Annotated in this window: 121 protein-coding genes and 2 tRNA genes (2 of these 123 only partly in view); 52 read left to right on the top strand and 71 right to left on the bottom strand. The window is 40.4% G+C overall.

The features are described from left to right. The 4 genes from RE474_RS10610 to thiM form a co-directional block, all read right to left on the bottom strand. A protein-coding gene (locus RE474_RS10610) for an NADP-dependent oxidoreductase (RefSeq protein WP_309310342.1) crosses the window boundary here: on the bottom strand, positions 1 to 917 show its 5' portion. It extends 19 nt beyond the left edge of the window; the window shows 917 of its 936 coding nt (coding positions 1–917); the start codon lies at positions 915 to 917; the stop codon falls past the left edge of the window. Between the two features lie 171 nt (positions 918 to 1,088). Continuing rightward, positions 1,089 to 1,574 carry a hypothetical protein gene (locus RE474_RS10605; RefSeq protein WP_309312245.1) on the bottom strand — a complete coding sequence of 162 codons (486 nt, stop codon included), beginning with the start codon at positions 1,572 to 1,574 and terminating at the stop codon, positions 1,089 to 1,091. Positions 1,575 to 1,759: 185 nt separating this feature from the next. After that, positions 1,760 to 2,410 carry a thiamine phosphate synthase gene (thiE, locus tag RE474_RS10600; RefSeq protein ID WP_309310341.1) on the bottom strand — a complete coding sequence of 217 codons (651 nt, stop codon included), beginning with the start codon at positions 2,408 to 2,410 and terminating at the stop codon, positions 1,760 to 1,762. 5 nt (positions 2,411 to 2,415) lie between these two features. Further along, entirely contained in the window at positions 2,416 to 3,201 is a 786-nt protein-coding gene (gene thiM / locus RE474_RS10595; RefSeq protein ID WP_309310340.1) for a hydroxyethylthiazole kinase, read from the bottom strand. Positions 3,202 to 3,511: 310 nt separating this feature from the next. Between thiM and RE474_RS10590 the strand changes: the two genes are divergently transcribed. Further along, on the top strand, positions 3,512 to 4,102 hold the full coding sequence (locus RE474_RS10590; protein WP_309310339.1) for a 30S ribosomal protein S3ae: 591 nt from the start codon (positions 3,512 to 3,514) through the stop codon (positions 4,100 to 4,102). A gap of 86 nt (positions 4,103 to 4,188) precedes the next feature. Here the strand turns inward: RE474_RS10590 and RE474_RS10585 are convergent, their stop codons facing one another. The 5 genes from RE474_RS10585 to RE474_RS10565 form a co-directional block, all read right to left on the bottom strand. After that, positions 4,189 to 4,461, bottom strand: a complete 273-nt coding sequence (locus RE474_RS10585) for a hypothetical protein (RefSeq protein ID WP_309310338.1) — start codon at positions 4,459 to 4,461, stop codon at positions 4,189 to 4,191. Between the two features lie 109 nt (positions 4,462 to 4,570). Further along, a complete protein-coding gene (locus RE474_RS10580; protein WP_309310337.1) occupies positions 4,571 to 5,533 on the bottom strand; it encodes a YbgA family protein in 963 nt (320 codons plus the stop codon). A gap of 95 nt (positions 5,534 to 5,628) precedes the next feature. Beyond that, complete coding sequence (locus RE474_RS10575; RefSeq protein ID WP_309310336.1) at positions 5,629 to 7,338, bottom strand: glutamate--tRNA ligase; 1,710 nt, start codon at positions 7,336 to 7,338, stop codon at positions 5,629 to 5,631. A gap of 167 nt (positions 7,339 to 7,505) precedes the next feature. After that, entirely contained in the window at positions 7,506 to 7,805 is a 300-nt protein-coding gene (locus tag RE474_RS10570; RefSeq protein WP_309310335.1) for a hypothetical protein, read from the bottom strand. Next, complete coding sequence (locus tag RE474_RS10565; protein WP_309310334.1) at positions 7,805 to 8,536, bottom strand: fumarylacetoacetate hydrolase family protein; 732 nt, start codon at positions 8,534 to 8,536, stop codon at positions 7,805 to 7,807. The genes RE474_RS10570 and RE474_RS10565 overlap by 1 nt, the downstream gene beginning before the upstream one ends. Positions 8,537 to 8,643: 107 nt before the next feature. Between RE474_RS10565 and RE474_RS10560 the strand changes: the two genes are divergently transcribed. Beyond that, positions 8,644 to 9,885 carry an SLC13 family permease gene (locus RE474_RS10560; RefSeq protein ID WP_309310333.1) on the top strand — a complete coding sequence of 414 codons (1,242 nt, stop codon included), beginning with the start codon at positions 8,644 to 8,646 and terminating at the stop codon, positions 9,883 to 9,885. A gap of 125 nt (positions 9,886 to 10,010) precedes the next feature. Here the strand turns inward: RE474_RS10560 and RE474_RS10555 are convergent, their stop codons facing one another. Both RE474_RS10555 and RE474_RS10550 read right to left on the bottom strand, forming a co-directional pair. Next, positions 10,011 to 11,132, bottom strand: a complete 1,122-nt coding sequence (locus tag RE474_RS10555) for a tetratricopeptide repeat protein (RefSeq protein WP_309310332.1) — start codon at positions 11,130 to 11,132, stop codon at positions 10,011 to 10,013. A 180-nt stretch (positions 11,133 to 11,312) separates the two neighbouring features. Continuing rightward, entirely contained in the window at positions 11,313 to 11,846 is a 534-nt protein-coding gene (locus RE474_RS10550; RefSeq protein WP_309310331.1) for a putative ATP-dependent zinc protease, read from the bottom strand. A 123-nt stretch (positions 11,847 to 11,969) separates the two neighbouring features. Between RE474_RS10550 and RE474_RS10545 the strand changes: the two genes are divergently transcribed. Together RE474_RS10545 and RE474_RS10540 are read left to right on the top strand one after the other, a co-directional pair. After that, positions 11,970 to 12,191 (top strand): DUF1059 domain-containing protein, encoded by a 222-nt coding sequence (locus RE474_RS10545; protein WP_309310330.1) that lies wholly within the window; start codon positions 11,970 to 11,972, stop codon positions 12,189 to 12,191. A 249-nt stretch (positions 12,192 to 12,440) separates the two neighbouring features. After that, positions 12,441 to 12,782: a hypothetical protein gene (locus tag RE474_RS10540; protein ID WP_309310329.1), complete on the top strand. Its 342-nt coding sequence runs from the start codon at positions 12,441 to 12,443 to the stop codon at positions 12,780 to 12,782. Positions 12,783 to 13,214: 432 nt separating this feature from the next. On the opposite strand, the gene RE474_RS10535 is transcribed toward RE474_RS10540, so the two are convergent. Together RE474_RS10535 and RE474_RS10530 are read right to left on the bottom strand one after the other, a co-directional pair. Beyond that, positions 13,215 to 13,511, bottom strand: a complete 297-nt coding sequence (locus RE474_RS10535; RefSeq protein WP_309310328.1) for a DUF5658 family protein — start codon at positions 13,509 to 13,511, stop codon at positions 13,215 to 13,217. Between the two features lie 333 nt (positions 13,512 to 13,844). Continuing rightward, positions 13,845 to 16,166, bottom strand: a complete 2,322-nt coding sequence (locus RE474_RS10530) for an MA0829/MM1976 family S-layer protein (RefSeq protein WP_309310327.1) — start codon at positions 16,164 to 16,166, stop codon at positions 13,845 to 13,847. Between the two features lie 125 nt (positions 16,167 to 16,291). On the opposite strand from RE474_RS10530, the gene RE474_RS10525 reads away from it, so the two are divergent. Continuing rightward, the gene (locus RE474_RS10525) at positions 16,292 to 16,669 is read left to right on the top strand and encodes a hypothetical protein (protein WP_309310326.1); all 378 of its coding nucleotides are present in this window, start codon (positions 16,292 to 16,294) and stop codon (positions 16,667 to 16,669) included. A gap of 39 nt (positions 16,670 to 16,708) precedes the next feature. Here the strand turns inward: RE474_RS10525 and RE474_RS10520 are convergent, their stop codons facing one another. After that, positions 16,709 to 16,927 carry a hypothetical protein gene (locus tag RE474_RS10520; RefSeq protein ID WP_309310325.1) on the bottom strand — a complete coding sequence of 73 codons (219 nt, stop codon included), beginning with the start codon at positions 16,925 to 16,927 and terminating at the stop codon, positions 16,709 to 16,711. Between the two features lie 897 nt (positions 16,928 to 17,824). On the opposite strand from RE474_RS10520, the gene RE474_RS10515 reads away from it, so the two are divergent. After that, positions 17,825 to 20,302, top strand: a complete 2,478-nt coding sequence (locus tag RE474_RS10515; protein ID WP_309310324.1) for a Cache 3/Cache 2 fusion domain-containing protein — start codon at positions 17,825 to 17,827, stop codon at positions 20,300 to 20,302. Between the two features lie 670 nt (positions 20,303 to 20,972). On the opposite strand, the gene RE474_RS10510 is transcribed toward RE474_RS10515, so the two are convergent. The 5 genes from RE474_RS10510 to RE474_RS10490 all read right to left on the bottom strand — a co-directional run bounded on the left by RE474_RS10510 (position 20,973) and on the right by RE474_RS10490 (position 24,380). Continuing rightward, the gene (locus RE474_RS10510; RefSeq protein WP_309310323.1) at positions 20,973 to 21,899 is read right to left on the bottom strand and encodes an acyltransferase family protein; all 927 of its coding nucleotides are present in this window, start codon (positions 21,897 to 21,899) and stop codon (positions 20,973 to 20,975) included. A 643-nt stretch (positions 21,900 to 22,542) separates the two neighbouring features. Next, positions 22,543 to 22,614, bottom strand: a tRNA-Thr gene (locus tag RE474_RS10505). 75 nt (positions 22,615 to 22,689) lie between these two features. Beyond that, the gene (locus RE474_RS10500) at positions 22,690 to 23,196 is read right to left on the bottom strand and encodes a chorismate--pyruvate lyase family protein (RefSeq protein WP_309310322.1); all 507 of its coding nucleotides are present in this window, start codon (positions 23,194 to 23,196) and stop codon (positions 22,690 to 22,692) included. Positions 23,197 to 23,229: 33 nt separating this feature from the next. After that, a complete protein-coding gene (locus tag RE474_RS10495) occupies positions 23,230 to 23,541 on the bottom strand; it encodes a DUF5611 family protein (protein ID WP_309310321.1) in 312 nt (103 codons plus the stop codon). A 143-nt stretch (positions 23,542 to 23,684) separates the two neighbouring features. Then, a complete protein-coding gene (locus tag RE474_RS10490; RefSeq protein WP_309310320.1) occupies positions 23,685 to 24,380 on the bottom strand; it encodes a radical SAM protein in 696 nt (231 codons plus the stop codon). A gap of 171 nt (positions 24,381 to 24,551) precedes the next feature. Between RE474_RS10490 and RE474_RS10485 the strand changes: the two genes are divergently transcribed. Further along, a complete protein-coding gene (locus RE474_RS10485) occupies positions 24,552 to 24,848 on the top strand; it encodes a hypothetical protein (RefSeq protein ID WP_309310319.1) in 297 nt (98 codons plus the stop codon). Positions 24,849 to 24,950: 102 nt separating this feature from the next. On the opposite strand, the gene RE474_RS10480 is transcribed toward RE474_RS10485, so the two are convergent. From RE474_RS10480 to RE474_RS10450, 7 genes are all read right to left on the bottom strand, one after another. Continuing rightward, a complete protein-coding gene (locus RE474_RS10480; protein ID WP_309310318.1) occupies positions 24,951 to 25,922 on the bottom strand; it encodes a methanogenesis marker 2 protein in 972 nt (323 codons plus the stop codon). 75 nt (positions 25,923 to 25,997) lie between these two features. After that, positions 25,998 to 26,930, bottom strand: coding sequence for a nitrogenase cofactor biosynthesis protein NifB (gene nifB / locus RE474_RS10475; RefSeq protein ID WP_309310317.1), 933 nt, complete (start codon positions 26,928 to 26,930; stop codon positions 25,998 to 26,000). Between the two features lie 124 nt (positions 26,931 to 27,054). After that, positions 27,055 to 27,402: a 6-carboxytetrahydropterin synthase QueD gene (gene queD / locus RE474_RS10470; protein ID WP_309310316.1), complete on the bottom strand. Its 348-nt coding sequence runs from the start codon at positions 27,400 to 27,402 to the stop codon at positions 27,055 to 27,057. Beyond that, complete coding sequence (locus RE474_RS10465; protein WP_438861577.1) at positions 27,402 to 28,121, bottom strand: 7-carboxy-7-deazaguanine synthase QueE; 720 nt, start codon at positions 28,119 to 28,121, stop codon at positions 27,402 to 27,404. Before RE474_RS10465 ends, queD begins: the two co-directional genes overlap by 1 nt. Then, positions 28,118 to 28,675 carry a DUF366 family protein gene (locus RE474_RS10460; protein ID WP_309310315.1) on the bottom strand — a complete coding sequence of 186 codons (558 nt, stop codon included), beginning with the start codon at positions 28,673 to 28,675 and terminating at the stop codon, positions 28,118 to 28,120. Before RE474_RS10460 ends, RE474_RS10465 begins: the two co-directional genes overlap by 4 nt. 22 nt (positions 28,676 to 28,697) lie before the next feature. Next, entirely contained in the window at positions 28,698 to 29,396 is a 699-nt protein-coding gene (queC, locus tag RE474_RS10455) for a 7-cyano-7-deazaguanine synthase QueC (RefSeq protein WP_309312243.1), read from the bottom strand. Between the two features lie 280 nt (positions 29,397 to 29,676). After that, complete coding sequence (locus RE474_RS10450) at positions 29,677 to 30,387, bottom strand: PKD domain-containing protein (protein ID WP_309310314.1); 711 nt, start codon at positions 30,385 to 30,387, stop codon at positions 29,677 to 29,679. Positions 30,388 to 30,656: 269 nt separating this feature from the next. Between RE474_RS10450 and RE474_RS10445 the strand changes: the two genes are divergently transcribed. Together RE474_RS10445 and ftsA are read left to right on the top strand one after the other, a co-directional pair. Then, positions 30,657 to 32,780, top strand: coding sequence for a thioredoxin domain-containing protein (locus RE474_RS10445; protein WP_309310313.1), 2,124 nt, complete (start codon positions 30,657 to 30,659; stop codon positions 32,778 to 32,780). 12 nt (positions 32,781 to 32,792) lie between these two features. Then, the gene (ftsA, locus tag RE474_RS10440; protein WP_309310312.1) at positions 32,793 to 34,148 is read left to right on the top strand and encodes a coenzyme F390 synthetase; all 1,356 of its coding nucleotides are present in this window, start codon (positions 32,793 to 32,795) and stop codon (positions 34,146 to 34,148) included. Positions 34,149 to 34,180: 32 nt separating this feature from the next. On the opposite strand, the gene RE474_RS10435 is transcribed toward ftsA, so the two are convergent. The 3 genes from RE474_RS10435 to RE474_RS10425 all read right to left on the bottom strand — a co-directional run bounded on the left by RE474_RS10435 (position 34,181) and on the right by RE474_RS10425 (position 37,268). After that, positions 34,181 to 34,600 (bottom strand): hypothetical protein, encoded by a 420-nt coding sequence (locus tag RE474_RS10435; RefSeq protein WP_309310311.1) that lies wholly within the window; start codon positions 34,598 to 34,600, stop codon positions 34,181 to 34,183. 107 nt (positions 34,601 to 34,707) lie between these two features. Further along, positions 34,708 to 35,406, bottom strand: coding sequence for an RAD55 family ATPase (locus tag RE474_RS10430; RefSeq protein WP_309310310.1), 699 nt, complete (start codon positions 35,404 to 35,406; stop codon positions 34,708 to 34,710). A gap of 206 nt (positions 35,407 to 35,612) precedes the next feature. Continuing rightward, entirely contained in the window at positions 35,613 to 37,268 is a 1,656-nt protein-coding gene (locus RE474_RS10425; RefSeq protein WP_309310309.1) for a DUF835 domain-containing protein, read from the bottom strand. Positions 37,269 to 37,432: 164 nt separating this feature from the next. Between RE474_RS10425 and RE474_RS10420 the strand changes: the two genes are divergently transcribed. The 5 genes from RE474_RS10420 to truD all read left to right on the top strand — a co-directional run bounded on the left by RE474_RS10420 (position 37,433) and on the right by truD (position 41,997). Then, on the top strand, positions 37,433 to 38,113 hold the full coding sequence (locus RE474_RS10420) for a DUF434 domain-containing protein (protein ID WP_309310307.1): 681 nt from the start codon (positions 37,433 to 37,435) through the stop codon (positions 38,111 to 38,113). Positions 38,114 to 38,186: 73 nt separating this feature from the next. Next, a complete protein-coding gene (mptN, locus tag RE474_RS10415; protein ID WP_309310306.1) occupies positions 38,187 to 39,110 on the top strand; it encodes a tetrahydromethanopterin:alpha-L-glutamate ligase in 924 nt (307 codons plus the stop codon). A 1-nt stretch (position 39,111) separates the two neighbouring features. Continuing rightward, entirely contained in the window at positions 39,112 to 39,459 is a 348-nt protein-coding gene (pth2, locus tag RE474_RS10410; RefSeq protein WP_091709897.1) for a peptidyl-tRNA hydrolase Pth2, read from the top strand. 24 nt (positions 39,460 to 39,483) lie between these two features. Beyond that, a complete protein-coding gene (locus RE474_RS10405) occupies positions 39,484 to 40,662 on the top strand; it encodes a transglutaminase family protein (protein WP_309310305.1) in 1,179 nt (392 codons plus the stop codon). Between the two features lie 21 nt (positions 40,663 to 40,683). After that, positions 40,684 to 41,997 (top strand): tRNA pseudouridine(13) synthase TruD, encoded by a 1,314-nt coding sequence (gene truD, locus RE474_RS10400; RefSeq protein ID WP_309310304.1) that lies wholly within the window; start codon positions 40,684 to 40,686, stop codon positions 41,995 to 41,997. A gap of 67 nt (positions 41,998 to 42,064) precedes the next feature. Here the strand turns inward: truD and pyrG are convergent, their stop codons facing one another. From pyrG to RE474_RS10385, 3 genes are read right to left on the bottom strand one after another with little or no spacing between them, the layout of a single operon-like run. Continuing rightward, on the bottom strand, positions 42,065 to 43,645 hold the full coding sequence (gene pyrG / locus RE474_RS10395; protein WP_309310303.1) for a glutamine hydrolyzing CTP synthase: 1,581 nt from the start codon (positions 43,643 to 43,645) through the stop codon (positions 42,065 to 42,067). Between the two features lie 14 nt (positions 43,646 to 43,659). Beyond that, complete coding sequence (locus RE474_RS10390) at positions 43,660 to 44,391, bottom strand: DUF7524 family protein (RefSeq protein ID WP_309310302.1); 732 nt, start codon at positions 44,389 to 44,391, stop codon at positions 43,660 to 43,662. Positions 44,392 to 44,410: 19 nt separating this feature from the next. Continuing rightward, the gene (locus RE474_RS10385; protein WP_309310301.1) at positions 44,411 to 44,602 is read right to left on the bottom strand and encodes a methytransferase partner Trm112; all 192 of its coding nucleotides are present in this window, start codon (positions 44,600 to 44,602) and stop codon (positions 44,411 to 44,413) included. A gap of 130 nt (positions 44,603 to 44,732) precedes the next feature. Between RE474_RS10385 and RE474_RS10380 the strand changes: the two genes are divergently transcribed. From RE474_RS10380 to RE474_RS10305, 16 genes are all read left to right on the top strand, one after another. Then, positions 44,733 to 45,671 (top strand): nucleoside recognition protein, encoded by a 939-nt coding sequence (locus tag RE474_RS10380; RefSeq protein ID WP_309310300.1) that lies wholly within the window; start codon positions 44,733 to 44,735, stop codon positions 45,669 to 45,671. A gap of 322 nt (positions 45,672 to 45,993) precedes the next feature. Beyond that, positions 45,994 to 46,350, top strand: a complete 357-nt coding sequence (locus RE474_RS10375) for a response regulator (protein WP_309310299.1) — start codon at positions 45,994 to 45,996, stop codon at positions 46,348 to 46,350. After that, on the top strand, positions 46,351 to 47,454 hold the full coding sequence (locus RE474_RS10370) for a protein-glutamate methylesterase/protein-glutamine glutaminase (RefSeq protein WP_309310298.1): 1,104 nt from the start codon (positions 46,351 to 46,353) through the stop codon (positions 47,452 to 47,454). It abuts the gene before it with no gap. Between the two features lie 51 nt (positions 47,455 to 47,505). Continuing rightward, positions 47,506 to 49,569: a chemotaxis protein CheW gene (locus RE474_RS10365; RefSeq protein WP_309310297.1), complete on the top strand. Its 2,064-nt coding sequence runs from the start codon at positions 47,506 to 47,508 to the stop codon at positions 49,567 to 49,569. A 15-nt stretch (positions 49,570 to 49,584) separates the two neighbouring features. Beyond that, a complete protein-coding gene (locus tag RE474_RS10360) occupies positions 49,585 to 50,202 on the top strand; it encodes a chemotaxis protein CheC (protein ID WP_309310296.1) in 618 nt (205 codons plus the stop codon). 1 nt (position 50,203) lies between these two features. Further along, complete coding sequence (locus tag RE474_RS10355) at positions 50,204 to 52,324, top strand: cell division protein FtsA (protein ID WP_309310295.1); 2,121 nt, start codon at positions 50,204 to 50,206, stop codon at positions 52,322 to 52,324. A 2-nt stretch (positions 52,325 to 52,326) separates the two neighbouring features. Continuing rightward, positions 52,327 to 53,151, top strand: a complete 825-nt coding sequence (locus RE474_RS10350) for a CheR family methyltransferase (RefSeq protein ID WP_309310294.1) — start codon at positions 52,327 to 52,329, stop codon at positions 53,149 to 53,151. Positions 53,152 to 53,206: 55 nt separating this feature from the next. Next, positions 53,207 to 53,821 (top strand): chemotaxis protein CheC, encoded by a 615-nt coding sequence (locus RE474_RS10345; protein WP_309310293.1) that lies wholly within the window; start codon positions 53,207 to 53,209, stop codon positions 53,819 to 53,821. 14 nt (positions 53,822 to 53,835) lie between these two features. Next, positions 53,836 to 54,444: a chemotaxis protein CheC gene (locus RE474_RS10340; protein ID WP_309310292.1), complete on the top strand. Its 609-nt coding sequence runs from the start codon at positions 53,836 to 53,838 to the stop codon at positions 54,442 to 54,444. Between the two features lie 2 nt (positions 54,445 to 54,446). Next, complete coding sequence (locus tag RE474_RS10335) at positions 54,447 to 54,920, top strand: chemotaxis protein CheD (RefSeq protein ID WP_309310291.1); 474 nt, start codon at positions 54,447 to 54,449, stop codon at positions 54,918 to 54,920. Between the two features lie 51 nt (positions 54,921 to 54,971). Beyond that, positions 54,972 to 56,003 carry an MATE family efflux transporter gene (locus RE474_RS10330; protein ID WP_309310290.1) on the top strand — a complete coding sequence of 344 codons (1,032 nt, stop codon included), beginning with the start codon at positions 54,972 to 54,974 and terminating at the stop codon, positions 56,001 to 56,003. Further along, entirely contained in the window at positions 56,003 to 56,629 is a 627-nt protein-coding gene (locus tag RE474_RS10325; RefSeq protein WP_309310289.1) for a chemotaxis protein CheC, read from the top strand. Before RE474_RS10330 ends, RE474_RS10325 begins: the two co-directional genes overlap by 1 nt. A gap of 37 nt (positions 56,630 to 56,666) precedes the next feature. Next, positions 56,667 to 57,110, top strand: a complete 444-nt coding sequence (locus tag RE474_RS10320) for a hypothetical protein (RefSeq protein WP_309310288.1) — start codon at positions 56,667 to 56,669, stop codon at positions 57,108 to 57,110. A 113-nt stretch (positions 57,111 to 57,223) separates the two neighbouring features. After that, a complete protein-coding gene (locus RE474_RS10315) occupies positions 57,224 to 57,850 on the top strand; it encodes a hypothetical protein (RefSeq protein ID WP_309310287.1) in 627 nt (208 codons plus the stop codon). Positions 57,851 to 57,860: 10 nt separating this feature from the next. Then, positions 57,861 to 58,466, top strand: coding sequence for a hypothetical protein (locus RE474_RS10310; protein ID WP_309310286.1), 606 nt, complete (start codon positions 57,861 to 57,863; stop codon positions 58,464 to 58,466). A gap of 57 nt (positions 58,467 to 58,523) precedes the next feature. Continuing rightward, entirely contained in the window at positions 58,524 to 59,804 is a 1,281-nt protein-coding gene (locus RE474_RS10305) for a GntP family permease (protein WP_309310285.1), read from the top strand. A gap of 89 nt (positions 59,805 to 59,893) precedes the next feature. On the opposite strand, the gene fpoO is transcribed toward RE474_RS10305, so the two are convergent. The 16 genes from fpoO to RE474_RS10225 form a co-directional block, all read right to left on the bottom strand. Then, positions 59,894 to 60,256, bottom strand: a complete 363-nt coding sequence (gene fpoO, locus RE474_RS10300) for a F420H2 dehydrogenase subunit FpoO (RefSeq protein ID WP_309310284.1) — start codon at positions 60,254 to 60,256, stop codon at positions 59,894 to 59,896. Position 60,257: 1 nt separating this feature from the next. Further along, positions 60,258 to 61,709 carry a F(420)H(2) dehydrogenase subunit N gene (fpoN, locus tag RE474_RS10295; protein ID WP_438861576.1) on the bottom strand — a complete coding sequence of 484 codons (1,452 nt, stop codon included), beginning with the start codon at positions 61,707 to 61,709 and terminating at the stop codon, positions 60,258 to 60,260. Positions 61,710 to 61,712: 3 nt separating this feature from the next. Continuing rightward, positions 61,713 to 63,200 (bottom strand): F(420)H(2) dehydrogenase subunit M, encoded by a 1,488-nt coding sequence (gene fpoM, locus RE474_RS10290; RefSeq protein ID WP_309310283.1) that lies wholly within the window; start codon positions 63,198 to 63,200, stop codon positions 61,713 to 61,715. Further along, a complete protein-coding gene (gene fpoL, locus RE474_RS10285) occupies positions 63,200 to 65,212 on the bottom strand; it encodes a F420H2 dehydrogenase subunit FpoL (RefSeq protein WP_309310282.1) in 2,013 nt (670 codons plus the stop codon). Before fpoL ends, fpoM begins: the two co-directional genes overlap by 1 nt. Positions 65,213 to 65,214: 2 nt before the next feature. Beyond that, positions 65,215 to 65,517: a F420H2 dehydrogenase subunit FpoK gene (gene fpoK, locus RE474_RS10280; protein WP_309310281.1), complete on the bottom strand. Its 303-nt coding sequence runs from the start codon at positions 65,515 to 65,517 to the stop codon at positions 65,215 to 65,217. Further along, entirely contained in the window at positions 65,514 to 65,822 is a 309-nt protein-coding gene (gene fpoJ / locus RE474_RS10275) for a F420H2 dehydrogenase subunit FpoJ (RefSeq protein WP_309310280.1), read from the bottom strand. Before fpoJ ends, fpoK begins: the two co-directional genes overlap by 4 nt. Next, a complete protein-coding gene (locus RE474_RS10270) occupies positions 65,812 to 66,090 on the bottom strand; it encodes an NADH-quinone oxidoreductase subunit J (protein WP_309310279.1) in 279 nt (92 codons plus the stop codon). Before RE474_RS10270 ends, fpoJ begins: the two co-directional genes overlap by 11 nt. Continuing rightward, positions 66,075 to 66,518 (bottom strand): F420H2 dehydrogenase subunit FpoI, encoded by a 444-nt coding sequence (gene fpoI, locus RE474_RS10265; RefSeq protein WP_309310278.1) that lies wholly within the window; start codon positions 66,516 to 66,518, stop codon positions 66,075 to 66,077. Before fpoI ends, RE474_RS10270 begins: the two co-directional genes overlap by 16 nt. A 1-nt stretch (position 66,519) precedes the next feature. Beyond that, positions 66,520 to 67,554 carry a F420H2 dehydrogenase subunit FpoH gene (gene fpoH, locus RE474_RS10260; protein ID WP_438861575.1) on the bottom strand — a complete coding sequence of 345 codons (1,035 nt, stop codon included), beginning with the start codon at positions 67,552 to 67,554 and terminating at the stop codon, positions 66,520 to 66,522. Positions 67,555 to 67,556: 2 nt separating this feature from the next. Then, positions 67,557 to 68,681 (bottom strand): F420H2 dehydrogenase subunit FpoD, encoded by a 1,125-nt coding sequence (fpoD, locus tag RE474_RS10255; RefSeq protein ID WP_309310277.1) that lies wholly within the window; start codon positions 68,679 to 68,681, stop codon positions 67,557 to 67,559. 9 nt (positions 68,682 to 68,690) lie between these two features. Continuing rightward, positions 68,691 to 69,167 carry a F420H2 dehydrogenase subunit FpoC gene (gene fpoC, locus RE474_RS10250; protein ID WP_309310276.1) on the bottom strand — a complete coding sequence of 159 codons (477 nt, stop codon included), beginning with the start codon at positions 69,165 to 69,167 and terminating at the stop codon, positions 68,691 to 68,693. A 10-nt stretch (positions 69,168 to 69,177) separates the two neighbouring features. After that, complete coding sequence (locus RE474_RS10245; RefSeq protein WP_438861592.1) at positions 69,178 to 69,663, bottom strand: NADH-quinone oxidoreductase subunit B; 486 nt, start codon at positions 69,661 to 69,663, stop codon at positions 69,178 to 69,180. A 62-nt stretch (positions 69,664 to 69,725) separates the two neighbouring features. Further along, on the bottom strand, positions 69,726 to 70,118 hold the full coding sequence (fpoA, locus tag RE474_RS10240; protein ID WP_309310274.1) for a F420H2 dehydrogenase subunit FpoA: 393 nt from the start codon (positions 70,116 to 70,118) through the stop codon (positions 69,726 to 69,728). A 379-nt stretch (positions 70,119 to 70,497) separates the two neighbouring features. Beyond that, on the bottom strand, positions 70,498 to 71,004 hold the full coding sequence (locus RE474_RS10235) for a hypothetical protein (RefSeq protein WP_309310273.1): 507 nt from the start codon (positions 71,002 to 71,004) through the stop codon (positions 70,498 to 70,500). An 11-nt stretch (positions 71,005 to 71,015) separates the two neighbouring features. Next, positions 71,016 to 71,432: a DUF22 domain-containing protein gene (locus RE474_RS10230; RefSeq protein ID WP_309310272.1), complete on the bottom strand. Its 417-nt coding sequence runs from the start codon at positions 71,430 to 71,432 to the stop codon at positions 71,016 to 71,018. A 160-nt stretch (positions 71,433 to 71,592) separates the two neighbouring features. Beyond that, a complete protein-coding gene (locus RE474_RS10225) occupies positions 71,593 to 72,042 on the bottom strand; it encodes an Lrp/AsnC family transcriptional regulator (RefSeq protein WP_309310271.1) in 450 nt (149 codons plus the stop codon). Positions 72,043 to 72,226: 184 nt separating this feature from the next. Here RE474_RS10225 and RE474_RS10220 point away from each other — a divergent pair, with 184 nt between their 5' ends. The 8 genes from RE474_RS10220 (at position 72,227) to RE474_RS10185 (ending at position 79,115) form a co-directional block, all read left to right on the top strand. After that, positions 72,227 to 72,382: a 4Fe-4S binding protein gene (locus tag RE474_RS10220; protein ID WP_309310270.1), complete on the top strand. Its 156-nt coding sequence runs from the start codon at positions 72,227 to 72,229 to the stop codon at positions 72,380 to 72,382. A 1-nt stretch (position 72,383) separates the two neighbouring features. Beyond that, entirely contained in the window at positions 72,384 to 73,667 is a 1,284-nt protein-coding gene (locus RE474_RS10215) for a phytoene desaturase family protein (protein ID WP_309310269.1), read from the top strand. A 64-nt stretch (positions 73,668 to 73,731) separates the two neighbouring features. Further along, entirely contained in the window at positions 73,732 to 74,718 is a 987-nt protein-coding gene (cofG, locus tag RE474_RS10210; RefSeq protein ID WP_309310268.1) for a 7,8-didemethyl-8-hydroxy-5-deazariboflavin synthase subunit CofG, read from the top strand. 52 nt (positions 74,719 to 74,770) lie between these two features. Further along, complete coding sequence (gene cofH / locus RE474_RS10205; protein ID WP_309310267.1) at positions 74,771 to 75,886, top strand: 5-amino-6-(D-ribitylamino)uracil--L-tyrosine 4-hydroxyphenyl transferase CofH; 1,116 nt, start codon at positions 74,771 to 74,773, stop codon at positions 75,884 to 75,886. 7 nt (positions 75,887 to 75,893) lie between these two features. Further along, positions 75,894 to 76,973 carry a 5-amino-6-(D-ribitylamino)uracil--L-tyrosine 4-hydroxyphenyl transferase CofH gene (gene cofH / locus RE474_RS10200; protein ID WP_309310266.1) on the top strand — a complete coding sequence of 360 codons (1,080 nt, stop codon included), beginning with the start codon at positions 75,894 to 75,896 and terminating at the stop codon, positions 76,971 to 76,973. Further along, positions 76,970 to 77,605 carry a 2-phospho-L-lactate guanylyltransferase gene (gene cofC / locus RE474_RS10195; RefSeq protein WP_309310265.1) on the top strand — a complete coding sequence of 212 codons (636 nt, stop codon included), beginning with the start codon at positions 76,970 to 76,972 and terminating at the stop codon, positions 77,603 to 77,605. The genes cofH (RE474_RS10200) and cofC overlap by 4 nt, the downstream gene beginning before the upstream one ends. 119 nt (positions 77,606 to 77,724) lie before the next feature. After that, the gene (locus RE474_RS10190; protein WP_023844399.1) at positions 77,725 to 77,901 is read left to right on the top strand and encodes a 4Fe-4S binding protein; all 177 of its coding nucleotides are present in this window, start codon (positions 77,725 to 77,727) and stop codon (positions 77,899 to 77,901) included. Continuing rightward, complete coding sequence (locus tag RE474_RS10185; protein ID WP_309310264.1) at positions 77,898 to 79,115, top strand: NAD(P)/FAD-dependent oxidoreductase; 1,218 nt, start codon at positions 77,898 to 77,900, stop codon at positions 79,113 to 79,115. Before RE474_RS10190 ends, RE474_RS10185 begins: the two co-directional genes overlap by 4 nt. 59 nt (positions 79,116 to 79,174) lie before the next feature. Here the strand turns inward: RE474_RS10185 and RE474_RS10180 are convergent, their stop codons facing one another. The 6 genes from RE474_RS10180 to RE474_RS10155 all read right to left on the bottom strand — a co-directional run bounded on the left by RE474_RS10180 (position 79,175) and on the right by RE474_RS10155 (position 86,482). Continuing rightward, the gene (locus tag RE474_RS10180) at positions 79,175 to 80,608 is read right to left on the bottom strand and encodes a TrkH family potassium uptake protein (RefSeq protein ID WP_309310263.1); all 1,434 of its coding nucleotides are present in this window, start codon (positions 80,606 to 80,608) and stop codon (positions 79,175 to 79,177) included. Positions 80,609 to 80,627: 19 nt separating this feature from the next. After that, positions 80,628 to 81,974, bottom strand: coding sequence for a Trk system potassium transporter TrkA (gene trkA / locus RE474_RS10175; RefSeq protein ID WP_309310262.1), 1,347 nt, complete (start codon positions 81,972 to 81,974; stop codon positions 80,628 to 80,630). A 173-nt stretch (positions 81,975 to 82,147) separates the two neighbouring features. Further along, positions 82,148 to 83,329 (bottom strand): molecular chaperone DnaJ, encoded by a 1,182-nt coding sequence (gene dnaJ, locus RE474_RS10170; protein WP_309310261.1) that lies wholly within the window; start codon positions 83,327 to 83,329, stop codon positions 82,148 to 82,150. 109 nt (positions 83,330 to 83,438) lie between these two features. After that, positions 83,439 to 85,289, bottom strand: a complete 1,851-nt coding sequence (dnaK, locus tag RE474_RS10165) for a molecular chaperone DnaK (RefSeq protein ID WP_309310260.1) — start codon at positions 85,287 to 85,289, stop codon at positions 83,439 to 83,441. Between the two features lie 102 nt (positions 85,290 to 85,391). Continuing rightward, positions 85,392 to 85,910, bottom strand: coding sequence for a nucleotide exchange factor GrpE (gene grpE / locus RE474_RS10160; RefSeq protein ID WP_309310259.1), 519 nt, complete (start codon positions 85,908 to 85,910; stop codon positions 85,392 to 85,394). Between the two features lie 164 nt (positions 85,911 to 86,074). Then, positions 86,075 to 86,482 (bottom strand): heat-shock protein, encoded by a 408-nt coding sequence (locus RE474_RS10155; RefSeq protein WP_309310258.1) that lies wholly within the window; start codon positions 86,480 to 86,482, stop codon positions 86,075 to 86,077. A gap of 554 nt (positions 86,483 to 87,036) precedes the next feature. Between RE474_RS10155 and RE474_RS10150 the strand changes: the two genes are divergently transcribed. The 8 genes from RE474_RS10150 to RE474_RS10115 all read left to right on the top strand — a co-directional run bounded on the left by RE474_RS10150 (position 87,037) and on the right by RE474_RS10115 (position 93,372). Continuing rightward, on the top strand, positions 87,037 to 87,966 hold the full coding sequence (locus tag RE474_RS10150; protein WP_309310257.1) for an ATP-grasp domain-containing protein: 930 nt from the start codon (positions 87,037 to 87,039) through the stop codon (positions 87,964 to 87,966). Beyond that, positions 87,963 to 88,952 carry a hydantoinase/oxoprolinase family protein gene (locus tag RE474_RS10145; protein ID WP_309310256.1) on the top strand — a complete coding sequence of 330 codons (990 nt, stop codon included), beginning with the start codon at positions 87,963 to 87,965 and terminating at the stop codon, positions 88,950 to 88,952. The genes RE474_RS10150 and RE474_RS10145 overlap by 4 nt, the downstream gene beginning before the upstream one ends. Positions 88,953 to 89,051: 99 nt before the next feature. Further along, the gene (locus RE474_RS10140) at positions 89,052 to 89,690 is read left to right on the top strand and encodes an amino acid kinase family protein (RefSeq protein ID WP_309310255.1); all 639 of its coding nucleotides are present in this window, start codon (positions 89,052 to 89,054) and stop codon (positions 89,688 to 89,690) included. A gap of 89 nt (positions 89,691 to 89,779) precedes the next feature. Beyond that, positions 89,780 to 89,947, top strand: a complete 168-nt coding sequence (locus RE474_RS10135; protein WP_309310254.1) for a zinc finger domain-containing protein — start codon at positions 89,780 to 89,782, stop codon at positions 89,945 to 89,947. A 10-nt stretch (positions 89,948 to 89,957) separates the two neighbouring features. Further along, the gene (locus RE474_RS10130) at positions 89,958 to 90,227 is read left to right on the top strand and encodes an elongation factor 1-beta (RefSeq protein WP_309310253.1); all 270 of its coding nucleotides are present in this window, start codon (positions 89,958 to 89,960) and stop codon (positions 90,225 to 90,227) included. Between the two features lie 51 nt (positions 90,228 to 90,278). Then, positions 90,279 to 90,350, top strand: a tRNA-Ala gene (locus RE474_RS10125). Between the two features lie 304 nt (positions 90,351 to 90,654). Continuing rightward, positions 90,655 to 92,631, top strand: a complete 1,977-nt coding sequence (locus RE474_RS10120) for a CLIPPER-2 domain-containing protein (protein ID WP_309310252.1) — start codon at positions 90,655 to 90,657, stop codon at positions 92,629 to 92,631. A gap of 462 nt (positions 92,632 to 93,093) precedes the next feature. After that, positions 93,094 to 93,372, top strand: coding sequence for a CxxC-x17-CxxC domain-containing protein (locus tag RE474_RS10115; protein WP_309310251.1), 279 nt, complete (start codon positions 93,094 to 93,096; stop codon positions 93,370 to 93,372). 533 nt (positions 93,373 to 93,905) lie between these two features. Here the strand turns inward: RE474_RS10115 and RE474_RS10110 are convergent. Next, positions 93,906 to 94,691: a winged helix-turn-helix domain-containing protein gene (locus tag RE474_RS10110; RefSeq protein ID WP_309310250.1), complete on the bottom strand. Its 786-nt coding sequence runs from the start codon at positions 94,689 to 94,691 to the stop codon at positions 93,906 to 93,908. A 204-nt stretch (positions 94,692 to 94,895) separates the two neighbouring features. Between RE474_RS10110 and RE474_RS10105 the strand changes: the two genes are divergently transcribed. The 4 genes from RE474_RS10105 to RE474_RS10090 all read left to right on the top strand — a co-directional run bounded on the left by RE474_RS10105 (position 94,896) and on the right by RE474_RS10090 (position 98,710). Beyond that, on the top strand, positions 94,896 to 95,135 hold the full coding sequence (locus RE474_RS10105) for an MTH865 family protein (protein ID WP_309310249.1): 240 nt from the start codon (positions 94,896 to 94,898) through the stop codon (positions 95,133 to 95,135). A 117-nt stretch (positions 95,136 to 95,252) separates the two neighbouring features. After that, on the top strand, positions 95,253 to 97,277 hold the full coding sequence (locus RE474_RS10100) for a monovalent cation:proton antiporter family protein (RefSeq protein WP_309310248.1): 2,025 nt from the start codon (positions 95,253 to 95,255) through the stop codon (positions 97,275 to 97,277). Positions 97,278 to 97,933: 656 nt separating this feature from the next. Continuing rightward, positions 97,934 to 98,257 (top strand): cupin domain-containing protein, encoded by a 324-nt coding sequence (locus RE474_RS10095; protein WP_309310247.1) that lies wholly within the window; start codon positions 97,934 to 97,936, stop codon positions 98,255 to 98,257. 210 nt (positions 98,258 to 98,467) lie between these two features. Further along, positions 98,468 to 98,710 carry a hypothetical protein gene (locus RE474_RS10090; RefSeq protein WP_309310246.1) on the top strand — a complete coding sequence of 81 codons (243 nt, stop codon included), beginning with the start codon at positions 98,468 to 98,470 and terminating at the stop codon, positions 98,708 to 98,710. Positions 98,711 to 98,785: 75 nt separating this feature from the next. On the opposite strand, the gene RE474_RS10085 is transcribed toward RE474_RS10090, so the two are convergent. Both RE474_RS10085 and RE474_RS10080 read right to left on the bottom strand, forming a co-directional pair. Then, a complete protein-coding gene (locus RE474_RS10085; RefSeq protein WP_309310245.1) occupies positions 98,786 to 99,568 on the bottom strand; it encodes a DUF1638 domain-containing protein in 783 nt (260 codons plus the stop codon). A 121-nt stretch (positions 99,569 to 99,689) separates the two neighbouring features. Continuing rightward, positions 99,690 to 101,501, bottom strand: coding sequence for a KUP/HAK/KT family potassium transporter (locus RE474_RS10080; protein WP_309310244.1), 1,812 nt, complete (start codon positions 101,499 to 101,501; stop codon positions 99,690 to 99,692). A gap of 199 nt (positions 101,502 to 101,700) precedes the next feature. On the opposite strand from RE474_RS10080, the gene RE474_RS10075 reads away from it, so the two are divergent. Continuing rightward, the gene (locus tag RE474_RS10075) at positions 101,701 to 102,024 is read left to right on the top strand and encodes a DMT family transporter (RefSeq protein ID WP_309310243.1); all 324 of its coding nucleotides are present in this window, start codon (positions 101,701 to 101,703) and stop codon (positions 102,022 to 102,024) included. A gap of 5 nt (positions 102,025 to 102,029) precedes the next feature. Here the strand turns inward: RE474_RS10075 and RE474_RS10070 are convergent, their stop codons facing one another. Continuing rightward, positions 102,030 to 102,821 carry an ABC transporter permease gene (locus RE474_RS10070; protein ID WP_309310242.1) on the bottom strand — a complete coding sequence of 264 codons (792 nt, stop codon included), beginning with the start codon at positions 102,819 to 102,821 and terminating at the stop codon, positions 102,030 to 102,032. Further along, positions 102,821 to 103,453, bottom strand: coding sequence for an ABC transporter ATP-binding protein (locus RE474_RS10065; protein WP_309310241.1), 633 nt, complete (start codon positions 103,451 to 103,453; stop codon positions 102,821 to 102,823). The genes RE474_RS10070 and RE474_RS10065 overlap by 1 nt, the downstream gene beginning before the upstream one ends. 274 nt (positions 103,454 to 103,727) lie before the next feature. Here RE474_RS10065 and bcp point away from each other — a divergent pair, with 274 nt between their 5' ends. Continuing rightward, positions 103,728 to 104,207 (top strand): thioredoxin-dependent thiol peroxidase, encoded by a 480-nt coding sequence (gene bcp, locus RE474_RS10060; protein ID WP_309310240.1) that lies wholly within the window; start codon positions 103,728 to 103,730, stop codon positions 104,205 to 104,207. 198 nt (positions 104,208 to 104,405) lie between these two features. Here bcp and RE474_RS10055 read toward each other — a convergent pair whose 3' ends face one another. From RE474_RS10055 to RE474_RS10000, 12 genes are all read right to left on the bottom strand, one after another. Beyond that, entirely contained in the window at positions 104,406 to 105,671 is a 1,266-nt protein-coding gene (locus RE474_RS10055) for a cadherin-like beta sandwich domain-containing protein (protein WP_309310239.1), read from the bottom strand. Beyond that, complete coding sequence (locus RE474_RS10050) at positions 105,614 to 106,198, bottom strand: hypothetical protein (protein ID WP_309310238.1); 585 nt, start codon at positions 106,196 to 106,198, stop codon at positions 105,614 to 105,616. The genes RE474_RS10055 and RE474_RS10050 overlap by 58 nt, the downstream gene beginning before the upstream one ends. A gap of 648 nt (positions 106,199 to 106,846) precedes the next feature. After that, positions 106,847 to 107,464 carry a V-type ATP synthase subunit D gene (locus tag RE474_RS10045; RefSeq protein ID WP_309310237.1) on the bottom strand — a complete coding sequence of 206 codons (618 nt, stop codon included), beginning with the start codon at positions 107,462 to 107,464 and terminating at the stop codon, positions 106,847 to 106,849. Positions 107,465 to 107,481: 17 nt separating this feature from the next. Further along, positions 107,482 to 108,861: an ATP synthase subunit B gene (locus RE474_RS10040; RefSeq protein ID WP_309310236.1), complete on the bottom strand. Its 1,380-nt coding sequence runs from the start codon at positions 108,859 to 108,861 to the stop codon at positions 107,482 to 107,484. 1 nt (position 108,862) lies between these two features. Continuing rightward, on the bottom strand, positions 108,863 to 110,599 hold the full coding sequence (locus RE474_RS10035) for an ATP synthase subunit A (RefSeq protein ID WP_309310235.1): 1,737 nt from the start codon (positions 110,597 to 110,599) through the stop codon (positions 108,863 to 108,865). After that, a complete protein-coding gene (locus RE474_RS10030) occupies positions 110,590 to 110,889 on the bottom strand; it encodes a V-type ATP synthase subunit F (RefSeq protein ID WP_309310234.1) in 300 nt (99 codons plus the stop codon). Before RE474_RS10030 ends, RE474_RS10035 begins: the two co-directional genes overlap by 10 nt. After that, on the bottom strand, positions 110,889 to 111,965 hold the full coding sequence (locus RE474_RS10025) for a V-type ATP synthase subunit C (protein ID WP_309310233.1): 1,077 nt from the start codon (positions 111,963 to 111,965) through the stop codon (positions 110,889 to 110,891). The genes RE474_RS10030 and RE474_RS10025 overlap by 1 nt, the downstream gene beginning before the upstream one ends. A gap of 7 nt (positions 111,966 to 111,972) precedes the next feature. Continuing rightward, positions 111,973 to 112,524: a V-type ATP synthase subunit E gene (locus RE474_RS10020; RefSeq protein ID WP_309310232.1), complete on the bottom strand. Its 552-nt coding sequence runs from the start codon at positions 112,522 to 112,524 to the stop codon at positions 111,973 to 111,975. A 46-nt stretch (positions 112,525 to 112,570) separates the two neighbouring features. After that, positions 112,571 to 112,804 carry an ATP synthase subunit C-like protein gene (locus tag RE474_RS10015; protein WP_309310231.1) on the bottom strand — a complete coding sequence of 78 codons (234 nt, stop codon included), beginning with the start codon at positions 112,802 to 112,804 and terminating at the stop codon, positions 112,571 to 112,573. Between the two features lie 4 nt (positions 112,805 to 112,808). Beyond that, complete coding sequence (locus tag RE474_RS10010; RefSeq protein WP_309310230.1) at positions 112,809 to 114,770, bottom strand: V-type ATP synthase subunit I; 1,962 nt, start codon at positions 114,768 to 114,770, stop codon at positions 112,809 to 112,811. Next, positions 114,763 to 115,089, bottom strand: coding sequence for an ATP synthase archaeal subunit H (gene ahaH / locus RE474_RS10005; RefSeq protein WP_309310229.1), 327 nt, complete (start codon positions 115,087 to 115,089; stop codon positions 114,763 to 114,765). Before ahaH ends, RE474_RS10010 begins: the two co-directional genes overlap by 8 nt. A gap of 218 nt (positions 115,090 to 115,307) precedes the next feature. Next, on the bottom strand, positions 115,308 to 115,343 hold the 3' end of the coding sequence (locus RE474_RS10000; protein WP_309310228.1) for a radical SAM/SPASM domain-containing protein. Its footprint extends 1,155 nt past the window's final position; the window shows 36 of its 1,191 coding nt (coding positions 1,156–1,191); its start codon lies off the right edge, out of view; it ends in the stop codon at positions 115,308 to 115,310.

The raw sequence follows: 115,343 nt of genomic DNA, 5'->3' as shown, positions 1-115,343 counted from the left end.
ACTTTTCCTTTCACACTGTTGTCCCGCTGGTATTTTAGAGCTTCTGCCGCTTCATCCAGTGGGAAAACCCTGTCAATATACACTTTTATCGCCCCATCATCAAAAAGTTCTGCCAGTTTCTTCAGGCTATCGCTGTTGGTCTGTGTGAATTGCCCCAGGGCATTAACCTGATATTTGTTCATCAGTTCAGTATCCGGCTGCCCGAGCATCGATACGATCACACCACCTTTTTTCAGTACCTTGAACGATCTTTTATATGTATCTCCGCCTACCGTATCGAAAACTGCATCATAGTCCTTTAGTATCTCTTCAAATACCTCGTCTTTGTAATCGATGATCTCGTCGGCACCTAGGTCTTTAAGATACTGCACCTTATCCTTTCTGGCAGTTGTGGCCACATATGCTCCCAGATGTTTTGCAATCTGGATTGCCATTGAACCAATTCCACCGGAACCACCATGAATAAGGATTTTCTGGCCTTTTTCCAGCTTAATCTTATTATAAATTACATCAACTGCGCTTACTCCTGTAAGAGGTAAGGCCGCAGCTTCATGATTGCTTGCATCCTCAGGTTTTTTTGATATTAGATTAACCCCGGTAACTAAGTATTCTGCAATGGCTCCTGAACCTCCCATCCTGACACCGCCGGAGCCATATACATTGTCTCCTTTTGTATATTCTGTTACATCTTCGCCGACTTCCTCAACCGTGCCGGCGAAATCATCGCCTACGGTCAAAGGAAAATTATCGGATAGTGCCTGACCCAAATATCCTTCTGTTATCTTCCAGTCAATGGGGTTCACACCTGCTGCATGTACTTTCACAATGACATTTCCGGATGAAAGTTCCGGCATCTCTGCATCTGGGTTTATTTTTACTACATCTTTTCCGTATTCACTTATCTGAGCGGCTTTCATAGTCACTCCCTCCTCCACTATTAAACCATAAATACAAATCTCTGACATTTACGAAAAATGTCAGTTTTAGAAAATAGGTTACTGTAGGTTAAGTAATTTTGTAATCTGCTGAAAAAAAGAATAATTTAAGCATTTTTGAGGGTTTATCCCTCATTATCAATTAAAATGATATCAGTTTCCATACATTATTGTTGTATAACCACCCACCTGTTTTTTACAGATGCCTGCATGCATTTCCTCATCTTTTATCAGTTGTTCCATATCATCAAGAAATTCGTTCACATCACCTTCATTAGGAAATACTTGACTTAAGACAGCAGGATTGGTATTCTTCATATCTTTATAGGCATTCATTGCAAGTATTTCATATTTCATTATAGTCTTGAACATTTCCTGACTTGAAGAACCAGTAAAATCAAATATATGTTTTGGAAGGCCGTGAGGCGCTTCATCTGGTATGGAAATGTTCCCTTTAATTAGCCACTTTTTTATGAGCTCCCCATGTCTGTCTGAATCATGTGATAATGTCTCAAGTGCAGCAATATTCTCATCCATCATTTCAATACGAGCCTCCCAGGTGCCAAGTTGTTCCATTTCCGCTTCTATCCAGTACATACGCTGAAGCATTTTTTCAAGTGTTATTTTATCTTTAATCACTGGCAAAATTATCCCTCATACACAGTATATTATTAATTAATAAATATATATTCATGCAGAGTTATTACCTATGAGGTTTTGATTCGTTTATCTCAAAACCAAAAAATGATTGATTCTATGCTATTTAGAAGCATAGATATTTTGAAAATATTTAAAAATATAGCCAGAATTCAAAATACAGGTAGCTACTTCAGAGATTTGATCCTTTGTATCAGATCAATGAATTCTCTGGTTTCTTTTTCTACATCATCACTGCATACAACAGCAGAAATAGCAACCAGACTATCAGCGCCACTAACAACTACACTTTCACTGTTTTGCTTATTGATGCCACCTATAGCAACAATAGGGATTTTAATACTATCTTTTACAGCTCTGATGCTTTCAGGACCTATGCCATTTCCAGCATCCTTTTTAGTAGAAGTATTGAAAATAGGACTGAGACCAATATAATCTGCACCCATTCTTTCTGCTTCAAGAGCCTCCTCTACATTATGAACTGTAAGACCTATTATTTTGTTAGATCCTAGAAGTGCTCTTGCAGTATCTATTGGCATGTCATCCTGTCCGATGTGTACACCATCAGCATCAACGGCTAAAGCAACATCAACGCGGTCATTTACAAGGAAAATAGACTCGCTGCCACATAGTGTCTTAATTTGTGCCGCTTCAAGTATCATGTCCTTTGTACTGATGGACTTTTCACGATACTGTACTATTCTGCATCCTGCTGCAACTGCTTTTTCCACATCTGAAAGAGTACCTTTTCTGGACAGACCGGAATCTGTCACAAGGTAAAAATCAATTTCATCCAGCAATGCTCTTTTGTCAGTCATCGGCTTCATTGTTCTTCAAAGTTCATCATGGACTGTGCTCTTTCATCGGAAAGGTTGTAGACCTCATCATAGAGATACATCTTAAAGGTACCGGGACCTGCAGACTTTTCGGCTGCGAGCTGTCCTGCAATTCCGAAATAGCAGAGTGCATCTTTTGCAGCTTCACAGAGGTCTGAGTTTACTCCTGCAAAAGAACCTATTATTGATGCAGCCATGCAGCCTGTTCCTACAATTGAACCCATCAGTTCATGCCCGTTCTTGACAACGAATGTTCTTTCTCCATCACTGATAATATCTTCAGCACCTGTCATTACAACTACACATGACCTGGCTTTTGCAAATTCCTTTGCAACCTTCCTTGGATCAGCTTCAATTGATGTGGCCTCTACACCTCTTGTAATTGCATTTTCACCTGCAAGTTTTGCAATCTCGGAGTAGTTTCCTTTGATTATATCCACACGAACGGAATCAAGTATTTTTGCAGCCATCTCATCACGGAACTTTGTCGCACCGACTCCTACTGCATCGAGGACTACAGGCATGTTCTTCTCATTTGCAGCCTTTGCAGAGAGGATCATTGCATCGATAAGTTCTGTTGTAAGGGTTCCGATATTAAGAACAAAAACTGTGGAAATGCCGGTCATGTCTGCACATTCTTCCGGGGCATGAGCCATAATTGGAAGAGCGCCGAAAGCCCTTGTGATGTTTGCGCAATCATAGATGGTTACCCAGTTTGTTATGTGATGTACCAGCGGTTTAGATTCCCTTATAGATTCAAGCGGATTTTTCATTGAAGTGCCCCTTAGTTTTTTGATGATGAGTTTACTACATGCAATTATTCAATTACTATTGCCATAGAGAAGTATTTATTCATAAAATACTTTTTTGTAACCATTATTGCCTGAATGCAAATTTGATGCAGATACTTTTTAGATCGGCCTAACCGATTTGTTTATATATGGATATGCATACTATAGAGAGCCAATTTATCAGTGCATACATTATCTCATAATTATTTATGACAGCTCGTTGAACAATTACAGATTACAAATATTCATTAAATTATATCATTAAATCACACTCATCTGGAGGAATTATTACTTGGCAAGGAAAGTGCAGAGAAAGTTAGACAAATGGAAGTCAAAGACATGGTACAACGTAGAAACACCGGAATTCATCAGCAGGACAAACATTGGCGTTACACCTGCAGAAGAGCCTGAACAGCTCATCGGTCGTGTCGTTGAGACCACAGTCGGCGAAATTGCTAACGATTTCACAAAGCATAACACAAAGCTCAGACTCGAGATCAACAATGTCAGTGGTGACATTGCAAACACAAGATTCCTCGGTCACGAGATCACAACAGATTACCTTCGCTCAATTGTAAAGCGTCAGACCTCAAGGATCGACGCAAACCTTGACGTAACAACAAAGGACGGATACGTCATCAGAGTAAAACCAATATGCTTCACCGTAAAGAGAGCAAGATCAAGCCAGATCAAAGGCATCAGGGAAGTAATGGTCAAGATCGTCAAGGAACGTGCAGCAGAGCTTAACTTCGAGCAGTTCATCGAAGAAGCTATCATGGGCAAGCTTTCCGCAAACATCTACAGGAACGCAAAGTCCATCTACCCACTCAGAAGGGTAGAGATCAGAAAGACAGAAGTCAAATCTGTCCCTGCAAAGCAGTAAATCTTAGACTTAAAACAATAGGTGGTTAAACCACCTGTTAACATCTTTTTTCTTAATTTGTTTCACTCAGCAAGCGTAGCTTTAGATTATTCAGAAACACGTGCCTTACTTTCGTATTCGTCACGTATCAGTTTCATCATTTCCAGGTTCGCATCAATGACAAAGGCACCTATATAACCACAATACTTACAGTGGTAGAGACCTTCAGTACCGCCTGCTTCATAATAGAGTTCCGGACTACCACATACCGGACAAACTTCTATCAATTCTTCATCTTCATCAGATTCCTGAACGTCCATCAATTCGATATCATTATTGTCTTCCACGATAGCATCTCCTTTAGATTTCCCACGTGACATGTACCGACAATATAATATGGAAATTCAAAAGATATGAAAGTATCTGATGTGGGGGCACTTATAATTATAAGGTATTATTAAGGAATTAAAGCCCATAAAATCATCAAAACTAAACAGATAACTCCGGTGGATACGGGCAGAAAAGTGTCTGCTTTGAAAGATACTCCACATTATATGTATCTGCCATTAACATGAACCATTTTCTTAATTCAAATATCACGGAGTCATCTGTCCGCAACTTTTGCAACTGCTGCATGAATCCGAATTTCTCAGCGGCACTGAGATGTCTTGAAAAATAACCGAAGGCATGCATAAAAGCATTGATAACAGGGCCACTTTGTGGAGCTTCTGATAGTATCTGCATTAAAAGTCCGGTGTAATCCTCATACACTTTTTCAGCCGGTAGATTCTCCCGGTTGGCAACTATGTTTCCCATAGCAGTTATTATCTGTTTATTATAAGCCATGAAAAGCAGCTTATTATCAGTATGGAACCGTACCAGTGAATGAAGTTTGCATGAAACAGATGCATCCCTGAAAGATGCAAGTACAAATACCCGTGTCAGAAAATAATCTCTCTTTATCGGGTCTTTTATCTGTTCCTCGTCTATGACAGGGATTTCTGAGTAATCATGAAGCACCGTTTCTGCAAAGAATCCATTACCTTCATGATGGGTATATTCATCTGCCTCTGCATCAGGAAATACTTTAGTAGTACCTATACCGCATGAAGGAGATTTTGATTTGAGGATGAAACCATCAAAATCATCCAGTTTTTCAAGATAAAAGCGGGAAAATGATTTCATTTTATCAGTAAGATCAAGTCCTGTTGCAGGTTGTATCAGTTTCCTGTTACTGCCGTCAATATCCTCAACAATGAGTATAGGTTCTCTAGGAATCCCGAGGCCAATATCGTACTCCGGACACACATCAATAAATTCAACAAATGGTTTCATGGCTTCTGCTAAAGGAAATTGAACAATTTGCCCATCATATCGGCAATTATCAAAACCGAGACATCTGCTGATAACAATTTTTGGGCGTGAAAAACTGCATTTGGGAAGAGATTCCATATTATGTAAAACAGTGAACTGGAAAAAAGACTTTTTGGATGAAACTATGAAAATAAATCAAAAAATAATAGGGATTTGAAGTCCCCTTTTCTTTTTTACTTATGTGTGTAATAAGCCACAACTTCACTGTCAACTGAGTCGATGCGACAGAACCCGAATCTTTCGAACTGTACGATCTTATCAAGCTCAGTTGTAACCTGTTTTTCACCAATACCTGTAAACTCTCCGTCAGGTGACAAAACTCTTACAGGAATTCCGTCCATAGGAGCCCAGTGGATGATCTTCATCTTTTCCTTTTTCACTGACTCAATGGAATCTCCGATATGCTTTGCCTGCAGAGGCTCTATAGAAGTGACCTCTAAATTGAAAAGGTCCTTGAGCCTGAGCTTTGAACCGACCTGTAGTTTTTCAGCATCCTCACTGCAGATGTAGACCTTATCGGCAACTTCTATCTCACGGCATCCCCTGTCTTCTGTCGGATGCAATGAAGGATTTACTGTACATGCTTCTGAATCTGTTATTTCAATCTCAACAGGGTCCCATACGAAGAAATACCTGTTTGCAATAGGGTCAACAAGCTTACGGTTCTCTGCGTAAAGTGTGTCCATACTAATGCTGATATCTGTCTCTCCTACACCCATCTCGATGAAGAACTTGCGAATGGCTTCAGGGAGAATACCCCTTCTGCGCATTGCACGGAGTGTTGGAAGACGGGGGTCGTCCCAGCCTGAGTATTCGCCATCCTCAATGGACTTACGTAATAAACTGGTACTGAACTTACCGAACTCGTGCATCTTTACACGACCCCAGTGGGTTGTTTTCGGATATTTCCAACCGAGATAATTGTAGATATATGTCTGACGTTTCTCACTGTCCATCAGGTCTTTACCCCTGATGATGTGGGTCATGCCGAGTTCATGGTCCTCGATTGCACCTTCAAAGTCAAGAAGTGGCCAGACACAGTACTTGTCATCCACTTCCGGACGTGGGTGAGGGACCTTGACGATCCTGAACGCTCCGAAATCACGAAGCGCAGGGTCCTTGTGAGTAATATCGGTCTTAATACGCAGGACAGCGGATTTCTCCTCATACTCTCCGGCAAGCATCTTGTCCCAGTGCATAAGGTTCTCCTGCGGACTTACGTCCCTGTGAGGACATGCTTCCTTGGCATCCTTGAATTTCTTGAAATCTGCACCGTCACAGAAACAGACGTATGCTTTTCCCATTTCGATGAGCTTTCTGGCATAGTCATAATACATTGGAATTCTGTCTGATGCAATGACAATCTCATCAGGGTCAGCACCAAGCCATTTACAGTCATCCACATACCAGTCGTATGCTTCAAGCATCGGACGCTTGGTCTGAGGGTCAGTATCATCAAAACGTATGATGAACTTGCCACCATATTTCTTCACATATTCTGAGTTGACAACGATACCACGGGTACTTCCAAGGGTTGGAGGGCCATTTGGATTTGGTGCAAAACGCATAACGACCTGCTGTCCCTCTTCAACATCAAGTGCTTTAAGACCTTTATCAGGTTCCTTCTTTGTGTTGAGTTCCTCAATAAGTTCAGGAGCAATAGCCTCTAGACGTGCCTGCCACTGTTCAGGGGTTTCCCTAGCAACTTCTGCAAGGATCTCCTGAATAACAGGCCCGACTTCCTTTGCCATTGGACGCAGGTGGGCACATTCACCCATCACACGACCCATAACTGCACCGATCTGTGGTGCCTGGCCGTATTTTACAGCATTCTGCAGTGCATATTTCTCTATGGTCTTTTTATCGTCGTCAGTTAAAGTCATTATAGATCTCCGGGAAAATCAAATATGAGCATTAAGTGTCAAGTGCCGGAATAACATGAATTTCGTAGTGGAATTGCTATTGTCCGACAATCATCAATATAGTAGAGTGAATTATAAGAACTGAACTTAAAAGATATGGTCAGATCATAAATAAAACAGAAATTCTTTCAGAAAGAGTCACCTATTTCCTTTACTTCCTCAGCCCTGTCAATCAGTTCCTTGATGTTCTTTTCAAAATCAGACAGGAACTCTTTTACTGCGTCTCCTGCAACCGCGCCGTGTGATGAAGGCTTGATCAGTTGTTCCTGTTCAAGCACACGCAAAGAATAGCGTACTTTGTGAGTTGGCATGCCTGTTTCCTCTGCAAGTTTGAGAATACCAATTGGCCCTCTTTCAACAACTACTTTTAAAACCTCTAAATGACGCTGGGAAAGTTCCAGCTCTTTGTTAACCTGATCGAATAGCATTATGCAACCTCGTTGACCAAAGTTCCTATTCCTTCAATTTCCACTTCAACAACATCTCCGGGATGAATCTCACCTACTCCGGGAGGAGTTCCTGTTGCAATAATATCTCCAACCTCCAGTGTCATAACTCCGGTAATGAATTCCAGCAGATAAGGAATATCAAATATCAGGTTGCTTATGTTAGAATCCTGCTTTACCTCACCATTTACACGACTTACAATAGAAGCGTTCTCAGGATCAAAATCTCCAACAGGTACTACAAAAGGACCCACCGGTGCAAAAGTATCAAAACTTTTAGCCCTTGTCCATTGACCGTCTTTTTGCTGCAGGTCACGGGCAGTCACATCATTAAAACAGGTAAAACCTGCGATCACATCACAAGCCCGGTCATAAGTTATATTCCTACACCTTTTCCCTATAACAACAGCAAGCTCTGCTTCATAATCTACATGCTTGCTTATTTTCGGGTACATTATCTTTCCGTGGTTTCCGATAACAGCTGATGGAGGTTTTATAAACAATATTGGTTCTTCGGGAACAGACATACCAAGCTCGATGGCATGGTCATGATAGTTCAAACCCACACATACGATCTTTGATGGATTTGAAGGAGGAAGTATTTCCAATTCGGAGAGTTCGCACTCCATGAAAGAGCCTTCCATGGAAGTAACTTTATTTCCATCAACCTCTCCGTAAAATACATTATCGTTATACCTGAATCGTCCGAACATTAGTGGGACTGTTTTGTTTTCATTCTAGATAAGGATAAGTATTGAAAGTACACGGGAGCAGAGTTCTAAGTAAAATATTTAAGCAAACCGGCAGATTTGAAGCTACAGTGATAATACCATTAGTGATTCTAGCCGTTGTGTTCTTTCTTACAGCCGTAAGACAGGTTGGAAATGTGAGACTTGGCATCTGGCAGATAATGTCACTTGGTGCAGCCGCAGTGCTTCTGACAGGCCAGATCTCAATAGCTTCCGCCATTAAAGCTGTCAATATCGATGTTATACTATTCCTTTTTGGAATGTTCACTATAGGACAGGCTCTTGAAATGAGTGGTTATCTTTCCCACCTTTCGTATCGATTTTTTAAAACCGCAGGTTCCGTTGATCTGGTAGTGCTGTACATCCTTTTTGGAATGGGATTTGCCTCAGCTTTTCTTATGAATGACACACTTGCTATAATCGGAACTCCAGTAGTGCTTTTGCTTGCAAAGGACCATCATATTGATCCAAAACTGCTTCTTATGAGCCTTGCTTTTGCAGTGACAACTGGAAGTGTAATAAGCCCAATAGGTAATCCCCAGAATCTTCTGATAGCAATTGAAAGTTGCATACCGAATCCATTTATTGCATTTATGGAACATCTGCTTCTTCCAACTGCCATTAACCTATTAATTGCATACTTATTCCTGAGAATTGCATATCGGAAGAATTTCACTTCAACTGTGCTGAGCCATTCAAAGCAGGTTATAAGCGATCAGAAACTTGCAGGACTTTCCAGAACTTCACTGGCACTTGTATTGCTCCTTGTTTGTGTAAAGATACTACTGGCAATAACCGGATTGACAGAACTTTTCGACCTGAAACTCACATACATAGCTCTGATAGCTTCAATACCGATTCTCATTTTCAGTGAAAGAAGAAAAGAAGTACTGAAAAATACGGATTGGCACACCCTTATTTTTTTCGTGGCCATGTTCATACTAATGGAAAGTGTATGGGACAGTGGATTCTTCCAGAATATTATCTCTTCATCCGAAATTGACATCAGCACAGTGCCAATGATCCTTACAATAAGTGTAACGCTCAGCCAGTTAATATCCAACGTTCCACTGGTGGCTCTTTATATACCCATACTTTTGCATGCCAATGCCAGCACCGGGGATTTTGTGGCACTTGCAGCAGGAAGTACTATTTCAGGAAACCTGTCAATCCTGGGTGCTGCAAGCAATGTTATCATCATACAGAACGCCGAACGCAGGGGTAATATCTCACTTGGATTCATTGAATTTGCCAGAATTGGAATACCTCTCACCATAGTGCAGATATTTGTTTACTGGATATTTATCGGATGAATAATGAACCAAGCATTTTGAAAAGCACGTTTAAACTTAAGAAAACATAAAAAAGAATAAAGATATCCTGAAAACGGACATCTCTGTTTTTAATTGGAATTCCTTAAACCTGTGATATTACAGTCTCAAAGTATCCTGGAGAGAATCAGGACAATAAGCATTGCCACAACGCCGACTGCCCAGAACTTGAGAGTTTCATTCAATGGTATCCTTATGTCCACAAGATCAGCTCCTGAAATTGCAACTGGTTTAGAAACTGCTATACTGCCGGAAGGTGCTTCATATCCTGATGTTTGTCTTTTTGGTGCTTCTGACGTTGGAGGAACTGAAGCGGTTACTGGAGTGCTTGCTGGAGTGCTTGCCGGAGTGCTTGCCGAAGTGCTTGCAGATGGAGACCATATTGATTTAGGCTTGGATCTTCCTATGATATTCTCATCAGCTGTATTTGAAGAAACAGGTTCTTCCGGTGCTGTAGAGGATGGGGATGAGAATGTATCCTCCCTTTCTTCCATAGGTTCAGGAGATGATAATACAGATGGTTCATCTCTTTCAGCAACTGATGGAGAACCTGAGATCACATTATCTTCAGTGGGTTCTGATGAAGAAATAGAACTACCTCCGAAAACAATCTCCTCTGGTTCTTCACGGGATTCATATTCTGAATCATGTGCAGCAAATATTTCAGGTTCTGTGTCGATTTCTTCGATGAACTCTTCTTGCTCTTCAACATGATCTTCATCTGAATATGATGGTTCATTATCAGAATCATTATTTGATATCATGTTGCTGAATATCGATTCATCACCAACAGGTGGTCTATATGAGGAAATACCCTCATCTGAAGGTTCTTCAGCGTCAATGGTCTCTGGCTCATAAATGAATTCTTCTTCCATCAGTTCTTCTTCAATTACAGATTCAGGAGGTTCTACCTCATTTAAATCCTCTTCAACTAATAAAGAGGAAGGAACATCAGCAGAAGGTTTGTAGGAACCTCCGATAAGACCCTGATAATCCGGGTCGACTTCTATGGCAAGATCAAAGCTTTTTTTGGCTTCTTCAAAGCGTCCCATTTTTTCAAGAGCTTGGCCTTTCTTGAACCATGCTTCAGCACTGTAAGGATCTATATCCAGTGACTTAGTGTAATATTCAACCTGTTTTTCAATCGTTTTGGCTGAATCACCCATTTTAATCCAGTTCTCAGCAGCTTTCTGCTTTTTCTTTGATTTTACGTCATCTAACATTCCCATGTAAACACCTTTTTCAAACCGGAAAGCTTTCCGGATAGAGTGAAATAATCAGTACCTTTAACCCAGTTATTAAATTGTTTATCTATTTAATAACTGTATTTGCATTTTTAATGCATGTATGAAGTATATAAAAAGATATGCCTTAATTAATGACTTAGTTGAGACATTAAAATGTGAAGTTCAGTCCTTTACTTCTTCATATTCAAAAGCCCACATGGGAAGTCCTTCTATTTCCACATGTTCCAGATGTTCCATCTCATGTGCAGCATAGAATGCAGAAGGACCGGAGAATGATACTGTTTTTTCAGTTGATTCTTTTACGAAGATCTTCTTTTTTGCAGTGCTGATTGAGGCAACTATTATTCTTTCAGCCTTGAGTGTAACTGAATATGGTCTAGTAACAAGAGAACGTTCATCTTTCCCACCACATTTTTCCAGCCTGTGAACAATTCCTTCCTTTGATATCCACTCAGGATTCAGTAACAACCAGACTTCTTCAATAGTATGACCTGTTTTACTCTCTTTATCGTAATCCGTGAAGACTTTCATCACAGAGATGCTTTTCAGGTCATCTGTGGAATAGCTCCATGCACCTCCAACTTTCAGTGAGAGGATCATGGGATAGAATGCATCCTTAGGAATGTCGAATCTTCCAAATATGGCTTCCTCTCTTGAACTGAATTTCAGGATGGCTTTAAGGTCATTGATCTTCATGTTTCAAAATATGATTGACTCTTAGCGATAAATATGTTACCAATCTGGAAAAATTCGTTTGAAAACTAAGTTTATATCCTACTACCTGCATTTATCCCATTCCTAACTACCGGAGCAGACTTTATGAAAATAAAAATGGTTAAATGCAGTGATGTAGGGATCGATGGCTGTAACTATATGGCAATTGGAGACAGCCTTGATGAAGTTGAGCAGAATATGTTTGAGCATATTGATACTGAACATAAGGACATTCTTGATGATATGACCGAGCATCAGGTTCACCACCTTAAACACAGGGTTTCCACATTCCTCGGGAGAAGCTGTGGCTGTGGCCACCACCATTAATAGATCTTAGTATATATTGTTCAATTTTAACTGAAATTACAGAACCTGTGAATAATCAGATTTCTGTAGTGCCCTTCTCTTTTTAATGAATGCGAACTAATTTATATTGATTCTTATAGAGTTCCATCTATTTGATATATTTTGAACTCCCATTTACTTATGTTAATACAATGTTGATCAGACTTTGGGATTGAACTTAAACATTGTATGTCAGTTTATTTACGAAAATTAACCTGTGGGAGTTTTAATATGGATAAAATGAAAAAGGTCGGTCTTTTAGGAGCAGCAGCACTTATCGGTGCAGGACTTGCAGCACTTTCAGAAGAGAAGATCAGAGAATTCGTTAAAGAAAAAGTTGATTCCGGAAAACTTAGCAAGGAAGAAGGAAAAATACTTGTTGAGGATCTTGTCAGTGAAACAAAGAGACAAAAACTCAGTCTGGAAAAGAATATTCTTGAAAAGATCCACGATTCTGTAAAAATGGCAGACAAGGAACTGGACGAGCTTACCGATAAGATCGATGAGCTGAAGATCCAGGAACTTGAGGCTGAACTTGAAAGAATGAAGAGTTTGAGGAAGGGGCAACAGTAGGTTGCTTCTTTGTATTTTTTACTAAGTGACTATCAGATTACACGATATTGATCTGGAAATAATAATAATAATAATAATTTTTAACTAAGTGAAGGATGTCGAAATATCGACAAGATAACGCATAGCGTCTCGGGAAAAAGTACGTTGATATATGAGAGGGATAAGAAGAACAGAGGGAAGAAGTGAGATTTAAATTTTCAGGTATTTTCTTTCAAAATCCAATACCACAACGGCACATATCTAACTTTCTTCCCATCAATCTCATTCTCTCCAAACTCACCGGATGTGATTATTAATCCTTCATTCATCCTGAAGTTCTTCATGCTGGCGAGCAGACCGTTTAACTCACGTTCTTTTTTATAAGATAAATTTTCTTAAAAGCATTAAGGCAGAGAAAATTAGTAGTGATCACTTATTTTGCACTTAGACTATTTAACCATGAAAAAATGCTAGCGTATTACTCAATGTTGTAAGCAGGCCAATGAAAGCAACAGAATATCGTGTTATGTTCCAGTAATACCGGTCAGCATTTTTGTAGACATGATACATTACAAGCAAAATAGCAATCTTCAAAAGAATAAGTGAAGTAAATCCATATGTGTGGAAAATATTAGACAATACAGGATTAAACTCATAGAAATGACCTGTCTTTAAAGCATAAATAGTAGTAAAGGTGTCACCCAAAACATAGAGAAGCAACACTGCCTTCATGTCTTTCAGGAAAGACATAATGGACCAACCCCTGGATCTATAAAAAGACTGCTATCTCTCAAACCTGATTTACAAAAATAAAGCTCACATGCATTATTTTTTGCATATTCCATATTGTACACCGTAGGTTACATTTGGTTATTGCAATAATATATTCGTAGTTTTGAGGTATAAATCTTACCACATCTTTTCATAAAGTGTGGAGAATAAAACATATAGTATTTTTTAATATTAATATTAATATTAATATTAAAAGATGAATAAGTAACTAATAATAAAATCAACTCTTGTTTCTGAAAATGGATAAAAGCAGCAAACTCAACTGCAAAGCTTAACTGCCTTTTTAATGAATTAAACTCCCTCTATGAATTGCATCATCATTCGACTAAAATCCTGTTGCAATTTTTCAGAAATATTAGCCTTTTCAATATCAAAATCATTTAAAGTACCTATACTACGGTTGCAGCCTTTTACAGTCTTTTCCCATGACTTATTTTTACCGGGCTTACTATCCTGATTGCAGATATACCGCGTGTATTTACAAGTCGCTTCACCCAGATCAATATCTGCAGATATGGAAACATCATAAGATTCGGCTTTTCCGGTTAACCATAAGATAATCACTTCCAGGATTTTAGAAGCCAGAGTTTCCACTTCATGTAGCAGTACATCTGGATTCTCACTCTGATAGGATGCTGTACGAATCCGATTCAAATCAGAGATAATGTCCCCTTCTATCGTCTTCTTTTTGCAATCTTCAGATGTGCAGGCTTTTAGATGAAGTTTTGTAATCTTACACGAACCAGGCTTCAGGCATATTTCCTTAAGACAATATTCTGTACCAGGAGGACAATCTTCCAGACATTTTTCAATTGCTTTTGCCTCCCATTTGAGTTTTACTAACCTTGGGTAGAGAACTAAAAATCCACCGATAACTGCAATGGGAAGAATGATTCCCAATAAAATATCCAGATCGTGCCACTCTGGTTGAGTCTCTGGTTCCAGGAGATCATCGGAGAATTCATCTATCGGTGCCCTGCCGATACTCTCATCCACAATCATTTCCTGTGACCATGCATTGTTGCTCTCATCAAGCTCTTTTATTGTATTATCAGGATCAACAATGATATCGATATTAGATTGTCCAGGCAGGCCATCCGGTATTTCCAGCACAATTTCCAGAGTAATATCTTCACCGGGATAAAGACCATCGACTACGTTTTCCGAGTAAGACCACTGGTGAGAAGTCTCTGATGAAACTGTAGAAACAATAAATGAATCCGCAAATGCGGTTCCATGATTTGCAATATCAACATAAATCTCCAGATAATTTTCAGTAACATAAGAGCTGACATCTGTGATTACCAGATCAGGAAGAAGCTCTGGAATATAGATAACAGGTGTCTCTATTAGGTTATTGTTCTCATCCATCTCTGAGATGTAATTCTCGGGATCGATTTCGATGGCAAAATTATGGGTTGTTCCATGCAGTTCTTCAGGAATGTATACTTCAATTATTACAGTTACATCCTCCCCGGAGTCCAAAGCCGGAACATCGGTTTCAGCTTCAATTTCAGGCCACTCAGGATCCATTATTTCAATGCGGACTGAAGTGCTATCTGAGGGAATGAAACCCTGGTTGAGAATGTCTAAATATATAGAAAGATATTCTCCATTCTCTGTTAAACTCCATCTGTTGGCAGATACTATCACCAAATCCGGCTTGTAAACTGAAATATCCACAGGTTCATTGGTAAGGTAAAACTCTAAGTATTCTGATGAGTCTGTTACTACAAACCTAAGTTCATCCATAAGTTCCTGTACCGAGCCTGAGCTCAGTGTTATTGGAACATTGTTTTTCAGAATAAGGTCACAACTATTCACAGGCAGATTCTCTACTTCAAATACGCCATAAGTATCACCAGTCACAATCTCAATGCTATTTTTGAAGTCAGTCAACCAGATGCCTTCTACTACCATAAGGTTGCCAGCTTGACCCTGAAATGCATCTGTAACACGTATTCTCATTACTTCGGCATTAGTTTTAGTTGCAACATTTATTTTGTATACCCACGTTGCTTCCCCGTTTGAAATATCAAGGGTTTCAGCATCGATAAAATTACCATCTTTTGAAAGTTCGAGATATACTGTGCCCATTTTTGCATCTATTTGTCCTGGTGTAATCGTATACCCTTCACCAAGTTTGAATGATTGGCCTTCTATTATTGTATATCTGTTTCCATCATCCATTATTAATCTGGCAAGCTGGAGTGAAGTATCAGCTTTTAATGGAACATATACATCCCCAAAAAGACCCATGACATAATAGGAATCTGCTTCCCATGCTATGCATTCATAGTCTGCGGACATTATAGAACTTGTGTATTCGAGACCTTGTTCGTTAATAGTCCTATCTGAGACATAGTTTCCACCATAGATCCTGAGATATTCTGTGGAAATTCCCCCGTCAACGTCATAATAGAATCCCCGGAAATTCTTTACGTTCATTTCTATAAAATCCGATGAAGAGTCACCGATTATATCTGTAAGATCATTACCATTGTATATCGGTCCTTTGGCTTCTATGGCATCAGCTATTGTCACACCTGAAACCAGTTCCTGAAAAATAAAGAGTGTTGCAAAACAAATGTGTATGATTTGTTTGATTTTCATTATATCCCCCACCTGTTAAAAGATAGGGATTCTACTATAAAGTACATTTATTTTGAGAGGAAATATATGTTTCGAACTAATGATACTGAAAATATGTCATAAACATTGGAATTGCAGTTTTTAACTTGGCAGTGGTTTATAATAAAAAAATCAAGCTAAAAAGTATAATAATATCTGATGCTGATGAACTTATTGGCAAAGTTCTCAGGGAACGATATTCTCCCGGTAAAGCTGTAGAAGGAATTCAGTTTGAAGCTAATGAATATCTGACCATTCTAAAGGAAATGCCCAAAGGGTTTACAGATATAGTGGAGACAATAAGGGGTTACAGAATAGAAAATCTGGAAGTTAAGAGCAATATTGTTCGAAAATACGGACCCATAAAAGATCTCTCGAAAACTTTGTTCCTGCTGGCCCTGTTAATTCTCTCTGCATACTTAATGATAAGAGGAGAAGGAATTATTTCTATAATAGGAATAGTGGTTTTATTGTCGGAACATTAACAGGAATCTATTCCATAATACGCTCCTGATAGTGTTTTCTCAGTGAAACAATATGGACAGATAAGTGGCTCCAAAGATAATTGCTCCCATGGACAGGTACAGGAATACGTTTCTGTATACTACCTCTTTCTCAGATCCTGCTGTAATCCCAAACCCACTACAGCAACCACCTTTTCCACATGTACTACATGCTGGATTCTCTTTATAGTTCGCTTCTGATGCTTTGTTCAGAACAGGAATCATTTTTGTTTCTGTCATTTTATCCGACCTTTGAAATAGATTTAACTTCAGACCTTATATGGTATTTACTTCAGTTTTAGATTTTTCTATTTGTCCCTATTCTAAACCCCATATTAAGAAACTAAAAACAATATAATACTTAACTTTGTAGAGAGTAGTTCTATCCATTACCTTTCAATGAATAATTGCAAACTTCAGGATTTTGAACTCCATAACTTCGCTTCCCCCAGATAAAGTAAATTTTGATAACATAATCTAAGTGGTCATTGAGCAACACAAAAATAAAAGAAATAGAGAGATGATTGCTAAGCCTAAAAATACAAAGTCATACTGACACATGCTTGCAGTATTGTTTGTGCATTTTACCGAGAGTTGTAATTAACCCCACTACAATATAATTTCACATATAATGGCATTAATTCTATTAAGTATATTTATATATTATTCATTGATACAACTATATAAGAGCATGCATCCTGATTGGTATACTTTACAGATATGGAATGACTTGAGATTGGTAACATCTCTTATTGTTAACTATACTGTACGTTTTTCAAATAAATTGAAATCACATAGATTGAATAATAACATTTCAATGAACCTGAATGTTCTAAAAAGGCATTTAGTACCCTTAGTTCAATACCTTTTTCAAATCTTGCACTTAATCAGTTTTCAATTGTATGGAATATTAGATGCATCCCATATTGCACATAGAAACAGCCGATTTAGTGTGTATATTCATGCGAAATTGTTTCATATATATCTGGAGCATGCTAGATGATTTTAAAAAAGATAAGCATTTATCATAAAATACTGATAGTATCTTTGTTATTAACGATATTACCCGTAATAATTGTTGGATTTTATGCTTACGACCAAACAGAAGCTGGTACCTGGTCTCAATTAGATGAGTATTTGAATGACCAATTGTTCCTTGAAAAAATTTACATTGATTCTACTTTTTCCCTTGCACAAGACAAAGTAAATAGCGATCTGGGAGTTGCAAGGACCGTTTTCTACTCAAAAGGAGATCCTGAAATTGTTGATGGACAGATGGTACTCGGGGAAAATTATGTTGTCAACAATAATTTTGAGATTGTAGATAATGTCAAGAATATGGTAGGTGGGACAGCTACTGTATTTCAGGTAATGGATAGAGAAGCTGTAAGAATCTCTACTAATGTTATCAACGATGAGGGAGAAAGAGCAGTTGGTACCACAGTGTCACAACCAGTGTATGATACAGTTGTCAACAAAGGTGAAACGTTCTACGGAAGGGCATGGGTGGTCAATGCCTGGTATTTGACCGCATACGAACCTATCAGAAATGGTGCTGGTGAGATCATAGGTATTCTTTATGTTGGTATTCTTGAAGATCCATTTATCAATACGATAAGGGAGCATATAGGTGAAATTGTTGTAGGTGAGACTGGGTATCTCTATGTAATGGACTCTGAAGGAAATGTTGTTATTCACCCCAGTATGGAAGGTGAGAATGTCTACGAGTATGACTTTACAAAAGATATTATCAATAGCAAAGAAGGCATTATTGCTTATGAGTGGGAAGGTCGAGAAAAAATTGCAGGTTACACGTACTATGAGCCTAATGATTGGTACATAATATCAACTACTTATTACGAAGAGTTTGCAGGTCCTCTACTGGCAATCAGAAACAGTTTAATAATGGCTGTTTTAGTCTTTGTAATTCTTGGTGTTTTAGCTTCATTCCTTCTAAGCAAATCTATTTCTGATGGAATTCAAAAAATAGTTACTGAATTTGATGACATAACCAATGCTACTCTTCAGGGAAATCTAGACAAGAGAGCAAATGTTGATGTCGGTATTGATTTAGAGGCGATACCCAGGGGTTTCAATCAGGTACTGGATGCTGTGAAAGTGGCCGAAGGAAAAGTAACAGAAGAAACTATCAGGAGACGTATCCTCTTTGAACAATCCAATGATGGAATTGTTGTTGTTAACGACAAAGGTGAAGTAGTTGAGGCTAATCAGAAATATGCGGATATGCTGGGATATTCCATAGATGAGGTACTCCAGTTACATGTATGGGACTGGGAATACATTTCAACACCTGAAGAGATAATTGAGATTGTAAAGAATATTGATGAATTCGGACAAACATTCGAGACATGCCACCGTCGAAAGGATGGGACTTTACTGGATGTCGAAGTCAGTTCGAACGTAGCAAACATTGGCGGCCAGAAAGTGGCTTTTTGCGTATGCAGGGATATTACTGAGCGTAAAAAGGCAGAAATGGAATTGCGAAGGAAAGAAATGCAATTACGTACGGCTCAAAAAGTGGGACATGTTGGAAGCTGGGAGTTCAATTTCAATTCTGGAATGGTTGACGCTTCAGAGGAAGCAAGAAGAATATACGGAGTTGGAATAGATGAAAAACTGACAATAAAAAGAATACAAAAAATTCCATTGTCAAAATATCGTCCAATGATGGACAAGGCATTGAATGACCTTATTGAAAGAAAAGAACCTTATGATATCCAATTTGAGATATCCAAATCAAAAAACGAGGAGAATCGTATCATCAATGCTGTAGCAGAGTACTTTGAAGAAAGAAATGTAGTAATAGGCACAATACAGGATATAACTGAGAGTAAAAAGGCTGAATTAGCTCTTCTTCAGGCAAAGGCAATTGCAGAAGAATCAAATCAGATCAAATCAGAGTTCATTGCGAACATGAGTCATGAACTGCGTACGCCACTTAATTCTGTCATTGGATTTTCCCAGATTCTGACAGAAAAGATGTTCGGTGAGCTGAATGAAAAACAAATGAGTTATGCCTGCAATATACTGAAAAGCGGCAAACATTTGCTAGAATTAATAAATGATATACTTGACATTTCAAAAATAGAATCAGGTAATATGGAATTTACACCAGAGACAATTGGTTTACAGGAAACGATCGATGAGATCACAACATTAATGGACCCTCTGTTCAAAGATAAAAACATTGATTTTGAAGTTTATAAGGAATTTGAAGAGCTAGAAATAGATGCTGATAAACTGAAGCTTAAACAAATTCTATATAATCTTCTTAGCAATGCAGTCAAATTCACACCTGAAAATGGAAAAGTTTGTGTTAGTTCTAAAATAATGAACAACAGTGTTCAGATCTCTGTATGGGATAACGGTATTGGTATTCCTCTGGGAAAGCAGCAAGCTATATTTGATCCATTCAAACAGGTTAGTTCATTTTCAAACCGCACTCACGGCGGAACGGGATTAGGACTTTCTATTGCGAAATATTACATCGAGATGCATTCAGGAAAGATCCATGTTGAAAGTGAAGTTGGCAAGGGAAGTAAATTCACATTTACAATACCGATTATTCAAGAAGCAATTAATCACAATTCATAGAATAACGGCTCTGTATAAACCCCATCGTGGGAGGGTATCCAGATTACAGCCTAAGCGGCGCCTGAGCGTCAACTCCAAACTGCGTTTCCAACGCCTCAATAAGTCCAAGTGGCGTTTGAACGTACTACAAAAAAAAGCATCGCATTTTTAGATTATAATATTGCACGGATGCGAGCCTGTGAGCATCGGTGCACCAGCCACCTTAAAGCACTGTGGTCCGAGCACCAACCGGAGCACAGGACGACAGTGTGTCAAATACCAATGCAAGGCGGTGCTCCGCCCGCAGTAGCACGTGGGCATCGAGGACGGAAACCGCCAAAATGGCCTTATCCTAAGGATAATTGTTACTTTACTCCTTTTTCTGTTGTGTGGAGCAATTAATGAGTTAATGCTGGTGTTTTTGTTCGGAAAAATAAGCATTGAAGATTGAAATACTGAGTAAAAATAGATATACTTATAGAGAATTTTCCTACAATATTAATCTGTAAAGATTGAGAAATGATGAGATGAAGCACTCAATCTGACAGAAGAACATGAACTAAAAAGGGTATATCTGCTATGCATGTAGTGTCAATGTGATAAATGAACTAACTTCCGGCTCTGTAGAAATCCTCTAAATTCAAGTGATTATACTAATCAATAAAATGTTATATGTTGTCCTTAATAGAGATTATTTTTTCCATATTTCCGAAATCGATAGTGATTTCGATAGGTATTCTACATAGCCGAACTTCCAGCTGTTTAAGTTTTTAATGTCCAATTTACCGTCTGCTACTTGTTGGATGCAATAACACCCAAGGAACATAATAGGCACATCAACACAGAGAAGATAAAGGAGTCCAATATATCCAGATAGTCCAAAATAGGAGTTTATAGTCTCCATGATTGAAAGAATAGGGCCATGAAACAGATACACCGCATAAGATGAATATGCAATATAACTGAATACATTAGTTACCTCAGTAGGGATTTTCGATGTATAGGGGTTGAATTTTGATAAAGCACGCGCTCTGCCTGCAAATATCCCTGCAATAAAAACAGGATAGTACATATAAATACTAGAGGGGAAAGAAATTAAATGCATACTCAAGAAGATCAATAGCGAATTTCTTAAAATATCAAATTCAGAGTTAGCATATTTTATAATGAGTACATATAGAACATAGAAAAATAGTATGGCTCCTATATACCACAAATAAGGCACTGGTGGAAAGTCTAAACTAAGTTCATGAGCACCCATCATGATAGCTATGTAATCGGTAATACCTATTGTACTTAAGTTGTTAGTGTCTGCCTTGATTTTTAAAAATCCAAATATGATGATATATGATATAATAGCAGTCCAATAAAGAGGATATATTCGTTTAGCACGTTTAATTAAGAACGTTTCTATTTTATTATCATCTGAGAAATTATTATATTTTGATAGTGTGTAGGAGGATGTAAAAAAGAAACATGAAAGCCCCAATGGGATTGCAGATTGTGCATACGGTACTGTTTGTATATCCGAAAAAAACACGGGCAAATGCACATAAATTACAAAGAAGATTCCAACGCTTTTTAAAATATCAATTTCAACTAATTTATTACTGTTCATATGTTTCAAAGTACTCCCGTAGCTATACAACAAAATATAGTAAAAAAATATATAAATATTGTTATTTGAATCCAATATATTAGGGGTTATTTAGTAGTATACAAATGTTCAAGCCACTGAATACAACAAGATAATCACTACTTCTTCAAATTAACATCTTAAAAGAGCAGTATCTTGTATTTCGCTATGCTGACATCTTTGAACTAACAACAATTGGTAAATTGATTGTAGAAGAGATGCAACTTTTAATAGATTCTATACAAGTTTCAGCTATAGATATTGATTATTAAGGAACACATAATCAGAATTGTATTCCACTTCATCTTTAAAAAAGAACTAAAGAAAAGAACTTAGGTGAGAAATATTGATTTGTCAAATTATATTTAATCCATATTGTATATAGATATTTAAACAGTCTTTTTGTAATTTCCAATCAATAATACAAATAGTATATATATAAATATATCTTATATTGAAATTCGGCGTTACATAGATTCAAAAAATAAAATGCATGGGACGAGATTCGAACTCCTACGAGAATGAGTCCTAAGCCCATCGCCTTTGGCCAAGCTAGGCAAAGCTCAAAAATATTACTTTACGGATGTAATAAAAATAATATGGGGCTTTTAACCCCGAGATTTCAAGCCTCGGGTGGGATTTGAACCCACGGCCTCGTCCTTACCAAGGACGCGCTATACCCCTAAGCCACCGAGGCACGAACAGAATATGGGGGTGCTCTCCCCTAATATACAGAATCAATTAATAAGCTTTCGGTTGGAAGAGCAGTTATTTATAAGCACCAGCGTGCGTCAACAGGAAATTTCTCATTGATCCACATCAACACGCCGCTGTGATGGACAATACGATAGGAACGTGAAAGCAGTTTTTGCGCTCCGAACAGAGGCTCATCTTCAATAATCTCAATGTTTTCAAAATCCCTGCGAGTCTCAATATCGTGGTCGCGAAGAATCCTGCCTATCGGAATATCAGCCTTCATCATATCAGCACGTACACCTTCAGGCATCTTTTCAATGGCCGATAGGGAACGGGCGAACACATATGGCACATCACCTGCAGTAAGAGTTACCACACGTTCATTGATATCCGCACCCACGCTCACATCAAACAGTTCAGCCATTTGCTCATCCGCAGGAATAATGTGCTGATACTCTGTAACAACAGCAGTAGGATGCTTGGTCATAATCTCCAGCAGGAAAGTAACCGAACCATCCGTTCCTGCACAGACCCTTAGACAGGTTGGAATATCAAAGCTCTTCAGTTTTTCGAGAAAGTCCATACTAATGACTCCGGGAGCTAAAAAAGAAGAAAATTAATTGGAAACTTCCTTCTTTGCCTGCTTCAGACGTTCCTTAGCAGTATAACCTGTAGCTGCGTAAAGGAAATCCCTGAAACGCTTGTTAGAATCAAGAATAAGCTCATCATCTGTCATGGAAGTGTCAGACTCAGTATCAACAGCCAGTTTCTTATTTTCTATCCACACCGTAATTTTGGAAAGAACACCATAAGAAGTTACATACTTCCCATCTTCTTCCTTTATGTCACTTGGAAAGCTCTCTGTAAGACACTCGTAAATCCTATCCATCTCAGGTTTATAACCACGCTTTAACTTGTATTCCTGCATTTCAATCAACCCTATATAACATTGTTTAAACGAATAAATGTACCGGTTTGCATTTATAAAAAGCAACCTGAGACACAATAAAATAATATAAAAATTAGTTTAAAAGGATTCCGAAAAATCCTCTCAACTCTTCAATTCTACTTCTATTTTGTCAGCACCAGTTTTCCCCTGTCTCCTACAAGCCTCACCTGAGAGACTTTTTCAAGAACCATGTTTCCAAGTTCTTTTAACTCACTCCACAAAGGGGTCGGCGTATCATGACCCATGAAAGGAAGGTCAAAATCAGGATTGCTCATGAACTGGTAGAGCATAACTTCTGAAGCGCCCTCAAGATCTGGCAATATGCGAGGCATGTTTTCAGCATTAACATATTCAGGAATCACTCGTATCCATATCCTGAGCCATTTCTTTTTTGCAATAGCCATGGATTCACTCAGGAGTTTCAGGTATTTCTGTGTCCTCTCCTCAGACATCCCTGTAACTTCCATCACTGCCTTTACATCATCTCCCGGTGCTTTGATCTCAAGTACAAAACCATAAACAAATGGAAGGGCTTTTTCAAGTACATCGGGCTTCATACCATTGGATTTCAGGATGACCTGTTTTCCCATATCATGCAATCCCTCTATTAGAGGAAGCAAATCTTTCTGAAGGGTTGGTTCTGCACCTCCAAGGTATACGTTATCTGTTGTGGACTTACTGGCATAATCCAATACTTCATCCAGAGTCCATTCTTTTACAGGCTGATGTATATGAACGCAATAAGGACACTTCATATTGCATCCTCCAAACTCAACCCTTATCTGTCCTTTTGCATCGGATAAATCAATTAATCTCATTCATACACTCCTTCACTCAATATCAATTTTAAAATGATCATAACTATCTACATTTTTATAACTAACAGTATTAATAGTTAGACCCCATAAATTCGGCATTTGCCCTGAAACAGACATAGCGATTACTATTTATGTGTATCACACCATCAAAGCAGAAAGACGGTGATCACATTGACAAGGAAACTTACTCTTGAAGATCTTGAAAGATCAAAAACAAAGAAGGAAAACAAACCGGAAGAACAGGATCTTACAGACCTCTATGACCTTATCATACCACCTGGAACTCCTTCATACATTATCTATGACCTCGTAGAAGAGTTCGACCTCGAACCTGTTGAAAGGAAGATAAATGTACAAATTGTGGATACTGATGAAAGGGAACTAATTGCTCTCAGAGGAAAATTGGAAGTAGTACAGGCTGCTGAGAAGTTCCTGCATGAAGAACTCCAGGCATGGATCGAGAGTTAAGTAAAGTGCTCTCATTATTGATCCGCAATTGTTATCATTTTCTTATCGCAAACTTAGATTCAAAAATAAAAGTCAGGGAAAAGACAGCATTTTGCTGTCAATTTATATTCCTGTAATTCCGCTTTCCTTGAAATCAAAGACAACAGCTTTGCCGCTGTCATTATAAACATCAATTACCTGGCTGTCATTGATCTCACCGATTACAGCAGCCTTTATACCTGCATTCTCAAAAATCTCAACACACTCATCAGCGTGCTCGGCCTTTGCAGTGACAACATAACCGGTTGCAGGATATATCTTAAGCCACTGCTCAAAATCAAGACCTTCAGGGCATGGAATCTTGCTAAGATCAACTGAAGCACCAACCCTGCTGACCTCACAGAGCATACCGAGAGTGCCGATTGTTCCCGGATTGCTTATGTCTTTTCCGGCAGTTACCAGCTTCTTTTCTCCAATCTCCTGCATGACCATGAAACGCTCACGAACAACATCAGCATCCTTAAAAGATGTGGTATCCCAGCTATATGGTGAGTTCTTTCCTACACGACCATCCATATCATAGGCAACTATTACAACATCTCCGGGCTTTGCACTATCACTTCTGATAACGGAGTCCTTCTTTGCAATTCCGATTATGGCAACTGCAAGTGAGTTGTATGGAGTGTCAGGGTGCATATGACCGCCAACCATTGGAACTCCGAACTTACTGATACCATCGCGGATTCCTTTCATGATCTCTTCTGTGGATTCAAGGTCACTTGAAGCCATCACATTGACCATTGCAAGAGGACGTCCCCCCATTGCGGAAATATCGTTCACATTGACAACAACAGAAGTATAGCCTGTCCACCATGGACTCTTGTTGACAATCCTGCCCCATATGGCATCGGCTGCAAACAGAATTACATCATCGGTGCCAATATCGATGATCGCTGCATCATCACCAAAATCATCTATGACCTCGCCATACTCTGAGCGAACAGTCTCAAATATGCTTACGATATCTGCTATCGGTTTTTTTCTGGTAACGCCTTCAAAGTTCCTTAAATTTGCCGCAAGCTCTTCGATATTCAAAAAAAACACCTGCAATTAGTAGAATTAATAGGATAAAACGACGAAATAATATGAAAAGGTTTCAGTGAAAAGGACTTACTCCTTTCCACATGAACCCTTCTTTTTCATATCAAGCTTAATAACGTTCCTGCGTTCTTCACTCATCTGTGACATGTCCTGTCCGATAAGACCGTATGCATCGGACCTGCACTGGCGGCAGTGTCTCATCTGCTGGACATAGGGTGCACACCTGTCCTGAATAGCCTTACACTCTGCTGGTGTTGGTGCTGTCCTGTCAGCAAACTTAGCCTGAGTGATAAGTGGCATCACATTCATTATGAAGACACCAAGTTCATTGATCTTCTGGGCAAGCTCAACAATATGCTCATCGTTAATACCCGGTACAAGAACCGTATTGATCTTGACAACAAGACCTGCTTCCACAGCCATCTTGATACCTTCAAGCTGATTCTTCACCATGATCTCAGCAGCTTCAAGACCTCTGTAGATCTTACCCTTGTAGGAAATATGACCTATGAGCTGTGCTTCGATCTCAGGATCGATTGCATTCATGGTCACTGTAAGTGTGGTTACTCCAACCCTTAGGAGATCAGGCAGCCTCTCTGGAAGAATCAGACCATTAGTACTGAGACAGAGTGTTACATCCGGGAACTCTTTCTTGATGAGTTCCAGCGCCTCAAAGGTCTCATCGTTAGCCAGTGGGTCTCCAGGACCTGCAACACCGACAACCTTGATGAATGGATAAGCTTCCAGTACCTGCTTTGTTTTCTCAAGTGCAGCCTGAGGACTCAAAACTTCACTGGTAACACCCGGCCTACTTTCATTCACGCAGTCAAACTTACGATCACAATAATTACACTGAATATTGCATTTCGGAGCTACTGCAAGGTGAATACGGCCAAACTTGTGCTGGGCCTCTTTGGAATAACAAGGATGTTGTGCTATCATCCTCTTGACATCTTCATCCTTGGAAACTTCTATTTCGCAAACGTCTTTCTCATTTTCCATTTTTATAGCTCCTATGGTTCTGAGCAGCTCCAATAAACACGGCTCAATTTAAGGGAAACTAGTAGATATACTTTTGTATAAACTTATGATAAAATTCGATTAACAAAAGTACTCCCGCTGTTTTTTAATAAGTACTTACCTCACACCACTTACCATTGCCTTCCCACATCCTGACTGAAAGTGGGAAATCAAGTCTTGAAGAAAGATTTGCATGCACATGCTCACACAGATTCTCAACACTTGGGAATTCCATTATGTCATTGAGAAGCACATGGTCGTACTCCTTGAGAACTTCCTTTATAACTTTCTTTATCTCATAGAAGTCCATGACCATGCCGGTTTCTTTCTTTTCACCTTCAATTACAATTTCTGTTTTGTAAGTGTGTCCGTGAACTATGCCACATGTCTCGTGCCCTGGCAAATAGTGGGCACTATCAATATAATCAACAATTCCAAGTCTCATTTTCTTCATTATAAACAACCCCACATCTTATGTGTCTGAGGTATTATTCGTGTATCAATTTCATTAAGGAATGATTCCTGTAATTTCAGCAAAAATCCTGGTTTCGGCTGCATAGATTTCTGTGTCACAGGTTGCAGTATCAGACAGGAGATATATCCGGAGATAGCTCCTACAACACCTTCAATATCGTCTTCAGGCGTATCCTTTGTTACAACGATCTTACAGAAACAATCCCTGTCTTTAGTTACTTTAAGCGTCCTGAAGCACTCAATTGTACTTTCAAGATGAAGTTCAGGATCCTCAAGCAATTCTGGAGGTAGCAGCTTCACATCACCGGAAACATAGGATACCTTGTCCTTCACTTTTTTAGCCATGCGTGGAAGTGTCATATTTGACTCCAGATACAGCGGAGCTTCAGTTTCGAGCAAATTAATAAAATCTGCATTCATTAGTGGCTCTCCACCAGTCAATGATACAGAGTGTAAACCAGAATACGAATTGATTATCTCACTGACCTTTTCAGAACTCAACGGATTTTCAAGTTCCTGGAACTCATCCGACCCGGGTACAGCTTCAAACTTGCAAACCTTTGTAGTTTCAACAGGAGTATCGCAATAATTGCATTTCAGGTTGCATCCGGTAAAACGGACAAAAGCCTGCCTGCATCCTACATATGGACCTTCACCCTGTACTGAACAGAACACTTCACTGAGAGAAGTCTGCATCATATCACATCCAGTGGTCTGGATTTCCTGAGATCTTTCTCAATATCGATGAATTCATTGTAATATTGTTTTGCGATTTTTTCCATTACACCTGCAACATCATTGCTTCCAAGTCCAAGGTCTTCAAAACTTCCATAGAAATCATGGACAACATTGATTCCAAAATGTATCTTCTGTGAAACCGCTGATGTGCTTGCAATAGACACTGTTAGCTTTTTGTCATCTACAAAAAGATCATCACCCTGCCTTACTATGTCACTGCGATACTCGGAAAGTATCTCTTTGACTATTGCAGTGAACAGGCGTTGTCTTGCATATACAAGTTTCAGATCGGTCGAATCAAAGTGCTCTATGATAAAATGAACCATGTCAGTGGAGAATATCATGTCTCCCTGTTTCTTATCCTCAAGGTCGATCATGTGCTCGATCTTTACGTCACATCCCCCTCTGAAAGCTATGATAGAATCTTCCTGGATGTCTGCAAGATTGTAAGCCCAGAGAGATGAAATCTGGCTTCCATCATAGTCCGTTTTTTCATCAAGAATTAAGCATTCCATTCGTAACACCACGGAATAAAAACTATTGTTTACCAAGCCTTACAAGCAGAGGGTCTTTGGCACCTGCAGCTTCAAAAGCTCTTCTTCTTCTGGTGCAACTTTCACATTCACCACATGGAGCATCAGCACCATGGTAGCAGCTCCAGCTATATTCAAGCGGAGCTTTCAGCTCAATAGCCCTTGCAACTATCTCTTTCTTGTTCATTCCAATGAGCGGCGCAAGCACTTTAACACCATTCTGTGTTGAATATGAAAGTGAATCATCAATTGCAGTGATAAATTCCGGGGAATTATCAGGGAATGTGACAGCTTCCTCTTTGTTGAAACCTACAATAACATACTCACAGTCCATACTTTCAGCATATGCTGCAGCGATGTTTATGAGAATACCGTTCCTGTTTGGAACCCAGACAGCTTTGGCAGATTCAACTGTTATAGAAGGGTCAGCATCTTCGGATATCTCATCCATACTGAGCTTTGGAACGTCAGTATTCGTGTTCACAAGTGATGTATTGGTAATCTCCTGCATCCAGGTAATATCGAGAACACGATAATCTAATCCAAAGTGTTCGCATACTTTTATGGAATTCTGTATCTCACGCTTAACAGCACGCTGCCCGTAATTGAATATAAGGGCCATTTTTACATCAGTCTTTTCGAGGACTGCCGCAACGGAAGTCACTGAATCAAGACCGCTACTTAACAAAGCAATTGCAGTAATAGGGATTCCTCCTAAGAGAGTATTTGACAATGAGTAATACTCGGATAATACTGAGAGATTGTCTAAAGAATACTAATATATAAATAACCATCGCTGCAAAGAAACAAAACATTAACAGCAATAAACAAAATAGCGCAAAAAACTGCTTCCAGAGACGTTGTGTTTGAAATACATCCAAAAGAATGATGCTGTAATACCGTTAAAAACCACAGTAAACAGAAATAAAATAAATAAAAAAATAGTTAAAACCGTAAGATAACGGTTTTAATCAGATGTTAGTTTATTGTCTTCTGCTGAAGATGAAAGCCATACCAATGATTGCTATCATTGGGATTGCAATGGTTGGGAATTCAGGAACTTCCTGTGTTACAGGAGTTTTCTCTTCAGAACCTCCTTCCTCTTCACTGTCACCTTCTTCTTCTGCACAATCATCTACAGTTATAGTGAGAGTTGCACTATCAGAATAAACTCCATCGTAATCACGAGAAACTGTTAAGTTCACAACATAGATTCCCGGATTTACAAAAGTATATGCAGGATCAGCTTCACTTGAATTTGCACCATTATCATCAAAATCCCAATATACCTTATCTATAGTACCTGTAGAATTATCAGTGAACTGAACTGATAGCGGTGCACAACCTGATGTGACATTAGCACCGATAGCTGCAGACAGCTTAACAGAACTGACAACCACACTGCCTCCATCTTTATCATCATCGTCAGTAGTTCCACCACCGCCACCCATACCCAATAACGTAGGAGTTGAAGCAGGAGCTACCTCTTTAGAAGCACCGTCATTTATTGGTTCAGAGTCCTGAACATTTGTTTTTGGACTGTCCTGAACGACAGTTTCCTTGTCTCCGATAACAGGAGCAGGGGTCTCATCAGGGACTTCCTGGGCATAACCTGTCTGGAAATTGATCAGCCCTGCAAGCAAGAGAACCGACAAGAACATAATTATAACAGGTAAAAAAAACCGTCTATCCATAATCATACCACCTTTTTTTCTTATTCAAATTAATCGTACTATAATAAATCAATAAGATAGAGTTCTATATAAATTTTTGTGCACAGCCAAAAGTCATAATCATAATCATATGTGGTTTTTTCAAAGTTAAAACACAAAGCATGAGCAAATAATCAGTAAAAAGAATCATAACATAAATGAGTATTATAAATGAGTTTTATACATGATCAGTTCTTCTAGTCATATGGGTACATATACGTTATACACAAATAACTATTGGGAGTAATAGAGTGAATAATAACAACATGCATCATAATGATAAATACAACAGACTGAAAGATGAAAAAAGTCCCTATCTGCTACAACATTCACAAAATCCGGTTGACTGGTTTCCATGGGAAAATGAAGCTTTTAATAGAGCAAAGAGAGAAGACAAGCCAATATTCCTGTCCATTGGTTACTCTACATGTCACTGGTGCCATGTAATGGAAAAAGAATCTTTTGAAAACGATTCTGTTGCAGAACTTTTGAACGAATCATTCATTTCTGTAAAGGTTGACCGTGAGGAAAGACCTGATATAGATAATATATACATGGCAGTCTGTCAGGCGATAAACGGCAGAGGGGGCTGGCCACTTACAATCGTTATGACACCTGACCGGAAGCCATTCTATGCTGCCACCTACATTCCCAGAGAAAGCAGATACGGCGTACCAGGAATGATTGAGCTGTTACCTGCTATATCCCTGCTCTGGAAAACTAAAAGGCATGAACTTCTTGACAGTGCTGAATCCATAATAAATGCAGTTTCAGAGAAAAACAGAGAAGAGAACAAAAACATAAGACCAGTCAATAAAGAACTGCTCAGAAAGACATTCGACCAGCTTTATAGTATTTTTGATGAAGAATATGCAGGTTTTGGCAGAGCTCCCAAGTTTCCCACCGTGCATAATCTGACATTTCTCCTGAGGTACTGGAGAAGAACCGGTAATGCAGTAGCTCTGGAAATGGTTGAAAGAACACTGGAAGCAATGCGCATGGGAGGAATATATGACCACATAGGCCATGGAGTCCATAGATATTCCACAGACAGGCACTGGTTACTACCTCATTTTGAGAAAATGTTATATGACCAAGCTATGATGGTGATTACCCTTACTGAAGCATATCAGGCAACTGCAAACCTCGAATACAAAACCACTGCAGAGGAGATACTGAGCTATCTTGAAAGGGATATGACATCTTCAGAAGGAGGATTCTATTCCGCAGAAGATGCAGATAGTGAAGGTGTGGAAGGAAAATTCTACGTGTGGACAACAGCAGAGATAGAAGAAATACTGGGGAAAGAGCATGCTGAGATTTTCATGAAGATATTTAATGTCAAAAAAGAGGGCAACTTTGCAGAAGAACACAGCAATGATCTGACAGGAAAGAATATTCTCCACACAACTGAGAGCATGCAGAATATCCGCATCTGGAATGGAGAATATGGAGATTATATCCTCCAGTCCATTGAGAAATCGAGGGAAAAACTATTTGCAGAACGTGAAAAAAGAATACATCCATCCAAGGATGATAAGATACTCACTGACTGGAACGGACTGACAATTGCTGCATTCTGTAAAGCTGCACAGGCATTTGATAATGAAGATCATATGAAGACAGCTATGAAAACTGCAAACTTCTTCATGGAAAATATGACTGATAATGAGGGAAAGATGAAGCACAGGTACCGTGATGGTGAAGTCGCAGTTGATGCTTTCCTGGAAGATTATGCTTTCTTCATATGGGGACTTATCGAACTGTACCAGACTACTTTTGATATAAAGTACCTTGAACATGCTCTGAAACTGAACGATTACCTGATTGCACATTTCCATGACAATGAAAATGGTGGGTTCTTCCATACATCTGATGAAGCGGAAGAAATGATATTCAGAAGCAAGGAAGTTTATGATGGTGCAATCCCATCCGGTAACTCGGTATCAGCCATGAACCTGTTGCGACTTGCAAAGATAACAGGTAATCCCGAACTTGAAGAACTGGCAGACAGAACTCTCAGGGTTTTTGCAGAGAAAGTCAAATCTGCACCGGCAGGATATACGCAGTTCATGTCAGCCGTAGACCTTGCACTTAACGGCTCTGTAGAAATTGTAATTGCCGGAGAAAAGAATGATAGCGATACTACAGAAATTGTCAGTTTCATCAATGAGAGATTTATTCCTGAAAAAGTAGTGGTATTGAAAGATATTAATAGTTCTGACAGGATAAGCAAAATTGCACCGTTTACCAAAGACATGGTGATGTCAGACAATAAAACAACCATTCATCTATGCCAGGATCATAACTGCAAACTTCCTTCCAATGACATCGAAAAGATAAAGGAACTGATAGAAGCACTGTCACATATCTAAGGAGTAATAGACATGACAACAGGAAAGTTCTACAATCCGGAAATTGAGACAATGGAAAGATCAGAGCTTGATTCTTTGATCGATGAAAGGATCAGATATACTGTAAATTATGCTGCTGAGAACTCATTGTTCTACAAAAAATGGTTCAGGGAACATAAAATAAAGCCATCGGACATCAAGTCTCATGAAGACCTTCTTGAGCTACCCATTATATCAGGAAAAACCATTCGTGAAAATCAGCCACCTGTTAAAGATGATTTTGGATTCAAAACTGTGGACTGGAAAGATGTTTTCACTATACATGAAACAAGTGGTACCAGTGGTACACCCAAATCATTCTTTTTAACATGGGATGACTGGGAAAGATACGCGGAAAAATATGCCAGATGTTTTGTTTCCCAGGGATTCAGAGAGCATGACCGTGTTGTTGTTTGCGCTTCATATGGAATGAATGTAGGTGCAAACACCATGACACTTGCAGCCAGAGACCTTGGAATGACAATAATCCCTGAAGGTAAATGCACATTCCCTGTCAGAGTCCTGGAATCATACAAACCGACTTCCATTGTTGCCAGTACATTCAAGCTTTTACGCCTTGCAAAAAGAATGGAAGAAAACGGCATGAAGCCAGATGAATCCGGCATAGAAAGACTTGTCATTGGCGGAGAAAGCTTTGCAGAGGAGACCAGAAAATATGTTGCTGAGATCTGGAACTGTGATGTTTACAACAATTACGGAAGCACAGAGGGAACAATGTGTGGAGAATGCAGCGAAATCAATGGTCTCCATGTACCTGAAGACCTGGTGCACCTGGATGTTTACGACCCCGGCATGGACAAATTCGTAAAGGATGGAGAATGCGGCAGACTGGTACTTACCACTCTGCTGCCAGTGGGAGCAAAAAGTGGGAACATACTTCTCAATTATGATACGGAGGACACAACTGTTGTTGTTGACAGAGGTGGATGTGCCTGTGGAAGAACACATATGAAAATAATGACTCCTGAAAGGGAAGCAGAAACATTCTGGACAACAGGAACCCCTTTTAACCGGGTAGACATCGAAAAAGGAGTTTTCCAGAGAGAAAATATGGAGTACCTTACAGGAGAGTATGAAGCATTCCTTTACGGTGGAGATGAGGAAGGAGAAACAACACTCAGGGTAAGTATGGAATGCAATGAACCGGAGAGATGCAACAAAGAACTTATAAAGGAAAATTTCCTCAAATCTTTCTTTGCCTACAAAATGAATCTTGAAAACGCTTACATTGATGGCAGCTTGAACATTCTTTTCAACTATGTAAAACCCGGTGAACTGGAATTCTACCACATTAAAGGCAGACCAAAACGTGTTGTTGACAGGAGATGAATGTTCTTCGTCCTATGCAACACACATGAAAATCATATAATAGTGATTCCTTTCCATAAAGTAAGATAGAGAGTGGATCCACCCAGCAATGTCAGCACCCAGAGAAACAGGGTTGGCTTCATCATTTTCAGTGGCGGAACAGGTGAGGGAATCTTTCCATTGAATGCCAGTTTGATGTATATCGAAAGCACGATAACAATCAGACCCAATATGTGATGAAGATACATTAGGGTAGTAAAGTAACCTGTCATTATTATGCCAGACAAAGAGTACATTGAAGGTGCCATGAATATAAGTACTGACAATATCTGTACTGCAATAGCAATAGTCATGAACTTGCAGTGTTCGTCATAAGAATCCCTGTATGCTTTTATCACTGCGAAAATGAGCAATATAACTACAGTTAGCTGCAAAAGCAAATTCACATAAAGCATGTTGAAACCTGTAAACATATCTAATAACCCCTCTGATAGTCACCATATGTTTTTGCTTAAAAATATAAATATTTAGCTTAAAGCCGGATTCGGGGATTTGAGATTTTTAGGAGAGAAAATTTGCATTAAAAATTGCCTTTGTACACTTTTAGTCCGTTTTCGGATACAGCAAGGATCCAGGGTTCCATACTGTGTGCCGTAGCACGCATTTTTCTTACTCTCATGTACCTGTTGGCAACATTACCCTTCAGGTGCAGGCCGAGTTCAATAATCCCATCTGCAAGATAACCTTCCATACCTGTGGAAGGGTTAGACATATCAGACCTGTTTTCTTCTTCCAGTATAAGGAAAGTTGTAAGTTTCTCACGCCTCAGTGTTTCAAGGAATTTGTACATCTTTTTTCTCAGGTTATGGGAATCGGCATCAAGAAGAGAATAAAGAGCTCCCAGAGAATCAACAGCTATACATGTGCATTTCTCGCCGATATGTTCCTTGAACTGAATAATATTCTCCTCGAGAATGTTTATTAAATCATCTGAAAAATCATCATACATTACACGATAATCACTGAAATCAGATATATGTAGCTTATTTGATAACGCGATTCCCATGCTTTCCATGTTCAGAAGATGGTTTTCCTTGCTTTGTTCAAATGTTATGTACAGACCATACTCATCCTGTTCTTCCAGGTAATTGGACAATAACTGAAATGTAAAACCTGATTTAAGTGTACCTGCCGCACCGGTGACCAGCACTACACTGTTTTTGGGTATATCTGTCTCAAAGACATCATTCAAACCATCTATGCTATCCACAAATCTCATAATACCCCTCATTCTTTCTATTTTTCAAAAAGAAGTAAAGGATAATAGTGTAAAAATAATATATATCTTTAATGATAGTGATAAAAATAGTAGTAACAAATCTAAATATTAACTGTTTTTAACGCTGCATTTGCCAGAATTATGACATACAGTATAGATATATCCATCCGTTTTATTAAATTATAGAAGAACGATATATATTTCTATTAATTCTTGTCCTGAGGAGGAACATCTCCCGCCACGGGCCTCATCCATCTCTTTAGAAGATGGAATTCTTTTTTCTCAAGAACATCAGGGTCAAGTTGAAGCACCATTCGGGAACTTGATGCCATAATTGTATCATTGGTCTGTTCCAGCAGTTTGACCACCGAAAGGAAATCATTGTCAAGTACCAGATACTCCAGACCATCCATGAGAACAACACCGTCTTCAACCTTATTGACAAAATCCGCGATAGTAGGATATATTCTGAAAAGCTCCGTGGAATCGATTGACTGCTGACCAGCGATTTTATTCTTGGTCAGCCATACAATAGGAGTTTTTGCGATACCATATGTGTTTCTTATCTTATCAGGGTTCATTCTGGTAATGCAAAGTCCGGGCTTTCCGCTTTTAACAAGTTCGGAAAATGCATTGTAGCTCTGGCCGGGGTCCTCCGAACCTGAAAGATAAATATATCCGCTTTCAAGTTCGATGTCTGCCTGATCAGAATCTTCTTCAATGTCTTCGGTAAGAGGGGTAATAAAAAGACCACGGAGTCTGGAACGATCCTGAAGTGTAATCACAAGACCTTCTTTTCCACCGTCATCTGGAAGCAGGGATGTTGAAACGTTCATACGGACTTTTTCTTCATGTTTGGTATAGAATACCATTTCAAAGTCATTTTTATCTGCAAATTCCAGCAAGTCTGCATTATCTACAAATTCCCTAATGGGTCTTGCAATTATCTCACTGACCTCGTAACCTAACAGATCTGCTGCATTTCTGTTAGCAGTAACAACTCTTTTTTTATTGTCAAGGGCTAATATGGCAATCGGGGATGCCTTCAAAAGATTATCAAGATATTCATTGGCCCTTTTGATCTTGGATTCCGCTTCTATCCTTTCTGTAATATCTTCCCCGGAAACAAGCAGGCCGTTTATGCCACCTTCTGGATCACGAAGTACAATATTGTTCCAGCTCATTATCCTTTTCTGCTTATTACTGTTAAGGAAAGGAACCTCAAAATAACCTGTACTTTCAGTCTGGGTAGAACGCAGCTTCTCAAATCCTATTCTGGCATTTTCCCTGAAAAGTTCAGGAACGTAACTCTCGAACCAGTCATTCCCAAGGATCTCATCTTCCCGGTAACCCAGTATTTCGCATCCTTTCCTGTTAATGACTTTAACAATACCATTCTCATCGAGAACAAAGAGCATTACCCCTGCAAGGTCCAGATAGTTCTGTGCCTGGTCCCTTTCGGATATCAGTTCATCATGCAACTTTTTGATCCTGAGAAGTGAACCGACCCTGGTCTTAATCTCCAGACGGTCTAAAGGTTTTGTAAGGAAATCATCTGCACCGGCATTAATACCTTTTATACGGTCTTCAAGGCTAGATAGTGCTGTGACCATGATAATAGGAATAAAACGGGTCTTTTCAGAACCTTTCAGAATTTTACAGACCTCATAACCAGTGATATCCGGCATCATGAGGTCAAGGAGAATTATATCGGGGTTATGTGCCTCCACTTTTTCCAGTGCCTCCACACCACCATAGGCCGATATTATCTCATATTCATGCATGAGATAAGCATCCAATAGCTTGACATTCATTGATTCGTCGTCAACTATCAGCACTTTTCCCTTTTTATGCTCATCCATCCAGGTCACTCACAAAGCCAATTCACAATTATATTTTGAGTAAGAGAAACATGTCTCAAAGTCACAAAGCAGTATATATTTAAAGTATTTAAATAAAACCCGAATATAATTAGACGTTAACTAGTTTAAAGAAAAAATCAGTGTTAAATAATAGCTGATACCTGATGCCAGAAAGCAGATATGTTATAAAAATCCAGAATATTAAGAATGAAGATGAACAGAGAACAAAAGCTGCGGAAGATATACGCTACTTACTCGAAAGAGGTTATCGCAGGGACAGTGCCATCCGCTTTGCAGGGGATCATTACGGACTGGATAAAAATGAAAGATACATACTGGCACGTACAGTATTTTCCTGTTCAACAGCAATTTCACGTCAGAAAAAGAAACTTGGTACCCATGACCTGAAAGACAGAAAACTGCTTGTCGACGGGTATAACGTACTTATCACACTGGAGAGTTTGCTTGATGCTGAAGAAGTATGGATAGGTGATGACTCATTCCTCCGTGATATAAAAGGAGTGTTCAAGAATCATTCAAATGGAAATACTACTTACCAGGCTGTTGAGAATATGCTGGATCTCATAAAGACATCAGATGTTGCAAGTGCTGAAATATTACTGGACACGCAAATGAAAAACAGCGGTGAACTTGCAGCGTTAATAAGGAAACGCATGGAAGAACTCGCAATATCAGGTGATGCAAGGACATCAAAACATGTGGATTTCGATCTGAAGAACAGTTCATCTGATTATGTTGTAGCCACTGCAGATGGAGTAATTATCGATACTGTAAAAAATGTAATAGATATTCCAGGATGTATTGCAGCAGGTTTGGATCAGTAAGGATGAATTTGCAGAGAAACTTGCAAGCAACAGTTCTAATAGTTCATAGACACTTAGAAAGCGTGGAAAGAATATGAAAAAACTGGGAATTGTTGTAACTGATCCGCATGACTGGACTGCTCAGGCACTCATGCAGGAAGCGGAAAAAAGAGGATTTGAAACATATTATCCTGATCTTGGACAGATTGAAACATCCATTGGAAGAACTATAATCCACAGAGCAGGCGATATCTGTCTTTCAGAACTGGATGCTGTCATTATCAGGGATATGGGGCCGGGAAAGAATGATGCTCATATATTCCGCTTTGATGTACTGAGAGAACTTGAACAAAGTGGCGTACTTATAGTAAATCCACCGGCAGCCATACAGAATGCTGCTAACAAGTTCTATGCAAGCTGTCTGTTGGCAGGTGCAGGAATTCCGACACCTGAGACTTTTGTAAGCCAGGAAACCGAAAAAGCCCTTGAGATAATTGACAAACTAGAGGATGCTGTCATAAAGCCTGTTTTCGGATACAAAGGTATAGGTATCAACCGTATCAAAAATGGAATTGTCCTTGCACCAGATGGAACTGAAGAAAAAACAAATGCAGAAGACATTGTTAATCGAATCCTTGATGAAAAAGGAATGCTTTATATACAGGAATTCATAGAAAACTCAGGACAGGATATTCGTGCATTTGTTGTTGACGGCAAAGTTATAGGTGCAATTTACCGGAAAGCACCTGAAGGATGGTGGCTGAACAACCTGAGCCAGGGAGGCACACCAGCAGCATGTGAACTTACGGCAGAGCAGGAAAGAATGTGTATAGATGCTGCGGAAACTATCGGAGCGATGTATGCAGGAGTGGACATTATAGAAAGTGACAAAAGATGTTTTGTCCTGGAAGTCAATGCAACTCCTTCCGGGGCAGGTATCTATAAATCCCTGAATATCAATGTTGCAGAACACATCATAACTGCTATAGATAGCAGGCTGGAAAAAACGGGGCTTTAAAATGACTGAATATAAACAATGCATTGTTATCAGAGACGACCTTAAACTATCAAAGGGCAAGCTTGCCGTACAGGTTGCACATGCAGCAGTCTCTGCTTCAGAGTGGGCTGACCGCTCAACCCTTGACAAATGGAAAGAAGGTGGACAGAAAAAAGTTGTCCTCAGGGTTCCAACACTAAAAGACCTCTTTGAGCTGAAAGAGGTTGCAAGAAGACAGGGACTTCCAACTGCACTTATACAGGACGCAGGACTTACAGAAATTGCTCCCGGAACTGTTACAGTACTGGGCATCGGACCTGCAAAAACCGATGATATCGATAAAGTAACAGGAAATCTGAAACTTGTCTGAGTCCTGAATTAGTGGGAGTTTAGCATGAAAAATGAGAAAAAAACGAAGATGCTAAAAATGACTTTTATGGTCCTCTTACTTTCAGGAATAATACTGAGCTCCGGATGTATTTCGGAATCCGTAAAAAAAGTGGAGGATATATTTGATCCCTCATCAGTAACCCTCTTCCAGAGTGATGATTACTATACACTGGATTCCAGTGAGCTGACCATTCCTGTAGTTCCTTCTCAGAGTCTGAATATCAATGATGGAAGTCCGGACAGATACACAGAAAAAATGCCTGGTTTTGAGATATCCAGTTCCTATTATTACACCGAATTCTTTGAAGGTACAGAAGCTGTTATCAGCGTATATGTGCACAACATGGGAGATTCTCCTGTTTACATCTACCATTTCGGTTTTAAGTTGAACGGGGAAAACGAAATGGTTTCCCATGAGGCAGGAATTAACGTGGAACCTGGAGAAGAAATACGTGTTGGCATTCTATTCATAGAAGTTCCAGAAGATTCCACACAGATAAGACTTGACCCTGTTATATCACTCCTCGTCCAGACAGATTCCGGCAAGTGGCACGATTACGGAGAACAGGATTTCGAGAATATAAGTATCGAAGTATCCGATAAAATGGATGCACAGAATCCGAAATACTCTACAAATCCGGAACAGCTATTCACTCTGGTTAACGAGAAAATTGACCCCTATGATGTCCAGGTACGTACCATGGCAGCAGCTTCTGCAAAGAAATATCCGGGACAGTACAATATATACCAGCTATGTTATCTTTTCGATGACACAAAAGAGAATATACAATATGTAAGTGACCCGAGAGGAAAGGATCTCTGGTCAACTCCTGGTGAGACAATTACAGTAGGAGCTGGTGATTGTGATGACTACGCTATTCTGCTGGCATCACTCATAGAAGCAATCGGAGGAACCTCAAGAGTCTACCTCACGGATACCCATGCATTTACAGCAGCATACATTGGAAATGATACAGAAATTATTGCAGATGCCATCGGAGAATATTACGGACCAGTGCCTATCTATTATACTACAGATGAGTATGGATGCTGGCTCATGATGGATCCTACATCAAGTATCTATGCGGGAGGACTTCCCGGAGGAACAGCACCAACTGAAAATGGGTGGACTTTCCTCAATACCAGTACGGTAACTGTGATTGACATAGCTCCCCAGACTTAATATGATAATGGATGATAATTAATGATACCGGAAATTGAAAAGAAGATGGGAATCGAACTTTACAGCACGCATACCGAAGGCATAGGCGGTGTGCTCAGGCAGGAGCCTGAAGATTTTATTGTCAAAGAGATAACAAACCGCGAAGAAGGTGACAGCGGTAAAAATCTGATACTTGAACTTACAAAGACAAACTGGGATATGCATCATCTTGTCAGGGATATGTCCCGTAAACTTGGTATCAGCCAGAAAAGGATCGGTTTTGCAGGCACCAAAGATAAGAGAGCCAAAACCACCCAGAAGATAAGTATTTATGATATTTCCGAAGAAGATATTGAAAATTTCTATCTCAAGGATGTTGAACTAAAGGTTATCGGAAAATCAACAAGATCCATTGGTCTTGGTGACCTTTATGGAAATGAGTTTATCATTACTGTCAGGGATGTTGATATGAAACCTGACGAACTTAACAAAACTCTTGAAGCCACCACTAAGGAGATTGCTGAATACGGTGGTGTTCCTAACTTTTTCGGTGTCCAGAGATTTGGAGCTGTAAGACCTGTTACACATCTTGTAGGTGAACAGTTACTTCGTGGAGATGCGGAAGAAGCTGCCCTTATCTATATAGCAAAATCATTCCCTGATGAAATGAACGATGTTAAAGAGGTCAGAGACTTCGTGTGGGAAACAAAGGATTTTGCGGAAGGACTGAAGACATATCCACTTCGCCTCAGGTATGAGAGGGCAATGATGCATTATCTTGTGGAAAATCCTGGAGATTATGCAGGTTCTTTCAGTGTACTTTCCCCGAATATCAGGAAAATGTTCATTCATGCATACCAGTCATATGTATTCAACCGTATTATCTGTAAAAGGATAGAAAAAGGACTAGCACTGAATGTTGCTTCTTCAGGTGATATTCTATGTTTCAGGAATAAAGAAGGGCTTCCTGATACAGACAAGATGCAGGCATCAACAGATGAGAATGTCGATGGCATGAACAATCTTCTCAAAAGAGGCAGGGCTTTTATAACCGCACCACTTGTAGGCTATGAAAGTGAGTTCGCAGAAGGAATTCCCGGTGAGCTTGAAATGAACGTATTCCATGAGACAGAAATGTCACAGGAAGTTTTCAGAATGAAAAAGATTCCTGACCTTGCTTCAAAAGGACTTCGCAGGGAAATACTACTTCATTGCAAGCCTGAATACGTTACAGCAGAAGACGAACTTAATCCTGGAAAAAGCAAGGTAACACTTACATTCTCCCTGCCAAAGGGAAGTTATGCAACAACAGTCCTCAGGGAATACATGAAGACTGATCCTTTAAAAATGAGTTAGGCCCACAAATGTGGGCTTTTTTGTTATTTCCAACTAAAATTCTTTTTTGATTTAATTCCTGATATCATCAGAGCATAGACTCAATGAAAGCCTTAAATGGTGGTGAAGGTCTTCCCGGCCTGGATTTGAATTCTGGATGGAACTGGGATGCAAAGAAGAACTTCTTGCCAGGGATCTCAGCGATTTCCATTCTGTTGCGGTTCTTACCTGAGAACACCATACCGCTGGCTTCGATCTTCTCAACATAGTTCGGATTGACCTCATATCTATGTCTGTGACGCTCTATTATTTTGGATTGACCGTATATCTTCTCAGCCAATGAACCTGATTTTAGGTCTGCCTCATAGTCACCTAGACGCATTGTTGCACCCATGTCGACCACATTTTCCTGCTCAGGAAGTATGTCAATTACAGGATAAGGGGTATCCTCGTGGAATTCAGTACTGTTGGCACCCTCAAGACCTGCTACATGTCTTGCAAACTCAATAACACATAACTGCATTCCAAGACATAGACCGAGATATGGGATATCGTTTTCTCTTGCAAACTGGATTGCTTTTATCTTGCCTTCAATTCCTCTTTCACCAAAACCGCCCGGTACAAGGATACCATCGTATTCAGATAGTGATGAAATTGTTTCAGGATGTTCTTCGAAGGTTTCAGCATTTATCCAGCAGACATCATAATTGACACCGCACTCTATTGCAGCGTGTTTGATAGATGCACTGATACTGAGATATGAATCTTCAAGGTGAGTGTACTTTCCGACAATACCGATCTTTACCTCGCCTTTCAGGTTGTTCATCCTCTCTACCATCTTAGCCCATGAATCGTCTTCCGTTCCTGTTGAAGTTAGCTCAAGGTGTTTCATCAGATAGTCAGTCAATCCCTCTTTTTCAAGCATGAGAGGTACTTCATAGATGTCCTTTGCATCATGGGCACTTATTACTGCTTCTTCCGGAACATCACAGAAAAGTGATATCTTGGAAACAGTAGCCTCAAGAAGTGGTTCAGGACATCTGGTTACTATAATATTAGGTTTCAGGCCAAGTTCCCTCAACTCTTTTACTGAGTGCTGTGTTGGCTTTGTTTTCTGGTCACCCTGTGGGTCCATTGGCACAAGTGTCACATGCACGAAAGCAAGATTCTCTTTTGGCTCTTCTCTGGACATCTGCCTTACAGCTTCAAGGAAAGGCATACTCTCGATGTCACCAACAGTACCGCCAACCTCAATCATACACACATCTGCACCGCTCTTGGCAGCAACCCTGCGAATGCGGTCTTTTATTTCATTTGTTATATGAGGAATGATCTGCACGGTCTTACCAAGATACTCGCCTCTGCGCTCCTTGGAGATAACAGACTCGTAGACCTTACCTGTTGTCAGGTTGTGCTCTCTTGTGAGTTCAGTATCAAGGAAACGCTCATAATTTCCAAGATCAAGGTCCACTTCTCCTCCGTCTTTCAGAACAAAGACCTCTCCATGCTGGAAGGGGCTCATAGTACCTGCATCAATATTGATATAGGGGTCGATCTTTATGGCTGTGACCTTGTAGCCCTTGTTCTTCAGGTTCCGCCCTATTGAAGCAGTGGTTATTCCTTTTCCAAGCCCACTCATTACACCGCCGGTAACTATGATATATTTCATATTATTCACCATGATTATCTTTTAGATTTAGGAAGTCTCATTAACAGATAAGCCATCAAAAATGTCAGCATGATCGAATAGAGAACAGAATTATAGAAACTAAAGAACTGTTCAAGATCAAGTGACAGTATAAATGAAACGAATAAAGCAACTAATAATAATAAAACAACAAATTTCAGGATTCCACCGGAATATGGGGAAATTGCCTTGAAAGCAGAACTGAACATTTCAGCAGAAATGGATGGAAGCTGAGCACTCCAGTGATCATCTCCGAACATGGAAGAAGAAGATGATTTAGATGATGATCTGGATGATTTAGAAGATTTTGATGTAGATTTTGGCTTTTGAGATGAAGATGCAGGTTTGTAAAGAGATTCATCAACATCAACCGTAAAGCTAGCTTCATTTGGTCCCGGATGACCAAGATTCAGGTTAAAACCCTGTCTTTTGGAACCGTAACCTACAGTAATATATACCTGTCCTTTTGTGTAGAGCCTGCCATCATATGGAATTCGTGCTATCAAAGGTATGTATTCCTCATGCTTGACATAAGGATTGTCTTCAAGAACCGTGATATTCTCTCTAAGAGCATCGCTTACAGACAGATTGACATGTGTGGGAGCGCCATAGTTTATAAGCACAACCTCAAAACTGCGTTCCTCGCCTGGAGATAAAGGTAACTCGACAGTATCCGTGTCGAATTCAATAGAATTTACTCCAAGTCTGTTAATATGAACCTGCTGCAATTAAAAATCCTCACCGGTTTCATTCCCTGAGATCAGGTGGAAGCATATTCGGAATACCTTCCTCTATGGGATAGTACTCATTACAAACAGAACAATACAGTGTGCCTGAAATTACCTCGTTAGCATCTTCCTTTTCGATGTTCAGGACAAGGTCTCCTTTGCAAATCGGGCAGGCAAGAATATCCATAAGATCCTTTTTCAGTTCGATCACCACCTTTCAATACGTTACAATAAATATAAGGTTTTTCTATCGCCTAAACTATAAAAATAGAACAGGTCAACCAGAAAAATAGCATGATAAAGAGATAATTTAATTTATAACCTGAAATGTACAATACTTCATGTTCTCGATCTTTCTGAAAGTACTCGACTTTGCCATACCCATTCTTATTATGATCTTTGTGGGATTGTTCGGTACCGGAATTCTTATCGAGATCGGGTTCATGCAGAAGTTTTCCGGCCTTGTCAGGCCGCTTTTTAAGTATACGAATCTCCCTGACACATGCGCATCCTCATTTCTTGTGTCCATGGGATCAACTGTTGCTGCTAATAGTATGGTTGTCAATTTCAAGGAAAATGGCTGCATCAACGAAAAAGAGACAATGTTGTGCGCTGTGCTTAACAGCACTCCTGCATACATAAGGGAAATAATCACATACCAGATACCTATTGTTCTCCCGGCCCTAGGACCTGTAGTTGGCGGTTTTTACGTAATGGTATTTATAATAACAGCAATTGTGAAAATTAGTGCAGTGATCGTACTAAGCAAGATATTTCTTGAAAAGAACAATTGTATGTACAATGACAAAATTACCGATAAAAAGGTCACTTTGACCGAAGCTATCAAAAAATCCTTTAATCGCAATAAGAAGCTGTTCAGGAAAATAGCTATTATTTACTTATCAATGACAACACTTGTATTTTACCTCAAGGAGAATGGCGCATTCGAGATATTCAATGTGTTACCTCTTGCAGAGCTTTTCGGCATTCCTCCGGAAAGTATTGTGCCACTTACCAGTTACGTTGCAAGTCCAATTCTTGGGATATCACTTCTTGGACCAATGATAAGTAACAATGGCATCTCAAACATACAGGCCATGATAGTACTGATGCTTGGAAGCATGTTCATGTTACCTGTTTTCAGTATCAGGACATTACTGCCAAGATATGTATCTATTTTCGGACCAAAAACAGGTGTCAAAATAGTAGCATTTTCAACCGGGATCAGTGTAATTGTCAGATTTTGCTTTCTCATCATTTTGCTGACGATCGCAAACTGATTAATGATTATTAAATGCTGATTTTTGATTCGTCAACCTATAGAGTACTCAGTATATAGAGATTAATATATTACAAGAAATATTATATATTAGTTATCATATACATAAATGCATAATTTGCACAGGCGATATTTTTTAGCCTCCATAAATATGGAATTATAAGTGTGAATTGTCTCTTTAAATAATATTGTCCAAAGAACAATAAATTAATATAATATATTACTCTCTATATAATAACGTAGAAATACAAACCATATTCTACTCAAATATAGTGCAAGTTTTGCACCTGTTATCCAATACCAAACATGGGAGATATGAACAAATGGTAAAAGTAATGATTGTGGATGATGCCGCCTTTATGCGTATGGTCATCAAAGACATATTAACAAAAAATGGTCATGAAGTAGTCGCCGAATGTGTTGACGGGCTTGATGCTGTAAACAAATATCCGGAGGTAAAGCCTGAGCTTGTATTCATGGATATTGTCATGCCAAACATGGAAGGAATCGATGCGCTCAAAAAGATAATGGAAATGGACCCGGCTGCAAAAATAGTTATGTGTTCATCCATTGGACAGCAATCCGTTGTCACTGATGCACTAAAAACAGGTGCTCTTGACTTCATCGTCAAGCCTTTTGATGCTACAAAAGTTCTTGAAGTAATTGGAAAAGTAGTATAAATGACAATTAATGCACTTGTGGTCGATGACTCCGCACTCATGCGAAAGGTCGTCTCGGATATCCTGAAAGAAGACCCGGGAATAAATGTAATAGCTACGGCCAGAAACGGTCTTGAAGCTGTTGAAAAGGTCGAACAGTTCAGGCCGGATGTGGTGACCTTGGATATTGAGATGCCTGTTCTTGACGGATTGCATGCTCTTGGATATATCATGAGTGAATGCCCAACTCCGGTTGTCATGTTAACGGCGGTCGACTCCAGGTCTGCGGAAAGTACATTAAATGCATTTGAATACGGAGCAGTAGACTTTATTCAAAAACCTTCAGGAAACATAAGTGTTAACATTGCAGATATTGCTGAAGATATCCGCAAAAAAGTAAAGATGGCTTCTAAAGTGGATCTGAAGAAACTCGGATTCATGGAAGAACACGTGAAAAAATCACGGGAAAATGAAGGGAAACCCTTGCCAGTTAAACCAAGGAAAACAATTTCAAAAACCATACGCCATGCAAATGGTCAGATTATTGCCATTGCATCTTCAACCGGTGGTCCTCGCGCTCTTGAACAGGTTGTACCTAAATTACCGGGCAGCTTAAAAGTACCCGTAGTAATTGTCCAGCACATGCCTGCAGGATTCACAGCATCTCTGGCACAAAGACTGGACGGTCAGTCTGCACTAACCGTCACTGAAGCCAAAGAAGGAGATGTACTCCACCCCGGTCATGTGTACCTTGCACCAGGAAATTATCATATGGAAATTGCATCTGTTGAAAAAAGTGGAGTTCACCACGAAGTTGTGAAACTCAACCAGAAACCTCGCGAGCAAGGAGTAAGGCCCTGTGCCAACATCCTCTTCAAATCACTTGTACCGATCTATGGATCGAACATAATTTCAGCAGTTCTGACAGGAATGGGAGCTGATGGTGCTGATGGTGTGGAAGAGATCAAGAAAGCAGGAGGAAAAGCAATCGCTGAGGATGAACGGTCATGTGTGGTATACGGTATGCCAAAGGCAGTAGTACAAAGAGGACTTGCTGACAGTGTAGTGCCTCTTGAGAGAATTTCTTCCGAAATAGTACGAATGCTGAACTCATCCGGTGATTGAAATGTGTTTGGAAAATGAGAAGATCAGTATGATCTCAGGGTTGGTGTGACCATGGATATGTCAGAATACAAAGAAATATTTAGAGCAGAGTCGGGAGAACATCTGCAACAACTTAACGATTCATTACTGGGGCTTGAACAAAACCCCAATGACCTGGAATACATCAATACCATGTTCCGTTCAGCACATACCCTGAAGGGAATGTCCGCTACAATGGGTTTTAACAGAATATCAGAACTTACCCATGAAATGGAAAACCTGATGGACATGGTCAGAAAATCACAGGTCGAAGTAAGTAACGGATTAATAGACATTCTTTTTGAATGCCTGGATACACTAGAAGCACTTGTTGAAGCTGTCGACAGTGGTGAAGAAGTAGACATTGCACATCTTCAGGCAACTCTTGCACAGGCTATGGAAGGAACCATGCCAATACAGGAGATTAAAGGATCTGTAACTGCAAGTATTGATACTATTCAAAATGAGATTGGTAACGAAATTCCAGACTGTTCTTCTGAAACCGAAACAACCACAGAGGTTGCTTGTGTTATCGACAATATTGAATTATCAGATAATGAAAAGCAAGCAATACAGGAAGCTGTTAAAGAAGGCAACCGTGCTGTTTCATTGAATGTCATTCTTGATGAATCATGCGTTCTGAAATCTGCAAGATCAACTCTGGTACTTATTAATGTCTCCAGAATGGGAGAAATTATAAAATGCATCCCTACGGAAGCTGAACTTGAAGACGAGAATTTTGATTTGGATTTTACCGTGATCTTCACAACAAAATCAGCTGATGAAGACATCGTAAGTACCGTTAAGAAGATTTCAGAGATAAAGGAAGTACTTCCTACAACCATCGCTGAGAGTTCGGTAACTGAGGAAAAAGTGCAGGATCAAAAAACAGAAGAAACAGAAGAAAAGAAAAGTGCTTCTGCTGTCAAGAGATCCGATGCGGTCAAGAGTATACAGAGCGTGAGGGTCAATATCGAACGTCTTGACAACCTGATGAACCTTGTAGGAGAACTTATAATCAACAAGATCAGGCTGAACCAGCTTGCATCTGACCTTAATGCAAAGGAACTGGATGAATCACTTGCAAATCTTGACAGGCTTACAAATGAGATCCAGACCGAAGTAATGGAATCAAGAATGGTTCCAATTGACCAGATCTTCAGCAGATTCCCCAGAATGGTAAGGGATCTTGCAAAGTCTGAAGGAAAACAGATCAATCTTATTATAGAAGGTAAAGAAATCGAACTGGACAGGACCGTATTGGACGAGATTGGCGATCCGCTGGTTCACCTTCTTAGAAATGCTGTAGACCACGGAATAGAATCCGAAGAAGAGCGTAAGCAACTCGGAAAACCTGTTGCAGGTCTTGTAAGACTGGCAGCTTCACGTCAGAGGAACAGTGTACTCATTGAGGTGGAAGATGATGGTAAAGGAATGGAACCCGGACACCTTCGGGATGTTGCCGTCAAAAAAGGTCTTCTTACCAGAGATGAAGTCGATAAATTATCAGACAATGATGCGCTGAATCTCATTTTCATGCCTGGTTTTAGCGGAGCGAAGGTGGTTACCGATATCTCTGGAAGAGGTGTCGGAATGGACGCGGTCAAGAACAAGATCGAAGCTCTTGGAGGAAGTGTCAAGATCAGTTCCGTCCCGGGTCAGGGCAGTATAATGAAACTGCAACTACCACTAACGGTTGCAATCATTCAGTCACTCATGGTTACTGTAGCTGATGAAACTTATGCTATTCCTCTTGGAAATGTTATCCGCGATGTAGGAATAAAAGCCAGCGACATAAAGACCATAGAAGGAAAAGAAGTTATCATGCTAAGGGGAGAAGTTCTTCCATTACTCAGATTGCATGATGTACTCGAATGCCCCACCGAAGAGGAAGATAAACATAATCTCATCGTTGTGGTTGTCGAAAAGATGGGAAGTAACATAGGACTGGTAGTTGATGATCTCCTTGGCCAGCAAGAAGTAATCATCAAGACGCTTGACAATAAACTTTTGAAAAATATGAAAGGATTTGCAGGTGCAACAATTCTTGGAGATGGAAGTGTTGCGCTTATCCTTGATATTGCTACATTAATCTAAAGACGAGGGAATAATATGACAGAATTAGACGAAATGGCAAGAGGAGCATTTCAGGAGGCCGGAAACATTGGAATGGGACATCTGGCCACTTCTCTTTCAAAAATGGTGAGCAGGGATGTGAAAATCGATATCCCTGTTGTAGAAATGCTCAGTCTGGATGAAATAATCGCAAAAAGCAATGAAGAAGGCAAGAACAAGAGTGTAGTTGGAATTCACCTTCATATTACAGGTGACGTGTCAGGAGGAACCCTCATACTGCTCCCTAAGTTCTCAGCACTATCATTTTCAGATCTGTTGATGAAAAAATCAATCGGAACTACTAATAAAATAGAAGAGCCGCAGATGAAGAAACTCCGTGAGATGGGTGTGAACCTCTGCAGTGCTTATATGCGTGTTGTTAATGAATTCCTCGGAATAAATCTCAACATTGGAGACCCCAGTATGGAGGTTAACATGGAAGGAGTAGGGGATTTCATCAGAAAGGAAATAGGACAGGTTGCAGATGAGTTCATTGTTGTGAAAGGTGAATGTCTAATACCTTCTACAAACTCAAAAAATGAATTCAACATGATGTTTGAACCCGGTGCCACGGACATAATTATGACAGCTATTATGAAGAAGATGATGGGATAAAATGAATATTGCCCATTTTGCCCTGGATATAGGAACAAGAACTGTTGTGGGACTTGTTACAGAAGATGGGAACCTCAACATAAAAGCTGCATGTGTTCATGAACACAACGAGCGCAGCATGCAGGATGGGCAGATCCATGATGTTGAAAAAGTTGCAAAGGTTGTGGACGAGGTCAGAAAAGATCTGGAAAAGCAAACCGGATGCAAATTATCAAAAGTTGCCGTAGCTGTTGCAGGAAGAGCACTTAAAACATCAAAAGTTAATGTTTCAGTAGAGATGCCTTACAGAGAAATAAGCCGTGAGGACATCTCAGAACTGGAATTTGAAGCAGTGGCACGTGCTGGTAATGAACTTGGAAATGGAAAAGGATTCAATTGTGTCGGATACTCGGTTGTCCACTACGAATTGGACGGTCAACTCATTTCCAACATAATCGGACAGAAAGGAAGTTCTGTCACAGTGGAAGTACTTGCTACATTTTTACCGGAAGCTGTTATCAGCAGCATGTTTGCCGTACTTGACAGATGCGGACTTGAAGCATCAAGCGTGACCCTTGAACCAATAGCCGCCCTTAATGTTGCAATCCCTGCTGATATGCGTAAACTCAATATCGCACTTGTGGATATCGGAGCAGGAACTTCCGATATTGCAATTACCGATAATGGAACTGTAATTGGCTATGGAATGGTCCCTGAAGCAGGGGACGAAATTACTGATTTTATATGCGATCACTATCTTGTGGATTTTAAAAAGGGAGAAAATATCAAAAGATCCCTCACAAGCAAGGAAAGGATAGAACTTGAAGACATCTTTGGTGTTACCACTGAAATCCCGGTAAGTCAGGTGATTGCCGACATTGAACACGAGGTGGATAAGCTTGCAATGCATATCGCCGAAGAGATCCTTACTATAAATGAAAAAGTTCCAAGAGCAGTGGCTCTTGTAGGTGGAGGATCACAAACTACAGGACTAAAAGAGCACATTTCAAAGCACCTTGGCATACCTGTGCAGAGAATCGGTTCACGTCTTCCAAAGCAGATAGAAGGTCTGTCCGACAATACTGGTGTTGTCAACGGTGCAGATATGATAACACCACTTGGCATAGCCCGTATGGCAATTCTTGAAGAAGGAATCGAATTTATTGACCTGACTGTAAACGGTCTGGAAATACATCTGATGGATATCAACGGACTCTCCATCATGGATGCACTTGTAGCTGCAAAAGTCAAGCGCCTCTATCCACGCCCCGGAATGGCACTTAGCCTTAACATCAATTCCGAATTCAGAACCATTGAAGGAGAAATGGGCGAACATGCCAGCATAGTACATAATGGGAAAAAAGCAAGTCTTGGAGACCCTGTACACAAAGGTTCTGTCATTGAATTCACAGCACCTGTGGATGGAAAAGACGCTCACCTGAAAGTTAAAGACCTCATAAGGATGCAGGGACTGAAAACTGCGTACAAGGTCAATGTCAATGGCATGGAAAAAGAGATCGGACCTTTTGTTACAATTAATGGAAAAAAAGCGTCCATCGGAGATAAAATCCCTGACAGAGCTGATATTAAGATACATGCTCCTAATCTGGAAGATGTTCTTGATATGGAGTTTGGAAGAGATGAACGTGAAAAGATATCAGTAATAGTCAACAATAATATCCGATACTTAGACCGGATAAATTACACTTTTAAACTGAATGGCGATTCTGTTGACAGAAAAGAACTTTCACAACAGCCAGTCAGTGATAATGATATAATCCTTATTGAAAAATCAGAGTTTGATTACAGGATTGAGAATATTCTGGGCAAACCTGAAGAAGGCAAAAAGATCAGTGTACTTCTCAACGGCAGCGAGATCGTATTTGACGGGTCAATGCCTCAAATCAGCCTTAATGGAAAAAGGGCATCTCTTTCTGAAGGAGTTAGTGATGGGGACAGCATCGTATTAAAAATTGGAGAAGAGGCAGAGCCGATACTGTCAGACCTATTCGAATTTATGGACATTAAAAAGGAGGAACTTGTAGGCAAGCGAATGAGGCTTCTTGTGAACAATGTTCCTGCCAGATTTACAACCCCTTTGAGGGATGGGAACAATGTGACAATAGAATTTGCAGAGGTATAAACATGCTTAAAACTGTTGGGAAAAACGAAGATGAATATTATGAAATATTGAAGAACCTGATCCAGAAAAACCTTGGATTCAATTCAAACCAGTACAAAGACTCGCACTTCAAGAGAAGAATCGATGTCAGATTACGTGCAACAAATGTCAATACTTACAAAGAGTATGTGGAACTGCTGCAAAGTGATAAGAATGAGTATCCTGAACTCATGGAAACACTGACCGTAAATGTTACGAATTTCTTTAGAAATCCGGAAGTGTATGATATTGTAGAGAAAGAAGTACTGCCAACAATAATAAAAGCAAAGAACAGTGGCCTGCGTTCAATAAGGATATGGAGTGCCGGATGTTCCATTGGCGTAGAAGCATATTCCATAGCCATGTTATTAAATCATTTACTTGGCAATGATTTTAGTAAATATAACATAAAGATAACTGGAACTGATATCGATAAAGAGAGTCTCTTAAAGGCTCAGAACGGCATATATTCCGATGCAGAAATGAAGGATGTAAGACCTGCTTTTCTTAATAAGTACTTCACCAAGGATGGAAATAAGTACATAATTTCAAATGAACTCAAGAAGATTACACAGTTCAAAAAACAGGATCTGATATCAGGACCGAAAATGAGTGGCTTTGATGCCGTATTCTGCAGGAATGTTACTATTTATTTCCAGAAAGAGTTGCAAGAACAGCTATACCTGGATTTTTACAATGCACTTGGAAAAGATGGTTTCTTTGTAATGGGTAAGACCGAGACACTGATAGGACCATCAAAGGACAAATTCAAACCCTACAATTCCAGAGAGAGAATCTACCAGAAATGACATGCAAATAGAATCATGAAATTACATGGGCAAAACGTAATCATGGAGTTTACAAATGAAACATAAGATATCAAGCCTGAGCGAGTTGCAGATAAGCGCCCTAAGGGAAATTGTGAACATTGGTGTTGGAAACGCTGTAACCTCGCTTTCCAAAATGATTGAAACGGAAGTGAAGATTGAGGTTCCTGATTTCAAAGTGGAACTTATTGAGAATGTTCCTGAGGTTCTTGGAGGTGCAGATAATGTTGTTTCAGGCGTGATAATGCAAGTAACCGGCGATGTTGATGGATACATTATGATGATGCTTCCTGAAGAAGCAGCTCAGACAATCTGTGGGATCATTACTCATGAAGAGAAGGCGGATATACTTACACCTTTTAATCAATCACTCCTTGAAGAAGTAGGGCATATTCTGGCAGGGTCTTATGTTAGCTCACTATCTGATTTTTTGGGCCTGAATATCAAAATTTCCACGCCCATGCAGACTTTTGACATGCTTGGTGCCGTAATTGACCAGATATTAATAGAAATGAGTCAGAAAGTTAAGTACGCACTTCTTTTTGACACTTTGTTCATAATTCAGGGAAACAGAACAGATGGATTCTTCCTTACAATGTTTGACCCTGATTCCATGGACACAATAATTGACCGTATTGAAAAGATGATCTGACAGGAGAGAAATGAATGAACATAGTACTTGATAAGTTCTATTACGATGCATTAAATGAAGTGGGAAATATCGGAATGGGAAATGCAACAACCGCACTCTCACAACTTGTAGACAAGTCCATACAGGTCAGTAGTTCATCCCTTACATTGCTCAAAGCCCAGGATATTTCTGAGAAACTGAATTCAGAGAAAATAGGCGCCATAGTAAGAGTTATGGGAGATATGAACGGCGGATTCATACTTATCCTTGGAAAGAATCATTCGGAAGTTCTGGCTGATATGCTTCTTAAGGATATTACTGAAGACAATTATATGAAAAAATCCGCATTCATAGAAGTTGCAAATATCCTCGCTGGCAGTTATTATAACGCACTCTCCAAGTTTCTGAACCTTTCGATCATACCTTCGATTCCTGTCATATCTGAGGGCACTAATGATGAGATATTCGAAAAATCAAAAAAACACATGAGTGGAAAAATAGAACACATCTTCGGCCTGACAACCTTGTTTGAGATTAAAGGTGAAGATGAGTACCATAGTCTGAGCGGTGATATGTACATGCTTCTGGATACAAATTCTTTGCAATCTGTTATCGACAAGATAGAAGAAATGCGTACGAGATAAACATGATAATAGTGGGAATGGCTGACAGTGCTGTTGCAAAAAAACCCGCAAAACTCACCACTCTTGGACTGGGATCCTGTGTGGGAATTTCGCTGTATGACAAAAGCACAGGCGTTGGCGGTATGGTGCATATTATGCTTCCAAGCATAGAAAATGCAAGAGCAAAAGACAATATTGCCAAGTTTGCAGATACAGGAATCTCTGCACTTCTGGATGAGATGGTGGAGACAGGTGCGTATAAACACCGAACCACTGCTAAGATCGCAGGCGGTGCAAGCATGTTCTCATTTAACTCAAAAACCCAGCTCAACATAGGAGAAAGGAACGTATCGGCTACAAAGGATGCTTTGAAACAACTTAAAATACCCATTATTGCTGAAGATACCGGCAAGAACTATGGACGCACCATTGTGCTTGACACTGAAAACGGAGAACTTACTGTCAAAAGCGCACTAAAAGGTATAAAAGTATATTAATATATACAACTTAATAATATATTAGATTGATGAATAATAGGTGACAGCAGGATGTTAACTCCGGAAATTACATTAACACACATAATTTTTGTATCCATAGCGTTAGCGTGTGGATTGGCAGCCATATACTTCTGGGTAAAAGTATATTTTGAGACAAAAAAAGGATCTATTGCCTGGTTACTTCTTGCACTTACAGCTATATTCCTTATCACATCCTCAATATTCCCATCAATCGCTATCGGTTCACAGGATGAAGATATTACTGAACTGATCTTCCTGTTCCTTGGTTTCTGGAGTGCTGTCTACACCAGCGTATTTGCCGCTGCCGGATTTTTGATGCTTCAGGCATTTAAGACTATTCCGAGGGAAAAGCTTGGAGATTTCCTTATTGAGGGAATGGTATTCACAAAACATGTTGAATCCGAAGATAATATGGAAGAAATGCCGGAAGTAGAGCAGATGTCAAAACTCCTCAGCAGGTCTACACTTATTGAATACACACCAAAGACCCGATATGAGGATTCTGTCATAGAAATCTGCCTTCGTCTCTACGGAGAAATGGTGAACACTGTTCTGGTATCAACACAACCACGTACTGAAATGTACAAAGAGAAAATTGGAGATCTGATGGATATAGGCGCAATGAAATTCATAGAAATCTCATCCACAAGTAAGCATGTCACCAATGAAGATGGAATTGTAAAATTGCCTGCAGATGAGATAGAGAAATTCTTTGAGCTTACAAGTAAGCTTCCTGAAGGTTGTGCTGTTATCTTTGAACCTATTAGCCAGCTGATCCTGACAGACGGTGAACAGAGAACCTATGAATTTATGTCTGAAATGGTAGAACGTTTCTCTTCAAGTCAGTTACTTCTGGTAGGTCTGATCAATAAGGATGCACATGACTCACAGACCGTTTCCAGATTTGAAGGTCTATTCCTGAACCTTGCAGAAGAGAAGGATGCAAAGATCCGTGTTATAAAAGGCGGAAAAGAGGAATATATCCGGTTCTATGTAGGAGAGAAATTCTTTATGGAACAGGATGTAGAGGTTATACTCGAGGAAAAAAAGGTTGAGTTCTAATGAGCAGACAACTTGACAATTTTCTGATTGATGCATTCAAGGAGATAGGCAGCATAGGTATGGGAAATGCTACTACTTCCCTGTCCAAGCTTATTGAGAAAAGAGTGCAGTTAAATCTTTCAGATGCACGTTTGTTTGAGCCGGCTGCTCTTGTCGACATGATACCGGACTCTATCACAATGACCAGCATAATGATTCCCATCCATGGTGATCTGAATGGTCTTGTAATGCTGCTGTTCGAGTTTGGAAATGCCGTTTATCTGAGCAACCTGCTGTTGCAAACTATCGAGCATGATGATGACCCCAGTATTTATGAGTCTGCTCTTCTTGAAACAGGAAACATTATTGCAGGATCATATCTGAATTCCCTTTCATCTTTCCTTAATCTAAAAATCATGCATTCTGTGCCAGACATAAGTATCGGCAATATTGAGGATATACTGAAAAAGAGCCTCAATAAGATGCATAAAGAACCGGAAGGAATACTGAACATGGAGACGATGTTTATGGTATATTCATCTGAAAAGGATGTAGGAGCCGGTACTATCTATGGAGATATGTTCCTTCTGCTGGAAGAAGAATCGCTTGACAGGATGCAAACTTCCATTCAGGAAATGCTGAAATGATTTTACAATTACAAATTAGGTTTTACGGTTGAACTATATGAAAAATATCTGGACACAGCATCTGGAGCGATCAAGAAATGATGATCGAAACAGGGAAAACACGTTTTCACGCATGTTGTACTCTCTTGTCAGAACAGAGAATGAGGACTATTTCCAGACAGCCAGAACAGAAACTTCAGGCAGTGGAAATAAAACGGATAAAAATACCCCTGACAAGGCAGAGACTGAGATCCGCACATGGGTGGCTGAGAGCCATAAAGGATACGAACTGGGAATAGATTCCCTGATAAAAGATAGTGTAAGGCTTATCATGATAGAGGATGGAAGACTTTTTCTCAGATATGATGTTGCCGGTGAAACACCTTTTGAAATGGCTGTGAAATCTGAAGATGAAGCTCAGTATATTATTGAGGAAGATAATGCGACAACTGAACAGCTTTATCCGGATAAACCAGAGCTTAAATGGATTAAAATAACATAACTTTAATATATATAGATAAATTCTATGGCAAAGAATAAAAACCATTACAACAATTAATATATAAATATAGTATATAACTAATCGGACCCGATAGATAAAGGAGACCTATAATTATGATGGACATTGCAATTTACTCGCTTGTTGATGACATGGTCAGCAAAGCAGGAACAGAAGGTGTCGTAGAATACTGGCTTCGTGTAGGTGAGAGCTATGCAGAAAGGATGGGCAAAGAAGCATATGTCGGATGGCCTGCCTTTAATGTGGCAATGAAGGACGGAAGGACATCTCTTACTGTAGAAGGTGATGTAAATGTCCAGACTGACCTCGCTATCACTGACAAGGATGGAGATGTTATTGGATACGTCTATGCTTTAAAAGTGTGCCCTATGGCACCTACCATGGGAAGATACATTTCCAGAATAGGTCCTATTCCTGATTCTGACACTGATGTGGCTGACAGCTATAACAACCGTGTCAGAGACTCAGCTGTTTCTAATTACTGCATTACCCACCAGAAATTCAGGGAAGTTGCAGCTAATAATATTACTGTTGCAAAACAGGCTCTTGAATGCCTGCATCTTGCAAATAAAGGAATGACCGGCGAAGTTAAAATGGTACAGGAAAACCTTGCAAGAATAAATGTGGATGACAGACACATTAAGAGTATTCTGCGAAATGCATCCTGTGTGTTCGCTCTTATTGTGAAAGGTAAGAGTGCGGGCGAGGAGATAATTGATTAAAGGTGATAGTATGGCTGAAAATATAGAATCAAATCCTTTTGTTGATGTTTCAGTATTCCTGTTCTTTGAGGATATTTCCGATAAGCAGGGTGTTGAAGGTTTTACCAACTACATGGTCGGCCAGGCAGAATCACTGGCTAAATCAGTTCCTGAAGAAGAATACCGTACATGGGATGACTTTGCAAATGCTGTTACTAACGGAGAATCCGTACTTTCATCATTTGAGAGTATCGGACAGATCAGCAAATACGGTTTTGTTACCAATGTATGTCCTTTCTCCAAGGCTATCAGGGAATACATTAAGAGAATAGGTAACTTCAATCCGGTTCACATGGAAGCAACCGATCATTATAATCACACAATACAGCCTTCTGCTGCGCACAGTGCATGCATGATGCACCAGACTTACCGCAAGGAAGTTGCAAAGAGGATTAAGATCGGTGGCAAACCACTTCAGTATGCCCAGATCGCAGCAAAGGCATACACAGGAAAGATCGCTCTTCCTCCTGAATCATGGAAGAAGGTCCTGCTTGAAAAAGCAGGAATCACTGAAACCCAGGGATTCATGGAAATGAGGGAGAACAGTTGTCTGTATCTTCTTTATGTTGAAGAATAAGAAAGAAACATTTTAGAGCAGTAAAGTATATACTGCTCTAAAACTGATTTTCTATTAATGGAACCTATATTCATATTTATTTTTTCTTTACTTCTAATCCTTATTCTCACTGCAAAACTTAGATTACATCCTTTTCTAGGACTTATTCTCACATCTGTCATCACCGGAATACTTGCAGGTGAAGCATCTACAACGATAGAAACAATCACAACCGGAATGGCAAAGGTTTTCGCACATTTTGCAATAATAATTGCTTCCGGCAGCATTATTGGCCTAATTATACACAGAACCGGTGGTGCAAGACTCATTGCCAACGATATAATAAATATATCAAAAAAGCCACTTTTCGGACTGAATATCCTGGGTTTCATCTTTGCGGTTCCACTTATGTGCTGCATCCTTGCCTATGTGATATTCATCCCGGTTGCAAGAGAGATAAGAATCAGAGAAGGATTACCAAAGGTTCTCACTGCATCAGTACTTGTTTTTGGAACTTTGGCATCCTATAATCATGTTTATCCATCTCCAGTTGTTTATTCAGCTATCAATGAATTGGGAATAAATTCCAGCGATGTACTGATTCCCGGAATCATAATTGCACTAATTGTTTCTATTACAGGATACGTCTATGCTATGAAATTCTGTAAAAATGGAGAAATTGATGATTTTATAATTGACACTGAAACAGAAACTGAGACTAATGATCTGTCTGGCAGGATTGCTGCCTACTTCCCTATTACTATCCCTGTTGCATTAATTTTTGCAGATGTATTCACAAACATAGCTCTGTTTGATATTCTGGGTGAACCTGACATGGCATTGCTGATCGGAGTTGTCATGGCGATATTCTTTGCTTACAGGCAATACACATTTAATTCTGTCAGGGAATGGGTGGAAAAAGCCATCAAAAGAAGCGGTGTGGTCATCCTTGACATGTGTGGAGGAGGCGCCCTGGGTGCCACACTTTCAATGACAGGAGTCGGACAGGAGATGGGAACCCTTCTTTCAAAACTGCCTTTGCCTGCCATTCTAGTTCCATTCCTCATTGCAGTTGCCATACAGAGCGTGCAGGGTTCCCGTGTTGTTACAATGCTGGTTGCACCCTCTATTGTGATACCTCTTGTACCGGTTCTTGGTCTGCCACCTGAGATAGTACTTTTTTCAATGGCATCAGGAACATTTCTGATCTCACACTTCAACGACCCGTTCTTCTGGATATATAAGGATCTGGCAGAACTGGAGACTTCAGAGGTTCTGAAAAGTTATACACTGGGTGGTGCTGTGATGGGAGTAACAAGTCTGATGCTCACTGGTGTAGCATACATGCTGTTCTACTAAAGTACAAAAAAGATCAAAATAAATTCGAAAACAAATTAATCCAAAAAAGAAAAGAGCTGACCGGCAAAGCCGGCCTTCTATTTTAAAATTTAATGATGTGCGTGTTCGTCTTCAGCCTTCTGCTTTTCCCATGCTTCGTGTGCTTCGTTGATTGAAGCAAGACACTTCTTGCAGATGCCTAGTGTATCAGGGTCAGCACCTTTTGAGAATGAAGGTCTGCTGATCGTTACATCGTGCAACTGTGCAATTGCACCGCAGAAATCACATACACCTGCTGTTCCGCAGCTAGGAGACTCTGCCAGTGCATCATGGGCTTTTTTACCTGCATTGAGGCATCCTTCACAAAGTCCCTGCCACATTCCGTGAGGATATGAATGCTCGTACTTTGGTTTGAATACTCTGACAGGAACCACTGTTGGAATTCCAACTCCGCAAAGATCACAATCTGTCATTTTACATACCTCCTGGAATCAGTACTGATGCTGCTTCCATTGCCCAGTGGACAAATGGCTCTGACCAGAAACCAATTGCAAGTACACCGATTGCTGCAACTATAAGTGCAATGGTGTATGGGAATGGTTCTGAGACCTTATCGCCGTCTGTTGGCAGGAAGTACATGTACTTGACAATCTTTGCATAGTAGCCAAGTGAAATTGCACTGTTAAGAATTGCAATTACTGCAAGCCACACAAAGCCTGCCTGGATAGTGGATGAGAACAATACGAACTTGCTCATGTAACCTGCTGTAAGAGGAATACCTGCAAGAGCAAATACAAATATTGTCATACAGAGAGCAGTTATTGGCATTCTCTTTCCAAGACCTCTGAAGTTATCAATGTGGTCCGGGTCAGCTGAATCCTTGTTCTCTGAAAGTACCATGTATGTCACAGCTGCTGTTGCAATGAAAGCTCCTGCCTTCATGAAACCGTGTGACAGTGCATAGAATATTCCACCGCCGAGTGCAAGTGGTGTGAGTACCACAAATGCCATTGTAATGTAACCTGCCTGTGCAAGTGAGGAGTATGCAAGCATTCTCTTGACACTTGTCTGTTTAAGGGCTACAACGTTACCGTATGTCATCGTGATGACTGCAAGTATTGCAAAAGCGATCTGCCAGTCTGCCTTTAGAGCGATGAGTGCAACCACGAATACCTTGAGAGCTGCTACGATACCCATCTTCTTTGAGCCTGCTGCAAGCAGTGCTGATACAACTGATGGTGAACCCTGGTATGTATCAGGTGCCCACATGTGGAATGGTACAAGAGCGATCTTGAAACCGAAGCCTGCCAGCAGAAGAACTACTGCAACAATTCCCATTGGACTTGATACAAGTGTAGCGGAATTTGCTGCAATTTCAGGGATGCTGGTTGTACCGGTTGCTCCGTAGACATATGAGATACCAAGAAGCATAAGTGCTGCTGAAAGTGAACCGATGATGAAGTACTTCATGGCTGCTTCCAGTGACTTGGCGTTCTTCTTCTCAAAACCTGCAAGTGCGTATGTTGCAAGACTTGCAAGTTCGAATGCCACGAAGAGTACCATAAGGTCGTTTGCTGATGCAACGAACATCATACCGATTGTTCCAAACAGTCCAAGAGTAAAGAATTCCTCAGTGTGACTGTGACCTTCAGTATACTTGATACCTGCAATACTAAAGAGTAATGCAACCACAAGGAAGACTATTTTGAAGTACTGGGACAGGGCATCAATTGTTACAGTGTTATTGAACAATGTTGCTTCTGTTCCAAGACTTGAGATCGTCAGTCCAAGTGCTACAAGGACACCAAGTGATGCCAGATAGCCAAGAACTTTCTTTGAGTCTGTTGGAAGGAACAGTCCGATAAGCAATACTGCCAGTCCAGTAACTGCAATGACAATTTCAGGTGCTAATAACATTATATCCATAATTTACACCCCCATTGCAGCCATAAGGCTGACTATGTGATCAGAGTTCGTAATCATCATATCAAGTACCGGGGTTGGATGAAGTCCGAAGTATACTATGAGTATTGCAATGACTCCCATTGAAAAAGTCTGGAAGACATTGATATCCGTTACTGTACCAAGTTTCTCATTATAGACACCAAACATAGCCCTCTGGAGAGCCCAAAGGTGATATGCTGCTGTTATCACAATGGCCATTACTGCGATTATCACATATGATGGCAGGTTCACAAAGCTTCCTGCAAGTACGGATACTTCAGCAATGAAACCAGTGAGACCTGGAAGTCCAAGGGATGCCATAAATGTCAGTACCATAATGACTGCCAGCTTTGGCATTTTCTGTGCAAGACCACCAAGATTGTTCATTATCCTTGTACCTGTTGTGTTGTTGATAACACCACATGACATGAACATAATGCTCATGATAAGTCCGTGTGAAAACTGCTGGAACATTGCTCCTGATACAGAGAGTGATATCAGACCGGCTGCACCGAGTGTTACGTAGCCCATGTGGCTTACACTGGAGTATGCAACCATTCTCTTCATGTCCTTCTGTGAGAGTGCAAGGAATGCACCATAGAGTATACTTACGGAACCAAGGACTGCCATGATGGTGATCATCAGGTTTGGTGATGCTGTGAATGGCAACATTGGAAGCATGACCTTAAAGAGACCATATCCACCGATCTTGAGCATGACAAAGAGCACACTTCCGGCTGTTGGAGCCTCAGTATATGCATCTGGAAGCCATGAGTGGAATGGGAAACTTGGTATCTTTACAATGAAACCGAAGAGCAGTGCAAGGAATATCATATCCTTTGCAATTCCAGATTCAATGAACTGGAACTGACCAATCAGATATGGTATATCAAGGCTTGGTGTTCCTGTCAGATCCCATGCTGCAAAGTAAAGTCCGAATATACCGAGCAGCATCACAAGGGAAGCTACATGAGTATAGATAAAGAACTTAATTGCTGCTTTATGTTTATTGGGTCCTCCCCATATGCTCACCATGAAGAAGAGCGGTATGAGTGTAAGTTCCCAGAATACGTAGAACAGGAAGAAGTCCAGTGCGGTGAATACACCGATTACTGCACCCTCTGTTGCGAGTATAAGTGCGTAGAACTTGTTTGGTGATTTCCTGTCATCGTTCCATGTGAAGAGAACGAGAAGTGGAAGTACAATTGCATTGAGAAGAATCAATGGCATTGCGATTCCATCAACACCGAGGTGGTAGGTAATTCCAAGTGATGGTACCCACTGTGCAAGTTCCTCGAATTGGTTATCTGCTATAGTGCTGTCGAAGTTAAAGTACATGTATACTGTAAGTAACAGTACAATAACAGTACCGGCAAGTGCTATTACTCTTGCCTGTTCCTTTGTTTTTGTGAATAATGCAAGTGCTGCGAATATCAGAGGTATCAGCACGATCATTGAAAGTATCGGCATCATTAGAGTACCTCCATTACCACTTTAACAAGAATAATCAGAAGACTTACTCCGGTTATTACTGCTGTGGCGTAATTCTGTACTGCTCCTGTCTGGAACTGACGCAGTGATTCACCTGCTTCCAGTGTAACGTCGCTGAACCATTTGACAATCCAGTCAAATCCTCTGTCAACTGCACGTCCTGCAAAGGCAAAGCCTTCGTAGATTATCTTGACTGAGACAAAGTTGGTGAATATAGCGTTCTGGTAGTACCTGTTGTACAGGAGTTTGTAAATTGGGTTGTTTCTTGAAACAATGCTGTCCATGTTGACAATCTGAAGTCCGTAGATCAGGAATGTAATTACAAGACCTGCAAGTGCCATGATGAGTGGTAGCCAGAGTATAAGTATTGGCTCTTCACCAGCATGTTCTGCAAGGTGATAACCACCAAGTGTTGCCAGACTTGAAATATCCATGTTTACGAAATTGTTCACAAATGTCTCGCTTACAAATGTATTGAATGTCTTGGATGTAAGTCCACCGAAGACCAGTGCAAACAGTGCAAGTATTGATAGTGGGATTGTCATTGATGCAGGGGACTCGTGGCCTCCATAATCTGTGCGTGGCTTACCATAGAATGTCATGAAGATAAGCCTGAAGATATAGATAGAAGTCAGTAGAGCTGCTGCAATTGAAAGTAAATATGGTATCCATGATCCTGTTGTTTCTCCGAAGAGGTATGCACTCTCTATGATTGCATCCTTACTGAAGAAACCGCTTGTACCTATGGATGTACCTGGAATACCCATTCCGGTAAGCGCCAGTGAAGCAATGATCATTGTAATTGCTGTAATTGGCATTACCTTTGCGACTCCTCCAAGCTGTCTCATATCATGTGTACCAACTGCGTGAATAACACTACCAGCACACAGGAAGAGAAGAGCCTTGAAGAATGCGTGGTTGATCAGGTGGAAAAGAGCAATACCTACTGCTTCAGATCCTACTGCTGCACCAACACCAAGTCCAAGCATCATGTAACCGAGCTGACTTATGGTGGAGTATGCGAGTACACGCTTAAGGTCGTTCATGACAATACCCATTGTTCCTGCAAACAATGCAGTGAAAGCACCTACATATGCTACAACCATGAGTGAGTCAGGAGCTGCGATGAACATTGGGAATGTTCTTGCAACCAGATAGACACCGGCTGTAACCATTGTTGCTGCGTGTATGAGAGCAGAAACGGTTGTTGGACCTTCCATTGCATCAGGGAGCCACACATGAAGTGGGAACTGACCTGACTTACCAACAGCACCACCGAAGAACAGGAGTGTTATCAGAGTGATGTGGCTGACTTCCATTCCAAAGATGTTTGCATTAATTGCTGCAATATCAGAAATGTGTGCGAAGATCTCGTCGAATCTGAGTATAAAGACACCATCAGGGATGGTACCGTTGAATATCTTGTAAAGGTCTGAGAACAGGACAATAATACCTGTAAGGAACATTACGTCACCAATCCTGGTTGTCAGGAAAGCCTTCTTTGCTGCTGTTGCAGCGGATGGTTTCTGGAACCAGAATCCAATGAGAAGATATGAACAGACACCTACAAGTTCCCAGCAAATAAAGAGCTGGAGGATGTTGTCTGAAAGAATCAGACCAAGCATTGAAGCTGTAAACAGTGCTGTCTCGGCAAAGTACCTGGAAGGTGCCTTGTCGTGTGACATGTAACCTGTTGAATAAATGTGGATAAGCAGACTTACGAATGTAACCATCGTAAGCATGACTGCTGCCAGTGGGTCAACAAGGATACCTATGTTGAGCATGGCAAACCAGCTGTATGACTGGCTCACAACTTCTTCAGGATTTGCAAGCAGGTTCAATGTAATTAATAGTGAAATTACGAATGATGTAGCAATAGCTGCTATTGGAATTATTGCACCGCCGGTTGGCAGTTTCTTCCCAAGGAAGAATGTAAGCACAAAGGCCAGTGCAGGCAGAACTGGTATTAAGAATGCAAGATTTTCGACTGCCATTTTTACCACCTCAGTACGTTAATATGGTCAAGGCTGATCGTATCCTTCATTCTGTAAAGGGCCATGAGTATAGCAAAGCCGACTGCTGCTTCACATGCTGCAAGTGCAATGGAGAACAGTGCAAATACCTGTCCAGTAAGATCATGGTGATAGCTTGAAAATGCTACAAGGTTAATGTTTGCAGAGTTAAGCATGAGTTCCACACACATGAGAATACGAATACCACTACGCTGTGTCATGATTCCATAGAGACCTATAGAGAAGATAATTGCTGCAAGAGCAAGATAAAGTACAATTGGTATCATTTGTTATCATCTCCTTTTGCCATGTAGATGGCACCCATCAATGCGGACAACAATATGATTGATAGTATTTCGAACGGAACCACGAAATCAGTGAAAATCATCATTCCGATACCCTGGATGTTACTCTGGTCAGCAATATCCTGTGGAAGCTGATCCATTATCGGCCAGCTTGTAAAGGCAACTGACACAATAATCACTGCCAGGAACAGAGCTGCGATGATCATTCCAAGTATTCGTGGTTTAAGGTAGTTATACACAGATGTGATAACATCCATTGCTGTAAATGATATTTCTTTATTCAGCATCTGTACCAAACTCCTTCTTAGTAAGCATTACAGCGAACAGTATCAGTACACCGACTGCACCAATGTATACAAGTACCTGGACTACTCCAAGGAACTGAGCATTGAGCAGTATATAGAAAGCTGCAACAATGAACATTGTTACTACAAGTGCAATGGCTGCTCTGACTACGTCTTTAGCTGTTACTACAAATATTGCGAACACTATCGATACAAGAGCAAGGATCGCAAAGACGATCAATTCAATTATTGAGCCTATTGTGGCGTCCATCTGCTCACCTCTTCACCAGCTTCTTCTTCAGCATTAATGTCAACTTCCCTTGCCAGCATGTCCGGTGTAAAGAGAAGATCCTCATGGTTCCAGCGGATTACACCTGTCAGGTATACCTTTGAACTTTCCAGTGCATCCTTTGGACACTGACTGATACAAAGACCACAGAACAGACAGTGACCTATGTCAATCGAAGGGAACCATCTCTGCTTGTTACTGTCAGGATTGATACGTGCCCTGACGATCTTGATACAATTGTTGGGACATGTGTTGGCACATATTCCACAGCCTATACATTTCGTTTTATCCAGTACTTGTAAGCCTCTGAACCTGTCTGAAAGTTTTGTTGGTTCTTCCGGACACATTCTTGTAACAGGAGGGCCGAAATAAATGTTCTTTACTGCTGTTATGATATTTTTAATAACCATTTTAGTATACCCCCAGCAGACCAAGTGCAATTACCCATCCAAGGTTAAGGAGGGCCAATGGCAGAAGTTTTTTCCAGCTCAGGTCTACTACCTGATCGATCCTGTACCTTGGAACAGCCCATCTGATCATGATGATAAAGAGAATCACCAGTGCCACCTTCAACAGGAAGAAAGCAGTTGGGAGGATTATACCAAGGATTGTGATATTAGTCAGGAATGCAGGGAGATTCCATCCACCAAGGAACAATAGTACAACAAGCATTGAACCAAGGATCAGGTGAATATATTCTGCAAAGAAACAGTAACCGAATCTCATACTTGTGTACTCGGTCATCCAACCTGCAATGAGTTCTTCCTCGGACTCGTTCTGGTCAAAAGGAAGACGACCCATATCAGCCATAAGAGCAATGAAGAATACAATAGCTCCAAGAGGCTGCATTATTATGAACCAGAGAGGGCTCTGAGCCTCAGCGATCTCTACTATGTTCAGTGAACCTGCCATGATAGCAACACTCACAACACAGATACCGAGAGGAACTTCATATCCAATCATACGTGCAAAGTTCCTGAAAGCTCCGAGAACAGAGAACTTGTTGTTAGCACTGTATGCAACCATGAAAATACCGATAATTGAGATTGCAGACATTGCTTCAATATAAAGGATACTTATATCCATCTCTGTTGCAGCGAGCACATAACTCTGACCATCTATAATGATAGCACCAAAAGGCATTGCAACAAGCATCAGGAAAACTGATCCCATAAGAAGGATCGGTGCTGATGTGAATAACAATTTGTCAGCATTCTTTGGTATGATATCTTCTTTCGTGAACAGCTTGATAGCATCTGCAACAAGCTGAAGTAATCCGTGTGGACCTACTCTCATAGGACCGTACCTCTGCTGAACATCTGCAGAGAGTTTACGCTCAAACCAGACAGCTACACAGGCACCACCGAAAACTGCACCCATGATGCACAATCCAAAGATACCCCTCAGGATCGGGTTATAGATTATTGCTTCTATATCCATCATCATGATCACCTGTCAACCTCACTGGTACATGTGTCCATACTACCGGCAATTGCCACAATATCTGCAACTGGTACTCCTTGAAGAAGTGGTGGCAGGGTCTGAAGTGTTGGGTACACAGGTCCTCTTATCTTTACACGGTATGGTTTATCTGAACCATCGGATACCATATAGAATCCCATTTCTCCTCTTGGGTCCTCCACACGGTGGAATACCTCTCCGGCTGGAACTCTCATTACAGGTGACCTCTTTCCATATGGAGTTCCCTCCGGGAAGAGTGGTCCTGATGGAATCTGGTCAAGACACTGCTCGATAATGTACATACTTTCGCGCATTTCATCCAGACGTACCTGGATTCTTGCGAAAACGTCACCATCAGTCTGTGTGCATACCTTGAAATCAAGGTCATTGTAGACGAGGTAAGGTTCATCCTTACGAATATCGAAAGCAACACCTGTCGCCCTGAGTGGTGGTCCTGATACACCAAGATCCTTTGCAACATCTGCTGTAAGAACTCCTATACCCTTTGTTCTTGCCTTGTAGATAGCATCGGTCCTGTACAGTTCTTCATAATTATCAATAGCCTTTCTCAGGTTTCCAAAGACATATTTTACATCATCCTTGAATCCGTCTGGAAGGTCGTCCTTTACACCACCATAACGCAGGAAACTGTGTGTGACACGTGCTCCGGTAACGGAGTCAATAAGAGACATCACATCTTCCCTGTCCCTGATGGTATACATGAACATACTTACAAATCCTACAAAAGAAGCATATTCTCCCATACCGAGCAGGTGGCTCTGTAATCTGGAAAGTTCTTCCATAATTACACGGATATACTGTGCTCTTTCAGGCACTTCGATACCTGCAAGCTTCTCAACACTACCAACATAAGCCTCTTCGTTGGTCATTGCTGCAAGGTAGCATATCCTGTCAACAATAGTAATGCCCTGAAGGTATGTTTTGCTTTCAAGGATCTTTTCAATTCCTTTGTGGATCCAGCCCATCTCGACCTCAGAGTCCACAACGGTCTCACCCCTAAGTTTTGCATTCAGCCTGAATGGTCCTGGCATCATGGGGTGCTGTGGGCCAAGGTGTACTATCATTTCAGAAGGTCCAACTGTTTCATCCATAATTAACCCTCACACCAAATTCCTTGCTGTCTTGTTGGGGAAGCCTTTGTAATCCTTACGCAGTGGCCACTCACCGAGCATCTCTTTTGGAAGTACAAGAGGTTTAAGGTCGGGGTGGTTAAGGTACTTCACACCAAACAGTTCGTACGTTTCTCTTTCGTACCAGTTAGCATTCCAGTAAACAGGCACCACAGATTCGACCTCCGGGTTGTCCCTTGGAAGGATCGCCTTCATGGTCAGGACGACCGGGTGTTCGTAGGAACCTATTACGTATATTACTTCGATCTCATTCCTGTCCGGATAGTCTACTCCGAATTCACAGCAGAGGTGTCCGAAAGAAAGGTCTTCCTTGAGGTAGCGGCAAACTTCCACTACATTTTCCGGCTTCACTTTGGCAACGATCCTGATCTCAGATTCGATATTTGCATCGAAGATGTCTTCAGGGAACTTGCCTGTAAGTGAAGAGATAATAGAATTAGCGTCCATTTTTTTCACCTCAGTAATCAGTACCTTTGTCCTTCTTTGCTTCGATCTTTTTCTGAAGCTCAACAAAACCCTGAATAAGAGCTTCACATCTTGGAGGACATCCAGGAACAAAAACATCTACCGGGAAGACATCATCTACATTCTGATGGGTACTATATGACTCATAGAAAGGACCACCGCTGATAGCACAATCTCCAAAGCATATTACCCATTTAGGTGCAGGCATCTGATCCCATATCCTTTTCAGAGCTGGCAGGTATTTCTTTGTCACATAACCACTGATGATCATTACATCAGCATGCCTTGGGGAGTTACGTGGGATGATACCAAAACGGTCAGTATCGTAGTGAGCCATACCAGTAGCAAGCAGCTCAACACCACAGCAACCCATTGCATTTACCATGAACCATAATGAATTCTTACGTCCCCAGTTAAGAACATCCTGAATCTTTGTTTTCTTAATGAAATCAGCGATAGCATTTGAGTCGGTAAGCATTGTTCCCGGAACGTCAGTATATCCAACATCCAGAACAGCATCTTGTTCGACATTCGTCTGCTCTATTTTATCCATTTAAGAGCCTCCTTCTTGATCAGATAAACGTAGCCAAACAATACAATAAAAATAAAGACAAGCATTTCGACAGTTGCTATAAAATCAATACCATGTCCCTTGAAAATCGTAGCCCAGGGATAAAGGAAAAGGACTTCAATATCAAAGAGAACAAAAGCAATGGCATAAAGATAATACTCAACATTGAATTGAATTCTGGCATTTCCTATTGGTAAGGAACCAGCCTCATATGTCGTGTACTTTGCTGATGCCTTACTCCTCGGACTTAACAATTTAATGATAAGCATTGTCATGGGAGGCATCACTAATGCCACAATGAGAATTATCGCAACCGGTATGTAACTATTGGCTATGTTACTAATATCGATTATTCCTGACATAATATATTCTCCTGAAAGTTATAATGATACATAGACTATTTGTATAAAACACCTTCGTGCGAGTGATTATACAAATAACTACTAAACATGTGCATATAGACAAACAATATCTGTCGATATATTTTTCAATAGATAGAGTTCTAATAATTGATAATAATTCATCATATTTAAATTGTCTTAATTAAAATACCGCAGGCTGAAACCCGGCCAAAAACTATAATAGGAAAGAGAGTAGGAACTCCGGTTAATCTGTACATATAAGAAAAGAAACTGCGCCTGAGAACAAATAACTTTAGTAACTTCCGCAGACACAGCATCATTTTGGATTTAGTCAAGTCTTATGAATTACAATTATCCGATTCGTTCGCATACATTTATGTTAAACACTTTTGAAGGAGAAATATTTCTTAATTACCGTGTCGCACTCTGAACAGGAAATAACCATCCAATCACCAACGTCCCTTCGCGTGTATTTATCAAAAATGGATGCACCACATTCCGGACAAACATAGTAATCTTTGAAATAATAATGGTAAAAGTGAGGAGTTGCCTCCAACCAGTCAAGTACTTTCTGCATATGCTCAAAATAGCGCTTCTTTGACGGATGACTATTACCATTTTCCAATGCATCATGTACTTTTGCACTGACATCCCTGGTGTGCTGACCTGATTTCTGCGCCAGCTTCTTGTAATCAGAAATGTATTTCGTAGTGTTGTTTAGATAATTCAAGTACGCAGCGTGAGCTTTAGGTTCACGCTTCCAGATTGTGCTAAGGAAGTACTCACCCATAATGTCTTCCATAATGTCTGCACACGTAGTGCATATATTGTAACCTTCAAAATGTTTGAAGTCCTGCAATTCACCACATATCATACAAGTTTCCATGTAATCAACCCTCAGAGGGAACGTGGTGTCATTGCTTCACGTGTGAACATAATTGGGAAAATATTGAGGACTGCAAGAAGATCACCTTCCCTTACCCTTCCACTTTCCTGGCCAATAATATAGGCAGAATTAATGACACGTTCACTATCCACAGGTTTAGCGCCACCTTTTGCACCGACCTTGATCAGAGAAACAACTGCATGGTGTGAAAAAGTACATGGAAGTGCTACCATATCAGGATCCAGATATATCTCTTTTACATTGACCTTCTTGAATTCGCCTGCACGGATCTCCACATCCTCATCAGATATTACCATTTCCCATTTTGCGCGAGTTGCAATGGTAAACTCGTAAGGTGCAGCCTTAACCTTCCTGGATGTCAATTCCCCATTATCCCTTGAAACTACCTGGATCACTTCTTTCTTCATAAGTTCACCTAAAAAAGTAACTGACATGATGGTATATAAAAGTTCGTAACAACTGTCATGAATAATCATGATACAAGTGAGGAGATGAATCTAACAAGTAATCCTAAATAAAACAAAAACATAAATGTGCTCACACTACTAGCACACCATCAGAAATACGTTATCTTTTAAGAATCACACAACTCTTTTCTTTATGACATTTAGTTGTCAGTATGCTTTGGGAATCTTTAATACCATCCATATTACCCAACACCTGCAGAACATTTTCTTTTAAAGAATGGATATCAAAAGTCCGCACTTTCAAAAGCAGGTCATAAGGCTCTAGCAATTCATAGATTTCCAGTACATCTTCGATTGCCTTCAGGCGGTTGATTATATTAATCCTCTTACTCTGCTCGATATTAACACCGATGAAAGTTGTGACGTTAAGACCAACTTCGTTAGTATCCACCTTGACAGTAAATTCTTTGATTATCCCCGTTTCGCGCATCTTTTCAATTCTCTTATGCACAGTGGATGTCGCAAGGTCAAGAGCTGTTGCAATCTCAGTGCTGTGCATACGGGAATCTTTGCAAAGGTATTCTAATATGGCCAGATCAACTTCATCCATGATAATATAATTATTACTCGATAATAATAAATATTTCCGTTTGAATCCCCTGATGACAAAAATGTGTAAGATATTGAAAATAATATTATCTAACGTAACTCATCATGCTCCATAAAACAAAACAAAGAACAATAAGACTTTTTATTCTTGAAAACATTATACAATGAAATCCGGTGAATGTAATATGAAAGTAAACGAAAACTGTGTAGGATGTGGCCAATGTGCTGCTTTTTGTAGATTTGGAGCCATTGAGATCAGAGGAAAGGCGAGTTTTACTCCTGCCTGCATAGAGTGCAGAGCATGTGCCGCATACTGTCCGGTTAAAGCAATAGAGGCATAGGATGAAAGCAATTATTATCGGTTCAGGACTGGGAGGGCTTTTGAGCGCAGCAAAGCTTTCAAAAGCAGGATATGAAGTAGAGATATTTGAACGCCTTCCCATTATAGGAGGAAGGTTCACCAACATCCCGTATCAGGGTTTCCAGTTGAGCACCGGTGCATTGCACATGATCCCACACGGACCTGCCGGACCCCTTTCCCAATTATTGAGAGAAGTAGGAGCTAACGTAGAAATAATCCGCAAGAAACCAGTTTCGGTCATAAGAGTTCCACGGACCAGAAAAGATACGGATTATAAGTTCGGCTACAAGGATATTCTTTTTGAGGACTTTAAAGCTCCATTCTCACTTATAAATCGCCTTAAACTCATATATTACGTTATAAGTACCAGAAAAAACCCTCCTACAGGACAATCTTTTGAGGATTGGTGCAGAAAACACATCCCTCAGGACTGGACATACCGTATTTCAGATTCATTCTTTGGATGGGCACTCAGTTTGAAAGGTGCAGACGTACCTGTGGAAGAAGCATTTGCGATCATCGAAAATCTATATCATTTCGGCGGACCGGGAGTCCCAATGGGAGGATGCAAAGGAGTTACCGATGCACTGGTAGATATTATCACATCCAATGGTGGAACCATATACACATCCTCAGAAGTTACAGGTCTTAAATTAGACAATGACAAAGTAACTGCAGTTATCGTAGATGGCAAAGAACATACTGCTGATCTTGTTATTAGTGATATAGGACATCCTGCAACTGCAAACCTGATAGGAACCGAAACAAATGTTAGTGGAATGGATGAATACGTACACAAATCAAAAGACCTTAAACCATCCGCAGGAATAAAGATATGTCTGTCATCAGACAAGCCACTTATAGGACATGGTGGCGTGCTCCTCACACCTTACGCAAAAAGGGTTAACGGTATTAATGAAGTGACAAATGTAGATCCCTCTCTTGCACCGGCTGGAAAACATCTTACAATGGCACATCAATGTGTTCAATGGAAGGATCTTGATAATCTTGACAGGGAAATCGAACTTGGACTTGAAGACCTTAGTGACATTTTCTCAGGAAAAGAATATGAAGTACTTCTGATACAATCATATTCAAATGATTGGCCTGTGAACAGATCCCCCTCAGGTGCAGACCTTAAGAACAAAACTCCAATGTCAAACCTCTACGTAGTAGGAGATGGAGCTAAAGGAAAAGGTGGCATTGAAGTAGAAGGTATTGCTCTGGGTGTTAAGAACTGTATGCATAATATTATTGCAGAGTAAAATATATAAAAAATCATTACCAGTAAAACTTATGTAATGGTTACTTTAAAACAAGGAAGTAACAATGGACGAATTTGTAACATTCTGCCGCAATGTCTTCGTACCCGTCACAAATATTTGCAGGAATAAATGCAGGTATTGTACATTCAGGTGCGACCCGGATGATCCGGATGCAAAACTTATGAAGATAGATGAAATTTTGCCGATCCTGGAAGATGGTAAAAAAGCAGGATGCACAGAAGTTCTTTTTACATTCGGAGAATATGCGGAGGAAGTTCCCAGGTATAAAGAATGGCTGGAGGAATTGGGATACAGCAAAACAGTAGACTACATATATGAATTGTGTAAAGTAGCCATTAATACAGGCCTTTTGCCACATACCAATGCAGGTGTACTGAATTATACGGAACTTGAGAAGCTAAAACCCCTGAATGCCAGCATGGGATTAATGTTAGAGACTACAGCAGACGTAGCTGCACATGAAGGCTCTCCCGGAAAGATACCTTCAAAAAGAATTAAAACGATACGTTACGCTGGTGAGCTCCATATACCCTTTACAACAGGCATACTCATAGGTATAGGTGAGACACTTGATGACAGGATCAATTCCCTGATCACCATTGCCGAACTACATGAAGAATATGGACACATACAGGAAGTCATAATACAGAACTTCACTCCCAAACCGGATACACCAATGGCGGATATGCCTTCCCCTACCGATGAAGAGATGATGCAGGCCATACTGATAGCAAGGGAGATACTCCCGGACGATATAGCAATACAGGTTGCGCCAAACCTGATTGACCCATATATCCTTATCCAGTGTGGTGCCAGTGACCTGGGAGGGATCTCACCAACCACTATCGACTGGATAAATCCTGAAGCCGAATGGCCAAGTGTGTCTGAATTGAAGGAAATGGTGCATGAGACAGAACTTAAAGAAAGACTTCCAATTTATCCGCAGTACATTAAGAAAGGGTGGTACAGCGAAAATCTGAAAGACCTGATCAACAGTCTTGCAGACGATGATGGATATCGGAAACTTTGATTTTCTATCGGGCACACATTTTAAATACAAAAGAAAGGTATCAGTGTGAACTATGGACCCTATTATTCCGGAAGATATCATAGAACGAGCCTACCAGGGCAAGACCACAAAGGAAGATGCGCTTTTTCTATTAGAAGTGCCACCGTTCAAGCTGTTTGAACTTGCGGACAGGTTGCGCCAGGAAACAGTAGGTGAGACAGTGACCTACGTGGTAAACCGCAACATCAATTTCACTAACCGCTGCATTGGAAACTGTGGATTCTGTGCGTTCTGTGATAACACCGGCTATATTCTGGACATTCAGGATATACTTGAAAAGGTAAGGGATGCGGAGAGTCAGGGAGCAACTGAAGTATGTATCCAGGGAGGACTACTTCCAAATGTGGATATCAATTTCTATACAGACATAATCAAAGAAGTCAAGGCAGAGTTCCCACATATCCACACACATGCATTCTCACCTATGGAAGTATATCATGCTGCAAAACAGACAGGTATCACCGTTGGTGAAGCTCTTACGATGCTCAAGGAAGCGGGACTTGATACCATGCCAGGTACTGCTGCGGAAATACTGTCCGACAGAGTAAGGGACATAATTTGCCCTGGCAAGCTCAAGACGGATGAATGGGTTGATGTTATCACACAGGCACATCAGACCGGCATTAACACTACCGCAACGATCATGTACGGACATGTAGAGACTATTGAGGAGCGTATTGACCACATAATGCTTATCAGAGAGATACAGAAGAAGACCGGAGGTTTTCTGGAGTTTGTACCACTGACATTCATGCCTTACAATAACAGGATAGGAGAGGAGATGATCAGGCAGGGAAGATATGCAACTCCCGGAATGCAGGACCTCCAATTATATGCGCTTGCACGTATTATCCTTAATACCCACATTAGAAACATTCAGGCAAGTTGGGTCAAGCTGGGAAAGAAGCTGGCACAGGTCGCTCTTTTCTGTGGTGTTAATGACCTTGGTGGAACCCTTATGGAAGAGAGGATTTCAGCATCTGCAGGTTCTACAAATGGTCAGTTCATGTCAGCACAAGAACTGGAATGGTTTATTACATCATCAGGAAGACAACCATTGCAGAGGAATACAACATACAAACCAATTCTCAGCAATGATTCAGAACAGATGAAGTTCAAAATCGCCTGAGGAAAGGATGTACTCTTTTATTAATGACGAAATTATAGAGAATGCAAGAAACGGTGAAATATCAAGAGAGGAAGCTCTTTCCCTGATGTATATTGACCCTTTTGCACTCTTTTCTTTTGCTAATGAATTGCGTAAGGATGTTGTTGGTGACAAGGTAACCTATGTAGTGAACCGCAACATATACCTTACTAATATGTGTGCTGGAAGCTGTGCTTTTTGCGCATTCAAAGCGAAAAACGGGTACATTCTTTCAACGGAAGATGTACTCAAAGAAGTTGAAAAAGCACATGTTGCAGGGGCCACAGAGGTGTGTGTGCAGGGAGGATACATTCCACAACTCAACATGGATTACTATGCAGAGCTTTTTGATGCCATAAGGTCGAATTATCCTGCAATAAATATGCATGCACTTTCACCCATGGAAGTACATTATGCTGCAAGCATGGATAAGATGGCTCTGGAGGAAGCATGCGGAATTCTCAAAGATTGTGGAATACTGACACTAACAGGCACATCTGCAGAAATACTTGTTGACCGTGTCAGGAAAATCATCTGCCCGGACAAGATCACAAGGCAACAGTGGATAGATACTATTGAAGCTTCACATAACGTTGGCCTGAGGACTAATTCTACGATAATGTACGGACATGTGGAAACCGTTGAAGAAAGACTGGAACACATATTCACCATAAGGGAAATACAGCAACGTACTGGTGGTTTCACAGAACTTATACCCATGCCATTCATGCCATATAATAACAAAGTAGGTGAAGAGATGATGCAGTCCGGAAAGTTCATGACCACTGGCATCGAGGATCTACGCCTGCAGGCAATAGCAAGAATAATATTAAACGGGCATGTTGATAATATTCAGGCAGCCTGGGTAAAACTTGGAAAAAAGCTGGCGCAGACAGCACTTTACTGTGGTGCGAATGATCTTGGAGGCACACTAATGGAAGATAAGATCACCACGGCATCAGGGGGAACAAATGGAGAGTTTACTCCTGCTGAAGAAATGGAATGGATGATTCGCCAGACAGGACGTGTGCCTGTTCAAAGGAATGCATTGTATGAGGAAATACGATGAAAGCATTGATACCTTATAAAAAGAAGAACGCTAAATCAAGGCTTTCACCTGCGCTTACTTTGGAAGAACGTGAGGATTTTGTAGAACTCATGCTAAGAGATGTTATTTCAAGTCTAAAGGAAGCGGGCATAGATGAGATAGATGTACTGACAACACCCGACAATGGTGTTCCTAAAGACCTGGATGTTAATGTTGTTCTTAGCGAGCATGATCTGAATGAAGCCATCAATGCTTATCTGGAACAGGAAAATAAGCCAATATTCATCATAATGGCAGACCTTCCACTGGTTAGGGCAAAACACATAGAAGACATTGTTTCAAGAATGGAGGATGTCGTAATAGTCCCTGGCAAAGGTGGAGGAACAAACGTCATTTTCATAAAAGACCCTTCCAATTACTATGTCAAATATTACGGCTCAAGTTTCCTTAACCATTGCAATATTGCAAAAGACAGAGGATGTTCCGTTTTCATTTATGATTCATTCATGCTCAGCACTGATATTGATGAACCACATGATCTGGTAGAGATAATGCTTCATGGACATGGGAATTCACAAAAATATGTAAATGAAAGGTTTGATATGAAAACAGGCAAGGCCAGAGCAAAGATAAATGCTGCAGGCGATGCATAAACAACATATATTCCTTTTACTATAAGGGACTCCCTAATTACTGGTTCAAATACAAAAATTAGAAAGATATATTTCCTTTTAAACTATTAGTGACAAATTATACAAATTAATAGGTGATAATGGTGACCATCAACGTAAATAAATTCAAATGCGGATATTGTGGGGCATGTGTTAGTGTATGCCCAGCCGGAGCACTTGAATTGGTTGAAACCTGGATCGAAGTAAATGAGTTATGTACTTCTTGCGGCATCTGTGCTAAAATATGCCCTGTCGGAGCTATTGAGGTGAAAAAATGAAAAACGAATATGATGTTGTGGTCATAGGTGCCGGCCCAGCAGGATCAATAACTGCAAAAACAGCCGCTGAAAAAGGTCTCAGTGTCTTATTGATCGAGAAAAGACAGGAGATAGGCGATCCCGTAAGATGTGCCGAGGGAGTAAGCAAAGTATGGCTCAGAAAGCATATAGAGCCTGACCACCGCTGGATATGCGCAGACGTAAAAGGTTCACGCATCTTTGCCCCTGACGGGACAATGATAGAAATGGCAGAAGAGATTGCAGGCGGAGAAGTCGGATATGTTCTCGAACGTAAGATCTTTGACAGGGCCCTTGCCTACGAAGCCTCAAAAGCCGGTGCAGATGTAATGGTAAAAACCAGAGCCACTGATCTTATTATTGAAAATAATTTTATAAAAGGCGTGAAAGTATCTCATCTTGGCCAGTCCTATGATATCAAAGCAAAGATAGTCATTGGTGCCGATGGAGTAGAATCAAAGGTAGGAAGATGGGCGGGAATTGACACTGCAATAAAACCAGCAGATATTGAAACCTGTGCCCAGTATCTTATGAGCGGTACGGGTATTGACCAGAACTATTGTTACTTCTATCTCGGTAATGATGTCGCACCTGCAGGTTATGTCTGGATTTTCCCTAAAGGAAATGATATGGCTAATGTTGGTATTGGTATAATGGGTAACAAATCAGGTAATGGAAAACATGCAATTGATTACCTGAACGATTTTGTGAATGACAAATACCCGGATGCAAAAATACTGGAGGTCGATGTTGGTGGAGTTCCTGTATGCGGCAGTATTGAAAAAACCATTGCAAACGGACTGATGTTAGTAGGAGATGCAGCCAGGCAGTCTGACCCCATCACAGGCGGCGGAATCATCAATGCGATGGAAGCTGGAAAAATTGCTGGTGAGGTAGCATACAATGCCATATCCAAAGGTGATGTCTCTGCAAACGCGCTTAATGAATATGAGATAAAGTGGCGGGAAACTATCGGTCGTGAGATTGACAACAGCCTGATAGTAAAGGATACATTTGTTAAATTTACTGACAAGGAACTTAATTCACTGGGACATTCTCTGGAAGGAGTTAATTTCTCAAGCATGAGCCTGATTGAGCTCCTTTATGCGCTATTCAAAGCAAATAAGAAACTCCTCTGGGATTTAAGGATACTTTTCAAGAACGTAGTCAAGTATGAACTTGACTTTGAAAGATAATAAAGTGACCATATAATCACTTTATCCCATTTCTTTTTTATTTTTATCTTACTACCTGCTTACCGTCTCCAGAATTCAGGAGTAAGCATCACTATCACAGTGAAAACCTCAAGTCTGCCAACCCACATATTGCCTATGAGCAACATTTTTCCAACAAAAGGGACAACATCAAAATTAGCCATTGGACCTACAAGATTAAAACCCGGACCGATGTTACCCAATGTTGCAATTGATGCAGTGACGGAACTTAGAATATCCATACCCATTAGGGAAAGAAGACCAGTAGATACTGCAAATATCATAAAGTAGATCACTACAAAAGAGACTATTGCCTGCATTACATCATCAGGGACGGTTTTGTTATTGAATTTGATAGGCTGAACGGCTCTTGGGTGAATTGACTTAAAAAGAGCACGCTGTCCGTATTTAAGGAGAAGAAGGAACCTTACAACTTTAATACCACCGGAAGTTGAGCCTGCACAACCACCTATGAACATTACAGCAAGCAATACGATCTTTGCAGAATCTGTCCATAAATTGAAATCCACTGTTGCAAAACCGGTTGTTGTCATGATAGAAACAACCTGGAATACTGCATACCTGAATGATGTTAATATTGTCTCGCCCATATCATTCCAAAGACTGAATGTTAGTATTGCAGTTGCAATGAGTGTAACTGCAGCATAGAACTTGAACTCATCATCTTTCACAAGGCTGTTCCTGTCAGTGTACAGTGTGCGGTAGTGTAGAGCAAAGTTAGCTCCGGAAATGAACATGAATAGTGTAATAATACCTTCAATAAGTGGACTGTTGAATGCAGCAACACTCAGACCGTAGGGGGAAAAACCACCACAAGCCATTGTCGTAAACGTATGGGTCAATGCATCATAAAAGGACATACCTGCGAGCAGCAGAGCAATGACCTCCAGCAAAGAAATTGAACAATAGACCAACCATAGTATCTTAGCTGTTTCTCTGATCCTTGGTTTGATCTTATCTTCCGTCGGACCAGGAGCTTCTGCCCTGAACAACTGCCTTCCCGCAACACCAAGTTTTGGAAGAATGGCAATGAAAAGCATGATAATACCCATACCACCCAGCCATTGTGTAAGACTACGCCAGAAAAGTATGCTTCTGGAATGAGCTTCAATATCAAGAAGGACTGTTGCTCCGGTTGTTGTAAAACCGGACATGGATTCAAAAATCGCATTTATTGGGCTTATGCCATCAAGCATGAAAGGAATAGCACCAAATATAGCAGCTGCAAGCCACCCCAGTGCAACAATGGCAAAACCTTCCCTGGTTTTCCATTCTTCCGATGATTTATAACGTGCTGAAAGCAGGATGCCTGTAAGCCCGGTAATTACCACAGCAACCAGAAATGGATAGAGAGAATCCCCATAATAGATTGCCACCAGTAAAGGAAGAATCATTATGGCACCCAGAAACCTGAGGAGACCACCTAATACGTTCAATATGACTTCGTACTTCAAGAACACACCCCTTCATGAACTACTTGAACAGCCTCTCAACTTCAGCGTTTGCGGACTGGAGACAGAAGACAACTACACGATCTCCTTCCTTAATAACATATTCACCACGTGGAACAACTGTATTTCCATTGTGGACAACCATACTAATAATAGCACCAGAAGGGAATTTTACATTTTTCAGGGGTTTGCCCACAATCTTTGACTTCTTAGAGGCGGTATACTCTACGATCTCAGCCTTTTCACCTTCAATAGTAGTGATCGACTCAATTCCCTGGCCAAATGTCAGTTTCAGGACTTCATTAACTGTGGCCTGCCTTGGACTTACTGCACTGTCAACGCCCACCATCTCAAACAATGAAACATAATCTGAGCGATCTGATCTGGCAATAACCTTTTTCACACCGAGCTGTTTGGCAAGCAAGGCACACAAAAGATTCTTTTCGTCACTATTGGTCACGGAAATAACAACATCCATCTCAGAAATACCTTCTTCCTTCAGGAGATTGATATCTGTTCCATCACCATTAAGAACTAATACATCGGGGAGTTCCTCTGCAATTTCAAGGGACCTGTCCTTATCGGATTCAATAATCTTTAGATCGAATTGACCATTCAATTCACTATTTGCTACCATTTTAGCAAGGTAGAAACCAACTACACCACCACCGATTATCATTACTTTGCTTCTTTTACCCGTCTTTTCCCCGAAAAGATCACGGACTTCTTTCATGGCAGCAGGTTTACCGATAACAACTATGTGATCATTACTTTCGATTACATCCCCACCATGTGGAATGATAACCTCTGCATCCCTGAAAAGCGCACTTACTATGCAGCAATTTGCAAGATGAAGATCCTGCATTTGTTTCCCGACAATCTTATGGTCAGATGGAACCACAAATTCCATCATTTCAACCTTACCGTCGGCAAAAAGTTCTGCATCGATAGCAGAAGGAATAGCAAGGATCTCTGCAACTTCTGATGCAAGAGTTAGCTCCGGGCAGACCATGATGTCAATTCCAATCTTAGGCCTTTTAGCCACAGGCTTGTCAATATAATCAGGATTGCTTACCCTTGCAACTGTTTTCAATTTAGTAGCATCGTGTACAGTAAGCTTTGAAGCCATACATGCAACGATGTTCACCTCATCCGAACCTGTAACAGCAACCAGAAGACCTGCATTTTCAAGAGCTTCATGAAGAATGGAAACGTTGGCACCATTGCCATGAATTACGTGGACATCAAGCTCATCTGCACGTGCACATGCTTCCTCATTCTGGTCAACTATCACAACATCATTCGTCTGGTAAAGAGCCTTAGCAATATGATAACCAACCTCACCAGCACCAATAATCACGATCTTCATAATAATACCTTCAAAAGGTCATAAATAAGATATTTGTTGATACGGAAAACAAAACCGCATAATGTCCTTATTTCTTATTATATCTTACCCACAAAACAAAAACTGGTGAAGCAATATAAATAGATGCCCTAAAAAAGAGATAAAAATAAAATACGAAAGAAAAAGAGAAGGGACTATGCCCCTGCTTCAAAAGCACCTTTTACCTTCTCAAAGATACCTTTTCCGCCTTTAGTAGCCTTTACATCAGGTCCACCGTCAAGTTCCTGAAGCTTTTTGAATAAATCCTTCTGCTCGTTTGAAAGCTTTGTAGGCGTCTTAACGATGATCTTAACAAGCTGATCACCGTGAGAATGTCCGTGAAGATGAGGCATGCCTTTGCCCTTAAGGCGCAATATGGAATGAGTCTGTGTACCTGGCTTGATGTTCATTTTCACTTTACCGTGAAGTGTCGGTACCATTACATCCCCACCAAGTGCGGCTGTTGCAAAAGAAATTGGCTGTTCGTATACAATATCATCGCCAACCCGCTGGAACTTGTCATGGGGCTCCACATGGACAACAACATAGAGGTCACCTGATGGTGCGCCAGGACTACCTTCTTCACCTTCGCCCCTTACTTTCAGGCGAAGTCCATTATCAGCACCCTTTGGAATTTTCACAGAGATCTTGCGAACCTTCTTCATCTTACCCGTACCCTTACATGCAGGGCAAGGATCATCAATAATCTCTCCACGTCCGTGACATGCATTACAGGTACTTGTTGACATGAATGTACCGAAAGGTGTCTTACGTGCCTGGGTCATCTGACCGGAACCATGACATGTAGGACATGTCTTTGGACTTGTGCCCGCTTTGGCACCGGTTCCATTACAGGATTCACAGTTTTCTGCACGAGGAACATTAATGGTAGTTTCAACACCTTCAGCAGCTTGCTCAAGAGTGATTCCAAAATCATAACGCAGGTCAGAACCTCGCATCGGACCCTGTCTTCTCTGGCCTCCACCAAAGCCGCCGAAACCTCCAAAGCCACCAAAGCCGCCGCCTCCGAATATACCTCCAAGTATATCACCAAGATCTGCAAAATCCCCGAAGTCAGCATTCCTGAAAATATCTTCCTGACTGTAGCGGCCATCAATACCTGCATGACCGAACCTGTCATACTGTTCCCTTTTCTCTGAATCGGAAAGTACAGCATAGGCTTCTGATATTTCCTTGAATTTTTCTTCAGCGCCTTCGTCCTTGTTCTTGTCCGGATGATACTGCATTGCAAGCTTTCTGTAAGCTTTCTTGATCTCGGACTCTGTAGCATCCTTGGATAAACCTAAGATTTCGTAATAATCGCGTTGGGTGGACATGGATGATTCCTGTTATATCTGGATATATAATTATATGATCTATTGTAAAATTAAAGGTAGTAAGATACTTTCAGATTAAAGTACCTTACCCGACATATCCATGTATTGATTACTTGTCATCATCAACTACTTCGTAGTCTGCATCCATAATGGTGTCATCACCAGTGTCTGATCCTTCCATATCTTCTGCGGCAGATGCTGCAGTTGCAGCTTCTTCCTGTGCCTTCTGGTACATTGCAGCAGATACATCGTAGACAGCAGTCTGAAGAGCTTCGGTCTTAGTCTTGATATCCTCGATGTCATCAGACTCGAGAGCAGCCTTCAAGTCACTGACAGCAGCCTCAACCTTTGACTTCTGCTCAGCGGTTGCAATCTCATCAGCTTCCTTGAGAGTCTTCTCTGCGGCGTTTACAAGGGATTCAGCTGTGTTCTTGACCTCAACTTCGTCCTTGCGCTTCTTGTCCTCTTCAGCATGCATCTCAGCATCCTTGACCATCTTGTCGATCTCTTCATCAGTAAGACCACCTGGCTTCTGGATGGATATGGACTGTTCCTTTCCGGTTCCCTTGTCCTTTGCAGTTACGTGGAGGATACCATTTGCATCGATATCGAATGTAACCTCGATCTGTGGAAGCCCTCTTGGTGCTGGGGGAATTCCATCAAGTGTGAACCTGCCCAGGGACTTGTTACCAGACGCAACACCTCTCTCTCCCTGAAGTACATGGATCTCTACAGATGGCTGGTTGTCAGCTGCTGTTGAGAAAACCTGGCTCTTCTTGGTTGGGATGGTTGTGTTCCTTTCGATAAGTGGTGTTGAAACTCCTCCGAGTGTCTCGATACCGAGTGTAAGCGGGGTTACATCCAGCAGAAGTACATCGTGAACCTCTCCGCCAAGTACACCGGCCTGGATTGCTGCACCAACTGCTACAGCCTCATCAGGATTGATGTTCTTGTATGGATCCTTTCCTGCTGCCTTCTTTATAAGTTCGGTTACTGCAGGCATCCTGGTGGAACCTCCTACAAGAAGTACCCTGTCGATATCAGATGCTGATACCTTAGCGTCCTTCATTGCCTGGTTGACAGCCACAAGTGTCTTGTCAAGCAGATCAGATGTCATCTTCTCAAACTGTGCCCTTGTAAGGTCAATATCAATGTGTTTTGGCTGACCATTTGCATCTGCAGTGATGAAAGGAAGGTTGATGTTGGTTGAAGTTACACCGGAAAGCTCGATCTTTGCCTTCTCAGCTGCATCCTTTAGACGCTGGAGAGCAGCCTTGTCCTTTGAAAGATCGATGCCCTCGTTCTTCTTAAATTCATCTACAAGGAAGTCAACGACTCTCTGATCAAAGTCATCTCCACCAAGGTGTGTGTCACCAGCTGTTGAAAGCACCTCGAATACTCCACCACCAAGCTCAAGGATAGATACATCAAAGGTACCTCCTCCAAGGTCATAGATGAGTATCTTGTGGTCTTCCTCATCCTTGTCAAGACCGTATGCAAGTGATGCTGCAGTAGGCTCGTTGATAATTCTCATTACCTCAAGACCTGCAATTGTACCGGCATCCTTTGTAGCCTGTCTCTGAGAGTCATTGAAGTATGCAGGTACAGTAATTACTGCTTGTGTGATGGTCTCACCGAGATAGGATTCCGCATCTTCCTTCAACTTGCGCAGAATCATTGCAGAAATTTCCTGTGGTGAGTATTCTTTTCCGTTAAGTGTTACTTTATAGTCACCTTCACCAATGTGCCTCTTTATAGAGCTTACACTGTTTTCGGAGTTGGTGATCAGCTGCCTTTTAGCAACCTGACCTACCAGTTTCTCACCCTTCTTAGAGAAACCTACAACAGAAGGAGTTGTTCTTCCACCCTCTGCGTTAGGGACAATAGTAGGTTCTCCACCTTCGATCACAGCCATACAGGAGTTTGTAGTTCCCAGGTCAATTCCCAATATCTTTCCCATAATATTACCTCTTTTATATGAATTAATAATAGTTTAATTGTAAATTATTGATTTTATTTGTTTTGAAGATATCCTCTAAAGATAAATCTGAAATCTGTCCTTTTATTTTTCAGGTTTCTTCGAAACAGTCACCATTGCAGGTCTTATTACCTTTGTGTGCAGGCAGTAACCCGGTTTGCAAACATCTATCACAGTATTATCATCATGATCAGGATGTTCCACATGCATCATTGCTTCGTGGAGGTAAGGGTCAAATTCAGCACCTTTGCACTCGATCTTTTCAAGACCTTCTTTCTCAAGTATTCCAGTAAACTGTTTGAAGACCATCTCGATACCAGTGATAACAGATGAAATGTCTTCAGTCTGCTTTGCAGATTCTAATGCACGCTCGAAATTATCATAGACTTCAAGAAGCTCAATTATAATCTGCTCAACTGCAAACTTACGATATTCTTCTTTCTCCCTGGTGCTTCTTTTACGGAAATTATCAAATTCCGCGGTAAGCCGTAGGAGCTTATCACGAAGCTGTGCAGCCTCATTTTCAGTAGTGGTTTCTTCAACTTTACCTTCATCAACTGTTTTTGAATCTAAATCGTCACAATTCTCTGGTCCATCAGCCATTCTCAATATCTCCGCATATTCTGTGCGCGGTAAAGTGTAGTCGAACTAGTGATTGTTTGAAGTTCTATAAATAATTTTCGCATATGTGTCTTGTTTTGGCGAAATGAAGTGTACAAAAAAGAGAATTAATGCATATTTTATGCTGGACTTTAACATTATAATGCTTAAAAAGCATTGCTGAACCTATGCTGCAGAATACGTATCAGAAGCATGCTTGCAATCATACAAACTGCAAGAGCGGAAATTACCTGATCAAATCCAATCTCAGTAATACCACCACCAATAGCAAATCTTACACCACTGAAAAATGCAGTTGCAGAGACAGTAGCTACCAGACCTATGATTGCACCACCGACAAGAGAACCCATATAATCTGCACCTCTTGATTCAAAAAATACAGAGCCTGCTATAAAGATCACTGCAAAGATAAGAAGCATAACGGCCATCGGAACCGGAGTGCTACCTTCGCGAGCCATGCTCATTAGCCCAAAAGCCACGCCGATCATGAAAACTGCCATCGTGGTTGATACAACCAGTGCCTGCACAAATGGGTTTTCCGTATTTACATCCATATTCATCCCAGTCCTCTATCAGTAATCATAGTATATAGTCATTTTTAATATAAAGCAAGAAGATATACATGTCACATAAGTGCCAAAACAGGATGAAAACTATAACTACGATAAAACAATAACAGAAAACATATAGCACTATTAAAACAGATTGCTACCAAGTAATAAGAAGAACAAACCATTGTGTCCTAAGTGTACCATAAACACAACGGTTTCTTACTCCTCTACTCACTTACTTCCGATACGTGCCTCTTTTCTTTGTCAAAATAGTATCTTATCGGGAAAGATACTATTTATATACCCCCGCCGTAAACCGGTTAAACCCGGCTCCAACCCGACGCACCTTAATTGAGATAAACTCTCAACCCTACTTATCAAGATATTAGTTATAGTATATAACACAAATTCGGCGAAATTTACTACCGCCCATCAAATTTTAACGTCATTGAAATTTCAAATGCCATTACAACGAAATAATGAAAAGTATCCTGTAAAAACCGGAGTATAATATACAATAGTAAAGGATATATCAAATAAATGCAGTTGCATCCAGCATGAAAATACTGCTTGCTGAATACGCTATGGGAATTGGCCTGAGTGGAACATTGTTGCTGGAAGGCAGAGCTATGCTAAGTACCCTTGCTGACAGTTTCACACGCCTTGGACATGAGGTTACCTACCTAACCGCGCAGAGCAAGCTAAAATGCGGAAATGCTGTAATATCTGACGAGAACACATTTGAAGATATGCTGGAGAAAGTTTCAAAAGAAAGTGATGCAGGTCTTGTTATCGGCCCTGATGAACTACTTGGCAACCTCACCGGAATAATAGAAAGAAACACAGTAAACCTTGGTTGCTCCTCAGGATCAGTGCGTTTGTGTGCAGATAAACTGACTTGTACAAATACGCTGGAATCAAATTCAATTGCAGTTCCAAAAATAATGGACATGGGTTCCAAAGGGAAGTATGTTATTAAACCAAGGTTTGGATGCGCTTCCGAAGGAGTCAGACTCAAACCTGCAGAAAATATGGATGAACAGGCAGATGAGTACATTGCAACTGAATATGTTGAAGGAGAGCACCTCAGTGTCAGTTTGATATGCGGACAGAAGTCCCTTCCTTTAAGCCTTAACAGGCAATTAATCGATATAAAAGAAGAGAATGGCGAAACCATTTTTGATTACAAGGGAAACCAGGTACCATACAGAGCGGACTTTGAAAATGAAGTATTCATCACTGCAAAGAAAACAGTTGAAACCCTGGGATGCAATGGGTACGTGGGAATAGATATAGTATATGGAAATAAACCATATGTAATAGATGTGAACCCAAGGCCTACCACTGCAATATTCGGACTTGTCAGGACACTTGGATGTGAAATTGGAGAATTACTACTAATGAATATGTTTGGAGAGCTTCCTGAGTCAGTTGAACTTACAGGGGAATGTTCTTTCACCAAAGATGACATTGAGGACATCATATGATAATAATAGGGATCGATATTGGCGGTGCGAATACTAAAATAGCTTCCGCTGACGGAAAGATCATTGAACTACATTACATCCCGTTGTGGAAAGATACAACTCTGCCGGAAGCACTTGAGGATATTGCTACCGAACTTAAACCGGACATGGTCAGTGTGGTTATGACAGGAGAGCTGGCAGACTGCTTCGAAGACAAACTTCAGGGTATTCAGTTTATAATGAAGTCTGTTGACGAGGCTTTTGATTGCAAGACTATGTATATAGATAGCAATGGACACTTCTATGATGAATCATCAAGCCTGCGTGAACTTGCAGCAGCTAACTGGGCTGCATCCACAAGACTGATAGGGGCTGAGATCGGAGACTGTATTTTTGTAGATGTTGGAAGTACCACCAGTGATATAATTCCCATCAAAGACGGAAAACATGTTGCAGGGTTAACTGACTTTTCAAGACTTGTGCGCAGCGAACTTTTTTATGCAGGGACCTTAAGGACAAACCTTGCTTACCTGCTGGATAAAGTAAAGGTTGCAGATGGTGATTGCAATATTTCTTCAGAGCTTTTTGCAAACACCGCTGATGCATACCTGCTACTTGGAGACATCACGGAAGAATTGTATACCTGTGAAACCGCAGATGGTGCAGGCAAGACTAAAAATGATTCTATGAGAAGACTGGCAAGGGTAGTATGTGCAGACCTGACAGAAATATCACCGGATGAGATTTACAATATTGCAGCCCAGGTTAAAGAAAAGCAAATAAGCCTTCTTTGTGAGACCATCTCTGTTGTTGCTGAGAAGAATGGACTCAACAGGATAGTTTCCGCAGGATTGGGGGAATTCATGATAAGGGAAGCAGCAAAGCGACTTGGTTTTGAATGCATTTCCGTTGCTGAAAAATGGGGAACTGACATCTCCAAGGTTTTCCCTGCATACGCTGCTGCAAGGATATTGGAAAATGAGACCTCACAGCCGGGAAAAGAATAAGAACTCAGAGAAGATACAATTAATAGGTACATCAATTACAGATAAGGATGATATTGCAAATATCAAACTTACCTGAAAATATATTGGGAGCAGACTGTTATGAGAACGGTTGTGAAACTGGGGGGAAGCCTGATAAGACACTCGGCTTCTATCATTAGTGCCCTTGAGGAATATTTTGGAACTTGCGGACAGGGAGACGACCATTCTATTTTGATCGTCCCGGGTGGTGGTGTGTTTGCTAATTCAGTCAGAGACATCAGTGAAAAATGTTCTATTGGTGATGATGCCGCTCACTGGATGGCAATTCTTTCCATGGAACAATACGCATACTTCCTGATAGATAAGACAGGTATCAACTCCGTAGAAAATATACATGAATTTCCTGCAGGTGTTTCTGTGCTTATGCCATATAAAATGCTGAAGGAAACTGACAGGCTACCACATTCATGGAACGTCACATCTGATACAATAGGGGCATGGATCGCAAAAGAGACAGGATCACGTTTTGTTAAAGTGACTGATGTTGATGGTGTGATTGCAGATGATATCATTCAGAAATGGATGACTGCCCTTGAACTTTCAAGAATGGGAGTTACATGTATTGACAGTTCACTACCCGGATTTCTGATGGAGAATATGATGGACTGTGTCGTGGTCAATGGAATGTATCCGGAAAGGGTCATTGATGCCGTTATTGGAAAAAATGTAATTGGCACTCACATCAAGGGGAATATTTAAATTATATACTGCGTATGTACTGAAATCACTGACATGCTGATTTTCAGTATTATATTGATCATATATTACTCACAGTAAGGAGATTTTAAATGGCAAATAAAGTTGATAATTGTACTACATGCAACAAGAGCCTTGTGGAAACAGGTTACGTACGTTTCCCATGCCCTGTTTGTGGTAATGAGCTTGGAAGATGTGCAAGCTGCAGGCAGCAGAGCAATCCATACGAATGCCCAAAATGTGGCTTTAAGGGAGCATAAGGTGAGCTAAATGGGCGAAGTTGCAGCAACAATGAAGATTATGCCAACTGGCGTGGATGTAGACCTCGAGAAACTTAAGGACGATGTTATCGCAGCACTTCCAGAAGGTGCAGAATACGGTACACACGAGATACAGCCAATTGCATTCGGACTTAAGGCAATCGTCATGGTCGTCATTGTAGGTGACGGAGAAGGCGGTACCGAAGCAGTAGAAGAAGCCTTTGCGGCAGTAGAAGGCGTCGAGAGTGTTACAGTAACAGATGTCGGAAGACCTGTTTAAACCTCTCAACCACTCTTTTTTTTATTAATTTTTTAACTTTGTAACTTTATTGGGCTTGTAGATCAGAGGGAGATTGTCACGTTCGCAACGTGAAGGCCGCGGGTTCAAATCCCGCCGGGTCCATGAGCAAACAGCATTTAGATCTTTAAGATATAATGTAGTGCCCACTAGAGTTACACCGGAAATTCATATTATAAGTTGACCTCTACTTATCCTACCCTATATAAGAAACACATCCCATAGACACATACATAACTAATTTTGCACTGATATAAACCTGGCATATCATTATAATAAGTATTATAATACACCAAACTATACATATATTTAAATATAATAAAAATAGCAGCTATAATTATACACCAATAAAAAACAGACAAACGGGTGCAATCCAAAACCAGTTTTAAAACAAAATAGGGGTAGTATAATGATAAAAACAAAAAACATATGGCTGCTAACTTCCATATTTATCATTTTTACATTTGCATTTTCAGGCATAACTAATGCCAATGAGAATAATATGACAAGAATACTTTATGTAGACCAGACCATAGATGTTGGTACTGTCAACTTTTCAAACGATACAGAATATCTCTACGTCACATATGAAACCACAGGAGATTGGACTATTCAGAAACTTAGCCTTGGAATCTCAAATAGTTTTAACAGTACGCCAATTAACAAAGGTGGCAATATAGTCTACGGACAATTCGATTACAGGGACGTTATTGAAGAAACCACCATATATACATATGAGATTCCACTTGAACCATATCTGCCTGCTGAAAATAATACACTGTACATTACAGCATCTGCAATGGTCAATAATGGTCGTAATGAAGTGGCCTGGGCAAATGGAACAATAATCAACGAGCGGACCAGTGATGCAACCTATTTCACATATATCATATCAAAAACAGATGAAGCGGATGAAGAAAATCCGGATGATTTGAAGATTAGCATCAATAAGACTGCCGATTTCAACGATGAGAATGATGATGGATATGCCCAGGAAGGGGAGAATATCACATATAAGTTCATGGTAGAGAACACAGGAAACGTTACACTGACAGATGTGAATGTAACTGATCCAATGTTCACACCCAGTGAGATAGAAGCACCAAACGGGTTCAATGGAACTCTTCTGCAGGGAGAGAATGTAACATACATTATCAACTACACACTGAGCCAGACGGACATAGAAGCAGAATGGGTGAGCAATACAGCAACCGCTGCGGGCATAAGTCCAAGGGGTACAATTGTCACTGATACGGATACCGTGGACTTCGAGATACCAGTGAAAGAAGGGGGCGGCATTACTGAAGAAAATCTGGATGATTTGAAGATTAGCATCAATAAGACTGCCGATTTCAACGATGAGAATGATGATGGATATGCCCAGGAAGGGGAGAATATCACATATAAGTTCATGGTAGAGAACACAGGAAACGTTACACTGACAGATGTGAATGTAACTGATCCAATGTTCACACCCAGTGAGATAGAAGCACCAAACGGATTCAATGGAACTCTTCTGCAGGGAGAGAGTGTAACATACATTATCAACTACACACTGAGCCAGACGGACATAGAAGCCGAATGGGTGAACAATACAGCAACAGCTGCGGGCATAAGTCCAAAGAGTACAATTGTCACTGATACGGATACCGTGGACTTCGAGATACCAGTGAAAGAAGAGGGCGGCATTACTGAAGAAAATCCGGATGATTTGAAGATTAGCATCAATAAGACTGCCGATTTCAACGATGAGAATGATGATGGATATGCCCAGGAAGGGGAGAATATCACATATAAGTTCATGGTAGAGAACACAGGAAACGTTACACTGACAGATGTGAATGTAACTGATCCAATGTTCACACCCAGTGAGATAGAAGCACCAAACGGGTTCAATGGAACTCTTTTGCAGGGAGAGAGTGTAACATACATTATCAACTACACACTGAGCCAGACGGACGTAGAAGCAGAATGGATGAACAATACAGCAACAGCTGCTGGCATAAGTCCAAGTGGTACAATTGTCACTGATACAGATACCGTGGACTTCAAGATACCAGTAAAAGAAGATGATGGCAGTACTGATGAAGAGGAAAAAGAAGACGAAGGTAGTGGTAACTCAGGTGGATATGGTGGTTCATCTGGCTCTGTAAGTTACAGCAGAGAAGTAACAACAACTGATGACAAAAACAGATTCTTCAGTGTATCTGATATTGCAGAAGAGAATGAAACTGTAATGTCAATACCTGACCCTATACCGGAACCTTCTCAGCAGGAGTCATCCATTCCTGATCTCAGTGTACTCAAAAACCTACCCTGGTACATAGTCTGGTTGCTTCTGAGTGCTATTTGTGTAATGTCCGGTTACGGACTGACACAGCCATAAGGATCAAACGCATAAGAATCCCTCTTTTCAAAAGAAAAAGAGGGAAAAATCCTTTTTTTACTTGTTACCATAGATTCCTTCTGGTTTTTACTATTTATCCAAAGAATAAGATTTGTCACTTCAGACATAGCTTTTTATATTTATCCGGCTTATCACAACATAGACAGTTAACTTACTTGCGGGTTAAGAAAGGGATAATTTCATCTGGCTACTTCTTTTAAGTTAATCGTTAACAAGAGAGCGTCGTATAGATTGCGGGAGAGAGGTTCCCGTCTCAATGAAAACTGCTATAGCATCACAACAAAATGCCCGCCAGGCATTATACAATCATCTGTATCCAGTAGTTGTGACTATGTTCAGCTGCAACAATTGTAGACTTGATAAGAATCAAAATTGAACGAATCGTGCGAATGATCTTGACCCGAAGATAACTGATCAAATAAACAACAAAGGAAAATAAATATGAGAGACGATAGAAGCAGTGGTTTCAGAGGCGGTTCAAGAGACGGAAATGGCAGAGATGGCGGATTCAGAAGAGGTCCAGGCGGCAGCGGTGGAAACCGTGGCGGCAATGGCGGTGGCAGAGGAGGAAACTTCAGGCAGAACAGCGGCCCAAGAGAATTGCACAAGGCAACCTGCTCAGACTGTGGACAGGAGACAGAAGTCCCATTCAAGCCAGCAGAAGACAGACCTGTTTACTGCAGGGAATGCTTCCAGAAGCACAGACCAAAGAGATACTAAAACATTTATCAAATATCAGAACAAGGGGCAGAGTTTTTACTCTGCTTCAATCTGATATCCTTGTTTATCCTTTTTTTCAGATTTAAAATCTTTAACCCTAAACATCCGTAGGTAAACCATCATTGCCATACAAATAACTAATATATTGCATGGCGTTCATCCATCCATTACGATAATGAGGGAATTATTTCCAGGAAATCAGGTTCGTAAGCCTGCATGTATTCTCATTTCGGAAATACCCCACAACTTTAATGTATGGAGAAGTGTCGGCTGAATCGCCTGAATGTGAAATGTGTCACCACCCTTCTGCAGAAGGATTTACTACTCATGTCATTACTCCTTCAGAAGCATTCACGCCACTTAACCTGTCAGCAGAGATTTGTGAAGAGTGCCATACAAAACCCCCACCATGTAATCTATGAAGAATAGGACGAGTACAACAATAGTGACTATGATCCTATTTCAATGAAAAGCCACTCCGAATCCTCTGTAACTGCAATTGCCATATCAATATCAAAGAGGAAAATAATAAATTAGATCGATTCTGAGTCATCAGTCTGCTTTTCGGGCTCAGGTTCAAGGGCAGAATATATACGACTGACACCTTCCATGACCTTGAAGCCTTTTCCGGTTATCATATAGTCACCTCTTTCGTGCCGCTGGATGATCATGCCCTTTTCAACAAGTTTCTGAAGATGGAACAGAAGATTTCCACCTCTAAGACCAGTCAGGCCTGAAAGAACAGAGAAACTCTTAGTTTCAGCGGAGATTGCCTTGAGAATCTCAAATCGTTTCTGATGACAGAGAGGTTCCAGTATATCAGTGACAACCTCTTCTGGAGGAAGCTGGCTAAGATCCTGGCGTTTGTCCTTATTGGTCTCATAGATGCGCATGGAACGCATGAGAGTTACCTGTCTGGAAAGAATATCAGATGCTTCTGCAAAGCAGATATCACATTTATCGTAAGGCACCATTGTACGAAGCTGTTTTAATTCAAGGCGATTTTCCTCTATTGCAGCCTCGTGTACCGTTCCGTTTTTTATAAGACCTGCGTTTTTCTGCAGTACATTTGAAAGGAGGGTCTTGCAGTCACCACGCATCTCACACTTTTTGACCATATTCTTTTCAAGCCCTTTACTCGCATCATCCATAAGATGCCTTACAATAACGCCGGAGTAGTCATCTTTTACATTTCTTATGACTGAATCAATATACTGGTGATTTGCCGAGTCCATGAATGATCTGATGTCATTATGAATATCAGAAAGCATGTGCTTGATATCATCCAGCTCTGACTCATATTCGGAATCCTGACTCATACACATATATAGGGAATTATTGATTAAAAGGTTTCTGCATATCACTATAAAGTTAGTGTAGTGTACTGAAGAATACTAAGTATAGTACAGTGCAGATTAAGTATATATCAAAGACTATCATATTAGATATTGCTGATACGCTCCGGAGAAAAGCAGCAACAATAAACCTAAAAAAATATTACAAAATTAAGGAGACAGGAAAATATGAGCGTAAAAGAAGATATACACAGCCAAATCGTCGGTGGACTTGCAGATGCAACATTCCCGATTGAGACACCTGAAAAATTACTTGCAGCATTCCCTGCAGGAGCAGACACAACCTGCAAATCAGGAGATGTATCAGTGACAGCAGGTGAAGCAGGTGGACTTCTCACGGCAGAAGACTTTCCATTCAAAAATGCAACAGAAGTTGCAGATATAATCGTAGAGAGAGCAGGACTTTAAAATACTGTCCAATTTTATCTTTTTTTTGGCACATTTTGCCATAAACTGTATACATTATTTTTCAAAAGGTTTTTTTTAGTAACAAACAGATTCAATGTAGGGTAAAGTGATACTAAAATGGACCTTACACTTTTCACAGAAATAGAAATTATCTTCGGACTGTCAATATCCATACTCCTGTTATTCCACAGATTGCATTTGTCCCCTGTGCTTGGCTTTTTAGTAACAGGGATCATTACTGGCCCTTATGTGCTGGGTGTTATCCAGGATACTGAGCAGGTAGAGATACTTGCAGAGATTGGAATTATCCTGTTGCTTTTCACAATAGGAGTTGAAATGTCCATAAAGGAACTTTGGGACATTAAAAGATTCGTGCTGCTAGGAGGAGGACTACAGGTGGTACTTACCTCAGCAATAGTCTATTACATTTCCCGATATGGCGGATATAGTTTCAGCACCTCGATATTTCTTGGATTCCTTGTATGTCTTAGCAGTACGGCAATAGTTCTTAAACTGCTTCAGGAAAAAGGGGAAATGTACACACCATACGGTAAGATAGCCCTTGGCATCCTCATATTTCAGGACATAGTTATCGTCCCGATGATATTGCTTACACCCATACTTGCAGGAGTATCTTCCACTTCCGGTGACAGCCCATTCATATTTATCCTGAAAGGCATTGGAATAATGCTTTTTGTGATTATCAACGCAAGATGGATAATGCCTTTACTGCTGTTCAGAATTGTAAAGACACGTAACAGAGAACTTTTCCTTGTGACTATAATCTTTACTGTTTTGGGAACTGCATGGCTTACTTCCAATGCCGGACTCTCACTGGCACTGGGAGCTTTCCTGGCAGGCCTTATCATATCCGAATCAGAATACAGCCACCAGGCCATAGGTAATATGATGCCTTTTAAGGATGTATTCATGAGCTTTTTCTTTGTATCCATAGGAATGCTTCTGGATGTTAACTTCTTTATAAATAATATTACCATTCTGCTTGTACTTGCTGTCGCAGTGATATTGATAAAATCAGTTGCATCAGGACTTGTTACATTCCTTCTTGGCTACCCACTCAGAACCACAATCATAACAGGAATGGCACTCGCCCAGGTAGGAGAATTCTCATTCGTATTGTCTAGTTACGGCAAGGAATACGGACTTCTGAACGACAGCTTATACCAGAGTTTCCTTGCAGTCTCCATAGTCACAATGGCTTTAACACCCTTTGTCATGAGCTCTTCACACACAATCTCACATGAAATCCTTAAAAAGACAACTAATCGCGTACTGATCAACGGCATTTACTCAAAGAGTATGGAAACTGCAGAAGAGGAAGAAGAACTACATGATCACCTGATTATCATAGGTTACGGCTTCAATGGAAAAACCCTTTCAAATGCTGCAAGGACAGCAGGCATTCCTTACGTGATAATTGAAACTAATCCTGAAACAGTACGCAAAGAAAGACAGATGGGAGAAACTATCCACTATGGGGATGCCACTCATGAGATCGTACTTGATGCCGCAAACATAAAATCTGCAAGAATACTGATCGTTGGGATTTCAGATTTCATTGCCACCAGAACAATAGTACAGGTTGCTAGAAGAATGAATCCTGAATTATATATTATCGCAAGGACACGATATATGACTGAGATAAAGGCACTCAGCCAGATGGGAGCAAATGAGGTTATTCCTGAAGAATATGAAACATCCGTAGAGATATTCAGTCGTCTTCTTAAAAAATATCTTGTACCCGAAGAAGAGATCTACAAATTCACAACAGAGATACGTGCAAACGGATATTCTATGTTGAGAAGACACTCCTTTGAGGGAAAAAAGGAAGATTTTAACCTTAAAGATGAATTACCAGGTGTTGATGTCACATCTTTCAAGATCAATGAAGATAGTGCCCTAAATGGATGCACTCTTAAAGAGGCAAATCTCAGGAATATATATGGTACAACCGTACTGGCCATCAAAAGAGGAGACAGTATTATTGAAAATCCCACAGGTGACACGTTGCTAATGGCAGGTGACCAATGTATAGTACTTGGAAAGCCTGATAGACTATGCCAGCTGAGGATATCTCTTGAAGGAGAAATAGAAGGTTTGTCACAGAGCTGTACCGTCTAATTCAGAAACTCAGACAGTGACAGAAAAATCACAAAATATCGATTCATCACATTTATAGATAGAGCAGAATGAGATTCTATCGAATTTACTTACGAAAAAGGTAACAAGATTCCGGTATAAATATTCGAGCCAAGATTTATAACATTTAATGATGACTATTGACATATAAAAAAGTATTGGAACATAAATACATATTCTGCAATCAAGTTGTGAAAATGACCCAGAAATACTTTCTGCTCACCAAGTATCAGAAAAAATAATAGAATATGTAGATTACATGCGTTTACCTTATATGGGAGAAAATTAGAGCATTAATTGAACAGGAAGACCTCACAGAAAGGTCTGAAAAACAATAAATCAATTAATGGAGAATAAAATATGGAATGGAAGCTGTCTAGAAAGACGCAACAGCGTTTCAGACATTTCAGAGTCTGGAAAGATTTCGAACAAATTGATGCAAAGCCCGAGAGCTACAAATGCATGGCATCAAAAAAATCGACTTGCGCTGTAGGATTTTTAAGACCTTCCATCAGTACAATGTACTAGTGAACAAAACATAAAGACTTACTCTTATCTGCTGACAGGTGAGAGAAATATTTCTATTTTACTGTTCTCAATGAAAAATACTAAATTGATATAAGCTGTAAGCTTATTTAATGTTCAGAAAACATAGTGAATCTGATTACAAAGAAGTGCTTCCCGGAATCAAGATGAAAACAATCGTCTACGGGGAAAAAACCCTGATGACTGAGTTTTTATTACAAAATGGAAGCCACTTACCTTCACACGAACATATTCATGAGCAAACTGGTTACATGGTGTCCGGGAAAATGATACTGACCATAGGTGATGAGACTCATGAAGTAAATGCCGGGGATTCATGGAATATACCATCTAATGTCTCACATGAAGCAAAGGTAATTGAGGATTCTGTTGCTGTTGAAGTGTTCTCTCCATGCAGGGATGAATATCTTGACTGATTTTAATTAAGTTTCCATTAAAACTTATTTTTAATTCTTTTATGACGTTACTTTTTCATAATGTCCGATTATTACTTTAGAAGAATACTATATATTTGCACAGATACAAGTAAGGTTTATGTAGTAATTAATCACACATAAGAATCCGGTGTATGATTACTCATACAAGAATCGACTTGTAAAAACCATACTGAATTGAAAGGTGAAAAAATGAAAGACACATGGGAAAAAGTCTTTGAATATGCATCTTCCCCACTTCATGGAACAATGTCCAGGAAACTCAGGGAAGGAGTAAACATTCAGGTCAATGAAGGAAAAGTTTACTCTAAAGTAGTCCTTTTCCTTGGGGAACAGTTCGTACGTGTTACAGAGGATGAAGGCGGTCAGAAAATAAACACATACTATGACTGGGAAAAGATCGAATCTGTAAGAACATATAGTAAAGGAGAGTAAACATTCTTTATTATAATCCCGAATAATGGATAATGGAATTATCCATTTATTTTTTTTGGATATTTAATGATTTCATTAAACGGATATTTCATCTTTCAACTGCTCATAGCAACGTACAAGTAAATCAGGACTTGCCTTCATTTCGATAATATTAAAATCAAAAAGCCTTGCAAATTCTTCTACCATGGATTCGAACTGCTTCTCATAACAAAGTCCTGTGTCCATTTTAGCCACATTCTTATATCCTGCATAATCAAAAACGAACTTTGAGAGCTTGATATCATCCGGATCAGGAGTCATACCTGCAGATACAACCATCTCACGCCAGTGAGCTGCCCACATAGGTGTCATGAAAAAGGTACCCACACCTTTAAAACTCTTAAGTTTCTCAAGATATGCAGCCCTGCTACCAAGCACGGCACCAATGCAGTCATCTATCACATCCCCGTTATCCTCTTTCAGAATCCGAACCGGACAGGCAAGATCAGCAAGTTCAGTATCAACCTTTCCAAGAACATTTCCGCAAAGACCATAAAAAAGGAGGATGCCATCTGAATATTCTGCCATCTCACGTGCCTTGCCATAAACAACCTCTTTGAGATGCTCAGGCGTGGCATGCAAAGCAAGCTCAAGCATTTCCACAACAAGAATAAGAGTTTCCGTTTCTTGCAGAAAATCTGAGAGCCTGTTTTCTTTTACCAGAGTAAAATTGCAACCCGAATCCTTCAGTTTAGCCACAAGCCCGCCGCAATCTGCATTATCAACTACTAACAGATCCTTTATGGAATCGTCAGTCTCAACAATATGAACTATCTCATCCTCAAACATCCTACAGGCAATGAAAGTAAGTACAGGCATTTGTCCACACTCTCCATAAAAAGAAATGTGATTTTATCTGAAACCACATTGTATTAGAAACTACTCCTTTGATAGATGAACAGGAATCGTTCAAATCAAACCGATAAACGGAAATATGAACTCACATCTCAAATCGAGTGACTACTCCATGAAGTTTGTCAGAAGGAAGCTTGTAAAACTGGACAAACGAAGGAGATAATTTCTTCATCAGGGCAAATATCCTCCAGATTATATTGTCAGTAATAATTTCTTCTTCACCATAAAATATAGTGCGCTCATCTATTCCTTCAGTTTTAAGAATCTCAACCAGATCGATGACTTCCATATATCCCATCTTGATCTCAAATACACGCAGACCTTTTGAGATTTCTTCTTTAAACATTTTAGAAATACCGAACGGTTCTTCACTCAGGGAAATCGAAATTACGACATTGTCTTCATAAATGATCCCATTATCAAACATCGTATGTGTAATGTACTGAGGAACAAAAGACATGTCCCGTGCAAAGAAAAGAGCTGTTCCTTTTATTTTAGATGCTCTCATGTAAAACGCATTATACTCCTTGAGAAAATCATTGAGCTCCATTGGTTTCAGCAATCTGTATAGTCTTTTCTGCCCTGAAGTATAGATCAGTATCATACTGAGAAGGATAGCTGCTATGGTAATTGACCAGTAGCCCCCATGTGGGATCTTGTACATATTAGCCAGGAGGTACACAAAATCAACAACAGTCACAAGGAATGCAATTGCTGACTTCAACATATCTTTTCTTATATAAAAGATCAAAGTCATCATAATTCCTGTTATTACCATACTTCCGGTTACAGTCAACCCATATGCTGCAGCTAGTTTATGAGATTCCTTGAATTCATACATAACAAATAATACGGAGATCAGAAGTAACCAGTTTACTACACTAATGTATATCTGGGATTTCATTTCTTCTGAAGTATAGTCTATCTTCAAAAGAGGAGCAATCCTTGTGCTTATTCCCTGATATACTATTGAGAACATGCCACTTATCATAGCCTGTGAAGCTATAATAGTGGCAAGGACACTAAGAATCAGGAAAGGAATATATATTACAGGTGCCTGCTGGTAAATCATTTCAAACAAAACATTGGTTGATTCAGGATTACGAAGCATGAATGCTCCCTGACCCAGATAATTCAGAACCAGTGCTACAAATACTATTTTCCATGCTTTTACGATTGGTTCTTTACCCAGATGCCCCATATCTGCATAAAGCGCCTCACCACCTGTTGCACAAAGAATTACTTCAGATAATACAAAAAAACCTGTCCATCCGTTAGTTAGAACGAATTCAACTGCATAATAAGGATTTATGGCTTTTATCACTTCAGGCGTAGAGAAAATAGAAATAACACCAGAAAAAGCAAGTGTAGCAAACCATATAACCATCAATGGCCCAAAGACCCATGTTATCTTTTCAGTACCTTTCCTTTGAATTGAAAAAAGACCTATTGCAATGATTCCGGCAATCAAAATCAATGTGTTCTGGGTAATGGATTCAAGGCCCGGAATCACACGCAATCCTTCCACAGCACTTAAAATACTGATTGCGGGAGTGATAACACCATCACCCAAAAGGAAAGATATACCCACATAAGATAAGAATGTAATAACAGTTACCGATCTGCCGGATTTGAGCAGCGGAACAAGAATCTCTTTTAGTACAATGGTTCCGCCTTCACCTTTTTTACCCAGACTCATTGCAAGCCAGGAATATTCTATTGTCACAAGTATGATGAGTGTCCAGAAAATAAGAGAGAGAACACCCAGTACGTGTTCTTCTGTAAGCTTAGTAATGATGAATATAACTGTGAGAGTATATATTGGACTTGTACCGATATCTCCAAAGACAAGGCCCATGGAGTTAATTATCCCTCTGAAATCTATGTTTTTAATCATAGAATGATTTCCTGTAATTGATGTACTCCCTGATAAATACAAGGCTAATACAAAAGCATTTGGTTTAAAATGCATGTTATAGTTTATCTCATAGCTTCAAAAACTTCATTTGTTTGAAATACCGATAAAATCAGTAGATTCTCTGCGAAAATGTAATAACTTTTAATAAAGAAGTATAAAATAAAAGATATGAGAAATTATGAGCTATCTTTACCTGGCATTTGCCATCATTTTTGAGATATGTGGTACAACATGCATGAAACTTTCTGAAGGCCTGACAAAGCCTCTGCCATCCATACTTATTTTTGTATTCTATGGAATAAGTTTCATATCGTTCACTATTGCCCTGGAAAAAATTAATGTCAGCATAGCCTATGCAATATGGGCAGGACTCGGTGTTGCCATGATATCCCTTATAGGTCATTTTGGATTTGGCGAACCCATGCCCCCTATCAGAATTGCATTCCTGGCTCTCATTATAATAGGCGTGATAGGGCTGCACCTGAGCAGCAGTGTAAACTGAAAAACTCAGGAATTCCTAAGCATTTCTTTTTTGAACATCCCATACTCATCAAAACCTCTGTATATCAGGACAAGCACACCCAGAAGTACATTCACCATGGTTGTAACATATATTGCAAGCATGATGGCAATCTGATATTTTATTGCAACAAGAGGGCTTGCACCGGCAAGAATCTGACCGGTCATCATTCCAGGAAGGAAAACTATTCCAATTGTAGCCATGTTTGCAATTGTAGGCTTTAGTGCAACCCTGATGCTTTTACGAAGATAAGGAACAAGTGCCTCGGTCTTTTCAGCACCCATTGACAGGCGAAAGAGATATCTATTCTCATTCCTCTGTATCTCGCTACAGAAATTTTCCATTCCAATTACATTGGCTTTAAGAGAATTGCCCAGCACCATGCCAGCTATGGGTATGAAATATCTTGCATCAAAAAGATCAGTAAGGTCTATTATGAATTTATTGAAGTAGAGCAACATAGCATAATTTGTCACTGCCATGAAAATAGTAAGCAATGGCAGCAGACTTCGTGTTTTCAATTCCGCATTTTTCAGAACGGTGTGCGAAGCCACAAAAACCATGACAAGCACCCACACAATATTGAGTATTGGATTATTCAGGTCAAACACAAAAGTTAGAAAAACACCTACAAAGAGTAGTTGTAGAACCATTCTTACTGCACTTTCAAGAGTTGATGAAATGAGCTTCAGACCCAGATAATAGCTTATTAGAACCGGTATAAGGAGCAGGAAGAATGAAAAAAATATGCCTTCAAGACTGATATCATACGTTACCATCAGTTCACACCACAAGAGAAATCAATTACCTTTATTGCTTTACTTTCCCATTCCCTGTCATGGGAAATTGCAAGAACTGTCCACTGCGGGTTATCAAAAAACATATCCACAACTTTCTGTTTCAAATCTGCATCAAGCTCCGCTGTAACTTCATCAAGAAGGAAGATCCCTTTGCCTGAAAGCAGTGCCAGTACAAGAACTACTCTTTGTTTTTCACCGCCAGACAGCTTCGTATATTCTTTATTCAGTATGTCAGGGGAAAGAGATAACTCATAGAGGATTTTCTCAATATCACTCCTTCCATTATTACTTTTGTTAGCTTTAAATGAAAATACCTCATCAACAAGATCATTTACCTTTCCTTCAGCTATGTCTGTGTCCTGGGAAACATAAGCAACTTTTTTTCTGATATCCCATATATTACTGGCATCAACCGATATACCTTCAAGAGATATGTCACCAGAATCATACTTTCCAAATCCCATAATCATTCTGAAAAGTGTTGATTTTCCAATTCCGGATTTTCCTTTTATCAGTATCTTCTCTCCTTTTGCAACTGCTAAATTAAAATCGGAAAGAATTGTTTTTCTATCATAACTAACAGAAAGCTTTTGAATATCCAATAGCCCCATTGTGATTTACTCCAGTAATACGAATCCATTATTTACGTTATTGCCATAAGCTGTATGTGGATATAACCTTCCAATATAGAATATTGGGTTCTATTTACATAATATAGCTCAGATATATATAGAGCTATTACTTACTAAGTTGCGGGTTGGTCTGACATATACTTACAACTCTGCCCCCGATAAGAAGCCAACCCAAAATCTCTTTTGCAGAATAAATCACAGACCTTTATTTCTTGCTTAAACTCTTTAAATGAAAACACACATAAGATAGAACATGAGCAAGAATTCACTTACAGAAGGACAAAAAGCTCCTGATTTTTGTCTCCCAGACCAGGATGAAAACAATATATGTCTCAAGGATCTTGAAGGTAAATGGGTAGTTCTCTACTTCTATCCTAAAGATAATACATCAGGATGTACAAAGGAAGCACAGGATTTTACAGCCCTGAAAGCTGATTTTGAATCCGAGAATGCAGTAATTCTTGGAATCAGCAAAGATAGTATAAAATCCCATATAAAATTCATTGAGAAAAAGGAACTTGGAATCACACTTCTTTCAGACGAAAGTACCGACATCCATCAACTTTACGACGTATGGAGATTGAAAAAGAATTACGGCAAAGAGTATATGGGAACCGTAAGAAGTACTTTTCTCATTGACCCTGAAGGCAATATTGCAAAGATTTGGGATAATGTAAGAGTAAAAGAGCATGCTGAGAAGGTGCTTGAAGTTTTGAGAGAGATGAAAAACTAGATCTTTTTTGCTTTTTTTGATGGTACATCTGCGGAGAAATAAAAGCAGGTGTGCTAGTTAATTTTTATTGATTTAAAAAAAGAAATGCATCCCCGGGCTAGGGGGATGCATATGGTTTATTCTTTGTATTTAGGCGAGATTAAGCATCTGGAGTGGTTACTGTAGTAGCGCCTGCTTCAATCTCTACAGAATCAACAGTTAGAGCTGGAATGCATATCCTGTGCCATCAGCTACACCTGTGTATACTACAGTATAGTTACCATCACTGTTGTCAGTAAAGCCGGAGAATGGTGAACCTGAGAAGTCCACTGCTGATCCACCGTCTATTACTACTGTAAAGTCGGTTGCTACATAACCCGTGAGTGCATCGCCTGCTGCATTCTGAACAGTTACATTCAGGGTTACTTCCTTGCTACCAACTGCTCCCAGTGTCTGACTGGTTATTCCAGATGTTGTAGCACTTGGAGTAGTATCCGTAGCAGCCCTATTTACAGTCAAATTATATGTTTTGGTAGTAATTCCATCCTCTGCGGCTACTACAACTGAAATTACAGTTGCTTCCCCAGCAGCTTCAAGTGTTACAGATTTTGCAACTGCACTGGTTGCAGCTTCTCCATTGATCATCAATGATGCGTTAGAATCTGATAATGTAGCTGTAACATCGATTGAACTTATATCATATGTCACATTGACAGTATAATTTGTTGTACCTGAGCTAAAAACTGGGTTTAATGATCCAGAACTCACTGCTAGAGCACTAAGATCTGCATCATTGTTTAGTAATGAAGTGAACCTTGCAGTTGCTTCATTACTCGTAAGTTTTGAAGTGTTAGTTGCATTTGCAGTGAAATCATATGTGCCTGAACTGCTTATTGCTTGTGTACCCAGAGCCAGTACAATTGTCTGGTCCTTGTTTATATCGACATTAGAAATGGTCAGTATGTTACCATTATATGCAGCATTGACATTAGTTGCAACTGTTGCAGCTGCGCCTGCAATGGTAAGATCATCAGTATCAGCTATAGTAAATCCAGTTGGCACGGTAATATTAACCATTCCATTGGTAAGTCCTTCACCAAGTGTATATGTTATTACCATGTCAATATTATTGTTATAAATTGCAGATGTAGGTGAGAGTGAAAGACTACCACGAGCTGTCCTCTCAGTAGGAATTACACCAGTGACATTTATAGTTCCGGCGACAGTCACATTTGCTTCTGCAATAAGTTCTAGTTCCTCATTACCAAGGTTGTCAATGTCCGAACCTTCAGCACTTCCCTCTACCGTAATTTCAGGAAGGCCTGTAGCAGTTGCATTTATTACCACCCTGGATGGTTCAGTGAGACTGACACCACCTGAAATATTTCCTGCAATGAACTGGAAAGTTGAATTTTCAGCATCAATTTCTACTCCATCGCTGACATTTCCTGATATGAAGTTAAATGTTGCATTTTGTGCAGACATGATAATGCTGTCTGCATCGCCATATTGGTTCCAGGTATGAACGCTGACTGCCTGGATATCAACAGTACCCCGACGGTTGCATAGTTGTAAACCGTGGCACTTGGTGTGTTTACAGTTAGGTCACCATTTACAGTAAGTCCTGCTGGAAGTGTAATAGTACCGTCAATAGTTCCTGTAATTGTTAGGTCGCCGGAGATGGTTCCATTAGGTTCGGTATAGTCACCATATTCTGGCTTATTGAGTGTCCTGCTCACATCAGGGCTGGTAGACGATGAACTGGAACTACCACCACTTGAAAAATGAGGGGTAACACTATAAGTTTCATAATCTTGAGTGGTGGTTACATTATCTGTACCTTCTGATGAAACACCAGCATCTGACAAATCCCCAGATGTGCCACCTTCAATGTTCTCAGCTGTGTTAGAAGAATCAGAGTTGGGGCTTAAAGACTCTGTATCATTTATTTGATCATCTGAATTAGAATCCAGACATCCACTTGACATTATTATAGCTGACATCAATAGCATTAACAGCACTAGAAGTAGGCTATAATATTTACTTGATATATGATTATTTTTTTTATTATATCCTCAACCACATAAATAAATTAAATGAAATACACATATACAGTTCCAGGAGTATAGCACACAATGTATATAATTATAATGATGAGAAAAATATAATTTGTATATACAATCAAATAGAGGAGCGGCCATAGAATAGCAATAGGTGATGCGGATTTTAAATACCAATCAAGGCCATATCCCACCTCTTAGAGTTGAGTTTGTATAATGGCTGAAAATAAAATAACTTGTGCCAATATTTCTTTGCACTATTTTGCATAGAACTTAAATCTGCTATAATTATAGTATTGTTCAGCAATTCCTTAATTGCTTTATGCCATATTATAAACATACTGATAAATTGAAATCAGTCACAAAGTATAATGAACATAATGCTAAAAAATAGTGAATAATCAAATTATATTGGCAACACATGCCTTATTTTTGTAAATATAATGAGATAACCCATTATCAGCATTAAAAGTGATATTATCCATGCCCATCTGAGAATTCTACCAAGATTCTCAGGTTGCATCATTTTTAGAAAAAAACGATCGACCGCATTTGGTCGATCTTGTGGAACATCATTCATAAAAAAAGATTATCAAAGGATTATCCTTTGATCCTCTTGAGTCTGAAGGTGTTTTCCCTCTCCATCTCTTCGAGACGGAGCCTAATGAAGACCTGTGCTTCCTGAAGTTCAGGTATGACCTTGAACTCGAGAGCATTGACACGCCTTTTTGTCTTCTCGATATCATCAAGAAGCTTTTTCATGGTTGTCTCTATCTCTGCTGCAAGGATGATCTTTTCTACGAGATCCTCATAAGCATCTGCTGCCTCATCGGTGTATGAACTGGTACCAAGGATACCATAACCTCTTTCGTTTATGGATTTCTTGACACTGGATGACTCGATCTTTGGAACGACAACACCCATGATGTTACGGCTTTCCAGCTCAATCTCAGGCTTGCTCTGAAGTGCAAAAGCTGTGGATTTGACGGTAATAGTACCGTCAACAGCGTTTGCAATACCGATCTTACGGGAAGCTTCTGCATAGGCGGCATCCAGCTCAGATCTGACATCCTTAGCCTTGCTGAGAATCTCAAAGAACTCAAGGATAAGACCATCCCTCTTCATTTTAAGCAGCTTGTGACCACTCTGAGAGAGCTTGATCTTCTTCTTGATCTCAATAAGTTCTGATCGAGTTGGTTTTACATCTTTCACGCCCATGTTGGATCACCTTTCAGTTAGTTGCTCTTGTGAGCAGGGTGGTACTTCTCGATATACTTGTTATCGATCCTGGTAAGCAGAGCTTCCGGAAGCTCAGAAAGAATGTCCCAGCCAACCTGGAGAGTGTCTTCAATTGACCTGTCTTCATCCCTTCCCTGACGTACGAATCTGTCTTCGAACAGGTCAGCGAATTCGAGGATTTTCTGGTCCCTCTCGGACAATGCCTCTTTACCTACGATAGCCACGAGACCTCTGAGGTCACGACCTTCTGCATAACCAGCATACATCTGGTCAGATACTGCTTTGTGGTCATCTCTGGTCTTTCCTTCACCGATACCTGAGTTCATCAGACGTGAGAGTGATGGAAGAACATTGATTGGTGGGTAGATACCCTTCATATGAAGTTCTCTGGAAACTACGATCTGACCTTCTGTGATATATCCTGACAGGTCAGGGATCGGGTGAGTGATATCGTCACCAGGCATGGTGAGAATTGAGAACTGAGTAACTGATCCTTTCAAGCCTTTGATAACACCTGCACGCTCGTAGAGTGATGCAAGGTCAGTGTACATGTAACCTGGGTAACCACGTCTACCTGGTACTTCTTCACGGGCTGCACCCATCTGACGGAGTGCTTCACAGTAGTTTGTGATGTCAGTAAGGATAACAAGTACGTGCATATCGTGTTCGTATGCAAGGTACTCTGCAGCTGTAAGGGCCATCCTTGGTGTGATGATACGTTCTACAGCAGGGTCGTCTGCAAGGTTAAGGAAAACCACAGCTCTTTCAAGAGCACCGGTCTTCTCGAAGTCCTCCATGAAGTACTGGGCTTCTTCGTTTGTAATACCCATTGCAGCAAATACTACTGCGAAAGGTTCATCGGAACCTGGAACTTTTGCCTGACGTGCGATCTGAAGAGCGATCTCGTTGTGTGGAAGACCTGATCCTGAGAAGATAGGAAGCTTCTGTCCACGAACGAGAGTGTTTGTTCCGTCAATGGTAGAGATACCTGTCTGGATAAAGTCCTCTGGTGGCATCCTTGAATATGGATTCATTGATGCACCGTTTACATCTACTCTGTCTTCAGGAACGATGCGTGGTCCACCATCAAGTGGTTCACCTGCACCGGACAGGATACGACCGAGCATGTCCTTTGATACAGGGAGCTTAATGGTCTCACCAGAGAACACTACACCAGACTCTTCGTTGAGTCCACCTGTACCTTCGAATACCTGAACTGCTACAACGTCAGCTGAGGTATCAAGAACCTGACCTCTTTTTGTTGTTCCGTCAGGAAGATTGATGTGAACGAGTTCATTGTAACCTACAGGTTCTGTCTTCTCGAGGAAGATCAAAGGACCTGCGATTTCTGTAATCGTCTTATATTCCTTGGTCATTTTAGTTGCCTCCAAGTGCTGCAAATTCCTTGTCCATCTTGTCCAGAACAACATTCAGTGCGCTTTCAAAGTCCTCTTCGAACTTGACCTTTGCAAGATCGTCCTTTGACTCAACTGAAAGGATATCCTTCATTGGTATGCCTGATTCCAGTGCTGCCTGTGCCATATCACTGTACTTGGAGATTGCTTTGAGCAATTTGTACTGCTTGTCGAATGGACAGTATGTGTCAACAGGGTGGTATGCGTTCTGCTGGAGGAAGTATTCCCTGAGCATACGGCAGATCTCGAGAATAAGCTGCTGGTCTTCCGGAAGTGCATCGGAACCAACGAGCTGTACGATTTCCTGAAGTTCGGATTCCTGCTGGAGAAGATCCATTGCATTGTCTCTGAGTGGTACCCAGTCAGGTGCAACATTCTCTCCAAACCAGTCAGAAAGACCCTGGGTGTACAGACTGTAACTTGTAAGCCAGTTAATTGATGGGAAGTGTCTCCTCTGTGCAAGTTTTGCATCCAGCGCCCAGAACACTTTTACAATACGGAGGGTGTTCTGTGTAACAGGCTCTGAGAAGTCACCACCAGGTGGTGATACTGCACCAATAACTGTGATTGAACCTTCTTCTGCTGAAAGTGACTTTACTGCACCTGCACGCTCATAGAACTCAGAGAGCCTTGCAGAAAGGTATGCAGGATAACCTTCTTCACCAGGCATTTCTTCAAGCCTTGAGGAAATTTCTCTCATTGCTTCTGCCCATCTGGATGAAGAGTCAGCCATAAGTGATACATCGTATCCCATGTCACGATAGTATTCTGCGATTGTGATACCGGTGTAAACAGATGCTTCACGAGCTGCTACAGGCATGTTGGATGTGTTTGCGATAAGAACTGTACGTTCCATGAGTGGACGACCTGTTTTAGGGTCCTGAAGTTCAGGGAACTCGTTCAGTACATCAGCCATCTCGTTTCCACGTTCTCCACATCCAATATATACTACAATGTCAGTGTCACTCCACTTTGCAAGCTGCTGCTGTGTAACAGTCTTTCCTGAACCAAATGGACCAGGGATAGCTGCAGTTCCGCCTTTTGCTACAGGGAAGAGACCATCAAGAATTCTCTGACCTGTAATAAGAGGTTTTCTTGGAATGAACTTCTTCTCTACTGGACGTGGCATTCTTACAGGCCACTTCTGCATCATGGAAATTTCGGTACCGTCTGTGAGTACACAGATTGTTTCGTCTACCTTGAACTTTCCTGACTTTATTTCTTCAATTGTACCGGAAACTGTTGGTGGCACCATGATCTTGTGCTCAACGTTCATTGTCTCCTGTACGACACCTATTGTCTGACCGCCCTTTACGGAGTCACCACTTGTTACTACAGGCTTGAACTCCCATACTTTTTCACGGTCAAGACCGTTTGCAGTTACACCTCTGCTAATGAAGTCTCCCATCTTTTCCTGGAGAACTTTCAGAGGTCTCTGAATACCATCATAAATACTTTCTAATAAACCTGGACCGAGTTCTACAGAGAGGGACATTCCAGTGTTCACTACAGGCTCACCTGGCTTGATACCAGATGTATCCTCGTATACCTGAACAGTAGCTTTGTCACCTTTAATTCTGATAACTTCACCCATAAGACCTTCGTGACCAACGTGCACCACATCGTACATCTTTGGCTTGATACCCATGATAGTAACGACAGGTCCGGCCACACGATAAATTTCACCTTTCATTTCCACAGATCTACACCTACCGATTGCTTTATTTTTTCCCTTAAGTTCGAACTTTCACCACTACCACCGAGAGTCACAACAGTTGGCTCAACAGAATCGCTGATAGTGTTTCTCAACATCTCCGGTAGTCCACTCAGATCATCACCGTGCATTATCAGAATGCCGACTTCTCGATCCTCAAGTATTTTCTCTACAGCAGGCTCAAGTTCGCCATTATTAACTTCAAATATCTTTTTGACACCAGCAAGCCTGAAACCTGTTACAAACTCACTTTTGCCGACCACTGCTAATTCCATCAGATCACCAACTGCTCTTTGATTACATCATCTTCTAGGTTGGCAGCTTTTCCACGAATAATGATCCGTAAGTTGCTTATCTCGTTCTGCTTACTTAGCATGTAGTCCATGATTGGTACAATTGAATTCGGATAAACATGTGAGAAGCTTGCTGCAGATTTAAGCCTGTGCTTTTTCAGCTTGGTCTCGACATCAAGCAATGAAGTCATATCAGGTTTTACGATATCTGAAATAACATCCCAGTAAGGATTACTTTCCAGCTCAGATACAAAATCTGCAAAGGAAAGTGGCAACATTTTTCCAGTTTCTTTAAGGTTGCACTTTAATCCACCTTCAATCATCAAATCCATTGCTTCGGAGTCAGTTATTCCTGACTTCTTCAAACGGAAGAGAGTAATAAGGTTTTTCAGATCAATACCCATCCTGGTGAATTCCTCGAACAGCTTGCGATCTTTAGACTTTGATCCACCGACTGCTTCAAACAAACCGGCATAGTACATTTTATCAAGCTTATTCTCAATCTCAGAAAGATTAGTACCATCATAGTTCTTTAATATCGGGTAATATTCCGTATTTGCAAGCTCAGAGATGACATCCTCATAAGTTGCTTTTGCTGCAAGTTCTGAAAGGTAAGTATAATTCAGCCTTCCTGCTGCAACAATTGCATCAAGAATCTCTTCTGTAGATGCATTACAATATTTACCACGCAGAATGGTTTTAATATTCCAGATATCATACTTTTTGAGTTTTTCGCCTATAAGGAAATTCACATCACCTTCTGAAATATTGAGTAACTTCGTGAAGGTCTCTGCGAGATTCCTGTTAAGGGCATGCTCAATAAGATCCACGCCTTCATATTGCCTTGCCAGTTGATCGATATCCACTTTATACTCAGATTCTTCAATGAATCTGGTAATTTCGTCAATGCTCATGTTCATGAGCCTAGGATAGGTCTCCTTTGGCAGAAGCTTACTTTTCATTGCACGTACACGTGCTACGGTATATGCATAATTCGCATGACCCTTTGACAGGGACTTTTTGGAATTACCACGCTTAAATTTCTGCAACAGCTGCATTTAGAAATCACCCGAATAAGATATCAGATGTCTGTTTCAACAACCGCTCATTCACGCTATTAAGGAGAACATCGTAAGTATAATCCAATCTGATAGTACCATCTTCATTCTCGATAGCAACGCCACCGAGACAATCGATGTTACCTGCGTATTCGAGAGAAGATAACTTCTTGACAAGCTCCTCGGATTCAGCATTAGAATAAATCTTACTACCGTTTGCCTCATATTCTGTAATGAGTTCCTTGAGGAGTTCTTCATTTTTCTCTGGAGAAAAACCAGATATGGTTTCTACAGCCTGGACATATACTTTTTCGAGTATTTCCTTGCGTGCATTGAGCAATGTGCGCTTCACTTCAAGATTTGCACTGGATATATCTTGCTGCCTTATCTTTTTAATATCATCTTCTGCTTTTGCAAGACGTTCACCCATAATTCGTTTGGCATTCTGTTTTGCATCATCCAGAATCAAGGCTACTTCTGCATCTGCTTCAGAATCCAGTTTGGAAACTTCTGCGTGTGCAGCATCCATGATATCTTTAACAACAGTTTCTAGTCCCATGCTCAACACCTTTGGAAAATTTAAGAGCGAAAAATACGCCCTTAAATTAGCTGATCAACAATGCAACTACCAGACCAAAAATTACAATTGTTTCTGGGATTACAGTCAGGATAAGACCCTTACCGAAAAGGCTCTCGTTCTCTGCCATTGCTCCTACTGCTGCGCTACCAATATCTCTTTCTGCGATTGCAGATGCAAGACCTGTAAGTCCTACTGCGAGTCCTGCACCAATTGCTTTTAATCCTGCGTCGCCCATAAAGGCTACTGTTTCTGTTGCCATATTCTTATTCCTCCGTGTATTTTTTAATATATCCGAATGGATCGTATTTGCGTCCCCCACCTTCGTAGAATTTTCCGAAGAATTCTACATACTGCAACCTGAGTGCGTGTAAACCGGGGGCCATAATACTCAGAGCAGTATTTAATCCGTGTCCACCTAAGAACACGATAATTGCGAATATTGTTGTTGCACCTATTGGAGTTCCTGGTTCCCATATCATCTCGAAAGCGATAAGGTTCACAGTTGATGCAATATAGATAGATGATAATCCTACAGCTATAATACGAGTGTAAGACAGTGAGTTACTGAGAAGTGACGGCAACTCGACAGGTCCTTTGATACCTTCTCCCTTGAAGAGCATGATCAAACCTATTACGAACACAACAACACCTACCATCGTCATTGCTGAAGGAAGGAGTGCTGCATATCCGAGAATACCTAATAGAAGTCCAATCTCAATTACAAACCAGCTGCCCTTTTCAAAAATAGCTGCTGACATTCCATGTTTCTTGTTCTCATTAATGAAACCAAGCAAATAACCGATATTGATATGTATGAAACCTATCAACGCGGTGACGACAATCATGGTCATCACAAGATGAGTCCTATGAACTGGGAAAGTTAACAGTTCGTCACCAACTATAGAGAAGTCAAATGTGTGTGTCACGAACCCAGGAATTAATCCAGCCTCTTCTATATGACCAGTTTCATGGTCAACAATAGCTGCAAGAGGGAATCCAAGGAATTCACCATACAACACACCAAATATCATAGTAGATATCTGACACCATATAAGGATGTTCATGAGTGGCTTAACTGCGTCAGAAGAAACAATCTTCTTAATAGCTAGTGCCATTGCAAGCAATATCAGTGCATAACCGATGTCCCCAAGAATCATTCCATAGAATAGTGGGAAAGAAATGAACATCAATGCAGTCGGGTCTAGTTCTTTGTATACAGGCCTTGCATAAAGATCCAAGATTTGCTGGAAAGGAGAAGTAATCTTGGAGTTGTTATACTCTATAGGAACTATCTTTTCATCTGCCTTTGTCATCTCCTGCTTGGAGACGAATGCACGACCATTTGTTGCTTCCTTGACAACACGTTCAAGTTCAGCAAAGTCATCGGCAGGAACCCAACCATCAATTATGAAAGTACTATCTGAAGTTGCAACCTTAAGTGGAGCCTCTGATTTCTGTGCCTCTATTGAAAGAACTTCATTACTGGCCATGATAAAGTCAGCATATTTGTCCTTAAGAGAGTCCATCTCTGCATCTATAGATGCTATCTTTTTCACAAGGTCTGCTTCCTTAGATTCATAAGTAGAAAGCAGGTTAGATGGAACACCTGATCCACCAGGGATACGATACTCCCTGAAACCAGATCTTACAAGCAAATCAGCAACCTCTCCTGACTTTTCAGCGGTTACGAACAAGACCAATGTACCTTCTTTAGCATCATAGAATAACTCATATGAAGAAGTAATCTTTGAAACTGAAGGTCCTATATCTTCTTTGATAGCACCTGCAAAAACAGAGAGGTGCTCATAACCACTATAATAGTCCAGATCAACAGGAATATTTGCAAATGGGAGTAATTCTTTTTTAAGAGAATCGAGTTCTTTGAGCTCTGCTTCAAGCTTGCTTTTTTGTCCAGCCTTGACATCAAGTTCAGCATCAAGCTCTTCAAGAGTATCATCCAGAGAAGAAAGAAGTGCTTTCTTGTCTTGCTTTTTAGCTGCAGCATCCTTGATACCGAGCATACTTGCAATGGATCTTATCTTGATAAGTTTCTTGGAAACTTCATCTACATTCTCAAAAGGTCTACCAATACGGAGACCAGAATCATCTTCATTGTAATCTTCGATCTGGAACAGATTTGCTTTGTGCAGAGCGTCGACCGTCTCTTCAAAAATACTTTTATGACCAACGATCACAGCACGGTTCATCTGCTTTAGATCAAGCATGTATTGCCCTCTCGAATTCGTTTATAAGTAACTCGACAGCTTCATCTACCTTGGAAGAAGCAGCGGATGCTATAGCTTTAGCTTCACTTTCTCCACCTTCGATGATCTTTGCTTTATCTGAAGCGATTGACTCTTCTGCAGATTTCATTGCACTTTGTGCAGATTTTTGTGCATCAACCTCGGCCTGTTTTATGATTTCCCTGGCCTCGGCACGTGCACTGGCGATACGGTCATTTTTCTTTTTCTTACCGTCGTCAACCATTTTGCGTGCATTGTCTTCTGCTTCTTTGATTTCCGACAAGATTTTTTCTTTGGCCATGCTAATCCTCATGTGATGAATTGCTAATTATCCCGAATAAATCAACTTCTCCTATTGCTAGCTCACATATAAAGTATTCGGTTTTCCAGACACTAGCGAGCCATCAATAATCATGATTTATCATGATATAGGAAGATTTTACAACAGATTCTATCTAATAAATAAATCCTCCTGATTGCGATAATTATGTAATCATAATGAATAATGATTACATACAATTAATGCATAAACTTATCTAGCCTGACCGGAAGCTG

It is taken from the genome of Methanolobus sediminis, from assembly GCF_031312595.1.
Taxonomy (GTDB): Archaea; Halobacteriota; Methanosarcinia; order Methanosarcinales; family Methanosarcinaceae; genus Methanolobus; species Methanolobus sediminis.
This window is presented reverse-complemented; position numbering and strand designations above follow the sequence as displayed.

Excerpts from the sequence above, each read along its gene's own strand:
- thiE (WP_309310341.1), bottom strand. The coding sequence starts at position 2,410 with ATGACTGACAAAAGAGCATTGCTGGATGAAATTGATTTTTACCTTGTG.
- thiM (WP_309310340.1), bottom strand. The coding sequence starts at position 3,201 with ATGAAAAATCCGCTTGAATCTATAAGGGAATCTAAACCGCTGGTACAT.
- RE474_RS10585 (WP_309310338.1), bottom strand. The coding sequence starts at position 4,461 with ATGTCACGTGGGAAATCTAAAGGAGATGCTATCGTGGAAGACAATAAT.
- RE474_RS10580 (WP_309310337.1), bottom strand. The coding sequence starts at position 5,533 with ATGGAATCTCTTCCCAAATGCAGTTTTTCACGCCCAAAAATTGTTATC.
- RE474_RS10575 (WP_309310336.1), bottom strand. The coding sequence starts at position 7,338 with ATGACTTTAACTGACGACGATAAAAAGACCATAGAGAAATATGCACTG.
- RE474_RS10570 (WP_309310335.1), bottom strand. The coding sequence starts at position 7,805 with ATGCTATTCGATCAGGTTAACAAAGAGCTGGAACTTTCCCAGCGTCAT.
- RE474_RS10565 (WP_309310334.1), bottom strand. The coding sequence starts at position 8,536 with ATGTTCGGACGATTCAGGTATAACGATAATGTATTTTACGGAGAGGTT.
- RE474_RS10555 (WP_309310332.1), bottom strand. The coding sequence starts at position 11,132 with ATGGGAATGTTAGATGACGTAAAATCAAAGAAAAAGCAGAAAGCTGCT.
- RE474_RS10550 (WP_309310331.1), bottom strand. The coding sequence starts at position 11,846 with ATGAAGATCAATGACCTTAAAGCCATCCTGAAATTCAGTTCAAGAGAG.
- RE474_RS10545 (WP_309310330.1), top strand. The coding sequence starts at position 11,970 with ATGAAAATAAAAATGGTTAAATGCAGTGATGTAGGGATCGATGGCTGT.
- RE474_RS10540 (WP_309310329.1), top strand. The coding sequence starts at position 12,441 with ATGGATAAAATGAAAAAGGTCGGTCTTTTAGGAGCAGCAGCACTTATC.
- RE474_RS10535 (WP_309310328.1), bottom strand. The coding sequence starts at position 13,511 with ATGTCTTTCCTGAAAGACATGAAGGCAGTGTTGCTTCTCTATGTTTTG.
- RE474_RS10530 (WP_309310327.1), bottom strand. The coding sequence starts at position 16,166 with ATGAAAATCAAACAAATCATACACATTTGTTTTGCAACACTCTTTATT.
- RE474_RS10520 (WP_309310325.1), bottom strand. The coding sequence starts at position 16,927 with ATGACAGAAACAAAAATGATTCCTGTTCTGAACAAAGCATCAGAAGCG.
- RE474_RS10510 (WP_309310323.1), bottom strand. The coding sequence starts at position 21,899 with ATGAACAGTAATAAATTAGTTGAAATTGATATTTTAAAAAGCGTTGGA.
- RE474_RS10500 (WP_309310322.1), bottom strand. The coding sequence starts at position 23,196 with ATGGACTTTCTCGAAAAACTGAAGAGCTTTGATATTCCAACCTGTCTA.
- RE474_RS10495 (WP_309310321.1), bottom strand. The coding sequence starts at position 23,541 with ATGCAGGAATACAAGTTAAAGCGTGGTTATAAACCTGAGATGGATAGG.
- RE474_RS10490 (WP_309310320.1), bottom strand. The coding sequence starts at position 24,380 with ATGAGATTAATTGATTTATCCGATGCAAAAGGACAGATAAGGGTTGAG.
- nifB (WP_309310317.1), bottom strand. The coding sequence starts at position 26,930 with ATGGAAAATGAGAAAGACGTTTGCGAAATAGAAGTTTCCAAGGATGAA.
- queD (WP_309310316.1), bottom strand. The coding sequence starts at position 27,402 with ATGAAGAAAATGAGACTTGGAATTGTTGATTATATTGATAGTGCCCAC.
- RE474_RS10465 (WP_438861577.1), bottom strand. The coding sequence starts at position 28,121 with ATGATGCAGACTTCTCTCAGTGAAGTGTTCTGTTCAGTACAGGGTGAA.
- RE474_RS10460 (WP_309310315.1), bottom strand. The coding sequence starts at position 28,675 with ATGGAATGCTTAATTCTTGATGAAAAAACGGACTATGATGGAAGCCAG.
- RE474_RS10450 (WP_309310314.1), bottom strand. The coding sequence starts at position 30,387 with ATGGATAGACGGTTTTTTTTACCTGTTATAATTATGTTCTTGTCGGTT.
- ftsA (WP_309310312.1), top strand. The coding sequence starts at position 32,793 with ATGACAACAGGAAAGTTCTACAATCCGGAAATTGAGACAATGGAAAGA.
- RE474_RS10435 (WP_309310311.1), bottom strand. The coding sequence starts at position 34,600 with ATGTTTACAGGTTTCAACATGCTTTATGTGAATTTGCTTTTGCAGCTA.
- RE474_RS10430 (WP_309310310.1), bottom strand. The coding sequence starts at position 35,406 with ATGAGATTTGTGGATAGCATAGATGGTTTGAATGATGTCTTTGAGACA.
- RE474_RS10425 (WP_309310309.1), bottom strand. The coding sequence starts at position 37,268 with ATGGATGAGCATAAAAAGGGAAAAGTGCTGATAGTTGACGACGAATCA.
- RE474_RS10420 (WP_309310307.1), top strand. The coding sequence starts at position 37,433 with ATGCCAGAAAGCAGATATGTTATAAAAATCCAGAATATTAAGAATGAA.
- mptN (WP_309310306.1), top strand. The coding sequence starts at position 38,187 with ATGAAAAAACTGGGAATTGTTGTAACTGATCCGCATGACTGGACTGCT.
- pth2 (WP_091709897.1), top strand. The coding sequence starts at position 39,112 with ATGACTGAATATAAACAATGCATTGTTATCAGAGACGACCTTAAACTA.
- RE474_RS10405 (WP_309310305.1), top strand. The coding sequence starts at position 39,484 with ATGAAAAATGAGAAAAAAACGAAGATGCTAAAAATGACTTTTATGGTC.
- truD (WP_309310304.1), top strand. The coding sequence starts at position 40,684 with ATGATACCGGAAATTGAAAAGAAGATGGGAATCGAACTTTACAGCACG.
- pyrG (WP_309310303.1), bottom strand. The coding sequence starts at position 43,645 with ATGAAATATATCATAGTTACCGGCGGTGTAATGAGTGGGCTTGGAAAA.
- RE474_RS10380 (WP_309310300.1), top strand. The coding sequence starts at position 44,733 with ATGTTCTCGATCTTTCTGAAAGTACTCGACTTTGCCATACCCATTCTT.
- RE474_RS10375 (WP_309310299.1), top strand. The coding sequence starts at position 45,994 with ATGGTAAAAGTAATGATTGTGGATGATGCCGCCTTTATGCGTATGGTC.
- RE474_RS10370 (WP_309310298.1), top strand. The coding sequence starts at position 46,351 with ATGACAATTAATGCACTTGTGGTCGATGACTCCGCACTCATGCGAAAG.
- RE474_RS10365 (WP_309310297.1), top strand. The coding sequence starts at position 47,506 with ATGGATATGTCAGAATACAAAGAAATATTTAGAGCAGAGTCGGGAGAA.
- RE474_RS10360 (WP_309310296.1), top strand. The coding sequence starts at position 49,585 with ATGACAGAATTAGACGAAATGGCAAGAGGAGCATTTCAGGAGGCCGGA.
- RE474_RS10355 (WP_309310295.1), top strand. The coding sequence starts at position 50,204 with ATGAATATTGCCCATTTTGCCCTGGATATAGGAACAAGAACTGTTGTG.
- RE474_RS10350 (WP_309310294.1), top strand. The coding sequence starts at position 52,327 with ATGCTTAAAACTGTTGGGAAAAACGAAGATGAATATTATGAAATATTG.
- RE474_RS10345 (WP_309310293.1), top strand. The coding sequence starts at position 53,207 with ATGAAACATAAGATATCAAGCCTGAGCGAGTTGCAGATAAGCGCCCTA.
- RE474_RS10340 (WP_309310292.1), top strand. The coding sequence starts at position 53,836 with ATGAACATAGTACTTGATAAGTTCTATTACGATGCATTAAATGAAGTG.
- RE474_RS10335 (WP_309310291.1), top strand. The coding sequence starts at position 54,447 with ATGATAATAGTGGGAATGGCTGACAGTGCTGTTGCAAAAAAACCCGCA.
- RE474_RS10330 (WP_309310290.1), top strand. The coding sequence starts at position 54,972 with ATGTTAACTCCGGAAATTACATTAACACACATAATTTTTGTATCCATA.
- RE474_RS10325 (WP_309310289.1), top strand. The coding sequence starts at position 56,003 with ATGAGCAGACAACTTGACAATTTTCTGATTGATGCATTCAAGGAGATA.
- RE474_RS10320 (WP_309310288.1), top strand. The coding sequence starts at position 56,667 with ATGAAAAATATCTGGACACAGCATCTGGAGCGATCAAGAAATGATGAT.
- RE474_RS10315 (WP_309310287.1), top strand. The coding sequence starts at position 57,224 with ATGATGGACATTGCAATTTACTCGCTTGTTGATGACATGGTCAGCAAA.
- RE474_RS10310 (WP_309310286.1), top strand. The coding sequence starts at position 57,861 with ATGGCTGAAAATATAGAATCAAATCCTTTTGTTGATGTTTCAGTATTC.
- RE474_RS10305 (WP_309310285.1), top strand. The coding sequence starts at position 58,524 with ATGGAACCTATATTCATATTTATTTTTTCTTTACTTCTAATCCTTATT.
- fpoO (WP_309310284.1), bottom strand. The coding sequence starts at position 60,256 with ATGACAGATTGTGATCTTTGCGGAGTTGGAATTCCAACAGTGGTTCCT.
- fpoN (WP_438861576.1), bottom strand. The coding sequence starts at position 61,709 with ATGGATATAATGTTATTAGCACCTGAAATTGTCATTGCAGTTACTGGA.
- fpoM (WP_309310283.1), bottom strand. The coding sequence starts at position 63,200 with ATGATGCCGATACTTTCAATGATCGTGCTGATACCTCTGATATTCGCA.
- fpoL (WP_309310282.1), bottom strand. The coding sequence starts at position 65,212 with ATGGCAGTCGAAAATCTTGCATTCTTAATACCAGTTCTGCCTGCACTG.
- fpoK (WP_309310281.1), bottom strand. The coding sequence starts at position 65,517 with ATGATACCAATTGTACTTTATCTTGCTCTTGCAGCAATTATCTTCTCT.
- fpoJ (WP_309310280.1), bottom strand. The coding sequence starts at position 65,822 with ATGCTGAATAAAGAAATATCATTTACAGCAATGGATGTTATCACATCT.
- RE474_RS10270 (WP_309310279.1), bottom strand. The coding sequence starts at position 66,090 with ATGGACGCCACAATAGGCTCAATAATTGAATTGATCGTCTTTGCGATC.
- fpoI (WP_309310278.1), bottom strand. The coding sequence starts at position 66,518 with ATGGTTATTAAAAATATCATAACAGCAGTAAAGAACATTTATTTCGGC.
- fpoH (WP_438861575.1), bottom strand. The coding sequence starts at position 67,554 with ATGATGATGGATATAGAAGCAATAATCTATAACCCGATCCTGAGGGGT.
- fpoD (WP_309310277.1), bottom strand. The coding sequence starts at position 68,681 with ATGGATGAAACAGTTGGACCTTCTGAAATGATAGTACACCTTGGCCCA.
- fpoC (WP_309310276.1), bottom strand. The coding sequence starts at position 69,167 with ATGGACGCTAATTCTATTATCTCTTCACTTACAGGCAAGTTCCCTGAA.
- RE474_RS10245 (WP_438861592.1), bottom strand. The coding sequence starts at position 69,663 with ATGCTTACCGACTCAAATGCTATCGCTGATTTCATTAAGAAAACAAAG.
- fpoA (WP_309310274.1), bottom strand. The coding sequence starts at position 70,118 with ATGTCAGGAATAATCGATATTAGTAACATAGCCAATAGTTACATACCG.
- RE474_RS10235 (WP_309310273.1), bottom strand. The coding sequence starts at position 71,004 with ATGGAAACTTGTATGATATGTGGTGAATTGCAGGACTTCAAACATTTT.
- RE474_RS10230 (WP_309310272.1), bottom strand. The coding sequence starts at position 71,432 with ATGAAGAAAGAAGTGATCCAGGTAGTTTCAAGGGATAATGGGGAATTG.
- RE474_RS10225 (WP_309310271.1), bottom strand. The coding sequence starts at position 72,042 with ATGGATGAAGTTGATCTGGCCATATTAGAATACCTTTGCAAAGATTCC.
- RE474_RS10220 (WP_309310270.1), top strand. The coding sequence starts at position 72,227 with ATGAAAGTAAACGAAAACTGTGTAGGATGTGGCCAATGTGCTGCTTTT.
- RE474_RS10215 (WP_309310269.1), top strand. The coding sequence starts at position 72,384 with ATGAAAGCAATTATTATCGGTTCAGGACTGGGAGGGCTTTTGAGCGCA.
- cofG (WP_309310268.1), top strand. The coding sequence starts at position 73,732 with ATGGACGAATTTGTAACATTCTGCCGCAATGTCTTCGTACCCGTCACA.
- cofH (WP_309310267.1), top strand. The coding sequence starts at position 74,771 with ATGGACCCTATTATTCCGGAAGATATCATAGAACGAGCCTACCAGGGC.
- cofH (WP_309310266.1), top strand. The coding sequence starts at position 75,894 with ATGTACTCTTTTATTAATGACGAAATTATAGAGAATGCAAGAAACGGT.
- cofC (WP_309310265.1), top strand. The coding sequence starts at position 76,970 with ATGAAAGCATTGATACCTTATAAAAAGAAGAACGCTAAATCAAGGCTT.
- RE474_RS10190 (WP_023844399.1), top strand. The coding sequence starts at position 77,725 with ATGGTGACCATCAACGTAAATAAATTCAAATGCGGATATTGTGGGGCA.
- RE474_RS10185 (WP_309310264.1), top strand. The coding sequence starts at position 77,898 with ATGAAAAACGAATATGATGTTGTGGTCATAGGTGCCGGCCCAGCAGGA.
- trkA (WP_309310262.1), bottom strand. The coding sequence starts at position 81,974 with ATGAAGATCGTGATTATTGGTGCTGGTGAGGTTGGTTATCATATTGCT.
- dnaJ (WP_309310261.1), bottom strand. The coding sequence starts at position 83,329 with ATGTCCACCCAACGCGATTATTACGAAATCTTAGGTTTATCCAAGGAT.
- dnaK (WP_309310260.1), bottom strand. The coding sequence starts at position 85,289 with ATGGGAAAGATATTGGGAATTGACCTGGGAACTACAAACTCCTGTATG.
- grpE (WP_309310259.1), bottom strand. The coding sequence starts at position 85,910 with ATGGCTGATGGACCAGAGAATTGTGACGATTTAGATTCAAAAACAGTT.
- RE474_RS10155 (WP_309310258.1), bottom strand. The coding sequence starts at position 86,482 with ATGGATGTAAATACGGAAAACCCATTTGTGCAGGCACTGGTTGTATCA.
- RE474_RS10150 (WP_309310257.1), top strand. The coding sequence starts at position 87,037 with ATGAAAATACTGCTTGCTGAATACGCTATGGGAATTGGCCTGAGTGGA.
- RE474_RS10145 (WP_309310256.1), top strand. The coding sequence starts at position 87,963 with ATGATAATAATAGGGATCGATATTGGCGGTGCGAATACTAAAATAGCT.
- RE474_RS10140 (WP_309310255.1), top strand. The coding sequence starts at position 89,052 with ATGAGAACGGTTGTGAAACTGGGGGGAAGCCTGATAAGACACTCGGCT.
- RE474_RS10135 (WP_309310254.1), top strand. The coding sequence starts at position 89,780 with ATGGCAAATAAAGTTGATAATTGTACTACATGCAACAAGAGCCTTGTG.
- RE474_RS10130 (WP_309310253.1), top strand. The coding sequence starts at position 89,958 with ATGGGCGAAGTTGCAGCAACAATGAAGATTATGCCAACTGGCGTGGAT.
- RE474_RS10120 (WP_309310252.1), top strand. The coding sequence starts at position 90,655 with ATGATAAAAACAAAAAACATATGGCTGCTAACTTCCATATTTATCATT.
- RE474_RS10115 (WP_309310251.1), top strand. The coding sequence starts at position 93,094 with ATGAGAGACGATAGAAGCAGTGGTTTCAGAGGCGGTTCAAGAGACGGA.
- RE474_RS10110 (WP_309310250.1), bottom strand. The coding sequence starts at position 94,691 with ATGAGTCAGGATTCCGAATATGAGTCAGAGCTGGATGATATCAAGCAC.
- RE474_RS10105 (WP_309310249.1), top strand. The coding sequence starts at position 94,896 with ATGAGCGTAAAAGAAGATATACACAGCCAAATCGTCGGTGGACTTGCA.
- RE474_RS10100 (WP_309310248.1), top strand. The coding sequence starts at position 95,253 with ATGGACCTTACACTTTTCACAGAAATAGAAATTATCTTCGGACTGTCA.
- RE474_RS10095 (WP_309310247.1), top strand. The coding sequence starts at position 97,934 with ATGTTCAGAAAACATAGTGAATCTGATTACAAAGAAGTGCTTCCCGGA.
- RE474_RS10090 (WP_309310246.1), top strand. The coding sequence starts at position 98,468 with ATGAAAGACACATGGGAAAAAGTCTTTGAATATGCATCTTCCCCACTT.
- RE474_RS10085 (WP_309310245.1), bottom strand. The coding sequence starts at position 99,568 with ATGCCTGTACTTACTTTCATTGCCTGTAGGATGTTTGAGGATGAGATA.
- RE474_RS10080 (WP_309310244.1), bottom strand. The coding sequence starts at position 101,501 with ATGATTAAAAACATAGATTTCAGAGGGATAATTAACTCCATGGGCCTT.
- RE474_RS10075 (WP_309310243.1), top strand. The coding sequence starts at position 101,701 with ATGAGCTATCTTTACCTGGCATTTGCCATCATTTTTGAGATATGTGGT.
- RE474_RS10070 (WP_309310242.1), bottom strand. The coding sequence starts at position 102,821 with ATGGTAACGTATGATATCAGTCTTGAAGGCATATTTTTTTCATTCTTC.
- RE474_RS10065 (WP_309310241.1), bottom strand. The coding sequence starts at position 103,453 with ATGGGGCTATTGGATATTCAAAAGCTTTCTGTTAGTTATGATAGAAAA.
- bcp (WP_309310240.1), top strand. The coding sequence starts at position 103,728 with ATGAGCAAGAATTCACTTACAGAAGGACAAAAAGCTCCTGATTTTTGT.
- RE474_RS10055 (WP_309310239.1), bottom strand. The coding sequence starts at position 105,671 with ATGTCTGCACAAAATGCAACATTTAACTTCATATCAGGAAATGTCAGC.
- RE474_RS10050 (WP_309310238.1), bottom strand. The coding sequence starts at position 106,198 with ATGCTATTGATGTCAGCTATAATAATGTCAAGTGGATGTCTGGATTCT.
- RE474_RS10045 (WP_309310237.1), bottom strand. The coding sequence starts at position 107,464 with ATGGGCGTGAAAGATGTAAAACCAACTCGATCAGAACTTATTGAGATC.
- RE474_RS10040 (WP_309310236.1), bottom strand. The coding sequence starts at position 108,861 with ATGACCAAGGAATATAAGACGATTACAGAAATCGCAGGTCCTTTGATC.
- RE474_RS10030 (WP_309310234.1), bottom strand. The coding sequence starts at position 110,889 with ATGGAATTAGCAGTGGTCGGCAAAAGTGAGTTTGTAACAGGTTTCAGG.
- RE474_RS10025 (WP_309310233.1), bottom strand. The coding sequence starts at position 111,965 with ATGCAGCTGTTGCAGAAATTTAAGCGTGGTAATTCCAAAAAGTCCCTG.
- RE474_RS10020 (WP_309310232.1), bottom strand. The coding sequence starts at position 112,524 with ATGGGACTAGAAACTGTTGTTAAAGATATCATGGATGCTGCACACGCA.
- RE474_RS10015 (WP_309310231.1), bottom strand. The coding sequence starts at position 112,804 with ATGGCAACAGAAACAGTAGCCTTTATGGGCGACGCAGGATTAAAAGCA.
- RE474_RS10010 (WP_309310230.1), bottom strand. The coding sequence starts at position 114,770 with ATGCTTGATCTAAAGCAGATGAACCGTGCTGTGATCGTTGGTCATAAA.
- ahaH (WP_309310229.1), bottom strand. The coding sequence starts at position 115,089 with ATGGCCAAAGAAAAAATCTTGTCGGAAATCAAAGAAGCAGAAGACAAT.